Genomic DNA, 111,618 nt, shown 5'->3' with positions numbered 1-111,618 from the left:
GCAGCGAGGAGGCGTTCCGTGCGGTTGACTTCGACGCCAACCTCGCGGTGGCCCAGGCCGCGCTGGCCGCGGGCGCGCGGCGGATTGGTCTGGTCAGCGCGATGGGTGCGGACCCCGCCTCGCGCGTGTTCTACAGCCGGGTCAAGGGGGAGCTTGAGGACGCGCTGTCTCCACTGCCTCTCGACACCCTGGTGATCGCACGACCGTCGCTGTTGCTGGGCGACCGCGACCGGCTGGGCCAGCCACGCCGCCGCGGCGAGCAGCTGGCCGCAAGCCTGGACCGTTGGCTGCGGTCCGTGATCCCGGCGCGCTTGCGCGCCATCGCCGCGGAGGACGTCGCGGCCGCGCTGGTGACTGCCGTTCAGCAGGCACGCGGATGTCAGGTCCTCGACTCGGCCAGCATGCAGGGCGCGGCGCACGGCCAAGGCGCGGCGCAGGGCTGAACCGTCGCAACGCCGCCATTCCTCTTTGCACACACGAACCCATTCCGGAGAAACGCCATGGAACGCATCGAACACCGCGCCAGCTTCGGCGGCTGGCAGGACGTCTACCGCCACCGCTCCCAGGTCCTCGGCTGCGACATGACGGTCGGCGTGTACTTTCCGCCGCAGGCCGCTGACGGTCCTTGCCCGGTGCTGTACTGGCTCTCGGGTCTGACATGCAACGAGCAGAACTTCATCACCAAGGCCGGCGCGCAGCGCCATGCGGCCGAACACGGAATCATCCTCGTCGCGCCGGACACCAGCCCGCGCGGCGATGACGTCGCCGACGCGCCGGGCTACGACCTCGGCAAGGGCGCGGGCTTCTACGTCAACGCCACGCAGGATCCGTGGTCGCAGCACTACCGCATGTACGACTACATCGTCGAAGAGTTGCCGGCGTGGGTCGAAGCCGATCCGTCAGCCAGCGACCGCCGCGCGATCAGCGGCCACTCGATGGGTGGCCATGGCGCGCTGGCCATCGCGCTGAAGAACCCGGGCCGCTACCGCAGCGTGTCGGCGTTCTCGCCGATCGTGGCGCCGTCGCAGGTGCCGTGGGGCGAGAAGGCCTTCGGTGCCTATCTCGGCGACGACCGCGAAGCGTGGAAGCAGTACGACGCGGTCGAGCTGGTGAAGTCGGCGAAGGAGAGGCTGCCGCTGCTGGTCGACCAGGGCGACGCCGACGAGTTCCTCGACAACCAGCTCCGGCCGCAGCTTCTGCAAGCTGCATGCGAGGCTGCGGGACATCCGCTGGAACTGCGCATGCAGCCGGGCTACGACCACAGCTACTACTTCATCGCCAGCTTTATCGGCGACCACGTCGCGCATCATGCGAGGGCGCTTCGGGCCGGGTGAAGAGCTGAAGAGCTCTTTTGCCACGGATTTACGCGGATAGAAGCAGATAGAAGGTAGAGCATCGAAGCTCCGCGCCCCGTCTGCTTGATTGGATTTTATCCGCGTGATCCGTGGCAAAGCTTTTCCCTGCTGTCCGATATCTCCAGCTGTGACCCGCGCACGTGCAGAGCGCGGGGGCGCGGCGCGAGAATGGCGCGCTCTTGAACCGGAGGCGTGCCCATGGCGAACCAGGATCTCGTTTTTTACGTGAAGTGCCGGGTCAAGCCCGATTGTGTCGATGCGTGGCGTCGGGCGGTGGCGGAGATCATCGAGCAGATGTCGCGGGAAGACGCGTTCGTGTCCTGCCAGCTGCACGTCGATGCGCAGGATCCGACGCTGTTCACGTTGTACGAGCGCTGGGCCGAGCCTTCGGTCGAGGCGTTCTTGCAGCGGCAGGACACGTCGTATCGCCGTGCGTACGAAGCCCTGTTGCCTGAGCTGCTGCAGGGTCCGCGCGAGCCGCAGGTGCTGGTGCCGCTGGGCGAGTGGCACCGGCCGGCGTAAGCGCCCTTGCCCGGATACCTGCACGGGCGCACCCTTCCCCGTATCCGTGTTCGGGGAGAGCGTCATGGAAGCAGGTTCGAAGAAAGTTCCGGTCAGCGTGTGGGTGGTCGGCGTGCTGGCTTTGCTGTGGAACCTGGTCGGGGTGGCCGCCTTCGGCATGCAGTTGGCGATGCCGGCCGAGGCGCTGGAGGCCATGCCGCCGGACCGGCGCGCGATCTACGAGGCCGCGCCCGCCTGGCTGTACATCTTCTACGGCGTGGCGACCATCGGCGGTGTCATCGGTTCATTGGGCCTGCTGCTGCGGCGGCGCTGGGCCGTGCCGGTCTACCTCGTCGCACTGGTGGCCCTGGTGCTGCAGGTCCTGGCCAGCTACTCGGTCACGCCGGCCTGGTCGCTCGGTGGCGTCGCAAGCCTCGGCTTCCCCGTGTTGCTGGTGGCGATCGCGATCGCCCTGTGGCTCTTCGCGCGCCGCATGTCCGCCCGCCACATCCTGCGTTGAGTCTGTCCGGCTGCGAACGCCGCGGAAGAGCAAGAGCTTTTTGCCACGGAACGCGCCAATGCCTCCTGGCGCCGCATCAGGTCGCCAGCCGGAAGTCCGTGTAGGCGAAGCGTGCGTCGCGCAGTTCCGTGTCGCCGCGTCGCAGTGCGACAGGGACTGCGAACATCGGACCGTCCGCCACGCAGGTGTGGAATTCGCCGTGTTCGCCGCAGGGGTCCACGGCGGCGGGCAGGGAGCTGAGCAGCGCGTTGTTGAAGTCGCGCCCGGCGAAGGTGCCGTCGAGCTGCTGCGTGTCGACGCAGCACAGTGTTGCGCGCAGCCCGCCGGCAAACATTTCGCGCGCCAGCTCAGCGGTTTCGCGGCCGAACAGGGGAAACGCGGCGGTCCAGCCCAGCCGCGCGCAAAGCGCCTCGCGCCAGGCGCGGATGTCGGCCAGCAGCAGGTCGCCGAAGGCGATGTGGGTGATGCCCGGCCAGTGCGCGCGCGCCTCGTCCAGCGTGGCGGCGAACGCGGTTTCGTAGCGGGCGTTGTCGCAGTCCTGCGGAATCCGTGACTCGAGCAGCGGCAGACCGGCGGCCGCGGCCTGTGCGCGCAGCACGTCGACGCGGATGCCCTGCATCGATGCGCGCTCGTGGCCTTCGGTGATCGTGCTCATCAGCCCGACCACGTCGAAATCGTCGCGCTGGCGCATGGCGTGCAGCGTCCAGGCCGCGTCCTTGCCGCCGCTCCAGGCCAGCAGTGCGCGGGGCCGGGTCACGGCTCAGCCGGCGCGGACGTCGCGCAGCTCCCAGGCACTGCCGGCCAACAGGCGCATGCGGTGCTTGAACACGTCGCCGCGCAGGCTGGTGCTGGCCGCCAGCTCGACTCGCTTTTCGCGCTGCACGCCTTCCACGCTGGCCGCGGGGTCGGTGGCGCCGAGCAGCGGGTCGACTTCGTCAGGCTCGTCCTGGGTGGCGCGCCAGCGTTCGAACAGGCCGTCGCCGCGCAGTGCCTCCTGCAGTTCGCGCGCGAACGCGTCCGCGCCCTGTGCGGTGAAGGGGAATTCGCCCGCTGCGCGCGCGGCGGCGGGGTCGGGAATGGCGATGAAGTAGCGGGTGGCCATGGGGCATCCGTCGGGTGGCGATGCGCCAAGCTTAGCCTCCGGCCGTTAACCGCGCGTTGCGTTCGTCATGCGAACGCGTGCTCCTTCGCGGCAAAGCCCACCACCACCGCGCCGCGGCCGACGTTGACCATGCCGGTGGTGCTCATGACGCTCTCGAACACGTCCACGTTCTGGTCGGCGCAGGCGTTGCGCAGGCGGTCGTAGCCCGGCAGGGCGCGCATCTCGTCGAGCTGGCCGCCGTAGCAGAGGGTGACCGTCGGGGTCATCAGCCCGGCCTGCACGCGCCGGGCGGAGAAGTCGAACATCTTCTCAACCGCCGGATCGAAGCCCTTGATCTTGGCCACCGGCCCGGTCTCGCCGCGGTATCCGCGCAGCACCGGCTTGATGTCCAGCGCGGTGCCCAGCGCGGCGCTGAGGAGACTCACGCTGCGGTCGCCCTTGGCACGCGCGCGGTTGCGGATGTAGTACAGGTCGCGCGGCACCAGGTAGCCGTAGGTGTTGTTGGCGAGCTCTTCCAGGCGGGTGCGGATGCGCAGTGGCTGCTCGCCGGCGGCGCGCAGGCGCGCGGCCTCCACCGGCAGGATGCCCTGGGCGCAGAACAGGTTGCGGGTGTCGATCACGCGCAGCGCGAACGGGGTGTTGTTGCCCGCGGCGGAACGCGGCTGTTTGTAGTCGTTGAGGATCATGTAGCTCGCCTTCTGCGCGTTGGCGAAGATCGGGCTGCGCGATCCGGTGATGGTCATGCAGAAGACGTAGTCGTAGTCGACCACCAGGCGCTCGAGGAACAGGTCGCGGATCTGCTCGGGCGTGTAGGGAATGGTCTCGGCGCTGGCGCCGCGCTCGGCGATGTGCGACTCGAGGAAGGCCAGGGTCCGGGCTTCGTCGCGATGGTCGGCGTGGACCGCGTCGCCGATGCGGACGGTGATGGGCAACAGCTCGACCTGCTCGCGTTCGAGGAACTCTGTTGGCAGGTCACATGCTGAATCGACGACGAGGCCAATGCGCATCTGGCTGGGCTCCTGGAAGGACGACCCGATCCTCGCACGAGGCGTGCCGGTGGTCACGCTCCGGGTGCGACGCGACACACCCTCCGTGGCCTCAGCGGTCCGGGGTCGGATCACCCCGGCGCCGGGCCTCCTCGGCTTCGAGGCGTTCCCGATGGCGGATGAACAGCGGCACGCCGATGCCGATGCCGATCATGATCAGCGTGCCGGCGATCAGCATCCAGCCGACCGGGCGGGCGATGATTTCGACCAGGACAGGATGCATTGCGGGTCTCCCCATGGGTTCGGGGCGATGATCGGCCGCGGCGTGCCGCGGCGTATTGACCCTGGTCAATGCTCAGTCGAGGGCGTCCAGCACGCCGTCGGCGACCCGCCGCGACGCGCGCGGGCCGAGGTGGCCGTAGTCCCAGGTGGTGAGTTCGCCCGGGTCGTCGACGTAGACCAGGCAGCCGCGCAGGTCGCACAGGCGGTCCAGCGCCGAGACGTAGCTGACGCCGGGGCGCCCGGCCAGCGCGGTCGCCAGCACCTGGTCGAGGACGCCGGGCTCGGGCAGGGTCTCGTCCCGCAGGCGCTGCGGTACGCGCAGGAAGGGGGCGGCGTCGTAGCGGCGAACCAGCAGCTTCGGCAGCCACTCGCGCCAGCGCGGCGCCGGTCCGACCACCACGACCCGGCGCACGCCGGCGCGCTGCATCGCGACAATGGTTTCATCGAGGTCGCGCAGGACCTGGCCGGGGTCGACGTAGTCGTTGGCGGTCCAGTAGCTGAAGAGCACCGCGTACTCGGGCTGCAGTTCGGCGATGCGGGCGATCACCCAGGCGTTGCTCTCGCGGCAGGCCGGCTTGATCGATGAGAGGTAGGGCCGGCAGCCGCTGCGCGTGAACTGGGCCAGACGCAGCCGGTCGCCCGCGGCTTCGCGCAGGCCCGGGTAGAGCAGCGCCGCGTGCGAGTCGCCCCAGATGGCCACCAGGGGCCGCGCCGCGGGACCGGGCGGATCGACGCACTCGGGCAGGAACATCGCCGGCTCGCCGCTGGCGCCGGTCAGCGAACAGCGGCCCTCGCGGCTCGGCTCCCGCCAGTCGTAGCCGTAGTTGGCGTAGGCGCGCACCGGCTCGCCGGCGCGTGACTCGACCCCGCGCAGGCCCCACAGCGCCAGCGATGCGAGCAGCACCGCGGCCATCGCCGGCAGCAGCACGCGCAGCGCCGTGCGCGCGGGCAGGCGGCGGCGCAGCGGGCGTTCCAGCAGCCACCAGGTCAGGCCCGCGAGCGCGAACGCCAGCGCGACCAGGGCCAGTCGCAACAGCGTGCCGATCTCGCCGGTGGCGTGGATGCGGGCGAACGACAACAGCGGCCAGTGCCAGAGATACAGCGGGTAGCTGACCAGGCCGATCCAGACCACGGCGGGCCGTGACAGTAGCCAGCGCATCCACGGTGCGCCCGGCATGGCGGCCAGCATCAGCAGGCAGCCGGCGACCGGCAGCAGCGCGCGCCAGCCGGGGAACGATGCCTGGTCGTCGAAGGCGAAGAAGGCCGCCAGGACCAGGGCGAGCCCGGCCACGGCGGCGGCCTCGGCGAGCGCGCGCCGGGGCGGTGCCGGCGACCGCGCGGCGGGCGTCCGCAGGGCCCACCACGCGCCGGCCAGCAGCTCCCAGAACCGGGTGAAGGGCAGGAAGAAGGCCGCGCTGGGGTCGCTGCGGGTCAGCAGCAGGCAGGCGGCCAGCGACAGGCCCCCGGCGAGCACGGTGAGCCCGCGCAGCCCCACGCCCATGCGTGCGGCCAGCGCCAGCAGCAGCGGCCAGGCCAGGTAGAACTGTTCCTCCACGCCCAGGGACCACAGGTGCAGCAGCGGCAAGGTGTCGGCCGCGGGCGAGAAATAGTCGGCGTCGGTCCAGAACGCGAGGTTGGCGACGAAGGCCGCGGACGCGGCCGCGTGCCGGCCCAGCCGGGCGTAGTCGGACGGCACCAGCAGCCACCAGCCCGCCACCAGGCAGGCCGCCAGCACCAGCGCCAGGGCCGGGAACAGGCGGCGGATGCGCCGCACGTAGAAGGCGCCGAGCCGGATGCGCCCGCTGCCGGCCAGCTCGTCGCGCAGCAGCGAGGTGATCAGGTAGCCGGAGATGACGAAGAAGACGTCGACGCCGACGAAGCCGCCGGGCACCAGGCCCGGGAACGCGTGGTAGCCGATCACCGCGAGGACGGCGATGGCGCGCAGGCCATCGATGTCCGCGCGATATGCCAGCCCCTGCGGGTGGCTGGCGGCCGTGGTCACCGTTCGCCGGCAGCCGGATATGCCCGCGGCAGCTCACCGCGCGCGGCGTCGGGCTCCGCGCGCAGGTAGCGGTCGCGCAGTTCGGTCTGGCGCGAGCGCATGTCGATTGCGCGGCCGTCGAACCACACCCGCTGCGCAAGGCTGGCGACGTCCAGCGGGTCGCCGTCCCAGAGCACCAGGTCGGCGCGCAGGCCCGGGGCGATCGCGCCGATCTCGCCGTCGACGCCGAACGCGCGCGCCGGCACCCGGGTCAGGGCGGCCAGGCCGTCCTCCCAGGGCAGGCCGTGGGCGACGGCGTTGCCGGCCAGCTGGCGCAGCTTGCGCGCATTGTGCGAGGCGTCGCCGGCCTGGGTGAAGCCGACCTCGACCCCGGCCGCGCGCAGCACCGCGGCGCTGCGCAGGCTGGCGTGGATGCGGTCGAAGTTCGCCGGCAGGTTGTCGAGCGGGTCGACGAACACCGGCACCCCGGCCGCGGCCAGTTCGCCGGCCACGCGCCAGGCCTCGCCGCCGCCGCGGATGGCGATGCGCACGTCGTGCTTCTTCGCCCAGCGCAGCAGCTGGCGGATGTCGGCGGCGCGGTCCACGGCGACCACCAGCGGGCGATCGCCGTCCATGTGGCGACGCAGGGTGTCGCGTCCGGCGGGCGTCAGTAGCGCGGCGTGCGAGCCGGCATCGATACGCCCGCGCGCCTCGTCCACCAGTTGGTCGAGCAGCATCCACTGCGCCGCGCGCGAGCCGCCGCTGAGGCCTGAAGCGCGGCTGCCGAGGTCGATGAAGAGCAGCTTCGGGCCCGCCGGCTGGTCGCCGCCGTCCAGGCGCATGGCCGCGCCCTGGCCGCCGATGATCGAGCCGCCGGCGCCGGTGCCCGCGGACAGCAGGGTGAAGCCGATGCCCTCCACGCGCGCCACCGGCAGCAGCAGCGAATCCGGGTTGTAGGCCAGGGTGACGTCGAACTCGGGGCGCACCACCATGTCGTGGGCGCCGCCGCCGAGCGCGAGCGTGCCGTCGGTGGTCGCTTCCTCACCCGACACCTCTTCGATGCCGATGCCGGTGATGCCGCCGAACAGCGTGGGCGTGACCGGCTTGCCGCCGGCATCGACCACGGTCGCGTTGCCGGCGTCCAGCGCAGTGCCGACGGCAGCGATGCGGCCGTTGCGCACCAGCACGTCGGCGCCCTGCAGCGTGCCGCGCTCGGTAGCGGTATGCACCGTGGCGTTGCGGATCAGGAGGTCCTGGGAAACGGCGGTAGCCGAGGCGGCAAGCATTGCCGCCAGCGCGATCCTTTGTAGGAGCAGCCATGGCTGCGACCGGCCGGAGCGTCGAGGCTGTTCGCCGCTATAGCGGCTCCCACAGGAGAGGCTCATCGCACACCTCCGGCAGCGGCGCCGCGGCCAAGCATGAAGTCCGAGCGCGGCTGGCGTGCGGGGTCGTTGCGGTCGTAGACGCGTGCGCCGTCGATCCACACCTGCTCGGCGAGCGCGTAGGAGCTGAAAGGATTGCCGTTCCACAGCACCACGTCGGCCATCTTGCCGGCCTCCAGGGTGCCGGTGCGGTCGGCGATGCCCATGGCCTTGGCCGGGTTGCGACTCAGCCAGGTCATCGCGTGCTCGGGGGTGATGTCGATACCCACGCGGCGCGCGTTGGCCATCACCTTCGCGGCCTCCTGGTTGAGGCGCTGGATGCCCTCGTCGGAATCGGAGTGCACGATCGCGCAGCCGCCCGGCGCGCGGTCGACGAGGGCGATGTTCTCCTGGATGCCGTCGAAGGCCTCCATCTTGAAGCCCCACCAGTCGGCCCAGAGCGCGCCGCAGACGCCGTCGCGGCCGAGGCGGTCGGCGATCTTGTAGGCCTCTACGGCATGGTGGAAGGCGGCGACCTTGAAGCCGAACTCGTCGGCCAGGTCGAGCATGGTCACCATCTCGTCGGCGCGGTAGCAGTGGATGTGGACGAGGATCTCGCCGTCGAGCGCGCCGGCCAGCGTCTCCAGCTTCAGGTCGCGCTTGCCGTCCTTGCCGCCGTCCTTCGCGCGCTTGTCGCGGTAGTCGGCGGCGTCGATGAAGGCCGCGCGGTAGCCGGCGACGTTGCCCATGCGCGTGGCCGGGCCGCCCTTCTGGCCGTAGACGCGCTTGGGGTTCTCGCCGCAGGCCATCTTCAGGCCGTGCGGGGCGCCTGGGAACTTCATCGCCTGGTAGGTCTCGGCCGGGACGTTGCGCAGGGTGACGCCGCGGCCGCCGACCAGGTTGGCCGAGCCCGGCAGCGCCTGCAGGGTGGTGACGCCGCCGGCGAGGGCTGCGTGGAAGCCCGGGTCCTGCGGCCACACCGAATGCTCGGCCCAGACCGCGGCGGTGACCGGCGAAGTCATCTCGTTGCCGTCGCTGTGCGAGCGCGTGCCCGGGCTGGGATAGACGCCCAGGTGCGAATGGATGTCGATGATGCCGGGCGTGACCCACTTGCCGCGGCCGTCGATGCGGATCGTGCCCGCGGGCACCTCGTCGTCGAGGTCCCAGCCGATGTTGGCGATGACGCCGTCGTGCATCAGCACGTCGCCTTCCTTGAGCATGCCGCCGTGGCCGTCGAGGATCGTGGCATTGGCGATCAGCACCGGCGCGCCGGCAATGCGCCGGTAGGTGCTGGGGTAGGCGTCGCCGGGGGAGCCGGACCCGCCGGTTGCAACGGCCGCGGAGGTCGAACGGTCGCCGGCATCACCGCGGCCACCCGCCGCGCTGGTCGTCGCGCAGCCGGTGGCCAGCGCAAGGGTGAGCGCCGCGGCGAGCGCGGTCTGTGCCTTCAGTGTCATTGGTGTTCCCCGTGGTTCGCCGCCCACCGTATCCGGGCGGCGTGGCCGCAGGCAATGGGCGGAAGGTCAGGGATCGCGACCATGGCCGCTCCCACAGGAGCTTTGGCGGGCTCAGGCGTGCGTGACCCCGGGGCCTTTGTGGGAGCCGCTATAGCGGCGATGACGGCCATGCAAGAATCACCGGAAACGGAGGATCCAATGAAAGAGAAGGAACACATCGTCGAGAACTGGCTGCCGCGCTACACCGGCGTGCCGCTCGATGGCTTCGGCGAGCACATCCTGCTGACCAACTTCGGCGGCTACCTGGGCCACTTCGCGCGCCTGACCGGGGCCGAGGTGGTCGGCATGGACCGGCCGATGCCCAGCGCCACCGCCGACGGCATCACCATGATCAACTTCGGCATGGGCAGCCCCAACGCGGCCACCATGATGGACCTGCTGTCTGCGATCGCGCCCAAGGCGGTGCTGTTCCTGGGCAAGTGCGGCGGGCTGAAGAGGAAGAACCAGCTCGGCGACCTGGTGCTGCCGATCGCCGCCATCCGCGGCGAGGGCACCAGCGACGACTACCTGCCGCCGCAGGTCCCGGCGCTGCCGGCGTTCGCGCTGCAGCGTGCGGTCTCGACCTCGATCCGCGATGCCGGCCTCGACTACTGGACGGGCACCGTCTACACCACCAACCGCCGTGTCTGGGAGCATGACGCCGCCTTCAAGGAGCGCCTGCGCGCGATGCGCTGCATGGCCATCGACATGGAAACCGCGACCATCTTCGCCGCCGGCTTCGCCAACCGCATTCCAAGCGGCGCGCTGCTGCTGGTCAGCGACCAGCCGATGATCCCGGAAGGCGTCAAGACCGAAGCCTCCGACGAGCAGGTGAGCACGCGCTTCGTCGAGGGCCACATCCAGACCGGCATCGAGGCGCTGCGCCTGATCCGCCGCCACGGCAAGTCCGTACGCCACCTGAGGTTCGACGAATGAACGACGCAACTGCCATGCCCACCGCGGGCGAAGTGATTGGTTTCTGGCGCGAGGCCGGCTACGAGAAGTGGTTCCGCGGCGGCGACGCCTTCGACGAAGAGGTGCGCCGGCATCTGGAGGCCGCGCACTACGCCGCTGCGCGCCGCGAGCTTGAGGGCTGGATGGACGACGCCGAAGGCGCGCTTGCCCTGCAGATCCTGCTCGACCAGGTGCCGCGCAACATCTTCCGTGGCAGCGCCCACTCCTACGCCACCGATCCGCTGGCCCTGCACTACGCGCGGCGCATGATCGAAGCCGGGCTGGACCAGGAGGTCGAAGAGGGCCTGCGGATGTTCTGCTACCTGCCCTTCGAGCATTCCGAACGCATCGCCGACCAGGAGGACGCGGTGGCGCTGATGCGCGAGCTGGGCGAGATGGCACTCGACTACGCGGTGCGGCACTTCGACGTCATCGAGCGCTTCGGCCGCTTCCCGCACCGCAACCACGCCCTGGGCCGCGCCAACAGCGCCGAAGAGCAGGCCTGGCTGGACGCCGGCGGCGGCTTCTGACCGCTCCTGCAAAAGCGGGGGGCCGGCAGTTGCGGTGGATCTTGTGGGAGCGGCCATGGCCGCGATCGCCGCTGCAGCGGCTCCCACAGGTGATTGCGCCGGGGCGTCAGTAGCGCGGGATGCTGCCGTCGACGTGCTCGGCCCAGGCGTCGATGCCGCCTTCGATGTTGTAGACCTCGCGGAAGCCGAGCTGGCGGAAATGCTCCGCCGCCTGCGCGCTGCGGCCGCCGTGGTGGCAGATGAAGGCCAGCGGGGTGTCCTTCGGCAGGTCCTCGAGCGCGCCGGGACCGGCGTCCAAGGTTGAATGCGGCACCGGAACCGCGGCCTGCGCGCGCTCGTCGGCCGGGCGCACGTCGACCACGCGCAGACTGCCGCCCGAGGCGCGGGCCTGCGCATCCACCGGCGCCAGAGGACGCACGGCGGGCGGCGCGTTCGGGTTCTCGATCACCAGCCCCTTGCCGCGGGCGTCGTCGGCCCAGTCGACGATCAGGCCGTCGGCGCGACGCGCGGCGGCCACGTCCACCTGCACCGGGATTCCGTTGCAGTCCACGGTGATGGCGTTCGCATTGCGGGTGGCCAGCGCCAGCCGGGTGCGGAAGTTCGGGTCGATGTCGATCTGCACGGCAAGGTCGCCGCCGGCATCGTCGATGGCCTTGCGCAGCATCGGATGCGCGGCCGGGGTGATGGTGATGACAGGCGGCGTGCGATCCGGTGGCGGCAGCCCGACGGCGGCGTGCAGCTCGCCGGAGTTCGCCATCTGCTCGATGATGTCGCTGCCGCCGACCAGCTCGCCGCCGATGTAGAGCTGCGGGATGGTCGGCCAGTTGCCATAGGCCTTGATGCCTTCGCGGATCTCGCCGTCGGCAAGCACGTTGACGTGCGCGTAGGGCAGCTCCAGCGCCGACAGCGCGGCCACCGCCTTGGACGAGAAGCCGCACTGCGGCGCCTGCGGATCGCCCTTCATGAACAGCACGATGCGATTGGCCTGGAGCAGGTCGTCGATGCGCTGGCGGAGTTCGGGGGCAAGGGACATGGCGGGCACCGCGGTGTTGTCTGTGGGCCGCATAGGGTACTCCCCGCGCCGCCGCGCGGCCTTGACCCGCATCATCGACACGCGGCATGCGATACCGATTCGCACCCCGCACCCCGCACCCCGCACCAGCCCAGTGGCCCACCCCGTGCGGGCCGGGCTTTTGTGGGAGCCGCTATAGCGGCGAATGCGGCAAGCCACCACAGCCGTGGCTCCCATGCCACCATCCCCCGATGCCTCGAAATTCCCGCGATTCCGGCCCTTCCCCGCTGCACGCCATCCCCCGCCGCCCCCATGCCTGGGCCTGGCTCGCGCTGCTGCTGCACGCCGCCGTGGCCCTGGCCTGGTGGCAGCTGGGCTGGCGCTGGGGCCTGCCGCTGCTGCTCGTGCTTCACCTCGGCTTCGTCTGGGGCACGTTGCGGCCCGGATCGAGGCTGTTCGGCCCGGTCGCGACCCGCTTCGACACCGCCGCGCCGGAAGTCTGGCTGACCATCGACGACGGCCCGTCGCCGGATACACCGACGATCCTCGACCTGCTCGATGCCCACGGCGCGAAAGCCACCTTCTTCCTCGTCGGCGAACGCGCACAGGCGCGACCGGAGCTGGTGCGCGAAATCGCGACCCGCGGGCATGGCATCGGCAACCACAGCCACACCCACCCGCAGGCCCGCTTCTGGGCACTGGGACCGGCTGCGATGCGCCGCGAGATCCTCGATTGCCAGCAGGCGCTGACCGCGATCACCGGCACCGCGCCGCGCTGGTTCCGCGCCGTGGTCGGCCACGCCAATCCTTTCGTGCACGCGCCGCTGCGCAAGGCCGGCCTTGCCCGCCTGGCCTGGAGCGCCCGTGGCTACGACGCCGTCGAATCCGACCCCGCCCGTGTCACCGGGCGCATCGCCCGCGACCTGGCACCTGGCGCGATCGTCCTGCTCCACGAAGGCGCTCCGCATGGCCGCAGCGTTGACACCGTGGCCGCGGTGCTCGAGGCACTGCGGCAACGGGGGTATCGGGCGGTGGTGCCGGCAGCACGCTAGTCACGCCCACCAGTAGCGCACCAGGTGGAAGAACACCGGCGCTGCGAAGCAGACCGAATCCAGGCGGTCGAGCATGCCGCCATGGCCTTCGATCATGTGGCCCCAGTCCTTGATGCCGCGGTCGCGCTTGATCGCCGACATCACCAGGCCGCCGAAGAAGCCCATCAGGTTGATCGCCAGCGCCAGCAGGGCCGCCTGCAAGGGCGTGAACGGGGTGATCCACCACAGCGCGGCACCCAGCGCCGAGGCCGAGGCGACGCCGCCGATGAAACCTTCCACGGTCTTCGACGGCGACAGCCGGGGTGCGATCAGGCGGCGCCCGCAGAGCTTGCCCCACACGTACTGCAGCACGTCAGACGACTGCACCACGATCACCAGGAAGGCGATCAGCAGCAGGTTGCGGCCTTCATAGCCGTCGATCTGCAGGTTGAGCAGCGCCGGCACGTGGGAGATGCAGAACACGCTGACCATCAGTCCCCACTGCACTTTCGAGGTGCGCTCCAGGTAGCCGGTGGTATCGCCGCCGATGGTCGAAAGGATCGGCAGGAACAGGAACGCATAGACCGGGATCAGCAGCGTGTACATGCCGTACCAGTCGCTGTACACCAGCCAGTACTGGTAGGGCAGCACCACGTAGAACGCGGCCACCAGCGCCCAGTAGTCGCCGCGCCGGGTGGGCGTGAGGGTGATGAACTCGCGCAGGGCGAACAGCGAGATCAGCGCGAACAGCAGGGTCATGCCGATCCGCCCGCCGAGGAAGCCGAGCCCGACCACGGCCGCCATCACCCACCAGGCGCGGATGCGGGCGACGAGGTTGTCGATCACCGCGCTGGGGCCGTCGGCGCGCCAGCGCAGCGTCTCGGCGACCAGGGTGGCCACGACCAGCACTGCACCGATGCCTGCGAACAGCAGCGTGGTGTCGGAGAATCCCCGCAGCAGGTCGATCATGCCTGGCCCTCCGGCGTTGCCGCGTCGCCGGCATCGCTGCCCGCAAGCGCCATCAGCGAGGCGCGGGCCCGGTCCAGGAAGCCCTGCTTGTCCTCGCCCGGCACAAGCCGCATGGGGGTGCCGAAGCGCGCGGTGCACAGCAGCGGCAGCGGCAGCAGCCGGCCCTTGGGCATGACCCGGTGCAGGTTGTCGAGCCAGACCGGCACGAACTCCAGCTCCGGCCGCTGCCGGGCCAGGTGGTAGATGCCGCTCTTGAACGGCAGCAGCCCGTCACCGGTGTTGCGGGTGCCTTCGGGAAACAGGATCAGCGAGGCGTCGCCGTCCACCGCGTTGCACAGGGTCAGGATCGGATCCTCGCTGCGCTGCGCGGGGTCGCGTTCGATCAGCACACCGTTGAAGACGCGGTGGATGAGGTAGCGGCGCAGGCGGCTGCGGTTCCAGTAGTCGGCCCCCGCCACCGGGCGCACGCGCCGCCGCAGGCCGAAGGGCAGCGCCGACCAGATCATCACGAAATCGCCGTGGCTGGCGTGGTTGCCGAAGTACACCCGCCGGTCGGCAGACGGGCCGCAGCCCTCCCACAGCGCACGCGCACCGGTCAGGGCGCGGATTGCGCCGCTGAAGCCGCGTGCGATCAGGTCGTTCACCATGTGATTGCTCCTTTCCCCGTCGCGCTGTCAGGTGGCGGCCAGCCAGGCGGCCACCATCAGCAGTCCCTGCAGTGCCAGCAGCGCTGCCTGGCGGCGCATCCATCCGCGCGCACCGTGCCAGCGTTCGTTCCAGCCACGAGCATCCCCGGCCGGCCGGAAGCCGAGTGCCTGCAGGCTGGCGTCCAGCGCCTGCGCCGGATCCTTCTCATTGCCGGCCGAAAGTGACGCCAGCAGGTCGGCGTCGAAGTCGACCCGGATGGCGCAATAGAGCTGCGAGGCGGCCGCAAGCAGGCTGGCGGCCAGCAGCACCAGGACCAGCGCGTCCGCGGTCGGCACCACGGTTTGCAGCACCAGCCAGGCGGCGGCCAGCGCGGCCAGCCCCATGCTCACGCCGTGAAGGCGACGCCCCTGGCGCAGCAACGATGCCATCACCCGGAGGTCGAACGGCTTCATCGCGCGGATGCCTGCAGGCTCGACTGCGCCGGCTGTACCCGGCCGGCCCCGACCACGGCCTGCAGCGCGATGCAGTGGCCATCGCGCAGCACTACCTGTGGCCGCGCCGCGCGCACGCGGGCGATCGCCTCGTCCACGCTTGCCGCGCGCCCGCTTGCAAGCAGCCAGGCGGCCACCGACACCGCGCTGCGCGAGTAGCCCAGTGCGCAGCACACCAGCACCGGCCCGCGGGCGGCCGCGCGCTCGATGGCCTCCGCGGCCTCGCGCAGCGCGGCGGGTTCCGGAACCACCAGGTCGAGCATCGGGATGCTGCGGTCGCCCTCGCGCGCGCCGCCGGGCAGCGACAGCTCGGCGCACACGTCGACGACGGCCAGGCCCGCGCGCTCGCTGCGGCCGGGAATCCGCCCCAACCACACGTCGTCGGCGACCTCGACCGGTGCCGGCTGCCGGCGCGTCCACCAGCGCGAGTTGATCCAGGCCGCGGCCAGGTAGGGCGCGTACAGCCAGCGCGCCGCGGTGCCAAGCCGTCCGTCCGCGCGCTTCTGGAAGCCAGCGGCACCCAGCAGCGCGTAATTGCACGCAACCAGCGCCAGCGACAGCGCCACCCAGCACAGCCACAGCCATCCCCCGCCTCCGGCCACCGCGAGCGCGGCGGCGGCGAGCGCCCCGGCCAGGTAGAGGGCCGCCAGCCGCCAGCGCACCGGATCGCGCGTCGGGCGAGCATCGCGCCAGGGTGCGCGTGCATTCCGGGGCCACAGCCACACGCACAGCCAGCCGGCGGCGATGCCGGTGGGGATGTCGATGAAATGGTGCTGGTAGGTGGTCAGCACCGACACGCACACCAGCGCGAACCACAGGTGCAGCGCCCATTGCCAGGCGCCGCGCAGATGGCGTGCATAGAGCGTCCACAGGATGACCGTCAGCGCCACGTGCAGCGAAGGCGCCTGGTTGTAGGGCCGGTCGAAGCCCTCCAGTGCGGCGAACATGGCCCCGAACAGGCCGTCGCTTGCCGGGCGCTCGAAGCTGAAGGCCAGCGGCCAGGCCAGGAAGCAGGTCACCGCCAGCAGCTGCACCGACAGCAGCCGCAGGCAGTGGGTGTCGAGCTCGCCGCGGTCGCGGCACAGGAAGGGCGAGGCGGCGTAGAACAGGTTGGTGGTCCAGTAGGGGACGATCGTCCAGGCCAGGAACGGCAGCGCGTGCTCCCAGTCGAACGCGATGTGCGGCACGTCCGCGCGCTGCGCGGCCATGGCGTTGGCCAGGCCGTAGCTCAGGTAGAAGAACGGGCCGAGGAAGGCGAGCCAGGCGAGCGCGCGCTTCCAGGGACGGGGCTGTGGCAGCGCGGCCACCTCAGGCGCCGATGCGCTGGGCCAGCGACACGGTGAAGATGCCCCAGCGGTCGATCCGCTGTTCGAGCTTGCGGAAGCCGGCCGCGGCCACCAGCTGGTCCATCTCGGCCTGGCTGCGCCGACGCATCACCCAGGCCGCGCCGCCGCGGTGGCTGGTCAGGGCGCGGGCGATGAACTCGAGCTGGGGATGCCAGGGCTGGCCGGTATAGACCAGGTAGCCGCCGGGCGGCACCGCGTCGGCCAGCCCGCCAAGCGATTCGCGCAGCAGGGCGTTGTCCGGGAACAGTTCGTAGAGGCCGGAGACGATGGCCAGGGTCGGGGCCGGATCGAGTGCCGCCAGCGAGGCGCGGTCGAAGGCGTCGCCGGGCTCGAAGGCGGCGATGTCGCCGGCACCCAGGGCCTGGATCAAGGCCCGGCCCTTCTCCACGTTGAGCGCGCTGTAGTCGCGCAGCAGGATGCGGTCGGCACGCTCGTCCTGTCCGGCCAGGGCTTCGAGCGCATAGCGGCCGTGGCCGGCGGCGATGTCCACCGCCACCACCGGCCTGCCTTCGGCGCGCAGCCGGCGCATGGCCTCGCCGAGCAGCTCGTGCAGGTGCTCGCGGCGCACGCGGATGCCGCGCCAGCCGATCGCGCCCAGGTAGTTGCGGTCGACCATGCGGCCCAGCGGGCCGGCGCCGCGGGCCTGGTTTTCGTACACGTAGTCCAGCGTGCTGCCGGAGTCGAAGCCGGTGTCGAGGCCAAGCCGGATGCCGCGCGACAGGCGGCCGCCCAGGCGCAGGCCCGCGCGCGTGGCGCGCCAGTACAGGTCCTTTGCCGACCAGCGCCGCGGCGGCCATGCCAGCACCTGCGACTCGTCGAAGCTGGCGCCGTGGCGGTGGGCGTCGAGCAGCGAGGGTGTGGGCGCAACGTCTTCGGCGAAGCGCGCCTGCAGGAAGCCGCGGATCTTCTCCACCGCCACCGCGCGGTCGCGCTCGCCCAGGGTGTCGTGGAAGAAGCCGGGCAGAAGGTGCCGCTCCTTGACGTGCGAGCCCAGGCGTTCGAAGAACCGGTCCTGCGGCGCCCGATGGACGACGAAGTCGGAACCCGAGACCAGCAGTTGGGTCGGGGTGATGATCGCGCTGGCATCGTCGACGATGCGTTCGGCGGCGTCGTACAGGCCTAGCAGCACCCGCACCGAGATCGGTCGCGTGATCAGCGGGTCGGTGCGGTAGCTGGCGATACGCTCCGGATCGTGGGTGAGGAACTGCGGCTTGACGTAGCTGTTGACGAAGAAGTTGCCGCGCAGCGCCTGCAGCAGGCGCAGGCCGGGAATCGCGAAGGGCACGTACAGCTTGACCCGGAACGCGGGCGATGCCAGCACCAGCGCCCGCAGGCGCGGCGCGTAGTCGTGCGCCCAGGCGGCGGCCACCACCGCGCCCACGCTCTGCGCCACTACCGCCATGCGCTGGTGGGCGATGCCGTGTTCGCTCCCGATCCACGCCGCGAAGCAGTCGAGGTCGCGCACCAGCGTCTCGAAGCCGGGCGCATCGCCGCGCGCGCCGGGCGAGCGGCCGTTGCCGCGCGCGTCCCAGGCGAACACGTCGTGGCCGGGCATCTGCAGCTCGTCGGCCAGGTGCGCCATCCGCCCGGAATGTTCGTGCCCGCGATGCAGCAGCACGATCGCCCCCTGCGAGGGACCGCTTGCCGGCCAGTGGCGGTAGTAGAGGCGTTCGCCGTCGCAGCCGGGGAAGTCCAGCTCCCTGTATTCGCGCATCCGTTTCACTCTCCGTGTGCAAGGGAGGCTTCGCGTGCCCCCCGCATGCCTGCGTTGATGCGGCGCCCGATCGTCGGCAGGCACAGCGCCGCCACGATCGCCACCGCGATGTTCACGGCGCTGCCGCCGATCCAGCCCATGGCCAGCAGCAAGCCGACGAGTCCGACCACGAACGCGCGGTCGCTCTTGCCCATCGGACCTTCGTAGCGCCTGCCGCCTCCAACCATCAGTCCCAGCACGCCCGCGTACTCGGTCAGCAGGGCCAGCAGCACCATCAGCCAGAGCAGGTGCGCCTGTACCCCGGGCACTGCCAGCAGGCAGAGGTACAGGGCCGCGTCCGCGATCACGTCGCACAGCTCGTTGAGGTACGCGCCGAGCGGCGACTGCTGGCCGAACTCGCGCGCCAGCATGCCGTCCACCGCGTTGAGCGCCATCCGCAGCAGCATCCACAGCGGCAGCATCAGGTACAGCAGCGCTTGCGCCGGTGCGGCGCTGAACACCACCCATGCCACCAGCAGCGACAGCGCCGCGGCGGCCAGCGTCACCTGGTTGGCGGTGACGCCGATGCGCGCGAGCAGGCGCACGCCGGGCCGCAGCAGGTCCTGGAAACGTCCCTTCAGAAGATAGATCGACATCCCGCTGCGCTCCCCACGCTGGGGCTGGAAGCGGGCAAGACTACACGAGCCGGCCATCCCGCCGGTCAGCGCCGTTCGGCCACCACCAGCCAGTTGTTGAACGGCGTATTGCCGTACAGCGGCCTGAACTCCACCGACAGCCCCGCATCGGCCAGCTGCGACTCCAGCTCCAGTCGCGTCGGGTAGCGCTTGGGTACTTCCTGCATCCAGCCGGCCAGGTGCGCCAGGCGGTCGGTGATGCGGGTGGTGCGGCCGCGGCCGGTGTCGTCGCCCAGGCCGCTGCGGATGACCAGTTTCGCCCCGGGCACCAGCATCGCGACCGCGTCGGCCAGCAGGGCGCGCTGGGCTTCGGCATCGAGGTACTGCAGCACGTCGAGGATCGCCACGCTGCCGCGGTGCGGCGGCCAGCCCCGGGCCAGGTCCACCACTTCGAAGCGGGTCTTGGCGGCCAGTCCGTTGCGTCCGGCAATGGCCTGGCCGCGGCGGATCTTGTCGGCGTCGATGTCCACGCCGTGCCATTCCATCGACTGCCCGTCCAGGCGCAGCGCGTGCAGCAGCAGGCCCAGGCCGCAGCCGAGGTCGAGTACCGGTGCGCTGGTGCCGCGCAGCGCGTCGAGCACGCCGGGATACAGCGGGTCGGTGCGCAGCTTGGTCAGCGTATAGAAATAGTCGTAGCGGTTGCCGTAGAAGCGCCGGGGCAGGAAGGCGCGGGCAATGGCGCGCGCTTCGTCCGGCGGGAAGGGCGCGATGGCGGAGCGGGTGGTCATGGCGTCGTTCCTGGCGGCTGCAGCAGGCGGCGCGCGACCGGCAGGGCCAGGCGCGTCCACTCGACATACATGGCGGCGGAAGGATGCAGGCCGTCGTCGGCCAGCATCGCGGGTTCGCCACCGCGTTCGCGGCTGACCCGGGTGATGTCGACGAAGGCAACGTCGCGTGCTTCGCAGATCGCGCGCGCCGCTCCGTTGCAGGCGTCCAGCTCGCGCGCAATCACATCGAGGTCGCGTTCCGGGGCGGCGGCGAACGGGGTCACGCCCCAGTCCGGGATCGACAGCACCAGCACGCGCCCGGGACGGCCGCCGGCAAAGCCGATGCTGCGTTCGAGCAGCGCGGTGAACCCGTGCGCGTAGTCGTCGACATCGCGTCCGCGGTACTGGTTGTTGACGCCGATCAGCAGGCTGGCGAAGTCGAAGGGGCCGCGCGGGTCGGCGGCGTCGATCGCGGCGTCCAGTTCGTCAGTGGTCCAGCCGGTGGCGGCGATGGTCAGCGGGTCTTCAAGGGCGATGCCGTCGGCGCGCAGCGCGCGGGCGAGCTGGTGGGGCCAGCGGTCGGCGGGTTCGACGCCTTCGCCGATGGTGTAGGAGTCGCCGAGGGCGAGGTAGGAGAGGGGCATCCGGGTCAGGCCGTCGCGGGATCGATCGCGGCTGTAGCCGCTCTCGCAGGTGTCGCCGCCGCGGCGCGGCGGGCCAGCACGCGGTCGATGCGCCGGAACACTTCGCGCAGCTGCTCCGGCTCGGGCAGCAGGGTGACGCGGAAATGGTTGCGGTAGGGCACGTTGAAGCTCGAGCCCGGTACCACCAGCACGTGCTCGGTCTCCATCAGTTCCAGCGCAAACGCATGGTCGTCGAAACACTGCGCCGCCGGGCCAACCACGCCGGGAAAGGCGTACAGCGCGCCGTCGGGCACCTGCAGCTCCAGGTGGGGACTGGCCGCGCAGGCTTCGGCCACGATGCGCCGCGCCTCGTGCAGGCGGCCGCCGGGCGCCACCAGCGGGCCGATGGTGTCGAGCCCGGACAGCGCCGCAGGCACCGCGAACTGCCCCGGCACGTTCGCGCACAGGCGCAGCGCGCCGAGCAGGTCGATGGCATGGCGATAGTCGCGCGTCGCACCGGCATCGCCTGACAGCACTGCCCAGCCGATGCGCCAGCCGCAGGCGCGGTGCACCTTGCTCAGGCCGCCGAAGGACAGGCAGGGCACGTCGCCGGCGATCGGCGCCAGCGGTTCGAAGCGCGCGTCGTCGTAGGTGATGCCGTCGTAGATCTCGTCGGCCATCAGCAGCAGGCCGTGGCGACGGGCGACGTCGGCGATGCGCTCCAGCAGCGCGCGCGGATAGCTGGCGCCGGTGGGATTGTTGGGGTTGATCAGCACGATCGCGCGCGTGCGCGGCGACACCAGCGCCTCGATCTCGTCGGGATCGGGCAGGAAGCCGTTCTCGGCACGGCAGGGGTAGTACACCGGGCGGCCGTCGTTGAGGATGGTCGAGGCCGACCACAGCGGGTAGTCGGGGGAGGGCAGCAGCACCTCGTCGCCGGGGTTGAGCAGGGCGCGCAGGCTGATGTCGATCAGCTCGCTGACGCCGTTGCCGATGAAGACGTCGTCGGCCGACACGCCGGCCGCGCCGCGCGCGGCGTGATGGGCCGCGATCGCTTCGCGCGCCGCCGGCAGGCCCTGCTGGTGCGCGTAGGGATCGGTGTCGTGGATGTGGTCGGCGATCGCGCGCTGCATGTGCTCCGGCGCGCGGAAGCCGAAGGCGCCGGGGTTGCCGATGTTGAGCTTGATCAGCACGTGCCCGTCGGCCTCGAGTTCGCGGGCGCGGCGCGCGAGCTCGCCGCGGATCTCGTAGCGCACCTCGGACAGGCGTTCACGGGTGGCGAGCGGCGGCTTTGGCATGCGGGGCGGTCGGCGCGGGCGGACGGCAGAGACTAGCGGAATTGCATGTGCGAGTCGCCGCCGGGGCCGGCGCCGAAGCGTGGGCATGCCGGGTCCGCCGGTGGCGGCTGCGCGGCCGGCAGCAGGGCCATCAGGCTGCGCGCCGCGTGGCGGGCGACCCGCTCCAGCTCGGCGGCGGGGGTGGCGTCACCCACCTCGTAGGTGACCGCGGGCGCGCCGAGGCGGCAGAACGCCCAGTTCTTGAACACCGGCGAGCGGGCGCTGGACGGCTTCTCCTCGATGTCGAAGCCGGCCTGCATCGCCGCCATCCATGCGTGCAGCACGCCGCCCGGCGCGCGCGAAGGGTCCTCGGCCACGGTGTAGAACACGTCGCGGACGGTCGAATGGAAGTCGATCGCGAAGGCGACGCGGCCGGCGCCGATGCCGCGTGCGGCCAGCAATTCGCGCAGCGCGCGCGTTTCCGGCTGCGCGAACGGCCCCCAGTCGCGGTTGAGGTCGACGCCGTTGGCATTGCCGCGCCAGTGGCCCTCGACCACGCCGTCGGGGTTCAGCAGCGGCACCACCAGCACGCGCATGCGGTCGCGGAACGCGCGCGCGTCCGGCGTGTCGGCGGCCAGCGCCTCGACGAACCCGGTCAGCGCCTGGGTGCCGGTGTTCTCCGGTGGATGCTGGCGCCCGAGCACCAGCAGCACCGGTGCGTCGCCGTCGGCGCCGAATTCGAACGCCTGCAGCGCTCGGCCCTGGACCGAGGTGCCGAAGGTGCGCGGCTCGAGGCCGAGCCGCCCGGCGACGTCCGCTGACCAGGCCTCGAAGTCCGCGGGCAGGAACGGCGGCTGTGCCGACACGTGCAGGGCGCCCGCTTCGAGCTGCAACCGCAGATGGGCGACGCCTTCGTCATCGACCCGGAACTCGTCGGCGCCGGCTTCGCGCCATGCGCGGCCATCGGCGCTGAGCTTGGGCACGTAGCGGTGGCGATGGCCATGGGCGTAGGCGAAGCGCAGCTCCAGGGTGCGCGGTGCGTCGGCGTGGATGCGGAAGCCATACCAGGCGCTGGGATTGACCGGCTCCGTTTCCGGCGCGATGTCGATCCGGTAGCGGCCCTCGCCCAGGCGCGCGACGCCCGACAGCCGCGCCGCGGGCAGCAGGTTGTCGAAACGCAGGCCGTCCGCGTCGAAGCGCCAGGCCTTGCGGACCTGGACCGCCGCCTGCGATGTGCCGGCCGGCGCCGAGGCCGGGGGTGTGTCCGCAGCGGCTGCAGGCGGCGGATCGATCGGCTGGCGCGACGCGCAGCCGGCCACGAGCAGCGCCAGCGTGGCGGGCAGCCAGCGGGCGGTGCGCACGGCCGCGCGGTCGCGGCGCTGCGGGCGTTCGTCGGTGGAAGGCGTCATCTGGAATCCATGCGGGACAGTGACGCGCGATGGTCGCAGGCGCACCCGGGCCTGCCAAGCCGGCGACGCCGTCCGGACGGTAGAATCGCGGCCATGACCTCCCGCCGACCCCGCGCTTGAATCCCGCCGCCGCCGGACTGCAGGCCATCGGCTGGCGGGCCGGCATCGATCCGCGCTGGCAGCAGGCGATGGCCGCGCATCCGCAGGCGCAGCCCGCGCGCGTGGTCGAGCAGCACCGCTCGGGCTACGTGGTGGCGACCGGTCCCGGCGACGGCGTCGCGGTGGAGTCGCTGCCCGAATGGCAGCGCCCGGTCGGCTATCGCAAGGGCACGGTGGCGCCGGAGGACCGGCCAGCGGTCGGCGACTGGGTGCTGGTCGAGGAGGGCAAGCGCATCGTCGCCCTGCTGCCGCGCCGCAGCGCGATCAAGCGCGGCGCCGCCGGCGAGCACTACCGGCAGCAGCTGATCGCCGCCAATGTCGACGTGGCCTTCGTGGTCTGCGGCCTGGACGGCGACTTCAATCCGCGCCGCATCGAGCGCTACCTGCTCCTGGTGCAGGGCAGCGGCGCGCAGCCGGTGGTAGTGCTGACCAAGGCCGACCAGCCTGGCGCCGACGCGGCCGCGGCGCGCGTCGCGCTGGCCGCCATCGAAGCCCTGGGCGTGCCCGCGGTGGCGGTGAACGCGAAGGACGCTGCGGCGGCCGCGGCGCTCTCGCCCTGGCTGCATCCGGGTGACACCGCGGTGCTGGTGGGTAGCTCCGGCGCCGGCAAGTCCACGCTGACCAACACCCTGCTCGGCAGCGACCGGATGAAGACCGCCGCGGTGCGCGAGCACGATGCCCGCGGCCGCCACACCACCACCCACCGCGCGCTGATCCCGCTGCCTTCCGGAGCCTGCCTGATCGACACACCGGGCATGCGCGAGCTCAAGCCCACCGGCGAGGAGGAGCTCGCCGACGGCGGCTTCGCCGACATCGAGGCGCTGGCCGCCGAATGCCGGTTCCGCGACTGCGCGCACGGTCGCGAGCCCGGCTGCGCGCTGCGCGCGGCGATCGCCAGCGGGGTGCTGGACGAAGGCCGCTTCCTCAACTACCTGAAGCTTGGCGGCGAGCTCGCCGCCGCCTCGGACCGGCTGGCCTCGCGCCTGGCCGACCGGCAGGTCGCGAAGCTGCCTTCGCGTACCCCGCAGAAGCGGTCGGACGACCGCCCGGGCAAGCGCTGAGGCGTGGACGCCGCGTCGCCCGAGCTCGCACGCCACGCCGCGCTCGACGCACGCATGGTCGCGGCGGCACGCGGGATCCGGGTGCTGACGCTGGCAAGCTGGCCGGCGTCGGTGCAGCACGGTTTCCTTGCCGGCCTCGCGCAGGGCCGGCTGCAACTGCCGCGGGTCGACTATCCCCGCCACGATTTCAGCGACGCTCGCCGCGAGCTGGGGGCCGTCGCCGATGCCGCCGACCCGGCGCATCCGCTCGGCCGTTACCTGGTCGACTCGGCGCGGCAGTGGGACGTGGCCGCGCGCATGCTGGAAGCGCTGGGCACGCCCGAGGCCGGCGCGCTGTCGGTGGCGCTGTACGGCCGTCCGGACGACCCGCTGCCCGGCGGCGGGCCGAGCACGCGCGACGCCGCGCGGCATTTCATCGACATCGCCAACGAGCTCGACCGCGAACTGCTGGCGCCGGAAGAGCAGGTCGCGATCTCGGCCACCGCGCTGCAGTTGCAGCTGCAGAACGCGCTGGACGCCTTCTTCGGCGGGCGCGTGGTGGCGGTGGAACTGGACCCGGACATGATCGCCAAGGCGGCGGCCGGCGCGTACCGCATCCGCCTGCGCACCGGCGCGGCCTACACCGACTACGACCGCCGCCAGCTGCTGCACCACGAGGCGCTGGTGCATTCGCTGACCGCGCTCAACGGCCGCGACCAGGTGCGGCTGCCGAGCCTGGCGATGTCCTCGCCGCGCATCACCGCCACCCAGGAAGGGCTGGCGGTGCTGGCCGAGCAGATCACCGGCAGCATCGACATCGAACGCATGAAGCGCATCAGCCTGCGCACCGAGGCCATCGCGATGGCGATGGAGGGCGCGGACTTCCTGCAGGTGTTCGGGTATTTCCGCGATGCCGGCCAGGAGGCGGCGGAGAGCTTCTCCTCGGCCCAGCGCGTGTTCCGCGGGGTGCCGGTGGCCGGCGGCGCGGCGTTCGCCAAGGACACGGTCTACCTGCGCGGGCTGGTCGAGGTGCATACCTTCTTCCGCCACGCGCTGCGCGACGGCCGCCTGCGCCAGTGCCGGCGCCTGTTCGCCGGCAAGATGACGCTCGACGACGTGCAGGCCTTCGATCCGCTGTTCGATGCCGGGGTGCTCGCGCCGCCGCGCTGGCTGCCCGACTGGGTGGCGCGCGCGAACGGCCTGGCCGGGCAGCTGGCGTTCTCGTTGTTCGCCAACCGCATCCGACTGGACCGGCTGTCGGCTGCCACCGAACCGGGCAGCGGCGGCGCCGGCTAGCCGACGCCCGGGCGCGCGTCGCGCAGCGCCTTCGCGAACACGGCCAGGAAGCGGCGCGCGGCTTCCGACGGCGGGCGGTCCTCGAGGTGCACGCACTGCACCTTGAAACGCAGCGGCGGCGAGAACGGGCGGTGCGACACCGCCGGGCCGGCGGCCGCGCGCGCGGTGAACTCGTCCACCACCGCCATGCCCACGCCGTGCCGCGCCAGCTCGGCGGCGATGTAGAAGGTCTGGTTGGAGACCACTTCGTTGACCGTGATGTCCTGGCGCTGCAGCTCGCGGTTGAGCAGGTCGCCCACCGGACCGCCCGTGGTCAGGCCCACCAGGTCCCGTCCGTCGAGGACCCGCAGCGGCACGTGCTCGCCGACGCCGGGCAGGGCGGCGGGCTGGTACAGCAGCATCAGCTCGCCGGTGTCGATGTCGCGGCGCTTCATCCTCGGGTGCATGGGCGGGTCATAGGCGATGGCGATGTCGCAGCTGCGCTCGTACAGGGCCTGGAACAGCGCGTCGTGGTGCAGCGTCTGCACGTCGAAGGTGACGTCGGGATGGCGCGCGCGGAAGCGCGCGATCGCCAGCGGCGCGACGTGCAGCCCCAGCGAGGGCACGACCGCCAGGCGGATGCGGCCGCCGGCGAGGCTGCGCAGGTTGACGACCGTCTTCTGCAGCGAGGTCAGCCGGCTGAAGACCTCGGACACCTCGACGAACAGCGCGTGCGCCTGGTCGGTGGCGACCAGCCTGCCGCGCACAAGGCGGAACAGCTCCAGGCCCAGCTGCTGCTGGGTGTGCTGCAGCACCTTGCTGACCGAAGGCTGCGAGACGTGCAGGGCGCGCGCCGCGGCGCTGATGGAGCCGGAGGTGTAGACGGCGTGGAACACCTCGATCTGGCGGAAGCGCATGGCGGTGCGGCACTCCTGGATGGCAGCGGGCATGATCGTCGCCCGCCCGCCGCCTGTCGCGTGACTAAGGTTGTGCCGCGGTGCCCTCGCGGCGCGGATCGGCGGCGCCGCGCAGTACGCCGCCGCTCCGCGCCACGCCGTGCAGGCCCGAGTCCTCGCCGGCGCCCGCGACGATATCGATGCCACGGGCGGACAGCGCCGCGCGCAGCGCCGGCGCGAACGCGTCCGCTTCGCCGTTGAAGCGCGCCCCGCGCGCGACCAGGTTGGGCAGCGCGACCGCGTCCTGCAGCGGCAGGTCCCAGTACAGCCACCCGACCAGGGCCTTGGCGATGTAGGCCGGGATCGCATTGCCGCCTGGCGAGCCGATGGCGCCGGCGAAGCCGCCGTCGCGGTCGAGCACGATCACCGGCGACATCGACGAGCGCGGACGCTTGCCGGGCGCGATCGCGTTGGCCGCCGTCGCGCCCGGCCCCCAGGAGAAATCGGTCAGCTGGTTGTTGAGCAGCATGCCGCCGACCACGCGCCCGGAGCCGAAATAGGATTCGATGGTGGTGGTCATCGACACTGCGTTGCCGGCGGCGTCGACCACGACGAAGTGGCTGGTGCCGGCGGGCTCGTCGGTGGCGTCGGCCCCGTGCGCGGGCGCGCCGGGCGGCTGGCCGTGCGCGGGCCGCCCCGCCGCGGCATGCGTGCCGATCAGATCGCGGCGCCCGGCGATGTACTCGGGGTCGAGCAGGCCGGCCGCCGGCACCGGGCTGAAGCGGGGGTCGCCGACGTAGTGGTCGCGGTCGGCATACATCAGGCGGCTGGCTTCGGCGAACAGGAACCACGCCTGCGGATCGTCGGGGCCGCGCTCGGCGATGTCGGTGCCGTCGAGAAGCAGCATGAGCTGCAGCAGGCCGACGCCGCTTGCCGGCGGCGGTGCCGCGCACACCACCCGGGCACGCAGCGGGCGGCAGATCGCGTCGCTGCGCTCGGCGCCGCCGTGCCGCAGGTCGGCCGGGGTGACGCGGGCGCCATGGGGCGGCTCCGCGACGCGCGCAAGCAGGGCGTCGGCCAGCGGTCCCGAGCGCAGCGCCCCGCTGCCGCGTACGGCGATCGTGCGCAGGCTGGCGGCGTAGGCCGGATTGCGGAAGGTGTCGCCGACGCGCAGCGGGCTGCCGTCGGCGGCGGCGAACAGCGCCACCACGTCGGGCGCGGACGCCTGCGGGAAGTCGCCGGCGATGTGGCGGTGCAGGCGCGGCGTCACCGCGAAGCCGCGCTCGGCCTGCGCCGCCGTGGATTCGAACAGCGTCGACCAGTCCAGCACGCCGTGTTCGCCATGCGCGAGTTCAAGCGCGTGCAGCGCGCCGGGGACGCCCGTGGCGCGCCCGCTCAGCATCGCGTCGGCGCGCGACAGGACGTGCCCGTCGTCGTCGGTGAACATGCCCGGGCCGGCGGCCATGGGGGCGCGCTCGCGGCCGATCCAGCTGTCCACGCGCCCCGAGTCCGCGTCGTAGTGCAGCACGATGGTGCCGCCCAGCAGACCCGAACTCTGCGGCTCGACCAGGCCGAGCATGGCCTGTACGGCGACCGCGGCATCGATCGCGCTGCCGCCGCGGCGGAGCACCTCCAGGCCGGCTTCGGTCGCCAGCGGGTGCGCGCTGCTGACAAGCCCGGCCGCGGAGGCGTTGGCGTCGGCGACGGCGGCCGGCGGCACGGGCGCGACGACGCCTGCGCCTGCGCCGGTGCCGCAGGCGACGAGGCAGGACACGGACAGCGAGGCAAGCGCGCGGTATGCCGTGGAGAGCGATGCGTGCAGCGACGACGAGGCCAAGGGCGGGCTCCTGCGGAGGCCGGCGGCGGGCACGTCGCCGGAGGGAAGGGATGTTCCGAGGCTATCGCGATTGAATGCCGCACGCCCCCCGCTTTGCGGGGGTGGCCGATAACGCCAGGCTATGGCCGCGTCCATAGCCGCGCCGCATACCCGTCCGCAGGAAAGCTGGGCGACAGCCAGGGCCGCCTCGGGCAGTGTCGAAGCGCCCGGGGGGCATCGGACGACGACAGGAGACCACCACATGCGCAGGCGATCCATGCTGTCCCGCGCGGCGCTGTTCGCGCTCTGCCTGGCCGCCGCCGCGACGGCGCCGGCGCAGACGCGGCAGCTGCTCAACTACGAACAGATCCACAAGCCCGTCGTTGCCGAGGGCGGCATGGTGGTCAGCCAGAGCGCGCATGCCAGCCGGATCGGCGCACAGGTGCTGCGCGAAGGCGGCAACGCGGTCGACGCCAGCGTGGCCATGGCCTTCGCCATGGCCGTGGCCCTGCCGCGCGCCGGCAACATCGGTGGCGACGGCTACATGCTGGTCCATCCCGCGGGCGGGGCCGGCGCGGTTGCGATCGACTTCCGCTCGATGGCACCCGCGCTGGCCACGCTCGACGCCTATGTCGGCGAGGACGGGACCCTGCAGGGCCACGCGGCCGGCATCCGCGCCGCAGGCGTGCCGGGCACGGTGGCGGGCCTGGCGCTGGCGCACGAAACGCACGGCCGGCTGCCCTGGAAGCAACTGCTGCAGCCGGCGATCCGGCTGGCCGCGGACGGCATGGTGCTCAGCCGCGACGAGGCCTTCGCGCTGGACTGGGGCCGGGAGCGGCTGGCGCGCAGCGCGGCCGGCGCGAAGGTCTTCCTGCACGCGGACGGCTCAGCGCTGCGCGCGGGCGAGCGCCTGGTGCAGGCCGACCTTGCCTGGTCGCTGCGCCAGATCGCCGAACACGGCGCCGATGCCTTCTATCGCGGCGCGATCGCCGAGCGGATCGACGCCGGCATGCGCGCCCACGGCGGGCTGCTGCGCAAGGCGGACCTGGCCGCCTACCGCGCGATCGCGCGCGAGCCGCTGCGCAGCAGCTACCGCGGCCACGCGCTGCTGACCATGCCGCCGTCCAGCGGCGGCGGGCCGGGCGTCGCGATGACGCTCAACATCCTCGAGCGCTTCGACCTGGCGGCGATGGGCGCAGGCTCCGCCGATGCGCTGCACGTGCTGGCCGAGGCGACCAAGCGCGCCTGGCGCGACCGCCGGGCCCACGCCAATGATCCGGCGGCGTCACCCGTGCCACTGCAGGGCTTCGTGTCGAAGGCGTACGGCGCGTCGCGGGCGGCGGAGATCGCCATGGACCGGGCGACGCCCGCGGCCGCGGTCGGCGCCGGCGACATCTGGGCCCACGAAGCCCCGGACACCACCCATTTCTCGGTCGTGGACGGCGAGGGCGGCGCGGTCAGCACCACCTACACCATCGGCGCCGACTTCGGCTCGGGGGTGATGCTGGAAGGCACCGGCTTCCTGCTTGGCAACCTGATCGGCAACTTCTCGCTGCAGGCGCAGCTGGACGCCGCGCGCGACGGCCGCGAGCCGCCGGCGAACGCGCTGCGGCCGGGCAGCCGCCCGGTGTCGAGCATGTCGCCGACGATGCTGCTGCACGACGGCAGGCCCTGGCTTGTGACCGGCAGCCCGGGCGGCAACACCATCCCGGGCACGATCGTGCAGATGATCGTCAACGTCGTCGACTTCGACATGAACATCGCCGAGGCGACGTCGTTCCCGCGCATCCACCAGCAGGTCACCGCGCGTGGCGAGCTCGACATCGAGCGGGGGTTCAGTCCGGACACGCTGCGCATCCTGCGCGAGCGCGGCCACGAGCCGGAGCAGGGACAGACCATCGGCAGCACGCAGACGCTGCTGTTGGAGGCGTCCCGCGTGGAAGGCGCGGCCGATCCCAGGCGCCCGGGCGCGGCTGCCTTCGCGCAGTAGGCGCGCAGGCATAACCTCCCGCTATGGGATGGGGCAGAAAAACGAGGGCTGGCGAAACGGCAACGCCGCTAAAGTCGAATAAGGGGAGCGCGCGTGCGCGCCGGTTTGATGTCTTCGGAGGGAACACCACATGCACCATCGCCTGACCAAGCCGACGCTGCTCAGCGTCATCCTCGGCGCGACGCTCCAGAGCATGGCGTTTGCACAGCAGCAGGATGTCGCGGAGCCGGATACGCCGCCGCTGCAGACAACCACCACGGCCACTGCCACGGCGAAGGAGCTGGACGCCGTCGTGGTCGTGGGCAGCCGGCTTGCGAGCACGCGGACCGAGGGGCCGTCGCCGGTCCTGATAATGGACGAGGAGAAGATCGAGGCGACCGGCGCGATCTCCGGCGACGAGCTGCTGCAGGCGATCCCGCAGGTCGGCGACATGATGTTCAGCAACACCGACACCGCGTCCAACCTCAACGCGGCGCGCGGCGACGTGGGCTCGATCAACCTTCGCAACCTCGGCACCGGCAACACGCTGCTGATGGTGAACGGACGGCGCATGGTGCCGCACCCGGGCACGCAGACCGAATCGCTGGTGCCGCGGCAGACCGCCAACATGAACGCGATTCCGCTGTTCGGCACCCGGCGTGTCGAGACCCTGCTCGGCGGCGCATCGGCGCTGTACGGGTCGGACGCGGTGGCCGGTGTGGTCAACGTGGTCCTGGACACCCATTACCAGGGCTTCCAGGTGCAGGCCCAGTACGGCGGCTCCGAAGACGTCGACCTGCGCCAGGGCAACATCAATTTCAAGGCCGGCAAGTGGTTCAACGACGGCCGCACCCGCGCGACGCTGGTCGGCGGCTGGACGCACCGCACCGACCTGCCGGCCGATGCGCGCGACTACAGCGCCAACATGGATCGCCGCCCGCTGATGGAAGGCACCGAGTTCGAAGGCGTGACCGCGTTCGACGACCGCATCACCGGCTCGGCCTGGGGTGTGTTCCAGACCGTGGGCAACGCCAGCGTGCGCGGCCCCGGTGACGCGCTGGTCACCAATGGCAGCGGCCAGTTCCACATCGACCCGGTGGGCCACCACGGCTGCACCGCGCCGCTGGGCGGCGGGGTCTGCATCAACTCCGGCGCCCAGAGCACCACCCCCGACCGGCCACTGCGCTTCAGCCCCAACCACCAGCGCCAGATCATGGGCGAGCTGGACCGCATGAACGCGTTCGGCACGATCGAGCATGACCTCGACGACAACTTCATCGCCTTCGGCGAGCTGGCGTTTTACAAGGCGCGCTACGAAGGCATGCGCGAGCAGGCCGCGCCGCTGGGCGCGGCGCCGATCCTGGTGTCGAAGACCAACTACTACAACCCGTTCGGCGCGATGTACCTGCCCGACGGCTCGCTCAACCCGAACCGCCTGGCGGGCATCGACGCGCCGGAAGAAGGGCTGGACGTGCGCATGACCAGTTACCGGCCAACCGACACTTCGCGTCCGTACACGGTGGACGACGACCAGTACCGCGTCCTGGCCGGCGTACGCGGCATGGTCGGCGGCTTCGACTGGGAAGGCGCGGTGCTGTATTCGGCGGCGGAGACCACGGACACGCAGTACGGATCGATCAGCAATACGCTGTTCGCCGAGGCGCTGTCGTGGAACACGCCGGACGCCTACAACCCCTTCCTGGGCGGTAACCCGGCCGACTGGGGCGCGCCCCCGGAGCACGGCCGGAACCAGGTCGCGATCGATCACTTCACCGTGCCCGTGCTGCGCGAGAGCAAGGCGACCCTGTTCCAGATCGACACCCGCTTCATCCGCGAAGACCTGTTCCAGGTTCCGGCCGGCCACGTCGGCGTCGCCTTCGGTGGCGAGTGGCGCCGCGAAACCCTGGACGACGATCGTGATCCGCGCTTCGACGGCACCTTGACCTACACCAACCCGATGACCGGTGCGATCACCAGCGACGTGCTCGGCGCCAGCCCCTCCGGTGACAACTCAGGCGACCGCGAGGTCGGCTCGTTGTACGCCGAATTCGCGATACCGCTGGTGTCGCCGCAGATGGAAGTGCCGCTGGTGCGCGCGCTGGACCTGCAGGTCGCGGGGCGCTACGAGCACTACTCCGACTTCGGCGGCGTCGCCAAGCCCAAGGTGTCGCTGGCCTGGGACATCGTCGACGGCGTGATGTTCCGCGCCAACTGGTCGCAGAGCTTCCTCGCGCCGAACATCCTGCAGCTGTATTCCGAAGGCACCACGGTCAGCAACAGCCGCACCGATTACTACGTCTGCGAGGCCGATATCCGCAACGGCACCATCGACGGCGTGCACCGCTGCGGCCGCAGCTACAGCACGATGGCGGTCCGCAGCGGCAACCGCAACCTGGAACCGGAAACCGCCGAGACCTGGTCGGCCGGCTTCGTGTTCCAACCGAGGTTCCTGCCCGAATCCACGCGCATGACCTTCACCACCGACTACTTCGAGATCCAGCAGGAGGATGTGATCGGTATCCTCGGCGAGGCCACGCACCTGGCGCTGGACTACCTGCTGCGCATGCAGGGTTCGTTCAATCCTGCGGTTGTGCGGCTGGATCCGGACGAAGCACGGATCGCGCTGTTCGAAGGCACCGGGCTCGACCCGGTGGGCATGGTCGACCACATCGACGACCTCTACATCAACCGCTTGCCCCGGACCACGCGCGGCATCGACTTCGGCGTCGACTGGCGCCTGCGCACGGACACCGCCGGCACCTTCAACGCCAGTCTCAACGCGACGCGTCTGATCCAGATGTCGCAGGACCCCACCGCCGACGAGCTGCGCATCATCGAGGCGCAGGAGGCGGGGCTGATCGATGACAACTTCGACATCCGCAACGCCGGCAACCTGCTGGGCGTCAACGGCAAGCCGGAATGGCGCGCGACCTTCAGCGCCTCCTGGCGCAAGGACGGCTGGGGCCTGGGCACCTTCGTCAACCACACCGACGCCTTCGAATCGACCGGCGCGGTCTCCAACCTCGGCAATTACTACCCGGTGCCGAGCTGGACGACGACCAACCTCTGGGCCGAGCATCGCTTCAGCGGAACCGAGGGCTTCCTCGATGGCACCCGGATCCGCCTGACGGTGCGCAACATCGGCGATCGCCAGCCGCCGCTGACCCCGAGCGCGCTGGGCTATTCTTCGCTGCACAATGCGCTCGGGCGCGGTTACTACCTGACGGTGACCAAGTCCTTCGACTGATCGCCGTCCACGCGCGCGCCGCCGCCATGGATGGCGATGGCCTGGCGCACGGTCCCGGAATCCCCTCGGAGGCACCATGAAGCAACGCAGCAGGGCCGGTCGCGCCCTGGCACTGTTCGCCGTCGTCCTGTCGTGCTGCGCCTGGCTGCCGTCCGCGGCGGCCGAGGGCATCGAGGACCGGCTGCGCGGGTTGATGGACGAGCACGGCACGGTGGGCCTGGCGGTGGTGGTGGTCCGCGACGACGCCATCGTCTACAGCGGCAGCCTGGGCTGGAAGGACCTGGAGCAGCAGATCCCCCTCGACCGGGACGATGCCTTCCGCATCGCCTCCATCTCGAAGTCCTTCGTGGCCACTTCGATCCTGCAGCTGGCCGAGCAGGGGCGCCTGTCACTGGATGACGAGGTCGGCGGCCTGGTCGGCTTCCCGGTGCGCAACCCGACGTTCCCGGAGCGCCCGGTCACGCTGCGGATGCTGCTCAACCACACCTCGTCGATCACCGACGGCGAGCAGTACGGCAGCCTCGACGCCATCGACCCCGGCGCCGGCGGCGCCTGGCGGGAGCGCTATGCCGAGCGCGCGCCCGGTGAGCGCTACGAATATTCCAACCTCGGCTACAACATGGCCGGCGCGATCGTGGAACGCGTGTCCGGCGAGCGCTTCGACGCCTACGTGCGCGCGCACGTGCTCGAACCCCTGGACCTTTACGGTGGCCACCTGGTGGATGCCCTGGACCCGGACCGGATTGCGCGCATCTACCGCTGGCGCGAGGGCGAGGGCTTCGTGCGTTCGGAGGCGGCCTACGCGCCGCTGGCCGGTCGCCTGGACGGCTACGCCATGGGTCGCGACGCGCCGGTGTTCTCGCCCACCGGCGGGCTCAAGATCCCGGCGCCGGACCTGGCGAAGTACATGCTGATGCACATGAACCACGGCCAGTGGAACGGCGTGCGCATCATCAGCCCCGCGAGCGCGCTGGCGATGCAGACGCCCACCGTCGCCATCGACGACGGCAGCGGCGGCTACGGCCTGGCCATGCGCACCGACCGGACCCTGGTGCCCGGGGTGGTGCTGACCGGCCACACCGGATCGGCCTACGGCCTGTACAGCTCGATGTTCTTCGACGCGGAGCGGAAGTACGGCTTCGTCGTGATCACCAACGGCAGCCGCGGCGAGGAGGCGTTCCGGACGGCGGTCAACCGGGCGCTGCACGAGCACTTCATCGCCGGTCGCGAGGCGACGCCGGCCGCACCGGTCGCGCCCGTCGTCTCCGGCGCGGCCACGATGGACGCGGCGGGCATGGTCGATATCCGCAGCCTGGTGCCCGGCATGTCGCAGGCGATCGCCTATGCCGGCAGCGACAACTTCGTCGGTGCGCCGGTGGACGGCTACGAGGCGCCGCGCTGCTGGCTCAAATTGGAGGCGGCCGAGGCGCTGGCGCGTGTCGAGGCCGCGCTGCGCGAACGCAACCTGCGCCTGCACATCTTCGACTGCTACCGCCCGGCGCGCGCGGTGGCGCACTTCATGCGCTGGGTCGGCGATTCCGGCGACGTCGCCACCAAGGCCACCCACTACCCGGACCTGGACAAGCCGCAGCTGCTCGACGGCTACATCGCGGAGGTGTCGGGCCACAGCCGCGGCCACACGGTGGACCTCACCGTGCTGCGCTGCGACGACCGCGGCCTGGACTGCGCGCCGCTGGACATGGGCACCGGCTTCGACTTCTTCGGCACCCGCGCCAATACCGATTCGCCGGAGGCCAGCGCCGGACAGCGCGCCAACCGCCACCTGCTGCGTGACGCGATGGCGGCCGGCGGCTTTGCCAACTACCCCATGGAATGGTGGCACTACAGCTTCCAGGCCGGCACCGGGCCGGGGCCGCTGTACGACGTGCCGGTCAACTGAAGAAGTTGATGAACCCGGTGATGATCAGCGCGTTGCTGAAGTCGATGAAGAACGCGCCCACCAGCGGCGCGACCAGGAACGCGCGCGGCGCGGCCCCGTAGCGCTCGACCAGGGTGCGCATCACCGCCATCGCGTTCGCGGTGGTGCCGAGCATGAAGCCGATGAAGCCGCCGCCCATCACCGCGGCGTCGTAGTCGCGGCCCATCATCCGGAACACCACCAGGCAGAACGCCGCCACCATCGCCACCTGCAGTCCCAGGTTGACCAGCAGCGGGAGCGCCAGGCCGGCGAGCTCCCACAGCTTGAGGTTCATCAGCGCCACCGACAGGAACAGCGCCAGGCAGACGTTGCCGATCAGGTCGGTGGTGGGCACCGACATGCCGATCCAGCCGGTGGCGTCGTCGATGTTGCGGATCAGCGCGCCGACCAGCATCGCGCCGACGTAGGCGGGCAGGGTGATGCCGGTGGCCGAGATCAGGTCGCTGACCCAGCTGCCCAGCCACATCGCCACCAGGATCACCACGATGCTCTTCAGCGCGCCGTACTCGCGCTGGGCTTCGGTCAGCGGCGGGCCGGCGGCCTCGATGTCGTCGGGCGAGGTGTGGTCCTGCGGCCGCGAGGACACCAGTTTGAAGCGGCGGATCAGCACGGTGATCACCGGCCCGCCGATCAGTCCGCCAAGCACGATGCCCGACATCGCCGCCGCCACCGCGATCGATTCGGCGCCCTCCACGCCGGCCGCTTCGAACAGCGGCGCGAAGGCCAGCCCGGTCGCCGGGCCGCCGGTCAGCGTGGTCGAGCCGGCAAGGACGCCGAACAGCGGGTGCAGGTCGAAGCCCACCGCCACCGCCATGCCGAGCAGGTTCTGCGCCACCGCGAACACGGTGGCCAGGGCCAGGAACACCATCACCTGCTTGCCGCTGATCTTCAGCAGCCGCAGGCTGGCGTTGACGCCGATGGTGGTGAAGAACGCGATCATCAGCGGGCCCTGCAGCCCGGTGTCGAGCTCGAACAGCGTCGCGCCGCGGTCGTGCGCGATCCAGGCCGCGATCGCGAACACCAGCCCGCCGATCACCGGTGGCGGCAGGTTGTAGCGGCCAAGAACCGGGATCACGCGGCACAGCGCATAGCCCAGGAACAGGGCGATGCCGGCGAGGGCGAGGGTCTGGACGGCGTCGAGTTGCAGCATGGCTTCCTTCTCGGTCTACGCCGCCGGCACGTGGCAGGCGGCGCTCAGGGGCAGGTGCCCGGTGGCGGACGATGCTGGAGTACGCGTCCCGGGAGGGCATGTGCCGCATGGCCCCCGTCGATCACCGGCACGCCGTTGACGAACAGGTGCTCGACGCCCGCCGACAGCACGGCGGGCTTCACGTAGTCGGCCTTCGGGGCGTAGCGGTCGGGATCGAACACCAGCACGTCGGCGAACTGGCCGGCGCGCAGGAAGCCGCGGTCCTCGAGGCCGAAGGTGGTCGCGGCCAGGCCCGACGAGCGATGGATGAAGGCCGCCAGCTCGATCACGCCCGCGCCGGCGACGAAACCGGCGTACTTCTCCGGGAAGGTGGCGTGCTGGCGCGGATGCCCGTCGCCGCCGTCGGAGGCGGTCATCACCCAGGGCTGGCGCATGAACAGTTCGACGTCGTCGCGGCGCATGTTGAACGAGGCGATCCGCTGCGCCGAGCCGGTGCGCCCGGTGCCACCCTCGCGGATGATGCGCAGCGCGGCCTCGACCGGATCGAGGCCCTCGGCGTCGGCGAACCCGCGCAGCGTACGCGCGCTCCAGGGCCAGCCGGTGCCGGTCATCAGGATCGATTCCGCGCCGCCGCGGCGCTGCAGGTTGTCGCGGATGTCCTCGCGGATGCGCGCGGCGGTGGCCGGGTCGTCGAGCCGCTCGAACAGCGCCGGGCGGCCGCCGTCCACCGCCCAGCGCGGCAGCAGCGCGGCGCCCAGGCTGGTGGACGAGGCCAGCCACGGGTACTGGTCGGCGCTCACGCGCTGGCCCCCGGCGCGCGCGCGCTCGATGCGCGCGATCACCGCGCCGGCGCTGCCGTGGACGTCCGCGCCCAGCGCCTTGATGTGGGCGATGTGCACCGGCAGGCGCGCCCGCCGGCCGATCTCCAGCGCTTCCTCGATCGAACCCATCAGGCCAAGCGAGTAGCTGGATTCGTCGCGCTGGTGGGTGTCGTAGACGCCGCCGCGGACGGCCGCTTCCTCCGCCAGCGCGACCACTTCGTCGGTCGTGGCGAAGCTCTGCGGCGCGTAGAACAGGCCCGCCGACAGCCCGAAGGCGCCCTCGCACATCGCGCCCGCGACCAGGCCGCGCATGCGCGCCAGTTCGGCCGCGTCGGGCGCGCGCGCATCCTCGCCCAGCACCTGCCTGCGCACGGGCCCCAGGCCGACATGGGCGGCGACGTTGGTGCCGGTGCCCGCGGCCTCGAGCGCCGCGCGTTCGGCGGCGATGTCCGGCGTCCCGCCGCCGTCGATGCCGATGAAGATCGTGCTCACCCCCTGGTGCAGCCAGGGCAGCAAGCGCCGCATCGCCGGATCCGGCGAGCGCAGGTAGGTGTCGGGATGCGTATGCGGATCGATGAAGCCGGGCGACACGACCATCCCGCCGGCATCGATCGTGCGCGCCGCGCGGTAGCGCTGCCGCAGGCCGGGGCCGACTTCGAGGATGCGGTCGCCGCGGATCGCGACGTCGGCGGCCCGGCCGGGCCCGTCGCCACCGTCGAACAGCAGGCCGCCGTGGATCAGGACGTCGGCTTCGGCTTCGGCCGGGCCCGCGGCGGTGGGCGGCTGCCGCGGCGGGCCGACGCATCCGGCGAGCAGCAGCAGGCCGGGCAGGCAGGCGACCAGGCCGCGGGCGGCCCTCATGCGGCGTGCGCGTCCCTTGCGCGCGTGCCGCCACCCCACAGCGCCGGTGCCGGCGGCTGCAGCAGGCCGTCGCGCATGGCCACGCCGCCGGCGTGGTCGTCGCGCAGCCACAGCGGGCCGTCGAGATCGACGAACTCGGCGTGGCGCGCGAGATGCCATGCCGGGGCGATCGCCAGCGAAGAGCTGATCATGCAGCCGACCATGATCCCGAAGCCCTGCGCGCGCGCCGCGTCCAGCAGCTCCAGCGCGCCGGTCAGGCCGCCGGTCTTGTCGAGCTTGATGTTGACCACCTGGTAGCGGCCGCGCAGGCGCGCCAGGTCGTCGGCGGTGTGGCAGGACTCGTCGGCGCACAGGCGCGTCACCGGAGCGAAGCCGAGCAGGGCGTCGTCCTCGCCGACAGGCAGCGGCTGCTCGACCAGGTCCACCCGGGCCTCCGCGAGCACCGGCTGCATCGCCTGCAGCAGCTCGAAGGACCAGCTTTCGTTCGGATCGACGATCAGGCGTGCGGCGGGCAGGACCGCGCGCACGGCGCGGAGCTGGGCGGCGGGGTCGGTGGCGTCGACCTTGATCTTGACCAGGTCGAGGTGTGCGAGCGCGTGCGCCGCCGCGGCCATGCGCTCGGGGGTATCGAGGCCCACGGTCTGCGCGCAGACCAGCGGCGGCACATCGGGCTGGCCGAGCAGCGCGGCAACCGCCGCCCCCTGCTGCCGCGACTCAAGGTCCCAGAGCGCGCAATCGAGCGCATTGCGCGCCGCGCCCGGGGACAGCAGTTCGCGCAGTCCGCGACGGTCCAGGCCGCCGGCGATGGCCGGGGCCAGCAGCGCGGCCTGGTCGATCACCGAGGACACGCTTTCGCCGTAGCGGGCGTAGGGCATCGATTCCCCGCGGCCGGTGCATCCGTTGCGGCTGACCGTCGCCACCACCACCTCGGCCGAGGTGCGCGTGCCGCGCGAGATCCGGAACGGCGTGGCCAGCGCGTGGCTGGCGTGCGCCAGGCTCAGCACGGCACGGATTCCAGCAGCCGGTCGACGATCCGCGCCACGCCGTCGCGCATCGGGTCCTGCGCCGGCAGCCCGAGCAGGTCCTCGGCCTCGCGGCAGGCACGCTCGGCGCCGGCCGGGTCGAGCTTCGAGGTGTTGAGCGCCAGGCCGACCGCGGCCACGCCGGGGCTGGTCAGCCGCGCGGCGGCCAGGTTGGCTTCCAGCGTGGCGGCCAGGCCGGGCAGCGGGTAGTGGCGGAGGCCGCGCATGTGCGGTCGGCCGGGTTCGTGGCACAGCACCAGCGCGTCGGGCTGGGCGCCGTGCAGCAGGCCCAGCGACACGCCCGCGTACGAGGGATGGAACAGCGAGCCCTGGCCTTCGATCAGGTCCCAGCCGCCGTCGTGGCGGTCCGGCGACAGCCACTCGATGCCGCCGGAGATGAAGTCGGCGACGACCGCGTCGATCGGGATCCCGCGCCCGGCCACGAAGATGCCGGTCTGGCCGGTGGCGCGAAAATCGGCGGCCAGGCCGCGGCCGCGCATCTCCGCCTCCAGCGCGAGCGTGGTGTACATCTTGCCGGTGGAGCAGTCGGTGCCCACGGTCAGCAGGCGGCGCCCGGCGCGCCTGGCGCCGTTGCCGACCGGCGTGGGCGGGGGTGTGCGGGCGTCGAACAGGTGGCGGCCGTTGCGGCGCGCGGCGTCGACGATCGCCGGGTGCGAGGCCAGGCGCTCGTGCAGGCCGGACGCGACGTTCATGCCGGCGTCCAGCGCCGCCACGATGTCGGCGACCGAGTCCGGCCCCAGCCGGCCGCCGGCGTTGGCCACGCCGATGACCATGGTGTTGGCGCCGGCAGCGCGGGCCTGCGCGAAGTCCAAGTCGGGCACCTGCACGCTGGTCCTGCAGTCCGGTCCGCGGAACTGGCCCACGCACCACTCGGGCCGGAACTGCACCAGCCCGCGCGCGGTCTTGGCGGCGAGGTCGTCCGCGGCGTTGCCCAGGTACAGCAGGAAGGGCGGCGGCCAGTGCGATGGGCCTGTGGCGGATGGGTCTGCGGCGAAGGAGGTGGCGGGCATGGCCTGGTGCGTCCTGTGCGGCCCGGTAGGGCAGTGGGGGGGGAACTCCATCTTCGGCCGTGGGCACATGCCCCGCCATTGAAAAGATGCCCGCCGCGCATAACCACGGGTTATGGCATCGCCGGGCCGGCCCGGCCCGGGGAGCTAGAATGGAAGGCCCGCCAGGACCGCAGCCACGCCATGACCGAACAGCCGCCCGCCAGCCCGTCGTCCAGCGAAGAATTCAAGCAGGCGGCGCTGGACTACCACCGCGTCAGCCCCCACGGCAAGATCAAGGTGGTCCCGACCAAGGCCCTGGTGACCCAGCGCGAACTGGCCTTGGCGTACTCGCCGGGCGTGGCCTACGCCTGCGAGGCGATCGTCGCCGACCCCGACGAGGCCAGCACGCTCACCGCCCGCGGCAACCTGGTGGCGGTGATCTCCAACGGCACCGCGGTGCTGGGCCTGGGCGACATCGGCCCGCTGGCCAGCAAGCCGGTGATGGAAGGCAAGGGCGTGCTGTTCCAGAAGTTCGCGGGCATCGACGTGTTCGACATCGAACTCGACGAGCGCGACCCCGACAGGCTGGTCGAGATCATCGCGGCGATGGAACCGACGTTCGGCGGCATCAACCTCGAGGACATCAAGGCGCCGGAGTGCTTCATCGTCGAGCGCAAGCTGCGCGAGCGGATGAACATCCCGGTGTTCCACGATGACCAGCACGGCACCGCGATCATCGTCGGCGCGGCGCTGATCAACGCCCTGGAGATCGCCGGCAAGCGCATCGACGAGGTCAGGATCGCGCATTCCGGCGCCGGCGCGGCCGGCATCGCCTGCCTGGACATGCTGGTGGCGCTGGGCGCGACGCCGGCGAACATCCTCGCCGCCGACCGCGACGGTGTGATCCACACCGGGCGCGAGGGCATGGACCCGGACCGCGCGCGCTATGCCCGCGACACCGGCAAGCGCGCGCTGGCCGAGATCGTGGACGGCGCCGACGTGTTCCTGGGCCTCTCCGCCGGCGGCGTGCTGACACCGGAGATGGTGAAGACCATGGCCGCGCGTCCGGTGATCCTGGCGCTGGCCAATCCCCACCCCGAGATCCTGCCCGATGTCGCGCGCGCCGCGCGCCCGGACAGCATCATCGCCACCGGCCGGTCCGACTATCCGAACCAGGTCAACAACGTCCTCTGCTTCCCGTACATCTTCCGCGGTGCGCTCGACGTCGGTGCCACCGAGATCAACGAGCGGATGAAGCTCGCCTGCGTGCACGCGATCGCGGACCTGGCCAAGCGCGAGTCGTCCGACCTCGGCGCCGCGTACGGCGGCGACGTGCTGTCCTTCGGCCCGGACTACTTCATCCCGCGGCCCTTCGACCCGCGCCTGCTGATGACCCTGGCCCCCGCGGTCGCGCAGGCGGCCATGGACTCGGGCGTGGCGCGCCGCCCGCTGGCCGACGTCGACGCCTATCGCGAGAAACTCGGCCAGTTCGTGCACCGCACGGGCCTGGTCATGAAGCCGGTCTACGAGCGTGCACGCGCGGACGTAAAACGCATCGTCTACGCGGAGGGCGAAGAAGAGACCGTGCTGCGCGCGGTGCAGTCGGTCGCCGACGAACAACTGGCGCGGCCGATCCTGATCGGCCGGCCCGAGGTCATCGCCCAGCGCATCGAGCGCCTGGGCCTGCGCCTGGAGGAAGGCCGCGACTTCGAGCTCACCAACATCCACGACGACCCGCGCTTCGGCGACTACTGGCGCCAGTACCACGCGCTGACCGAGCGTCGCGGCGTGACCCCGGACGCGGCCAAGAACCTGGTGCGCTCGCGCGCGACCCTGATCGCGGCGCTGATGGTCGAGCGCGGCGAGGCCGACGGCATGATCTGCGGCCTGGTGGGCCGCTACCACAAGAAGCTCGGCTACCTGCGCACCGTGTTCGGGCTCGACCGTGGCGTCGCCGGCACCTCGGCCATGACCGGCGTCATCAACGACCGCGGCGTGTGGTTCTTCCTCGACACCCACGTGCAGGTCGATCCCACCGCGGAGCAGATCGCCGAGGCCACGCTGCAGGGCGCCTACCGGCTGAAGCTGTTCGGCATCGAGCCGCGGGTGGCGCTGCTGTCGCACTCCAACTTCGGCAGCCACGACAACCCGAGCGCGGCGAAGATGCGCAAGGTGCGCGAGATCCTGGTGAAGCGCGCGCCGCGCCTGGACATGGACGGCGAGATGCAGGGCGACACCGCCTGGGACGCGGTGCTGCGCGAGCGCATCTGCCCCAACACCACGCTCACCGGGCGGGCGAACATGTACGTGCTGCCCAACATCGACTCGGCCAACATCGCCTACAACCTGGTGCGGGTGATGACCGACGGCGTGGCGCTGGGCCCGATCCTGATGGGCATCGACCACCCCGCGCACGTGCTCACCGCCGGAAGTACGCCGCGGCGCGTGGTCAACATGACCGCGATCACCGCGGTGGAGGCGCAGATCCGCGCCGCGTATCGCGGCAGCGCCGGATCCGCGGGCGCGCCCGGCGCCTGATGCCTAGCCGGCCCGGTCGAGCCTGCGCAGCAGTTCGACCAGGTGCGCGGGGTCGTCCTTCAGCACCACCGCGTGGGCTTCGGGCAGGGCGTCGGCCCCGTCCGGCGGCTCTGCGCCGGTCAGGATCACGCAACAGGCGGCCGGGGCGTGGCGACGCACCGCGTCCAGCGCCTCCCTGCAGGACCAGCCCGGGAGGTTGAGGTCGCATAGCACCAGGTCGGGGACGAAGCCGTCCAGGGCCGCGGCGAGCGCGCTTTCACGGTGGATGCTGCGGCATTCGATCCCGACCCCGGCCTCGCGCAGCGCGAATTCGGTCAGCTCGGCGTCGTCGCGCGAATCGTCCACGATCAGCACGCGGATCATCGCGACGTCAGCCTTCGCCCGGGGACTCGTTGAGCACCGCCCAGAACTTGCCCAGCGTGCGCACGGCCTCGAAGAACTGGTCGACGTCGACCGGCTTCACCACGTAGGCGTTGACGCCGAGGTCCCAACTGCGCGCGAGGTCGTTCTCTTCGCGCGAGGACGACAGGATCACCACCGGCATGCGCTTGAGGCTCTCGTGCCTGCGCAGCTCGGTCAGGACCTCCAGGCCGTCCATGCGCGGCATCTTGATGTCGAGCAGCAGCACGGCCGGGTCGCCCTCGGGGCGGTCGGCGAACTTGCCGCGGCGGAGCAGGTAATCGAGCGCTTCGACGCCGTCTTCGACGTGGACGATGGGGTTGGCGAGATGGGCGTCGCGAAGGGCGTCGATGGCCATCTCGGCGTCGTGCGGGCTGTCCTCGGCGAGGAGGATCGTGCGGATGGCGGTCATGCGGTCTGGTTCCGTTGGCTCAGGTCGAGGTTGGCTGGGAGAGTGAAGTGGAAGGCGGCACCCTTGCCGGGCTCTGCTTCCGCCCAGATGCGGCCATTGTGACGCGTGACCACGCGCTTTGCGCTGGCCAGGCCGATGCCGGTGCCGGTGAATTCGCTGGGGGCATGCAGGCGCTGGAACACGCCGAAGAGCTTGCCGGCGTAGGTCATGTCGAAGCCGGCGCCGTTGTCGCGCACGGTGAACACATGCTCGCCGTCCGCGCCCGTGGCGTGCTCGACGGTGACGCTGGCCGGCTCGCTCTGCATGCTGTACTTCACCGCGTTGCCCATCAGGTTGCCCCAGAGCTGGCGCAGCATGTTCTCGTCGGCCACCAGCACCGGCATCGGCCCGACGTGCCACTGCACGTGGTGCTCCGGCGCCTCGGCCGCGACGTTGCTGTCGAGCATCGCCCGGGTCTCCTCGACCAGCGACTGCATGTCCACCGCCTGCAGGCGCAGGGCGCTGCGGCCCAGGCGCGAGTAGACCAGCAGGTCGTCGATCAGTTCGGACATGCGCTTGGCCGAGCCGCCGATCACGCTGATGTAGTGCGCGCCCTTGTCGTCGATATCCTCGCCGAGGTGGCGGCGCAGCTTGTCGGCGAAGCCGGCGATGTGGCGCAGCGGCGCGCGCAGGTCGTGCGAGACCGAATAGCTGAAGGCCTCGAGCTCGCGGTTGACGTCGGAGACCTGCTCGACCTTGCCCTCCAACTGGCGGTTCAGGTCGCGGATGTGCTCTTCGCTGGCCTTCTGCAGGCTGATGTCGCTGGCGGTCACCAGGGCGACGGTGTCGTCGCTGTCGGGAAGCTCCATCAGCCGCGCATTGATCAGCATCACGCGCTGCATGGAGTCGGCGGTGCGTAGGGTGAGCTCGTAATCCCAGAGTTCGCGATCACGGCCGCAGACGTCGCGCAGCCGGCGCAGCGTTTCCTCGTCGTTCCAGGCGCCGGAGCCGACCTCGGACAGCAGGCGCCCGCGGGCATCCTCCTCAAGTCCGAAGAGTTCGCTGAAGGCGGCGTTGTGCATCACGATGCGCAGCGTCTCGTCCAGCAGCACGATCGGCTCGCGCACGGTGTCGAGCACGGCCGCGGCACGCAGGTTGGCGCGCTGCGAGGCGACTTCCGCGTGGCCGCGCCGGTCGGAGTCGCGGGCGGCCAGCGTGGCCAGGCCCATCAGCAGCAGGATCTGCGCGAACAGGGTGGCTCCCGAGAGCCACGAAGCCTGGATGCGCGCGCGGTCGGAGATCGCGGTCCGCTCGGCGAGCAGGATCCGCTCGGCGCCCACCATCTCCGTGATCGGCGCCTGCACTGGAAACTGCTCCGCCAGCCGCTGCAGCTCGCTACGGTCGATCCGGCCATCGGCCGTGACCAGGCGATCGATCTGGTCCAGGCGCTGGCTGACGCTCTGCCGGAGCTGGCCGATGCGCACCTGCTGGTCGGCCGAGTCGCGGGTGAGCTGCTCGATGCCCGCAAGCGTCGGCTCGACCACGTTGCGGCTGTACTCCAGGCGCTCTTCGAGGACCGGCGCGTCGGCGCCAAGCGCACGCCCGAGGGTGACCGCCTCGATGTCGCGCACCGCGGCGCTGAGCGCGTGCAGGGCGGCTTCGGCCTCGAGCGTGTGCGCCACCATCGTCTCGGCGTCGCGGTTGCGCTCCTCGGCCATGCGCAGCAGCAGGAACGGCGCGACCACGATCACGAGCACGGCCAGCACCAGCAGCGGAATGCGCCAGCGGGTGGCGACCAGTGGCTGGGCGGCGGACTGCATCGGCGACGGGTTCCCCTTGGGTGGTTCGGTGCACCCGGCGCGCAGCGGCGCCGGCCAACCGCAGGATCATGGTCCAAGCAAGTGCCATCAGGCAAACGCGCTGGCCGGCCCCGGCGGCGGCGCTGGTAGAATCGGGGGTCCCAAGACCCACGACAGACACGGCCGGTGCGCCGTTGCGGAGCAGAGCATGAACAGCTGGCTGAACGACGTCCTCGAGAACGACCCGGATCCGACCGAGTCCCGCGAGTGGCTGGAGTCCCTGAAGGCGGTCATCGACGCCGAAGGTACCGGGCGCGCCCACCAGCTGCTGGAAGGCATGGTCGAGCTGACCCGCCGCGCCGGAGCCCACCTGCCGTTTGCGCCGACCACCGAGTACATCAATACCATCCCGCCGCACCTGGAGCCGAAGATCCCCGGCGACCAGACCATGGAATGGCGCATCCGCTCGATCATCCGCTGGAACGCGATGGCGATGGTGGTGCGCGCCAACCGCAAGCCCGGCGACCTCGGCGGCCACATCGCCAGCTTCGCCTCCAGCGCCACGTTGTACGACGTCGGCTTCAACCACTTCTGGCGCGCGCCTTCGGAAGACCATCCCGGCGACCTGCTCTATATCCAGGGCCACTCGTCGCCGGGCATCTATGCGCGCTCCTTCCTGGAAGGCCGCATCAGCGAGTCGCAGATAGACAACCTGCGGATGGAGGTCGACGGCCGCGGCATTTCTTCCTATCCGCACCCCTGGCTGATGCCCGACTACTGGCAGACGCCCACCGTGTCGATGGGCCTGGGCCCGATCGCCGCGATCTACCAGGCGCGCAACTGGAAGTACCTCGAGGCCCGCGGCCTGATGCCGAAGTCCGACCGCAAGGTCTGGTGCTTCCTCGGCGACGGCGAGACCGACGAGCCGGAGAGCCTGGGTGCGATCTCGATCGCCGGCCGCGAAGGGCTGGACAACCTGGTCTTCGTCATCAACTGCAACCTGCAGCGCCTGGACGGCCCGGTGCGCGGCAACGGCAAGATCATCCAGGAGCTGGAAGGCAACTTCCGCGGTGCCGGCTGGAACGTACTCAAGACCATCTGGGGCAGCTACTGGGATCCGCTCCTGGCCCGCGACAAGGACGGCATCCTGCGCAAGCTGATGATGGAAACCGTCGACGGCGAGTACCAGAACTGCAAGGCCTTCGGCGGCAAGTACACGCGCGACAACTTCTTCGGCAAGTATCCCGAGACCGCGGCGATGGTCGCCAACCTGTCCGACGACGACATCTGGCGCCTCAACCGCGGCGGCCACGACCCCCACAAGGTGTACGCGGCGTACCGGAGCGCGGTCGAGACCAAGGGCCAGCCCACGGTGATCCTGGCCAAGACGGTCAAGGGCTACGGCATGGGCTCGGCCGGCGAGGCGCTGAACCCGACCCACCAGACCAAGAAGCTCGATGACGAGGCCGTGCGCGCGTTCCGCGACCGCTTCAAGATCCAGCTCGACGACGAGCAGCTGAAGGACGGCGCGGTGCCGTTCTTCCACCCCGGCGAGAAGTCCGGGGAAATCGAGTACATGAAGGAGCGCCGCGCCGCGCTCGGCGGCTACCTGCCGCAGCGGCGCCGCAAGAGCACGGAGACGCTCGTCGCGCCGAAGCTGGAGGTGTACGAACGCCTGCTCAAGGACACCGGCGAGCGCGAGATCAGCACCACGATGGCGTTCGTGCAGTCGCTCGGCATCACGCTGCGCGACAAGAAGGTGGGCCCGCGCGTGGTGCCGATCGTCTGCGACGAGGCGCGCACCTTCGGCATGGAAGGCCTGTTCCGCCAGATCGGCATCTACGCGCCGGACGGCCAGAAGTACAAGCCGGTCGACCGCGACCAGCTGATGTACTACCGCGAGGACGCCACCGGCCAGGTGCTGCAGGAAGGCATCTCAGAGGCCGGTGCGTTCGCCTCATGGATGGCGGCGGCGACCAGCTACAGCACCAACGACCTGCCGATGCTGCCGTTCTACATCTACTACTCGATGTTCGGCTTCCAGCGCATCGGCGATGCCGCCTGGCAGGCGGCGGACATGCGCGCGCGCGGCTTCCTGCTCGGTGCCACCGCCGGGCGCACCACGCTCAACGGCGAAGGCCTGCAGCACGAAGACGGCCACAGCCACCTGTTGGCCGGCGCCATCCCCAACTGCCGCGCCTACGACCCCACCTTCGCCGGCGAAGTGGCGGTGATCCTGCAGGAGGGCATGCGCCGCATGCTCGACGAGCAGCAGGACGAGTACTGGTACCTGACGCTGATGAACGAGAACTACGCCCACCCGGCGCTGCCCGAGGGCGCGGCCGAGGGCGTGATCCGCGGCATGTACCTGCTCAAGGACGCCGGCAAGCCGAAGAAGGGCGAGCTGCGCGTGCAGCTGATGGGCTCGGGCACGATCCTGCGCGAGGCGATCGCCGCGGCGGAGCTGCTGGACAAGGACTTCGGCGTCACCGCCGACATCTGGTCCTGCCCCAGCTTCACCGAGCTCAGCCGCGACGGCTTCGACGTCGAGCGCTGGAACCGCCACAACCCGGAAGCGAAGAAGCCGCGCAAGGCCTACATCACCGGGCTGCTTGAGGGCCGCCAGGGCCCGGCGATCGCCGCCACCGATTACGTCCGCGCCTTCGCCGACCAGGTCCGCGCCTTCGTGCCGATGCATTACACGGTGCTGGGTACCGATGGCTTCGGTCGTTCGGACACCCGTGCCAACCTGCGCCGCCACTTCGAGGTCGACCGCTGCCACATCGCCCACGCCGCGATCGCCGCGTTGGCGAAGGACGGCACGATGACCGCCAAGGACGCGGCGCGCGCGCTGAAGCTCTACAAGATCGACACGGAGCGCCCGAACCCGCTGCACGCCTGAGTCCACGGACTTCCGGCGGGGGGGCTGCCTACCGCCGGAAGAGCTTTTTGCCACGGATTTACGCGGATAAAGCAGAAGCTTTTAAAGCAGAAGCTTTGAATTACTTCCCGCGATCATTTGCTCCGCCCTCGCGACGCTGTGGCAAAAGCGCCCCGGCCGGATCCGCGTAATCCGCGTTGATCCGTGGCAAAAATGCTTTTGCTCCTGTCCGCCTTCAGTCCCCGGCGGCGGGCCGCATGTCGCCGGTCTCGATCAGCCGCTGGTGCCATGACAGGGCCTCGCCCAGCAGGTGCGGCGTGTGCTTGCCGTAGCCGTCGCGGCAGGCGCGGTCGAAATAGTCCTGCAGCATCGGCCGGAAATCCGGGTGTGCACAGTGCGCGATGATCTGCTTCGCACGCTGCGTGGGCGAGAGTCCGCGCAGGTCGGCCAGGCCCTGTTCGGTCACCAGCACCATGGTGTCGTGCTCGGTGTGGTCGACGTGGCTGGCCATCGGCACGATTCCGGAGACCTTGCCGCCCTTGGCGGTGCTGGGTGACATGAACACCGACAGGTAGCCGTTGCGCGCGAAGTCGCCCGAACCGCCGATGCCGTTCATGATCCGGCTGCCGGCGATATGGGTCGAATTGACGTTGCCGTAGATGTCGGCCTCGATCATGCCGTTCATGGCGATGCAGCCCAGGCGACGGATGATTTCGGGATGGTTGGAGATCTCCTGCGGCCGCAGCAGGATGCGCTTGCTGTAGAAATCCACGTTGGCGGTGAATTCCTCGATGCCCGCCGGGCTGAGCGAGAACGAGGTCGCCGACGCCATGCGCAACGTGCCGTCCTTGAGCAGGCCCAGCATGCCGTCCTGGATCACCTCGGTATAGGCGGCCAGTCCGCGGAAGCCGCTGCTGCCGAGGCCGGCGAGCACGGCGTTGGCAATGTTGCCCACGCCCGACTGCAGCGGAAGCAGTTGTTCCGTCAGGCGGCCGCGGCTGACTTCGTGGCGCAGGAATTCGATCAGGTGTCCGGCGATCTGCTCCGACGCTGCATCAGGCGGATTGAAGGGCGAGTTCCGGTCGGGAGCATGGGTTTCGACCACGGCCACGACCTTCGCAGGATCCACGCGCAGATAGGGTTCGCCGATGCGGTCATCCGGATGTTCGAGCAGGATCGGCTTGCGGTGCGGCGGCAAGGCGGTGCCGTGATACACGTCATGCATGCCATCGAGTGCGGCTGGCTGCCAGCTGTTCACCTCGAGGATGACCTTGTCGGCCTGTTCGAGCCAGGTTTTGTTGTTGCCGACCGACGACGAGGGAATGAGGCTGCCGTCTTCGCGGATCCCGGACACTTCCACCACGGCCACGTCGATGTCGCCGAAGAAGCCGAACCAGGTGTGCTGGGCGACGTGGCTGAGGTGGATGTCGATGTAATCCAGGGTGCCGGCGTTGATGCGGTCGCGCACGGCGGGGTCGGACTGGTAGGGCAGGCGCAGTTCCATGCCCTCGACCTTGGCCAGTGCGCCATCAAGCTCGGGTGCGGTGGAGGCCCCGGTCAACACCTTGATGCGAAAGCGCTCGCCCGCGGCGTTGGCGCGCTCCATGCGCGCCGCCAGGGCCTGCGGCACCGCCTTGGGATAGCCCGCGCCGGTGAAGCCGCTCATCGCCACCGTCACTCCCGGCTTGATCACCGCCGCGGCCTCGTCAGCGGACACCACGCGGTCGCGGAATAGGGGGTGCTGGATACGTTCGGTCACGACGGGGGCTCCGGGAATGGTTCGAGCCTCACATTTTAGGGCCTGCGAAGAGGTCCTTCGGTCGCGCACGGGGATGCACCGTTGCAACGCAGAGGCCCCCGCAAGCGGGGGCCCCGTGGTCACACTGTTGCTGCCGGTGGATCAGCGGCCGTCGCGGTCCGCATCGCCGGGCAGGCGATTCTCGACGCGGTGCCAGGCGTCCTTCACCGCAGCCTTGGCGTCCTGCCAGCCAAGGCGCGACTCGCCCTTGGCCTGCTCCCAGCCGCGCTCGAGTTCGGACTCGGTCTGCGGGGACCACGACGCCTGCGGACGCGAGGTGCGTGCCTGGGTGCCGTAGCGGTAGGCCGAGCGATAGTCGTCAAAACCGAAGCCGTCGCTGTAGTAGTCGGTCTTGTCGTACTGCTTCGAGTAGTGCTGGTCGGTGTCCTCATATGCGCTGTAGGTGCGGTCGGTGCGGGCGTAGGCGTCTTGCACCGCGGGACGCGCCGTGTCCCAGTCCAGGCTCGAGTCGCCGCGGGCCTCGTTCCAGCGCTGCTGGAGCTGCGGCTCGGCCTCGTTCCACTCGCGCTGGCCGGACTCGTTGCGGTATTCGGTGCCCATGCGGTAGGCGGGCGCGTAGTCGCGGTCGAAGTCGCGTTCGCCCTGGTAATACTCGCGGCTGCCGGCATCCTGTCGCCAGTATTCGACTTCAGCCGTCGGGTCGACGCGCTCGGCCAGCGACTTGCCGCCAGCGGCACCGCCCACGGCACCGATGCCGCCTCCGACCAGGGTGCCGATGGGACCGAAGAGGCTGCCGACCGCGGCACCGGCAAGTGCGCCGGCCGTACCGCCTGCGGCGACGCCGACGGGATGCGAGCCCGGGGCGCCACTGATCGGGTCGCGGTTTGCGTCGGGGGAAGAGTCTCGATTGTTCATCTGTGCATTTCCTGCCGTCTGGGGGAACGTCGACTGTGGCGCGCGGCCGGTTGTGGTGGCGTGGAGGCTGCGCGCAGACGCGGATAACATTTGCCTGCGCGCAAGCCATTCAGGGAGAAAAGGTTTTTCTTCCGATTGAGGGGGCTTCCGGTGGATTGCTCCGGGAGGGTTCGCGCTGCCCGCCGTGGACGCAGGGGGGGGTGCCCAGCCGGATTATTCGCGTCCTGCTCCCAGATCCGGCCGCCGGCCATCCATGGCCGGCTCTGGGCATCCCCCCCTGCATCCACGGCGGGCCCGGACCTTTTTCGCGGTTGGGGGGAGGAAGGCACCGCTCCCGGAGCCAAAAAAAAGACACCGGCGCGTGGCCGGTGTCCGTCGGGTACCGCGGTTCCCGGACTTATTCGGCCGGGTCGACCCTCAGGCCCGTGGTATCGACATCGGTCACGCCGTCGATCCCGGACGCGATGCGAAGGGCCTCGTCGATCTGCGCTTGGCTGTCGACATCGCCGCTCAGGGTGACCACGCCGTTGACCGTCTCGACGTCGACCTGCAACCCGGCGACATCTTCGTCCGCGAGCAGGCTGGTCTTGACCTTGGTAGTGATCCAGGTGTCGTCGACAGGCTGGTCCGAATCACCCTTGGCGCGCTCGGTCTGCGGGTCGTTGTCATTGGCGACGGCGCTGCCACCGGCAACGAGCAGGGCGAGAGCGGCCGCGATGAGACCGGAGTGCTGGATGCGCGTGTTCATGTTCGATGCTCCGCTGTGGTGTGAGCTGGCGATGTTCCAGTGGCGTGCATCGACGTGACGTGAGCGGCGCAACCGTGGATGAATGCAACCGGGTTCATCCGGATTTCGCACCGGGTCGCAAACACTGTCCCGACCCCACGATAAAGAGGTGCCCCATGAAACACGCAAACAGCCTGGCCATCGGTCTTTCGCTCGCACTTTGCGTCGCCGGCACTGCCGTCGCCCAGGACGCGCGCACGTCCGCGGATGCCATGACCGCTCCCCAGGTCCAGGCAACGCTCGAAGCCCAGGGCTATACGAAGATCAACGACGTCGAGTTCGAAGACGGCGTCTGGAAGGCCGATGCGCGCAGCGCCGATGGCCAGCGCGTGGAGCTGCGCATCGATCCGGCCAACGGCACCGTCTATCCCGAAGACAAGGTCGCGGGCTTGAGCGAAGCCGACGTGCGCGCGAAGCTTTCGGCTGCCGGGTACGCCAAGGTGCATGACGTCGAGTTCGACAATGGCATGTGGACCGCCGAAGCCGACGACGCCAACGGCAAGAGCGTGGACCTCACCCTGGATCCCGACACGGGGCGGGTGGTTGGCAAGGCTCGCGACTGAGGCTGCGCGGTGGCATCGCGTGGCAAACCCCAGCGACGATGACGGGGCGCCTCCGGGCGCCCCGTTGCGCCTCGGTCAGGCGGAGTCGCCTGCGTCGGCAGCGTCGCGGAAATAGGGTTCGACGCTGCCGTTGATCTTCATCGTCATCGGATTGCCGCGACGGTCCAGCGCGCGACCCACGGCGACCCGGATCCAGCCCTCGCTGATGCAGTATTCCTCGACGTTGGTGCGCTCGTCGCCGTTGAAGCGGATGCCGATGCCGCGCTGCATGGCCTCCTCGTCGTAGTGGGGACTGCGTGGGTCGTTGCTGAGGCGGTCGGGCGGGGTGGTCTGGGTCATCGTTGATTCCGTGCTGGAGCGCGATGCGTGCCGGAGGGCGCGCGGCGCAAGAGGATACCCGGGCGCGGCCGTGGACGCCGCTCAGGCGGCCGGGCGCCCCTCGGGCGCACCGCGGCCCAGCAGGTCCGGAAGCGGGTCGCCGTCGGCAGTGAAGCCCAGGGATACGGAGTTCAGGCAGTGGCGCTCGCCGGTGGGCGGCGGGCCATCGGGGAAGACGTGGCCGAGGTGGCTGCCGCAGCGCGCGCAGACTTCTTCGACCCGCACCATGCCGTGGCTGCTGTCGCGCACGTAGCGGATGTGCGCGGGCTCCACGGGCGTGGTGAAACTGGGCCAACCGGTGCCGGAGTCGAACTTCGCGCTGGCGCGGAACAGCGGCAGGCCGCAGAAGCCGCAGGTATAGGTGCCCTCGCGCCTGTTGTCGAGGAAGGCGCCGCAGAACGGGGCCTCGGTCCCGTGCGCGAGCAGCACGCGGCGGGCCTCGTCGTCGAGGGCGTCGCTGAGCATGCGGCGGCTGGCATCGTCCGGCGGGGAGAGGTTGAAAGCGGTCATGCGCGGCTCCTGCGGGGGATCATCGCGTCCATTATCGCCCCCCACGGCGTTGCGGCGCCCCTGGCGGCGGGCATTGGCGATGACCGCGCGCATCTGCGCACGGTCGCGATGCCGGGAGATGGGCACCGCGCCGAGCACGATCGCGCGCTCGCGCAACTCGGCGGTGACGTCGTAATGGGCACCACTGGTCTTGTCCTGGAAGGCATGCCTCGGCATGCCCAGTGCGGTGGCAAACGCATGCAGCTCATCCAGCGTGTCGGCCATCAGGTGCGCCCAGCGGCGGCCGCGCCAGAATGTCACGGCGTCGTCGACATAGACCGCCATCGGGCCGTCAGTCGCCTCTGCTGGAGAGGTCGCGACGGATCCAGTCGTCGACCAGGCGCTTCTCGTGGCGCAGCGCGTCGCCCATCGCCACCGTGCCCCCGGCCCGCTGCAGGAACCCGAGGTCGGTGAGCTCGCGCTCTCCGCTGTCCACAACCTTGCCGGCGGCGTCGAAGCGCGTGTAGGCCAGGTCGATTCGCGGCGGGTAGATGTCGCGGACGATGCGCACATGATCGCTGCGCCCGGCGGCGGGTTCGAATTCGCCGGCGCGCTTGATGTCGGTGATCTCGACTTCAAGGCGCTCGCCGGGCGCGAGTGCCGCGGTAGCGCGCCGCGCAAGGTGCTTTGCGATGGTGCGGACCCAGTCGCCGTGCCTGGCTTCGAACCTGTTGCGGCTGAAGCGCAGTTCGCTGAATTCGGCCGGATCCGACCATGACACGGCCACCGGGCCCTCCTGCTCCAGGCTGCGCGGATAGTCGGGATCGGTCACGTTTATGGCCGCGGCCGTGCCTGCCAGCGACAGGGTGGCCACGAGGAAGGTGGCGGCGATGAAACCTGGAATGCGTCGGGCGCGAATCATGGCGGCGCTCCTTGCGGCGAGGAATTCCAGTCTGCTACCGGCGCCGACGGGCTGCAATCAATGTGCGGCCGGCGGACAAGCAGTGTTCAGAAGCGGGGCGAGCGCGTCCCATGCGTGCGTGGCGATCGCCGGCTGCGCGGCGGCGGTGGGATGCAGGTTGTCGTCCTGGAAGCTGGTGCGGTCATGGGCGACGGGCTCAAGCAGGAAGGGCAGCAGCGGGATGTCGAAGAAACCCGCCAGTCGTTCGTAGACCTGCTCGAAGCCCCGCGCGTACTCGGGGCCGAGGTTGGGCGGCATGCGCATGCCGACCAGCAGCACCTCGGCGCCGACGTGCTGCGACGCACCGATCATGCGCGCCAGGTTGCGATGCAGCTCGGCCAGCGGCAGGCCGCGGAGAGCGTCGTTGGCACCGAGTGCGATCACCACCACCGCGGGATGATGATGCAGGACCTCGCCGACCACCCGCGCCGAGCCGCCGGCGCTGGTCTCGCCGCTGATGCTGGCGTTGGCGATGCGGCAGCCGGGGTATTCATGCGCGATGCGCCCGGCGAGCAGCGAAACCCAGCCTTCATCGGCGGCCAGGCCGTAGCCGGCCGACAGCGAGTCGCCCATCACCAGGACCGTGCGCCGGCTGTCGTCACTGCCGTCGGCCTGCCGGGCGGACGCGGGCGGCGCGGCAATGAAGGCAAAGGCGGCCAGGGCCGGCAGCAGCATGGACAGGGCGCGCACCGGCAGGCGTCGCCCGGGGGGGAGGGTTCCTCGCAGCATCCGCGTTCTCCGTTTCGCGCCGTGGCTTCGCGACAGGAACACATGATGCCCGAGTGTCCCGCCGTGCAGCCCTCGACGTCGCATGCACCGGCTTGCAGGTGTCCGGCGCCGGAAGCCGGGCCTGAACGCCGGCGTGCCCCCGCCGCGGGCCTTTCACGTTGCATGGTCCGCGGCTCGCGCAGCATCGCCGCATCATCTGCCGGAGGATTGCCGAATGACGCCTGCCAAGCCACTTGCCCTGATGCTCTGCATGATCGGGACGGCGCTGCCGACGGCGTACGCGCGCCAGGACGCGCCGCCGTCGCAAGAGGCTGCCGCCACGGTGCCTGCCACGCATCCCGCGAACGATGCCGCCGCGGCCAGTGGAGATGACGCGATGCTGCGTGCGCAGGTGCTGCTGGATCGCGCGCATTTTTCGCCGGGCGAGATCGACGGCCACGGTGGCGGCAACACGCAGCGTGCGATCAGCGCATTCCAGCGCAGTCGCGGACTGGAGGCCAGCGGCGAGCTGGACGAGCCAACGTGGAAGGCGCTGGACATGGATGCGGCGCCGGTCCTGGTCGAGCATGTGATCACGGCCGCCGATATGGCGGGTCCGTTCAAGCCGCTGCCTGCCGACATGATGGAACAGTCCCGGCTGGAGGTGCTCGGCTTTGAAAGCGCGGCGGAGGCGCTGGGCGAGATGTTCCATGCCAGTCCGGGCCTGTTGCAGCGGCTGAACCCGGACAAGGACCTCGCCGTCGTGGGCACGCGCATCGTGGTGCCCGCGGTCGACGGCGGCGCACCGCTGCCGGCGGTCGCGAAGGTGGTGGTCGACAAGTCCGACTCCGTGGTGCGGCTGCTGTCCGCCGATGGCGGAGTCGTCGCCCAGTACCCTGCATCGACGGGCAGCGAACACGATCCGCTGCCGATCGGCGAGTGGACGATCAAGGGCGTCGCGCGCGATCCGACCTTCCATTACAACCCCGAACTGTTCTGGGACGCGGATCCTGCGCACGCCAAGGCCACGCTCGCACCCGGGCCCAACAATCCGGTTGGCGTGGCCTGGGTGGACCTGTCCAAGGAGCACTACGGCATCCACGGCACGCCGGCCCCGGCACACGTCGGCAAGACCGACTCCCACGGCTGCATCCGGCTGACCAACTGGAACGTGCTCGCGCTTGCGGCCGCGGTCGGGCCCGGCATGCCCGCGGTGCTGCAGGAATAGCGCATGAAGTACCTGGCCTGGATCTTTGCCGGCCTGCTGCTGGCCGCCGCCCTGCACGTGGCGACGGTGCCGCCCGCGGAGCGTGCGCGCATCCTGCGGATCGCGCCGGCGCCGCCTGCGATCGATCCGTCGACGCAGCCGGCTGCAGGCGTTCCCGCGCCAGCGACACCAGGGCCCACCGCCGGGACCACAACCACAGCGGCAACAGGCAAACCGGCGGATACGCGCATCGAGCCCCGCCCGGGACTTCCGCCGGACCGCAGTGGAGGCGCCGACGTCGTCGGCCAACCGCCCTCGGGCCTGATGCTGCCGGTCCGGGGCGTGGAGCCTTCGCAGCTCTCGCCGACGTTCGAAGATGCCCGCAGCGAAGGCCGCGTCCACGAGGCGCTGGACATCATGGCGCCCGCGGGCACGCCGGTGCTGGCGGTGGCCGACGGCCACGTCGAGAAGCTGTTCGACAGCCGACTGGGCGGGTTGACCATCTACCAGTTCGACCCCGACGCCCGCCATGCCTACTACTACGCGCACCTGGAGCGCTACGCGCCCGGGCTGGCGGAGCAGCAGCAGGTCCGCCAGGGCCAGGTCATCGGCTATGTCGGCAGCAGCGGCAATGCCGATCCCGCCGCGCCGCACCTGCATTTCGCCATTTTCGTGCTGGGCCCGGAAAGACAGTGGTGGAAGGGCACGCCGATTGATCCCTACCCGTTGTTCGCGGCCCGGCGCTGAGCTCTTGCGAGAGCACCGGGCGACGCCCGCAGGCGACGGCAAGCCTGCCGCGCGCGCAGGGCCGATATCCTTGGCGTCCCCCGCACCAGGAAGCTTCCATGGCCGAACAGGCATCGACCGATACTGCCCGCACTCCCGCGCCCGCCCTCGTCGCGCAGTCCCTGGGCAAGCGCGTGCAGCTGCCCGGTGGCGAACTGGTCATCCTGGACGGCGTCGGCTTCAGCATCGCGCAGGGTGAAAGCGTGGCGGTGGTCGGGCCTTCGGGCTCGGGCAAGAGCACGCTGCTGTCGCTGCTTGCGGGCCTGGATGCGCCAAGCTCGGGCACGGTGACGGTCGATGGCGCGGCGCTGTCCACGCTCGACGAGGATGGCCGCGCAAAGGTGCGCGGCGACAAGGTCGGCTTCGTGTTCCAGAACTTCCAGCTGCTGCCTTCGCTGACGGCGCTCGAGAACGTGATGCTGCCGCTGGAGCTGCGCGGTGACGCCGATGCGGAATCGCCGGCACGCACTATCCTGGGTCGCGTCGGCCTGGGTGAACGCCTCGCTCACTACCCCCGGCAGCTGTCGGGTGGTGAGCAGCAGCGCGTGGCGGTGGCGCGCGCCTTCGTCACCGGGCCCTCGCTGCTGTTCGCCGACGAACCCACCGGCAACCTCGACACCACCACCGGCCAGGCCATCATCGAACTGCTGTTCGCGCTCAACCAGGATGCCGGCACCACGCTTGTGCTGGTGACGCACGACGAACACCTCGCCGCTCGCTGCGGGCGCACGCTGCGCATCGAAGGCGGGCGCCTGGTGGCCGACAGCGGCCCGGCGGCATGAAGGTCGCGCGGCTTGCCTGGCGCCAGCTGCGGCGCGACCTGGCCTCGGGCGACGTACGCATCCTGCTCGCGGCGCTGGTGCTCGCGGTGGTGGCGGTGACCGCGGTCGGCTTCGTCACCGATCGCGCCGCGCGCGCGCTGGCCATCGAGGCCAACCGCCTGCTCGGTGGCGACGCCGTGCTGCGCGGAGACGCGCCGATCGAAGGGCCGGCACGCGAAGCGTCGCGGGCCGCGGGTTTGCTGCACGCGGATACGGTCGAACTCGACACCATGGTGCGTGTCGGCCGGGGCGCGGAAGCGCAGCTGAAGCTCGGCGAGCTGCGCGCGATCGGCGAGGGCTTTCCGCTGCGCGGCGAATACCGCATCGCCGCTGCCGACGGCGTCGAGCGCGTGGCCGGTGGCGTGCCTGCACCGGGCACGCTGTGGATGAGCCGCGGCGGCGCCGAGACCCTGGGCGCCAACATCGGCGACCGCGTCGGCATCGGCACCCTGGAACTGCGGCTGGAGGCCCTGGTGCTGCAGGAGCCCGATGCCGCGCTCGACTATTTCAACGTTGCGCCGAAGGTCTTCATCCATCCCGATGACCTTGCCGCCACCGGCCTGGTGCAGGAGGGCAGCCGGATCCGCTACCGGCTGGTGGTTGCGGGCGACGCGGGCGCGGTTGAGCGCTTCACCGCCGTTGCGCGCGCCAACCTCGCGCGCGGACAGCGGCTGGAAACGGCCGCCGACGCGCGCCCCGAAGTGCGCTCGGCGCTTGATCGTGCAGGGCGCTTCCTCGGGCTGGCCGCGCTGGTGTCGGTGGTCCTGGCCGCGGTGGCGGTGGCCATGGCCGCGCGCCGTCACAGCGCGCGCCACCTGCAGGGTGCGGCGGTCATGCGCTGCCTCGGCGCCAGCCAGGCGACGCTGGCCGGCATCCACATCGGCGAGCTGCTGCTGCTCGGGCTGATGGCCTGTACCGCGGGCGTGGCCATTGCCTGGGGGCTGCAGTGGCTGATCGGCGGCTGGCTGGCCGGCATGCTCGGCATCGATATCCCGCCGGCGGGCGTGCTGCCGGCGCTTGGCGGCTATGGCGTGGGCATGGTGGTGCTGCTGGCGTTCGCGGTGCCGCCGGTGCTGGCCCTGCGCCGGGTGCCGGCGCTGAGCGTGCTGCGCCGCGACCTGGATCCCACCGAGCCGGCGGCGCTGGTCGTGCTGGCCGCCGGTGTCGCCGGGATTGGCGCGCTGCTGTGGTGGCAGGCGGGGTCGGCGACGCTCGCGATCGCGATGCTGGCCGGCATCGCCGCCACCCTGGGCGTGCTGGCGCTGTTGGCCTGGCTGATGATCCTGGCCGTGCGCCGGCTGCGCACGCGCCTGCGCGGTGCCGCGCGCTATGGCCTGGCCAACGTCAGCCGCCGCGCCGGCACCAGCATCGCCCAGGTGTCCGCGCTCGGCCTCGGCCTGATGGCCCTGCTGCTGCTGACCTTCGTGCGCACGGACCTGGTCGGGCGCTGGCAGCTGGCGCTGGCCGAGGAAGCGCCCAATCGCTTCATCGTCAACGTGCAGCAGGACCAGCTGGATGGCGTGGCCACGATCGCCGCGGGGCAGGGCCTGGCCGAACCGGTGCTGTACCCGATGGTCCGCGGGCGCCTGGCCACGCACAACGGCGCGGCGGTCAGCGGCAGCGACTTCAGCGCTGGAGAGGGTGGCGATGAGGACTCCCGCCGGGCGCAGCGCCGCGCCGACCGCGAATTCAACCTGTCCACCGCCACCGCGCTGCGTGACGACAACTGGGTTACCGCGGGCGCGTTCTGGGGACCGGGTGGTGGCAAGGGCACGGAGCTGTCGGTCGAGACCGGCTTCGCCGAGTCGCTGGGCTGGGCGCTGGGCGATCGCGTGGCCTTCGACATCGCCGGCCGCCGCATCGAGGGCCGGATCACCAGCCTGCGCGAGGTCGAGTGGGAGAGCTTCCGGCCGAACTTCTTCGTGCTGTTCTCCCCAGGCGCGCTGGACGCCTATCCGGCCAGCTGGATCACCGCGGTCAGCGTGCCGCAGGGCGATACCGCCTTCACGCGCGCGCTGGTGCAGCGCTACCCGAACGTCTCGGTGATCGACATCGACGCACTGCTCGAGCAGGTGCGAAATACCGCCGACCAGGTCTCGACCGTGGTCGAAGTGGTGTTCTGGTTCGCGCTCGCCGCCGGCCTGCTGGTGCTGCTGGCGGCGATCAGCGCCAGCCAGGACGAGCGCCTGCTGGAAGGCGGGGTCATGCGCGTGCTCGGCGCCAGCCGCCGCCAGCTGCGGCTGGCGCAGGCTTCGGAGTTCGCGGCCATCGGCCTGCTCTCGGGCCTGGTGGCCTCGGTCGCGGCCTCGGTGCTGGCCGGCGTGGTGGCCACGCAGGTGTTCGACCTGCCTTGGGAGCCGGACATCGCGATGGCGGTGCTCGGCGGCCTGGCCGGCATGCTCGCGGCGCTGGCGGCCGGGCTCTGGGCGACGCGGCGCGTGCTCGACGCGCCACCGGCGGTGACCCTGCGCGAACTGCAGGGCTGATGTTGCAGCCCGCCACGCGCCGGTCCGGCGCGTCGTGGCGGGCCCTGATCAGCCGGTGACGGCCTCGGCCTCGGCCTCGAAGCGCCGCGCATAGCTGCGCTCCTCGGCCACCGCGGCCACGTCGTCGTCGGGGCTGTCAGGCGCGCCATACACGGCGTAGGCGATCGTTCCGTCCTTGCGGCCGATCTGGCGCAGGCGGTAGCGCGGCTGCCCGCTGCCGGTATCCGGGGGATAGTGCGTGGGCGGGGTTTCGGCATCGATATCCAGCTCGCTGTTGTCGATGGGGCCGCCGACGAAGAGTGCGCGCATGCGTGGTTCCTTGTGGTCCGGGATGGGCCGATGCTGGCAAACCCGGCATTCGCGCCGGATGAAGCAAGCGTTTGCGGACCGTGCACGGGCGGGCGGCGCACTACAATTCCGTGCATCTTCGAATCGAGTCCCCAACCCTCAATGACCACCCACGGCGATGCCGCCCTCGACGCACTGCTCCTTCCCTTCGCCGACGGCACGCTGGCCCGCGAGGCGGGTGCGCTGTTCCTGCGTGCCCGTGCTGGCGCTGCGCTGCAGCCGCAGGACTGGCCGGGGCTAGCGTGCGAGAGCGTATTCAAGCCGGATGCCGAGGCCCTGCTGCGGGCCGGTTTCACGGTGACCGATGGACTCGCGGAGAGCTCCTCCGACGCCGCCGCCGCGGCGGATATCGGCGCCGACTTGGGCGAACGGCCGTTGGTGTTGCTGCTTCCGCCGCGCCAGCGCGACGAAGCGCGTGCTGCATTCGCCGAGGCCCTGGCGCGCGCGGCGCCGGGCGCGTACGTGGTCGCAAGCGTGGCCAACGATGCCGGCGCGAAGTCCGCCGAGGCCGATTTCGCACGCATCGCCGGTCCGGTCAGCACGCGCAGCAAGCACAAGTGCCGCGTGTTCTGGGCGCGCGCCGGGCAGGCCGGTTCGGAACCGGCGCTGGCGGCGCAGTGGCGCGGGCTCGACGCGCCGCGACTGATCGAAGGTGGCCGTTTCCTGAGCCGGCCGGGCGTTTTCGCCTGGGATCGCGTCGACCCGGCGTCTGCGCTACTCGCCCGGAACCTTCCAGCCGACCTTGCTGGCCGTGCCGCCGACCTCGGCGCCGGCTACGGCTACCTGTCGGCCGAATTGCTCGAGCGCTGCCCCGGCATCACCGCCCTGGACGCGTTCGAAGCCGACGCCCGCGCGCTGGCCCTGGCGCGGCACAACCTCGCCGGCCATGCGCCGCGCGTGGCGCTGGGTTTCCACTGGCAGGACGTGACCGCGGGCATTGCGACGGGCTACGACGTGCTGGTCAGCAATCCGCCGTTCCACGTACCCGACGGCCGCGAGCGTCCCGACGTCGGCCGCGCTTTCATTGCTGCAGCCGCCCAGGCGCTGCGCCCCGGTGGCAGGCTGTGGCTGGTCGCCAACCGGCACCTGCCCTATGAAGAGGCGCTGGGCGCCGGCTTCGGCGACGTGCGCCTGGTAGCGCAGGAGGGCGGGTTCAAGGTGGTGGAGGCGGTGAAGTCCACGGGCGCCCGCCCGCCGCGGCCCGCGCGTGAGCCACGTGAGCCGCGTGGCACCTGGGATGCGCGCGAGGCGCGGATGCGGCGATGAAGCTGGTCAAGACGCTGGCCAACCTGGGCCATGGCAGCCGCAAGCAGGTGGCGCTGATGTTCCGCGAAGGCCGGGTGACCGATGCCGCGGGCGAGGTGCTGTACGCGGACGACCAGCCCGACCGGGCCGACGTGCGCGTGGACGGCGAGCCGCTGGACCCGCCGCCGGGCCTTCTGCTGATGCTGCACAAGCCGGTCGGCTACACCTGTTCGAAGAAGGACCGCGGTCGCCTGGTCTACGACCTGCTGCCGGAGCGCTTCGCGCTGCGGCAGCCGACGTTGTCGACGGTCGGGCGCCTGGACCGCGAAACCAGCGGCCTGCTGCTGATGACCGACGATGGCCAGCTGCTGCACCGGATCATCTCGCCGAAGTCGAAGCTCGCGAAGGTGTACGAGGCGACGCTGGCGCAGCCGCTGCGCGGCGACGAAGTGGCGGCATTCGCCAGCGGCACGCTGATGCTCGAGTCCGACGACACGCCGCTGCTGCCGGCGGAACTCGAGGTCCTGTCGCCCACCCGCGCGCGACTGACCCTGCACGAGGGCCGCTACCACCAGGTGCGGCGGATGTTCGCGGCGGTGGGCAACCATGTGGCGGCCTTGCATCGGAGCCAGGTGGGCGGTCTGTCGCTGGCGGACCTCCCGGAAGGCGAATGGCGACTCCTGGCCCCCCCCGCCCGCGAACAACTCTGGCTCTTGTAGGAGCGGCTATAGCCGCGAACAGATCGCCGGAACTGCCACCAGCTTGATTGCGCGGGTTTACGAGTGCAGGCGCGCGCCGCAGGATCCGGCTGGCGGGGGGAGTGCTCCGCCCCGCCGCCAGCCATCCATGGCTGGAAGCGGGGGCGTGGGCCATCCATGGCCCACTCTCCGCACTCCGCCCGCCATCCGGCTCCTGCACCACCGTCGCCGCGCTGTTGCGGCGAAAATGCCGCGTACCGGTGGGCTCTAGAAACCCTCCGAAGCCCGCAGACCCCAGCTCCTGGCTCCTCGGCCTTGATCCTGATCCCGCCTCTCGCCCTGCCGCAGCTCCGACGACCGCCTAGAACAGATCACGCCAGCCGGCATGCCCCAGCTTCTGCAGCGTCTCGATATTGCGCTCCACGATCTCGTCGGGATCGGGAAACGCCTCGACCGCGCGCGAGACGCTGTCTTCGCGGAGAAGATGCAGGGTCGGCCAGGGCGAGCGGTTGGTGTGGTTGGCAATGTCGTCCGGCTCACTGCCGGCGAACTGGTACTGCGGGTGGAAGCTCGCGACCTGCAGCTCGCCTTCGAGGCCGAGTTCCGCGACCAGCGCGTCGGCGGTCTCGAGGAAGTCGTTGTAGTCGAGGAAGTCAGCCAGCACGTGCGGATGCACGATCAGCGTCGTGTCGACATTGGCCGCCGGCGTGTCGCGCAGGCGCGCCAGCTCCTCGCCGAGTTCGCCGAGCAGTGCCACCTCGTCGCGAGCCTCGCTCAGCACCATCCGCACCTGGTCCTTGTTGACCACGGCCTTGGCGAAGGGGCAGAGGTTGAGGCCGATGACGGCGCGTTCAAGCCAGCGCCGGGTGTCTTCGAGCGGATCCATCAGTCGCGGAAGTTGTCGAACTGCAGGGGAAGCTCGAATTCCTTGCTCCGCAGCAGCGCCATCGCGGCCTGCAGGTCGTCGCGCTTCTTGCCGGTCACGCGCAGCTTGTCGCCGTTGATCTGGGTCTCGACCTTGAGCTTGGCGGCCTTGATCTCGGCGCCGATCTTCTTTGCCAGGTCGCGCTCGATGCCCTGCTTGACGGTGACCTTCTGGCGCGCGCCGGCGAGGTTGGTCTCGACGTCGCCGAACTCCAGGCAGCGGGTGTCGATCTTCCGCGCCGCGAGGCGGGCACGCAGGATGTCGGTCATCTGCTGCAGCTGGAACTCGCTTGGCGCGCGCTGGGAGATCACCGCGTCCTCGCGTTCGAAGGAGGCGTCGATGCCCTTGAAGTCGAAGCGCGTCGTCAGCTCGCGGTTGGCCTGGTCGACGGCGTTGGTCAGCTCGTGGGTGTCGACTTCGGAGATGATGTCGAAGGACGGCATGGCGCGGTAACCACCTTGGGATGAAGGGGCCTCAGGGTACCGCAACGCGATCGGCGCGGGCCTCGTGCATCATGTGCGGCTCGCGCCCGCAGCGGCGTTCCCGGAGCGCCACCCGTGCACGATTCCGCCGCCGACGCCGTGGCCGCGCGCGACCACCGCCGCGCCATCGCCGCGATGCTGGTTGCGGTCGCCGTGCTGTGCGTGATGGACGCCTGCATGAAGCAGTTGGCGGGTCACTATCCGCCGATGCAGGTGGCGGCGCTGCGCGGACTGGTGGGCTTGCCGCTGGTGCTGGCCTGGGCGGCCGCGACCACCGGCCTGCGGCCGCTGTTGCGCATCCACTGGCCGCTGCACCTGTTGCGAGGCGTGCTGGGCGTGGCGTTCCTGTCGTGTTTCGTTGCCGGCCTGCGCGACCTGCCGATGTCGACCGCGTACGCGATCACCTTCGTCGGGCCGCTGCTGGTCACCGCGCTGGCGGTGCCGCTGCTGCGCGAACACGTCGGGCCGCGGCGCTGGACGGCGATCGTGGTCGGCATCGTCGGTGTGCTGGTGGTGCTGCGGCCGGGCGGGGAGGGCGTGCTCACGCACGCGGGCCTGCTGGTGCTGTTTGCCACGGTCTGCTACGCGGCATCGGTCGTGATCGTGCGCATGCTGGCGCAGCGCGACAGTGCGCAGTCACTGGTGTTCTGGTTCCTGGCGATGGTCGCGATCGGCGCCGGGCTGCTGGCCTGGCCGCAGTGGGTGCCCTTGCGCATCGCCGATGCCTGGCTGCTGGCCGGCATCGCCGTGTCCGGCACCCTCGGGCAGGTCGCGCTGACCCACGCGTTCCGCCTTGGCCAGGCCTCGCTGATCGCACCGCTGGAATACACCGCGCTGCTGTGGGTGGTGCTGCTGGACCTGCTGCTGTGGCAGGCCCTGCCCGACGGCATGACCTGGCTGGGCGCGGCGATCATCGTCGTCAGCGGGCTGTACATGATGCGGCGGGAGCGGGTGGTCAAGGCGCAGCCGGTGGCAAACGACGGAAGCTGATCCGGATTGCCGCGAGCGGCCGGCACCGGAAACGGAAACGGGCCCCGCAGGGCCCGCCTCCATCGGTTGCGGGGGCCAGCGATCAGAAGCGCGCGCCAACGCCGACGCCGAGGACCACCGGGTCAAGCTTGGCCTCGCCGGCGTCCACGCCGTTGATCTTCACGTCGGAATCGGCCTGGAAGTAGCGCGCATCGGCGCGCGCGAACCAGGTCGGGGTGATGTTGACGTCCATGCCGACCGTCGCCACCGCACCCTTGGCGGTCTCTATGCCGACGCGGTCGCCGGTGGGCGTGGCGCTCTCGTTGTCGTAATTGGTCTCGTGGTAGCCGAGGCCGACGAACGGGCGAATGGTGCTGTCCGGGGTGCCGAAGCGGTACTGGCCGCTCAGCGAGTACGGCTGCGCATCCACGCTGCCGACCTTGCCGCCGCCGGCATTCACGCGCTGGCCATAGCTGTCCGCGGCCCAGGCTTCAACGCCCCAGTTGTCGGTGATGTGGTACGTCACGCCAAGCGTGGGCGTGCCCTCACCCTCGAATTCGGTGCGGGTACCGGCGATCTCGGGGTTGCGGGTCGGTTCCACCATCGAATAGCCGGCGACGACGGAGACGCGCTTGTCGGCGGTGTCGCCGGCGTCCTGGGCGAAAGCGACGGGGGTGGCGGCGATGGCCAGTGCGGCCGGAATCAGGAACTTCATGGGGGACATGGGGGAGTCTCCTCGTTACGAACATATGGTCCCGGGATGGGACGGCGCCACCCTATCGATGCGCGCATGAATCGCGCTTGTCGCGGCGGAAGATGAGCGGGAACTTCCACACGCGCGGTTCATCCGCTGCACCCCGCGTCCACGCCGGTGAATCGCGGATGAGCGCGGGCGCGGGGCGGCGCGCTTGGCGCATGCAGCGGGCGGGGCCACAATAGCGACCCGACCGATCGCCCCGTGGAGACCCCGATGGCCAGCCCCCAGGAAGCACGCGTACCGGACATCGGAGGTTTCGACGACGTTCCGGTGATCGAGGTGCTGGTCGCCGTCGGCGACAAGGTCGACAAGGACCAGAGCCTCATCACCCTCGAATCCGACAAGGCCACGATGGAGGTGCCGGCGCCGTTCGCGGGCACCGTGCGCGAGGTCAAGGTGAAGGTTGGCGACACGCTGTCCGAAGGTGGCGTGGTGGCGCTGATCGAGCCATCCGAGGCCGACGCCAACGCCAACGCAGCCGGGGATGCCGGTTCCGCAAGCGCTGCGCCCGCGGCTGGTGGCGACGCTGGCGCTGCGGAGCGTGCCCAGCCCGAAGCGGACGCGAAGGCCACGCCCGCCGCCGAAACCGGGACCAGGGTCCAGCCCGTGGCCGTTCCCGAGGCCGCCGACAACATCGCCCAGGCCTCGATCGACCACCAGGCCGGCGTGGCGGCGGCCGAAGACACGGCGCCGCCGCGGCGCTTCGACGCCGAGGCCCTGATGCCGGGCAAGGTGCCCTATGCCAGCCCCGCGGTGCGGCTGTTCGCGCGCGAACTCGGCGTCGACCTGCTGCAGGTCAAGGGCAGCGCGCGCAACGGGCGGATCACGCGCGAGGACGTGCAGCAGTTCGTCAAGGGCGCGCTGCAGGGCGGCGCCCCGGCGGGCGGCGCGGTCGCCGGTGGCGCGGGCCTGTCGCTGCTGCCATGGCCGAAGGTCGACTTCTCGAAGTTCGGCGAAGTCGAGGAGCAGCCACTGACCCGGATCCAGAAGATCAGCGGCGCCAACCTCGCGCGCAACTGGGCGATGATTCCGCACGTTACCCAGCACGACAGTGCCGACGTGACCGATCTCGAGGCGCTGCGCGTTGCGCTGAACAAGGAGAACGAGCGTGCCGCCGCCAAGGGAGAAGGCACCAAGCTGACCATGCTCGCCTTCATCATGAAGGCCAGCGTCGTGGCGCTGCAGAAGTTCCCGGAGTTCAACGCCTCGCTCGATGCCAGCGGCGAAACGCTGACCCTGAAGAAGTATTTCAACATCGGCTTCGCCGCTGACACGCCCAAGGGCCTGATGGTCCCGGTGGTGCGCGACTGCGACCGCAAGGGCATCAACGAGATCGCGCAGGAAACCTCGGTGCTGGCGAAGAAGGCGCGCGAGGGCAAGATCGGCCCGGCGGACATGTCCGGCGGCTGCTTCTCGATCAGCTCGCTGGGCGGCATCGGCGGCACCTCGTTCACCCCGATCATCAACGCCCCCGAGGTCGCGATCCTGGGCGTGTCGAAGTCGGCGATGCAGCCGGTCTGGAACGGCGAGAAGTTCAAACCGCGGCTGATGCTGCCGCTGTCGCTTTCCTACGACCACCGGGTGATCGACGGTGCCGCGGCGGCGCGCTTCACCGCCTATCTCGCACAGCTGCTCGGCGACATGCGCCGGGCGATGCTCTGAGGGCGCTGACATGGCGAACGCGATCGAAGTGAAGGTTCCCGACATCGGCGGCCTGGACGGCGTACCGGTGATCGAAGTGCTGGTGGCAGTCGGCGACACCGTCGCCGTCGACCAGGGGCTGGCGACGCTGGAGTCGGACAAGGCGACGATGGAAGTGCCCTCGTCGGCCGCCGGCGTGGTGCGCGAGCTCAGGGTCAAGGTCGGCGACACCGTGACCGAGGGCAGCGTGGTAGTGGTGCTGGAAGCCGAGGCGTCCGCGGACGCTGCGGACAAGGCAGGGGACAAGGCCGCGGGCGACGCGGCTGGCAAGGCCAAGGGTGAAGCCGTCGGCAAGCCCGGCGCAGCGGCAAAAAGCCCCGCTCCCGCCGATGACGCCGGCCCCGGCAAGCCACCGGTGGCCCGCTCGCATCGCGCCCCTGCCGAACCGGAGGTGCCTGCACCCGCGGCACCCAGCGGCCGCAAGGCCGACATCGAGTGCGCCCTGGTCGTGCTTGGCGCAGGCCCCGGCGGCTACACCGCCGCCTTCCGCGCCGCCGACCTCGGCATGGACGTGGTCCTGGTCGAGCGCTACGGGCAGCTCGGCGGCGTCTGCCTCAACGTCGGCTGCATTCCGTCCAAGGCGCTGCTGCACGCCGCCGGAGTGATTGACGAGGCCGCGCACGCCGCCGATTACGGCATCAGCTTCGGCAAGCCGAAGATCGATATCGACGCCCTGCGCGGCCACAAGGAGGGCGTGGTCGGCCAGTTCAACAAGGGCCTGGCCGGGATGGCGAAGCAGCGCAAGGTGCGCGTGGTCACCGGCAGCGGCAGCTTCGCCTCGACCAACGAGATCGAGATCACCGGCAGCGATGGCAAGGTCCAGCTGCTGCGCTTCGAGCAATGCATCATCGCCGCCGGTTCGCAGGCGCTGGAGCTGCCGGGCTTCCCCTGGGACGACCCGCGGGTGATGGACTCCACCGACGCGCTTGAACTCGCCGGGGTGCCGAAGAAGCTGCTGGTCGTGGGCGGCGGCATCATCGGTCTGGAGATGGCGACGGTGTACCGCGCGCTGGGCAGCGAGATCACCGTGGTCGAGTTGGCCGACCAGCTGATGCCGGGCGCCGACAAGGACCTGGTCAAGCCGCTTGCCGATCGGCTGAAGAAGCAGGGCGTGGCGATCCACCTGAAGACGAAGGTGGTGGACGCCAAGGCCCGGAAAAACGGCATCAGCTGCAGTTTCGAAGGCGACAGCATCCCCGACGGCAAGCTCTACGACCGCGTGCTGGTAGCGGTGGGCCGCGTGCCCAACGGTGGCCGCATCGGCGCTGAAAAGGCCGGGATCACAGTCGGCGAGCGCGGCTTCATCGAGGTCGACGCGCAGATGCGCACCAACGTGCGCCACGTCTTCGCCATCGGCGACCTGGTCGGCCAGCCGATGCTGGCCCACAAGGCGACGCACGAGGGCAAGCTCGCGGCCGAAGTGGCCGCCGGCGAGAAGCGCGAGTGGATCTCGCGGGTGATCCCGTCGGTCGCCTATACCGATCCCGAGATCGCCTGGGTGGGCGTCACCGAAACCGAGGCGAAGGCGAAGGGCATCAAGCCCGGCGTGGCCAAGTTCCCGTGGGCGGCGAGCGCGCGCGCGGTCGGCATCGGCCGCGGCGAGGGCTTCACCAAGCTGCTGTTCGACGAAGAGACGAAGCGCGTCATCGGCGGCGCCATCGTCGGCGTGCACGCCGGTGAGCTGATCGCCGAGGTCGCGCTTGCGATCGAGATGGGCGCCGAAGCCGCCGACATCGGCCACACCATCCACCCGCATCCGACGCTTTCGGAGTCGGTGGCGATGGCGGCCGAGGCCTTCGAGGGCACCATCACCGATCTCTACATGCCGAAGAAGCGCGGCTGAGGCCACGCGCTGTCCTGTTAAAAGCGTGACCCCGTCCGCGCTTGCCGCGGACGGGGTCCGCCTTTCCGGCCGATCTAGGGCCGGCCCCATCTGTCGCTGCCTCCCCTTCGGCCGCCAACTCGCCTGACGGGCCATCGACGCCCGTTCCGGGCGCTTGGGGATGCCTGGATCCCGCGCGCAAGCGCAACCAGGAGGGGTGAGATGAAATCTGCAAACAGGAAGTTGTTGGGCGTGGCCGTGGCCGTGGCCGTCGCCTGCATCGGCATGGTGGGCGTGGCGGCGAATGCCTCGGCATCGGAGACCAGGGACCGGCTGCAGCCCGACGCATTGGACCTCGAGCGCCAGGAGCGCGCCATGGACCAGCGCCTGCGCGAGGAAGAGACGCGGCTGCGCATCGAGCGCGCGGCCTATCCTTCGCACTTCGCGCGCGCCTACGCGGCGTATCCGCAGATCCCCCGCGGCACGCTCGAATCCATCGCATACGTGCAGAGCCGCTGGCACAACGTCCGCGCCGAGGATGCCGGTGACATGGGCGACCATCACCACATGCCTGCCGCACACGGCGTGATGGGTCTTTACGCCGGTGACGGTTTCGCCGACCAGGTCGGCGAGGCTGCCGCTCTGCTCGGCGTCCCCATGGAGCGGGTGAAGAACGACCCGGCCACCAACATCATGGCCGCCGCGACGCTGCTCGGCCGCCAGCTGCGCGGCAAGGACGTGCGCGACCTCGAGTCGCTGGCGCCGGAGCTTGCGCGCTATGCCGGCTATTCCGCCGCGCCCGGTGAAGGCGCGATCGACGACTACGCGCGCGCCAGCTTCGCCTTCGACGTGCTGCTGGCGCAGGACCGCGGCGTCGACGAGAAGGGCATGGTCGTGCCGCAGACCGCGGTGGCCTGGGAGCGCGCCTTCGACGTGCCGACGCTGGTGAAGCTGCAGGCACCGTTCGTGCGCCTGGACGTGGAGGGTGACCGCATCGAAGTCGACGGCTTCGCCATCGATCCGGTGAGCGAGCAGCTGGTGCGCACGGCGTCAAAGAAGGACGGCGACGGCAACCTGCGCGCGCAGAGCACCGACTACGGCCCGGCGATATGGAACCCGGCGCATTCCAGCAACTACAACTCCTCGCGCAGCGCCGCGGTCAGCGCGGTCACCCTACACACCGCGCAGGGCAGCTACGCCGGCACCATCAGCTGGTTCAAGAACTCCACGTCCAACGTCAGCGCGCACTACGTCATCCGCAGCTCGGACGGCCAGGTCACGCAGATGGTGCGCAACGCACACACCGCCTGGCACGTGCGCAACCAGAACAGCTACACCCTGGGCATCGAGCACGAGGGCTACGTCAACAACAGCAGCTGGTACACCACCGCGATGTACAACGCCTCGGCGGCGCTGGTGCGCAACTTCTGCTCGAAGTACAGCGCCATCAGCTGCGCCAGCGCCTACAAGGGCGCGCCCAGCAGCGGCATCAAGGTCCTGCCGACCTCGGTCAAGATCAAGGGCCACCAGCACTTCAGCGGCCAGACCCATACCGATCCGGGTATCAACTGGAACTGGGCCAGCTACTACACGCGGCTGAATCCGGGCTCCGGCGGCAGCACCCGCATCCTCGACTCGTTCGAGGGCAGCGTCGGGCATTTCAACACCGGCCCGGCGTATTCGGGCAGCACGACCGGCATCTCGACGGCATCCACCGCCACCCGCACCTGTGCCACGCGCAGGAACGGCAGCTGCTCGCTACGCGTGCTGCTCAAGGACAACCGCAACACCTCGGCAAGCTGGGCCGTGCGCCTGCTGTCGGGCGCAGGCAACCCGGGCAGCAACACGGCGCTGACGCGCGCCAACGGCAGTGTCGGCTTCTGGGTGTACGCAGGCGGCAGCGGCATGAGCGTGGCGATGGGCATCGACGACAGTGACGGCACCGAGCGCTCGGTCAGCCGCAGCCTCCCCGCCAACGCCTGGACCTATGTCTCCTGGAGCCTCACCGACGCCGCGCAGTGGAACGCCTGGGTCGGCGGCAACGGCGCGATCACCGCGAGCAGCGTGAAGCTGGATGCGATCTGGCTGTACCACGCCAACACCAGCTACGACATCAACGTCTACATCGACGACGTGCAGGTCAGGAACTGAGCAGGCGCCGCGGGGTCCGGGATGCCCGGGCCCCGCGGCGGCTTCGCGCGCAGGATCAGAAGCGGAAAGTCACGCCCGCCATCGGGCCATGCACCTTGAGCTCGGCGCTGCCGGTGCCGGCGTAGTCGATGTCGGCCAGGCCGGCTTCGGCCGGCGGCACGATGGTGCCGGCGAACCGGTCGCGGAGCTTCAGGCGGAACCAGTCGTAGCCGACGTGGACGCCGAAGCGTTCGGTGACCAGGTATTCGACGACCAGGCCGGCACGTTCGAAGTGGCCGTCCTCGTCGACGAAATCGCCCCAGCCGGCATCCAGGTACTGGCCTTCGAAGTCCACGCGCCAGCGATCCGCCGGGCGCCAGGTCAGCCGCGTGTGGAGGGCGGGGCTCCAGCCTTTGGCTTCGTCGCGCAGGTGCGCCGAGCCGGCGTCGAGCTCGTCGGTCGCGGTCCAGCTGGCGTCGGCCACGGCCTCGAGGTTGACGTGGGTGGCGCCCAGGCCCAGGCCCCATTCAAGGGCTGGCGTGGCCACGATCGCGTATTCGTAGTGCAGCGAGGCCATCGCGAACCTGATCCGGCCCGAGGCGTCCACGGCTGGCAGGGTGAGCGAGTCGCCGGGCGTGGGGTTGATGACGCCGCCGCCGAAGCTCCAGGCATCGTCGTTCTCGTAGTCGTAGTAGCTGGCGCCGATCGACTGCCGGTCGGTGATGCGTACGTTGAGCGCGCCGCGGGGGCGCCAGTCGTCGCCGGTGTCGAGCGTGGCGGCATCCGAGAAGGCCGCGGTGTCGGTGCCGTCGCTGGCTTCGCCATCCACACCCACGCGCAGGTCGGCGCCCGGGTTGAAGGCGCTCAGGCGCAGCGTGAATCGGTCGTCGCGGTCGTTTCCGTCCTGGGCGAATGCAGGTGAGGCGACGGCTGCCAGTGCCACGGCCAGGGCGGCGTGGCGCAGCGGATTGATGGATGAGCGTTGATGCGCGCAGGTCATGTGGGGGCCTTCGCTGTTGGGGGGCATGCAGTGTCGAACGCCACCCGGTGGCCGATGCGTGAACGTTGCGGCGGTTTTCCGGGCGTCATGTCACGTCACGTGGCAGCGGCCTATGCTGTCGACCACATCCGGTCGTTCAACGGGGAGCCGCCCATGGTGTTCCGCATTTCGCTGCTGCTGGTCGTGGCCCTGGCCGTGATCGCCGGGTTCGCGCCCGGTCCGTTCGGGGCGCTGACCTCGGCGGCACTGGCCGCGGTGATCACCCATGCCGGCTGGCTGTACCTGTTGATCGTGTTCCTCACCCTCGTGTTCCTGGCATACCTGGCGTTCGGGCCCTTTGCGCGACTTCGCATCGGCGGACGTGACGCGGAGCCCGGGTTTTCCAGCCTCGCCTGGCTGTCGATGCTGTTCGCCGCGGGCATGGGCATCGGCCTGGTGTTCTGGGGTGCCGCTGAGCCGGTCTCGCACCTGGTCAACCCGCCGGAAGGCCTGCCGTCGGGCAGCCCGCAGGCGGCGCGCGCTGCGATGCGCTACACCTTCTTCCACTGGGGACTGCACCCCTGGGCGATCTACGCGCTGATGGGCCTGGCGATCGCATGGTTCCAGTACAACCGCGGCGGCCGCGGCCTGATCAGCGACCTGCTGCAGCCGCTGATCGGCGACCGCCACCTGGGTTGGATCGGCAAGCTGGTCAACATCGTCGCGGTGGTGGCCACGGCCACCGGCGTGGCCACCACGCTGGGCTTCGGGAACATGCAGATCAGCGCCGGNCCCACAAATTTGTCAACCGTTTTCGTGTTGTGCCCCACGTCCCCGGCTGTGCCCACCACGCTGGGCTTCGGCACCATGCAGATCAGCGCCGGCATGGCGCGTGTGTTCGGCTTGCCCACCGGCCTGGGCATGCAGCTGGCGGTGATCGGCGTGTGCTTCGTGCTGTACATGGCCTCCAGCGCGAGTGGCGTGGACCGCGGCATCAAATGGCTGTCGAGCTTCAACCTGATCCTTGCCGGCATGCTGCTGCTGGCGGTGGCCGTGCTCGGTCCCACGGGTTTCATCTTCGAGATCTTCACCACCTCGCTGGGCAGCTACTTCGACCACCTCATCGAGATGAGCCTGCGCATGGCGCCGTTCTCAGAAAGTACCTGGGTGGCCGACTGGACGATTTTCTACTGGGCCTGGTGGATCTCGTGGTCGCCCTTCGTGGGCTCCTTCATCGCCCGCGTCTCCTACGGCCGCAGCGTGCGCGAGTTCGTGCTCGGCGTGGTTGCGGTGCCGAGCCTGCTCGGCTTCGCCTGGTTCGCCACGTTCGGTGGCGCCGCGCTGTGGGGGGAGATGTTCGGCGGCGCGGACATGGCGGGAGCGCTGGGGCAGGGCTACGAGACCGTGCTGTTCAGCATGTACGCCAGCCTGCCGTTCTCGCAGCTGCTGTCGGGCCTGACCATCCTGCTGCTGGTGATCTTCTTCGTGACCTCGGCCGATTCCGCGGTGCTGGTGCTCGGGTCGATGTCGAGCGAGACCGCCGGTGACCCCACGCTCGCGCGCAAGTTCGCCTGGGGCATCGCCATCGCCCTGATCGCCGCCGCCATGCTCATGGCCGGTGGACTGGAGGCCCTGCAGACCCTGATCACCGTGGCCGCGCTGCCGTTCGCGCTGCTGATGATCGGCGTGATGGTGGGCCTGCAGCGCGTGCTGGGCATCGAGGCCCTGCGGGAGAAGGCCGAGGAGCGCCGCGCCCGCCGCGCGATCGAGGACTGGATCGCCCGTGACCGTGCGCGCGAGCACGAAAGCGACGCCTGAAAAGTCGAAGCCCCGGGGAGTCCGGGGCTTCTGCAGGGCCTGCGTGGATCGACGAGGGGAGCTCACGCAGGTCGCGCACAGGATCAGACAGCGGGATCGCGAAAAGGTTTCCCAGAACACATCGGCCTCACCAGCGCCGGGTCCGTGCCCTTTCCGCAGGCATTCAAGGCCGCTTGCGGCCTGCCAGCGCGCAGGGCACGGACCCGGCGGCCCCGGAAGCCCGCCCTGTTCAGTCGCCCCACTTCTCCCATTGGCCTCGACCCCGGTTCGACTGCTATAATTCCGGGGCTAGATGGGGCCGGTTTGTTTGACCGGCTCCCGCACCATACCCAAGGACGCCATGTTGAATCCCCTTGCCGCAGGTTCGCGGCTGGTGCGGCGCACGATCACCTGGCAGGTGGTCGCGGTCGCCGCGCTGGCGCTTGCGCTGCTCGCAAAGGGATCCGAGTGGTCGCTGGGCGCGGTGGCAGGAGGCGCGGCCGTCACCGCGGGCGGCGCGCTGTACGGCGTGCTGGCGCTCGGTGGAGGGATCGCACCGGCCACCGGCGCGCTTGCGCGCATGGTGCTGGGGCTGCTGGCGAAGTGGGTAGTGGTGATCGCGGTGCTGGTGGTCGCGATCGGCGTGGTGCGGCTGCCGCCCCTCGCAGTGATCGGGGGCGTGATCGTCGCCCTGGTGGCACAGGTGCTGGCCATGGCCAGCGGACATCGAAACGGGAATCCTTGAAATGGCGGCTGCGGCGGACCTTACCCCCACCAGCTACATCCAGCACCACCTGCAGAACCTGACCGCGTCGGTCGGCGAGGGGTCGTTCATGACCCTGCACGTCGATACCCTGGTCAGCTCGGTGGCGATGGGCCTGCTGATCACTTTCCTGTTCTGGATCGCCACCCGCCGCGCCACCGCGGGCGTGCCCGGAAAGTGGCAGGCCTTCGTCGAGATCATGCTCGAGTTCGTCGACCGCCAGGCGCGGGACACGTACCACGGGACCAGCAAGCTGGTGACGCCGATCGCGATCACCCTGTTCTTCTGGATCCTGCTGATGAACATGCTGAAGTTCATCCCGGCGGACTTCTTCGCCGTCCCGCTTGCGTGGGTGGGCGTGGAGTACTGGAAGCCGGTGCCGACGGCGGACGTCAACGCCACCCTTGGCATGTCCATCAGCGTGTTCTTCCTGATGCTGTTCTTCGCCCTGCGTTCGAAGGGCATCGGCGGCTTCACCAAGGAATTCCTGACCGCGCCCTTCGGCAAGTGGATGATGCCGTTCAACCTCATCCTCAACATCGTCGAGTGGATCTCGAAGCCGGTTTCGCTGGCGATGCGACTGTTCGGCAACATGTTCGGCGGCGAGATCGTGTTCCTGCTGATCTGGGTGCTTGGCGGTGCCAGCATCATCGGCATGCTCGGCGGCGCGGTGTTCGGCCTGGGCTGGATGATCTTCCACATCCTGGTGGTCCCGCTGCAGGCCTTCATCTTCATGATGCTGTCGATCGTCTACCTGAGCCTGTCGGAAGACAGCCACTGACGTCCCGGCTCCAGTACCCGGTTCCAGTTCAAGTTCAAGTTTTTCAGCTCCAACTCCAGCTCCACCCCAACCCTTTCGTCCAACCCTCAAAGCACCACGCCCGGAGATAACCATGGAAACCATCCTCACCACGCTTGCCCAGGTCCAGGCCTTCACCGCCCTCGGTATCGGCATCATGGTCGGCCTCGCCGCGCTCGGCGCCGGTCTCGGCCTCGCCATCATGTCCGGCAAGTTCCTCGAGTCGGCCGCGCGCCAGCCCGAGCTGATCCCGGTGCTGCAGGTCCGCATGTTCATCACCGCCGGCCTGATCGACGCCGCGTTCATCATCTCGGTCGCCGTCGGCCTGCTGTTCGCGTTCGCCAGCCCGTTCATCGGTCCGTGGACCGACGCCCTGGCGCGCCTGGCCGGCTGATCGCCTCGCCGCGCCCGGCACGGGCGGCACCTGCCGCCCGCGCCCCGCAGTAAGGCCGGCATGCGCCCCCGCATGCCCCGACCAACACGACAGGCACTGCCATGAACATCAATCTCACCCTGATCGCCCAAGCGCTTTCGTTCGCTGCGCTGATCTGGCTGATCGCCACCTTCGTCTGGCCGCCGCTGCTCAAGGCCATCGAAGAGCGCCAGCAGAAGATCGCCGAGGGCCTCGCCGCCGCCGACAACAGCCAGCGCGCGCTTGCGCAGGCCCAGGACAAGGCGGGCGAGGAGCTCAAGGTCGCGCGCACCAAGGCCAACGAGATCATCGACCAGGCGCACCAGCGCGCCAACCAGATCGTCGAGGCCGCGCGCGTGGAAGCGCAGACCGAGTCGATCCGGCAGAAGGCGCTGTTCGACGCTGAAATCGAGGCTTCGGCCAATCGTGCCCGCGAGGATCTGCGCCGCCAGGTGTCGACGCTCGCCGTCGCCGGTGCCGAGAAGCTGCTGAAGCGTGAGATCGACGCCAACGCCCACAAGGCGCTGCTCGACGAACTCGCCGCGGAGATCTGAGTCCGATGAGCCAGGAGATCACGCTCGCCCGACCCTACGCCCGTGCCGCCTTCGGGATCGCGCGCGACGGAGGCGATTTCGCGGGCTGGTCGCAGGCGCTGGCGTTCTCCGCCCGCGTCGCGGCCGATCCGCAGGTCGCGCCGCTGCTGGGTCACCCGTCGCTGGCCAACGCCGACGCGGTCACGCTGCTGGCACCCGAAGCCGCGTCAGCGCAACAGCGCAGCTTCCTCGCGCTCCTGGCCAGCAACGGCCGCCTGGCCCAGCTGCCGGAGATCGCGGGCCTGTACGAGGACCTGCGCGCCGAAGCCGAACGCATCGTGCGCGCAACGGTGACCTCGGCGGCGGAACTCTCGGAAGCCGAGATGGCCGGCATCCGCGCCGCCCTCGAGCGCCGTTTCGGCACTGTGGTCGAAGTTGAAACCGCGATCGACCCCGCGCTCATCGGCGGTGCGGTGATCAGCGCCGGGGACGTCGTCATCGATGGTTCGCTGCGCGGCAAGCTCGGCCGCCTGCAGACGGCACTGAACCAGTAAACAGGGCCGTTGCGGTCCGGCGATGGCCGGCGCGACGCCACCACAAGATCCACTTACCGCGCACCACCCGCTGGCGCGCACCGAGGAACCGGAAATGGCAAGCACCCAGCTCAACCCCTCTGAAATCAGCGAACTGATCAAGAGCCGCATCGAGACGGTCAAGCTGGCCGCCGAAGCGCGCAACGAGGGCACGGTCACTTCCGTGTCCGACGGCATCGTGCGCATCTACGGCCTGGCCGACGTGATGCAGGGCGAAATGATCGAGCTGCCCAACGACACCTTCGCGCTCGCGCTGAACCTCGAGCGCGACTCGGTCGGTGCCGTGGTGCTCGGCGACTACGAACACCTGCGCGAGGGCGACGTGGCCAAGACCACCGGCCGCATCCTCGAAGTGCCGGTGGGCCCGGAGATGCTGGGCCGCGTGGTCAACGCGCTCGGCGAGCCGATCGACGGCAAGGGTCCGATCGGCGCCAAGCTGTCCGCACCGGTGGAGCGCGTGGCCCCGGGCGTGATCTGGCGCAAGTCGGTCGACCAGCCGGTGCAGACCGGCTACAAGTCGGTCGACGCCATGATCCCGATCGGCCGCGGCCAGCGCGAGCTGATCATCGGCGACCGCCAGACCGGCAAGACCGCGATGGCCATCGACGCGGTGATCAACCAGAAGAGCACCGGCATCAAGTGCGTGTACGTCGCCATCGGCCAGAAGGCCTCGACGGTCGCGAACATCGTGCGCAAGCTGGAAGAAAACGGCGCCCTGGCGCACACCGTCGTCGTCGCCGCCACTGCGTCGGAATCGGCGGCGATGCAGTACATCAGCGCCTACTCCGGCTGCACCATGGGCGAGTACTTCATGGACCGCGGCGAAGACGCGCTGATCGTGTACGACGACCTGTCCAAGCAGGCCGTGGCCTACCGCCAGATCTCGCTGCTGCTGCGCCGCCCGCCGGGCCGCGAAGCCTATCCGGGCGACGTGTTCTACCTGCACTCCCGCCTGCTGGAGCGCGCCGCGCGCGTGTCCGAGGACTACGTGGAGCAGTTCACCAAGGGTGAAGTGAAGGGCCAGACCGGCTCGCTGACGGCGCTGCCGATCATCGAGACCCAGGCCGGCGACGTGTCCGCGTTCGTTCCGACCAACGTGATCTCGATCACCGACGGCCAGATCTTCCTCGAGACCGACCTGTTCAACGCCGGCATCCGCCCGGCCGTGAACGCCGGCATCTCGGTGTCGCGCGTGGGTGGTTCGGCGCAGACCAAGATCATCAAGAAGCTGTCGGGCGGCATCCGCATCGCGCTGGCGCAGTACCGCGAGCTGGCGGCGTTCGCGCAGTTCGCCTCCGACCTCGACGATGCCACCCGCAAGCAGCTCGAGCGCGGCCAGCGCGTCACCGAGCTGATGAAGCAGAAGCAGTACCAGCCGATGTCGATCGCCCACCAGGCGCTGTCGATCTTCGCGGTCAACGAGGGCTTCCTCGACGACGTGGCGGTCAACAAGATCGGCGCGTTCGAAGAAGGCCTGCATGCGCACTTCGACAACACCGCCGGCGAGCTGGTTTCCAAGGTCAACGGCAGCGGCGCCTGGAACGACGAGATCGAAGCGGCGTTCAAGAAGGGCATCGAAGACTTCAAGGCGACCGGTTCCTGGTAACCCCAGCACCCAGAACCCCGTAGCGAGCAGAGCGAGCGAAGACATGGCCGGCGGCAGAGAAATCAAAACCAAGATCAAGAGCGTGCAGAACACCCGCAAGGTGACGCGCGCGCTCGAAATGGTCTCGGCCTCGAAGATCCGCAAGGCGCAGGAGCGGATGAAGGCATCGCGCCCCTACGCGCGTGCGATGAAGCAGCTGATCGGCCACCTCGCACAGGCGAATACCGACTATCGGCATCCGTTCCTGGTCGAGCGGCCCGAGATCAAGCGCGTCGGCTACGTCATCGTCTCGTCCGATCGCGGCCTGGCCGGCGGCCTCAACAACAACCTGTTCCGCAAGCTGCTGGGCGAGATCCGGCAGTGGCACGAGAAGGGCGTCGAGGTCGACGTGGTCACCATCGGCCAGAAGGCGACGGTGTTCTTCCGCCGCCTGAAGGTGGACATGCTGGCCAGCGTCACCCACCTGGGCGACAACCCTGAGGTCGAGCAGCTGATCGGCATCGTCAAGGTGATGATCGACGGCTTCATCGAGGGCCGCCAGGACCGCGTGTTCGTGGTCTACAACGATTTCGTCAACACGATGACCCAGCGCGCGGCCTTCGACCAGCTGCTGCCACTGCCGCCGTCTGACGAGCAGCTGGTGACCCACGACTGGGATTACCTGTACGAACCCGACGCCGAGACCGTGCTCGAGCACGTGCTGACCCGCTACATCGAGTCGCTGGTGTACCAGGCGGTGATGGAAAACATCGCCTCCGAGCACGCCGCGCGCATGGTCGCGATGAAGGCCGCCAGCGACAACGCGAACAAGCTGATCGACACGCTCAACCTGGTCTACAACAAGGCCAGGCAGGCGGCGATCACGCAGGAAATTTCCGAGATCGTCGGCGGCGCCGCCGCGGTCTGATCCATACATGCATGTGGGAGGGGCCAAGTGGCCCGGTCCCGACCAATCGCGGCCATGGCCGCTCCCACAAACAGAAAAAACAGCGAGTTCCAGAGGACTTAAGTGATGAGCAACCAGGGCAAGATCGTTCAGATCATCGGCGCGGTCGTCGACGTGGAGTTCCCGCGCAGCGAAGTGCCGAAGGTGTACGACGCACTGAAGGTCGAAGGCACCGAAATCACGCTTGAAGTGCAGCAGCAGCTCGGCGACGGCATCGTGCGCGCCATCGCGCTCGGCTCGACCGACGGCCTGAAGCGCAACCTCATGGCCAACAACACCGGCAGGGGCATCTCGGTGCCGGTCGGCAAGGGCACCCTGGGCCGCATCATGGACGTGCTCGGTCGCCCGATCGACGAAGCCGGCCCGATCGAGGCGTCGTCCGAGTGGGAGATCCACCGCGACGCGCCGACCTATGAAGAGCAGGCCGCGGCCAACGAGCTGCTGGAGACCGGCATCAAGGTCATCGACCTGATGTGCCCGTTCGCCAAGGGCGGCAAGGTCGGCCTGTTCGGCGGTGCCGGCGTCGGCAAGACCGTCAACATGATGGAACTGATCAACAACATCGCCAAGGCGCACGAAGGCCTGTCGGTGTTCGCGGGCGTCGGCGAGCGTACCCGCGAGGGCAACGACTTCTACCACGAGATGAAGGACTCCAACGTCCTCGACAAGGTGGCGATGGTCTACGGCCAGATGAACGAGCCGCCGGGCAACCGCCTGCGCGTGGCGCTGACCGGCCTGACCATGGCCGAGTACTTCCGCGACGAGAAGGACGAGTCGGGCAGGGGCCGCGACGTGCTGTTCTTCGTCGACAACATCTACCGTTACACCCTGGCCGGCACCGAGGTTTCGGCGCTGCTCGGCCGCATGCCGTCGGCGGTGGGCTACCAGCCCACGCTGGCCGAGGAAATGGGCGTGCTGCAGGAGCGCATCACCTCGACCAAGACCGGCTCGATCACCTCGATCCAGGCCGTCTACGTGCCCGCGGACGACTACACCGACCCGTCGCCGGCGACCACCTTCGCCCACCTCGACTCCACGGTCGCGCTGTCGCGCAGCATCGCTTCGCTGGGCATCTACCCGGCGGTCGATCCGCTGGACTCGACCTCGCGCATGATGGATCCGAACGTGATCGGCAACGAGCACTACGACACCGCGCGCCGCGTGCAGATGACCCTGCAGAAGTACAAGGAACTGAAGGACATCATCGCGATCCTGGGCATGGACGAGCTGTCGGAAGAAGACAAGCAGGCCGTGTCGCGCGCGCGCAAGATCGAGCGCTTCTTCTCGCAGCCCTTCCACGTGGCCGAGGTCTTCACCGGTTCGCCAGGCAAGTACGTGCCGCTGAAGGAAACCATCCGCGGCTTCAAGGGCATCGTGGACGGCGAATACGACCACCTGCCGGAGCAGGCGTTCTACATGGTCGGCAGCATCGACGAAGCGGTCGAGAAGGCCGCGAAGATGGCCGACAAGGCCTGAGGCAGGTAAGTACCCATGACCACCATCCGTTGTGACATCGTCAGTGCCGAGGCCGAGATCTTCCGCGGCGAGGCCACCATGGTGGTGGTCACCGGTGAGCTGGGCGAGCTCGGCATCGCGCCGCGCCACGCACCGCTCATCACCCGCCTGAAGCCGGGCAAGGTCGTGGTCACCCAGGCCAACGGCGACAAGCTGGACTTCGCCATCAGCGGCGGCATCCTCGAGGTGCAGCCGCAGGTGGTGACGATCCTGGCCGACACTGCGATCCGCGCCGACGAGATCGACGAGGCCGCGGTACGCAAGGTCAAGGAAGAAGCCGAGCGCGTGCTCGCCGGCCGCGGCGAGGCGATGGACATCGCCGAGGCGCAGCAGAAGATGGCCGAGGTCGCGGCGCAGCTGCAGGCGCTGGAGCGCCTGCGCAAGAACCTGAAGCACTGACGGCAGGCATCGGCCGCGCCCGAAGCCTTGGCCTCCGTGGACGAACCCCGCACTCATGCGGGGTTTTTCTTTTGGCCGGGCCTCCTGGGCGCTAGCGGCGGTAGACCCAGTGCCTGGAGCCGAGGAAGCCGATCACGCCCAGGCATGCCTCCACCAGCGGCTTCGCAAGCCACGCCCATTTGCGCCCCAACACGTCGTCGATCGCTTCGATCGCGACCGTGCTCAGCAGGGTCATCGCCAGCCACATCGCGATGAAGCGCACCAGCTGGCGCCGGCCGAGCACGTGCTCGTCGCCGGTGAAGGTGATCTTGCCGTTGAGCCAGAAGCCGAGCATCGCGCCGGTGACGCGGCCCGCCACGTTGGCCAGTCCGATGCGCAGGCCGAAGTGGCTGAGCAGCACCATGACGCCCCAGTCGAGCAGCCACTGTATGCCGCCGATCAGCAGGTAACGCGGACCTTGCCTGCGCAGCGTCATCGCGCCGGCTCCGGATGTGCTGCGTCCACGCCATTGGCCGGTGGCAGGCGCCACCATTCGACCTCGCCCACGGCGGATTCACGGTGGGCGCCTGACAACGCCAGGCCAGCGTGCTGTGCAGGCGTCAGGCGGTCCGCGCGCAGCACGATGTCGGCGACGCCTTCGCTGCGCCACAGTGCCACCCAGCCCGCGCCGCCGGCGTCGGCGTTCGCGCGGTGCGCCGCAGCCTCCAGCGACGGGTCGTACCAGGACACGGTGCGCGCGGCGGATCCGAACTCCGCCAGCATCGGCACGTCCAGCGCGAGTGCCAGCACGGGGCCTGCGGAACCGTCTTCGGCCGCCCGCCGCTCGCGAATGATCGCGGCCATCAGGCGCGACGGCGCGTATTCGCTGAAGGCAGGCGCATCGCGACCGGCGGCCACCACGGTGTCCTTCACCATGCCGGTGCGGAGCATCCAGTGGCCGTTGGCCTGGAACAGCAGGTTGGCGATGCAGGTGGCTGCCAGCAGCACATGGGCGCTGCGCGGCGCCGCCGCGCGCGCCGCCACCACCAGGGCCGGCAGGGCGAGCAGCAGCGCCGGGTACACGTACCGCAGGTACTGGGTGGCCAGCAGTGGCGCCACCATCATGGCCAGGGCAAGCGCAGCGAGCGCGCGCGTACGGCGTTGCCAGAGTGCCGCCAGCCAGGCGCCCGCAAGCGCGACCAGCACGAATCCGCCGCCACCCGGGAAGGCCTCGAGGTAACGGCCGGTATCGAACGTCATCCGCCACGGCAGCAGCGGGCCGACGCCGGCATGCCAGCGCGGGTCCCGGAAGGCGCCGCCGAAGTAGGGCGAGGCGAAGACATCGTTCATCAGTGGCAGGAACGGATTGCCGGCGATGAACCAGGCGAAGGCGTAGCTGCTGCCGCCCAGCGCGACCAGCAGGGTGAGTCCGCCCAGCGCGGTGCGCGCGTCCAGCACGCTGCGCTGGCGCCATGCCAGCCAGGGCAACAGGAAAGCGGCGAAAGCGGCCGCGGCAAGCTTGGTGGCCAGCAACAGGCCAAGCAGCGCACACGCCGCAAGCACCATTCTTCGCGAGGGCGTGCTGAAGGCCAGGCACGCCGCCCACGCCAGCGCTGCCGCACTGGGGAGTTCGGTCTGCATGCCGAGCGCGAGCGCTGCGGTCAGCGGAATGCCCGCGTACAGCGCGACCGTCCAGGCGCGCGCGCGCAGGTCGCCGCCCAGCGTGCCCGCCAGGCGCCACAGCGCGCCCGCGACCAGCACCAGCCACAGCGCATTCACTGCTCCGCGGGCCTCGGCGCCGGACAGCAACTGCGGTATCGCCTGCAGCACGTCGGCCGCCCAGGGGGCGAGCGCCCATGCATGGACATCGGGATCCATCGCCAACCGGCCGTCGAGCTGCAGCGACCACGGCAACAACAGGTGGTAGCCGACGTCGTCGTGCTGGGTGGTCGGGGGCCAGCATGCCGTGGAGGCAAGGCCCAGCACGAGCACCACCAGTGCCATCGCCCGCGGGTCGGCGGCCACCGTGCGTCGCCAGCCTTCGGCGGTGGCGCGCAGCGTGGTGCGGAGCGCGCGCTGCCGCCACGCGAGCAGCGCCAGCAGCACCGCCAGGTAGGTCCAGCGCGTATGCAGCGGCAGGGGCAACATCCACCCAAGCACTCCGGCGCCCAGCGCCAGGCCGGTGATGCACTGCGCGGCTGTCGGAGCCTGCGGCAGCAGCAGGCCGCCAAGGGCGATGCCGGCGGTGGCCATGAGCAGCGTGGCGAGCAGGGGCAGAGGGTCACCGAACCAGGCCAGTGCAAGCAGCCAGGCAAGCGCGAGCCCGTGCGCCATGGCAAATCCGGTGGCGCGCCGCAGACCCCAGGCGAATCCCAGCGCCAGCAAGGCGATCACCATCAACGCGGTGGTACGTGCCGGCACCCACTCCGCGAACATGCCGTGGAACAGCACGCCGCCGGCGCAGGCAATGCCTCCGGCCCACAGCAATACGGCCGGCACATGCCGGGCTGCCGTCTGGCGGCGCGTGGCGGTGCTGGTTGTGCCTGGGGAGGGGGCGGGTGGCGCTGCTCGCGACATCGCGCGCATGCTAGCAGCAGGCACCTTAGAATGGCCGCCGGAACAACAGGCCAGGACGACCATGCCCGCACAGGACCGCCCCGCAAACGAACTCCACGTCGTGATCCTTGCCGCCGGCGAGGGCAAGCGCATGAAGTCCGCGCTGCCCAAGGTGCTGCAGAAGATCGCCGGCAGGCCGATGCTCGCGCACGTCATCGACGCGGCGCGTGCGCTGGAGCCCGCTGCGATCCACGTCGTCCACGGCCACGGCGGCGACCAGGTGCGCGAGGCCTTCGCCGGCCAGTCCGACCTGGAATGGGTCGAGCAGGCACGCCAGCTCGGTACCGGGCATGCCGTACGCGAAGCCATGCCCGGAGTGCCCGACGGCGCCCAGGTGCTGGTGCTGTACGGCGACGTGCCGCTGATCACCGCCGGCACGCTGCACCGCCTGCTCGCGGCCGGGGACCGGCTTGCGGTGCTGGTGGCAGAACTCGACAACCCGCGCGGCTACGGCCGCATCGTGCGCGACTCCGAAGGCAACGTCGGCGCCATCGTCGAGGAAAAGGACGCCGACGCCGAGCAGCGCCGCATCACCACCGTCAACACCGGCGTGCTTGCCGCCGAGGCCACCGCGCTCAAGAACTGGCTGGGCCGGCTGTCGAGCGACAACGCCCAGGGCGAGTACTACCTGACCGACGTCTTTGAAATGGCCGCCGCCGAATACAGCGCCGCGGAGATGGTGTTCGTCGAGGAGGCGATCGAGACCGAGGGCGCGAACGACCCCTGGCAGCTGGCGCAGCTGGAGCGGGCGATGCAGGCGCGCCTGGTGCGCGCGCTGTGCGTCGAGGGCGTGCGCTTCGCCGATCCGGCGCGGGTCGACATCCGCGGCGAGGTCATCGTGGGCCGCGACGTCGAGATCGATGCCAGCGTGATCTTCGAAGGCCGCGTGGTGCTCGGTGACGGCGTGCGCATCGGCCCATTCTGCCGCATCCGCGATGCCGAGTTCGGCCCCGGCACCGAGGTCCGCGCCCACTGCGACATCCACGGCGCGCGCACCGAAGGCGCGGTGCAGATCGGTCCGTTCGCGCGCCTGCGCCCGGGCACGGTGCTGGCCGACGGCGTGCACATCGGCAACTTCGTCGAAGCCAAGAACGCGGTGCTTGGCGTCGGCAGCAAGGCCAACCACCTGAGCTATCTCGGCGATGCCGCGATCGGTGCCGGAGTGAACGTCGGCGCGGGCACCATCACCTGCAACTACGACGGCGCAAACAAGTCCACGACCACCATCGAGGACGGCGCCTTCATCGGGTCGAACGCATCGCTGGTGGCTCCGGTGACCATCGGCCGCGGCGCCACCATCGGCGCCGGCTCCGTGGTCACCAGCAACGCGCCCGAAGGCAAGCTGACCATCGCCCGCGGCCGCCAGCAGACCATCGAATCCTGGCAACGCCCGAAGAAGCAGCCGAAGTAGCCGAAGCAGCCGAGGTAGCAGCCTCGCCACCGGGTCGAAGGATGTTGTGGGAGCAGCTATAGCTGCGATCGGAATTGCCGTAAACGCCAAATTCGTGGCAGGTCGCGGCGATAGCTGTTCCTATGTCTGACCTGGATCGCGGCTATAGCCGCTCCCGCAGAAGCCAAGCCTCAGGCGGGCAGGACCAGGCTGACGCAGAGGCCACCGCCATCGCGGTTGAGCAGGGCGATGCGGCCGCCGTGGGCTTCGGCGATCTCGCGCGCCAGCGCCAGACCCAGGCCGGTGCCGTGGCGCTTGGTGGAATAGAACGGCAGCACCGCGTTCGACAGCACCGAGTCGTTCATGCCGCTGCCGCGGTCCAGCACGTCGATGCGCCAGCCGTCGGGAAGGCGCCGCAGCGCCAGCCGCACCCCGCCCGGCGCCGAGCCGGACTCGTGCGCGTTCTTCAGCAGGTTGAGCAGGGCCTGCTCCAGCTGGACGACATCGGCGCGCGCGCTGCCTTCGACATGGCCTTCGATGCCGAACTCGACCTGGTTGCGCAGGCGCTCGAGGAACTGCTGCCACTCGATCGCTTCCAGCCGCGGCGACGGCAGCTTGGCAAAGCGCGCGTAGTCGCGGAGGAATCCTTCCAGATGCCGCGCGCGCTCTTCGATCGTCGCCAGCGCGCCGGGCAGGCGTTCGAGCTGTCCGCGCCGCAGCAGCTCCGCACCGGAGTGCGCGAGCGAGGCGATCGGCGCCAGCGAATTGTTGAGCTCGTGGCTGATCACCCGGATCACCTTTTTCCAGGTCTGCACTTCCTGCCGTCGCAGCTCGGCGGTGAGCTGGCGCAGCAGCACCAGCTCATGGCGGCGGCCGTTGAGGCGGAACAACCGGCGTGACAGGTGGTAGATGTCTTCGTCGTCGTCGTGGCCGACGGTGAACATCCCATCTCCGCCGCGGGCGAAGGCGTCGCGCAGCACCTCGGGCGCGCCGGCGAGCAGTTCGTCGAAGGCCACGCCCTCGAGCTTGCGGCCATCGCCGAGCAGCTTGCGCGCGGCCAGGTTGCCGAGCACCACGTGGCCGCCGGGATCCACCAGCAGCATCGCCACCGGCGTGTTCTGCACCATGGTGTCGAGCAGCAGCTCGCGCTGCACCAGGCGCAGGCGCTGGTCGCGCAGCGTGTCGCCAAGCGCGCGGTGGCTGGCGACCAGGGCGCCCAGCTCGCCGCCGCCGTCCCAGGTCACGCCGAAGCTGTAGTCGCCGTCGCGGTAGCTGGCCACGCTTCCTGCCAGCGCGCGGAACAGCGAGTGCGCCGGCCGCAGCAGCCGATGCACGTGGTAGAGCAGCAGCGGCAGCGGCAAGGCGACCGCCACCAACGCCGCCAGCCAGCGCGCCTGGATCCACTGCTCCAGCAGCAGCGTCAGCCCTGCCGCCAGCGCCATATAGGCGAGCGCCATGCCGGTGAACGCGACGCTCAGAGGCAGGCGCCGACCCTGCGCCATCAGTCGCGCCGGATGCCGAGGCGGTCGAGGCGGCGGTACAGCGCCTGTCGCGACAGGCCCAGTTCGATGGCCGCTTGCGACAGCACGCCGCCGCTGCGCGCCAGCGCGGCTTCGATCGCGGCGCGGTCGGGCTCTTCGCCGCCCGCTGATGCCGATGCCGATGCGGTCGTGGCGGCCGCCGAAGGCACGGGAAGGCCCAGCGCCGCCGCAGCCACAGAGTCGCCCGTCGACAGCAGCGCCGCGCGCTGCACCACGTTGCGCAGCTCGCGCACGTTGCCCGGCCACGAGTGACGGAGCAGGGCTCGCTCGGCGTCCGCGGCCAGGCGCTTGCCGGCGGGAAGGAAGTGCAGCGCCAGCGGCAGGATGTCGTCGGGGCGTTCGGCCAATGGCGGCAGTGCCAGCTCAATCGCGTTGAGGCGGTAGTACAGGTCTTCGCGGAAACGACCGTCGCGGATCATCGCCGGCAGGTCGGCGTTGGTGGCGCTGACCACGCGTATCTTGACCTGGCGCTCGCGGTTGCCGCCCAGGCGCGCGAAGCGGCCGGTCTCGAGCACGCGCAGGAGCTTCACCTGGCCAGCCGCCGGCAGGTTGCCGATTTCATCGAGGAACAGGGTGCCGCCGTCGGCCGCTTCGAACTTGCCCTCGCGCGCCTTGCCGGCACCGGTGTACGCGCCGGCCTCGGCGCCGAAGAGTTCGGCTTCGATCAGCTCACCCGGCAGCGCGCCGCAGTTGAGCGCGATGAAGGGTCCATCCTTGACCAGCGAATTGGCGTGCACGATCTCGGCGATCTTTTCCTTGCCCGCGCCGTTGGGCCCGGTAACCAGCACTGGCAGTTCCGAGCGTGCCACCTGGCAGGCCAGCGACAGCAGCCGCTCGCTGGCGGGATCGGCATAGACCACGCCGCGCAGGTCGTTACCCTGCGACAGCGCCGTGCGGCGGCGGCGCTCGCCGCTGCGGTGGCGCGCGAGTTCGCGCCGCGCCTCCGAGAGCTCCAGCAGGTTGTTGACCGTGGCCAGCAGCTTGCGGTCGTCCCAGGGCTTGGCCAGGTAGTCGGCGGCGCCGGCCTTGACCAGGTCGACCGCGGACTCGAGGTGGGTCCATGCCGTCAGCAGGATCACCGGCAGGTCCGGCTCGCGCTCGCGGATGGCGTGGAACAGCGCCAGGCCTTCCTCGCCCGAGGTGGTGTCGGTCTGGAAGTTCATGTCCTGGATCACCAGGTCGATGCCGCCCTGGCGCAGGCGCGCCAGTCCCGCATCCGGCGACTCCGCGCTGGCGGCATCGATATCGTGCAGCGAAAACAGCAGCTCCAGCGCAGTGGCGACGGCGGCGTTGTCGTCGATGATCAGGATGGTGGGCATCGGTTTGCGATCATACGCTGCGGGTCGCCACCGCCGGAGGCACCGCCGCGGCGCGGCGCGCGGGGCCGAGCACGGCGATCTGTCCCAGCAGCCACAGCACCACCGCGCCCACCGGCAGGTAGAACAGCGGCAGCCGTGGCAACTCGTAGCGACCCATCAGCACCTGGTTGATGCCGAACGCCAGCACCATGCCCACGGCGATGCCGATGGTGGCCAGGATAAAGTTCTCGGTCTGGAAGTAGCGCAGGATCTGGCCGCGGGTGGCACCCAGCGCGCGGCGGATGCCGATCTGCTTGCTGCGCTGCTGTACCCAGAAGCTGGCCAGGCCGACGATGCCGAGGGCGGTGACGATCAGCAAGGCGATGCAGACGATGCCGAGCAGGATGATCATCTCGCGGTCGCTGCGGAAGTAGCTGTCGCGGATCGCGCTGTAACTCTGCTGGTCAAGCACCAGGCGATTGGGGTCGACCTTCTCCAATGCAGCGACCGAAGCCGTCAGGATCTCGTCGCGCCGCGTGGGATCGGCGACGCGAACCATGTAGGAACCGCCGTTGTTGTAGTTGTTCCTGATCGGCAGGATCAACGAGTACGTCATGTCGCTGCCGCCGGCGAGGTTGGGGCGGGTCAGGGTCTCCGCCACTCCGATGATGGTCAGCGGTACCGGCCCGAGATAGACCGTCTTCCCCAGCGCGCCATCGCCAGGGAACAGCTTGTCCGCGATCTCCGCGCTGACGATGGCCGGGCTGGAGAGCGTGCTGAAGTCGGTCACCTGCTCGAGTTCGGTCGCGTCCATGAACTCGGCTGGCGTGAAGTCACGGCCGGCCGCGAGGCGGATGCCCATCGTCTCGACCATGCTGTCATGGCCCTGGTATGTGGCAGCGACCAGCGTCGCGCGGTCCTGCTCGGGCGTCAGCCTCAGCCCGGAATTGGACGCGCTGTTGGAGAACGGCAGCTGGTTGATCATGGTGACCCCCGCCACGCCGGGTACGGCGCGCAGCGCCGCCATGTCCTCGCGGGTGCGCGCGTCGGCGTTTTCGGTGGGCCCGATGCCACTCAGCCGGATCTGCAGCAGCTCCTGGTCGGCGATGCCGCTGGGACGCGACACGTTCTCGACGCGCTCGGCGATCAGGAACAGCGCATTGCAGACGATCGCGCAGCTCAGCGCGATCTCCAGCACGATGAGCGCCGCGGCGGTCTTGTGCCGCAGCAGGGTGGAGAGGATCGGTCGGATGTCCATGTTGTTTCCTTGTCTCTACTGCGATTTCAGCTGGATCGCCGGCGTCACCTGCATCGCCCGCCACGCCGGCAGCAGGCCGGCAAGCAGGCTGGCGACCAGGGCGAGCACGAAGGTGGCAAGCAGCATCGAACCGTCGAGGTGGGCGAGTGCGGCGTAGCCGGTGGGGCGCTGGCGTACGGCCCACAGACCCAGCAGGGCCAAGCCGAGGCCGAGTACGCCGCCGGCGAGGCCCACGGTGCCGGCCTCCACCAGGCACTGCGTGAAGATGTCCCGCCGTGATGCGCCAAGCGCGCGCCGCACACCGATCTCGCCACCACGTCGCAGGAACTTGGCCAGCAGCAGGCCCACGGTGTTGAGCAGGCACACCAGCAGGAAGCCGAGCGCCATCCACATCTGCAGGCGCACGTCGCCGGGCACCACCTGACGATGGTCCAGCCACTCCATCACGTTTCGCAGGCGCACGTTGGGCTCGCGCTGGAAGCGGCCGGCGGCTTTCTGCTGTGCGGAGTAGTTGTCCAGCCAGGCTTTGTAATCCTTCGCCTGCGCCGCGGATTCGAGCTCGACCCAGTACTGGATCCAGGCGCAGGGCGCGTTGACGTCGGTGCCATCGTTGGTTGGATTGTTGCCGAAGCAGTTGGTCGTGCCGCTGGTGCCGAGATCCAGGTCCATGGCGGTGGAGAAGGGCACGAAGACCTGTTCATCGCGCCCGTAGGCACCGGTGTTGAGGTCGTAGAACTTGGGGCTGGGCGACCAGTCGTCGAGCACGCCGACCACGCGGAGCGCGCTGCCGTTGATGCGCAGCTGGCGGCCGGTGCTGTCGACGCCGCCGAACAGCTTGTCGTTGAGCACCCGGGAGATCACCACCACGCGGGCGCGGGCCGAATCGTCGGTCCGGCTCCAGCCTTGGCCGTGGAGGAAGGGGGCCTCGAACATCGGGAAGAAGTCCGCTGAGGCATAGCGCGCCTGGTCGACGAAGGGCTTCAAGGTCGAAGACTCGGGCTCGATGATCGTGTCCCCGCCGACCATCATCGCCTGGCGCAGGCCGCGCTTCTGGCGCAGCAGCTCCTCGGCGTCGAAGCGCGTAAGCAGGTCCATCGGCTCGTCGCCGGGGACCTGCGTGGCGATGGGTTCGGGATCCAACTGCACCATGAACAGGCGATCGCTCTTGGCCGGGATCGGATCCCCCGAAAGCACCTTGAATACTGTCAGGGTGGTCATGCTGGTGCCGATGCCGAGTGCGATCGCCACCACCATCAGCGCGGTGAGCGCCTTGTTGCGGCGAAAGCTGCGCAGGGCGAGCTTGAAGTAGTAGGCGAGCATGGCTGGGTCCTCAGGCGCCGGGTGCGGCGTCGGTGGCGGCTTCGGATTCAATGCGTTCGGCGCGCGCGGCCCGCGTCAGGCCCGGCTCCACCGACAGGTCGGTCGCCATGCCGTCGACGATGTGCACGTTGCGGTGCGCGCGCGCGGCAAGCTCCGGGTCGTGGGTGACCATGATGATGGTCGTGCCCTGCTGGTTGATGTCCTCCAGCAGCTCCAGCACGCTGCGCGCCATCTGCGTGTCGAGGTTGCCGGTGGGTTCGTCGGCCAGCAGCAGGCGCGGGCTGCCGGCAAGCGCGCGCGCGATCGCCGCGCGCTGCTGCTGGCCGCCCGACAGCTCCGCCGGGAAGTGCTTCATGCGCGATCCCAGCCCGACCATGCCCAGCGCGTCCTCGATGCGCAGCTTGCGCTCGTTGGCCGGCATGCCGCGGTAGCGCAGCGGCACGTCGACGTTGTCGAACAGGTTCAGGTCCGGGATCAGGTTGAAGCCCTGGAAGATGAAGCCGATCTTCTGATTGCGCAGCTTGCTGCGCTGGTTGTCGTTGAGGCCGCGCACGTCCTCGCCGTCGAGGTGGAACTCGCCGCCGGTGAAGGTCTCCAGCAGCCCGGCGATGTTGAGGAAGGTGGTCTTGCCCGAGCCCGAGGGCCCGGTGACGGCGACGAATTCGCCTTCCGCCACGCGCAGGTCGAGCGAGCGCAGCGCGTGCGTCTCGACCAGTTCGGTGCGATAGACCTTGGTGACCTGGCGCATGTCCAGCATGGCGGGAGTTCCCTGTTCGGAGCTGTGGTTGGCGTGCATCAGTTCACCCTGAACATGTCGGGCAGGCTCGATGCCGGAAGGAAGTGCTGCGGCGTCCGGGCGTGCTTGTGCTCGCCGTTGGCGGCCCGTGGCTGGGGCGCTTCGAGGCCGGTTTCAAAACGGTAGATCTCGCTCAGCCGGCGCGGCACGGCGTCGGCCAGTTCGGTCGAGCTCCAGTGCAGGTGGTGGGGGAAGCCGGTCATTGCGTTCATGGTCACTCTCCGGAAATGCGGACGCGGTCCGCCTGCTCGAACTGGTCACTGCCGGACACGACGATGCGCTCGCCGGGTTGCAGTCCTGAAAGGATTTCGACGGCCGACAGGCTGGACACGCCGGCCTGGATCGCACGCCGCTCGGCGCTGCCGCCCTGCACGACGTAGGCGAAGTTGCCGCCGTCCTGCTCCAGGAAGGGGCCGCGCTCGACCATCAGCACGTCCTCGCGCGTGTCCATCACGATCCGCGCCGACAGGCGCTGGTTCTGGCGCAGGCCGGGCGGCTGGTCGCCGTCTGCGAAGCGCAGGCGGGCATTGACCTCGCCGTTCACGACTTCGGGCGACACCGCGGAAATCTCCGCCGGCCACTGCTTGCCGACGCTGGTGACCTGGGCCGGCATGCCGATGCCGAGGTCGCGGGCGAAGCTCTCCGGCACCTTGATCTCGACCTCGAACTGCGACAGGTCGACCACGCCAAGAATCGGCGCGTTGGCCGCCACGTTCGTGCCCTGCGCGATCTGCACCTGGCCGACCTGGCCGTCAAAGGGCGCGCGCAGGGTCAGCGCATCCACCTGGCGACGCAGTTCGCCGACCACGGCCTCCTGGCGCTCGGCCAAAAGGCGCTTGTTGCCGGCGTCGATGCCCGCGCCCTGGCCCTGCAGCGAGAAGTCCTGGCGCGCCGCGGCGACGCCGATTTCGGCCTTCTTCAATCCGTCCAGCGCGCGGTCGTAGTCGTTGCGCGACACCGCGCCGCCCTCGAATGCGCGCTGGTAGCGCTCGACGTCGCGCTGCGCGGCGACCTGCTCGATCAGCGCCTGGTCAAGCAGCTTTTGCGCGTCCGACCGGGTGAGCCGCGCGTCGAGCACTGCGCGATTGGCTTCGCCCTGCAGGCTGGCCAAGGTGGATTCCTCCTGCACCAGCTTGCTGCGCAGCTCGGGGCTGTCGATCACTGCGAGTTCCTGGCCCTGTTCCACCGCGTCGCCGGCGACGACCTTGAGCGCCACGGTGCCGCCCGCGATCGCGTACAGCGTCGGGCTGTTGGCGGCGATCACGCGGCCGTCGGCGGACAGGTCGCGCACCAGGTCACCGCGGACCACCTCGGCGATGCGAATGCGCGACGCGTCGTGCGAGCGCCCGCCGCCGCTCCAGCCAACCGCGACCCAGATGGCCAGGCCAAGCAGCACCACGGCCGCCGCGCCCCCCGCCACCCACGGCTTGCGCAGGTTCCGGCGCGTGGATGACGCGGCCGCAGGAACATGGTCCTGGGCGGAGGTGTCGCGGATGCGGGAGCGGGAAGAGTCCATGGCGGGAGGGCGCTGTCAGAAGGATGGTCTGCCCTGTGTATCCGCAAGGGTCGTGCCAACTGCAAGTCATTGATTTTATTTGATTGGTCCGCAGTGTCCGGGTGTCCGCGCGGACAGTCGCAGCGTCCGCGCGGACGGTCCCGCGGGCTTTCCCCGTTAAACTGGCAGGTCACCAACCCAGGGGTTCATCTGCTTATGTGCGGCATCGTCGGCGCGATTGCGGATCGCGATGTGGTTCCGGTCCTCATCGAAGGACTCAAGCGTCTCGAATACCGTGGCTACGACTCCGCCGGCATCGCCGTGGTCGATGGCGCCGACATCCGCCGCGTGCGCCGTACCGGTCGCGTGTCGGAGATGGAAGGTGCCGCCGGCAGCGAAGGCTTCTCGGCCACGCTCGGCATCGGCCATACCCGCTGGGCCACGCACGGCGGGGTGACGGAATCTAACGCGCACCCGCACGTCAGCCACGGTGTGGCCCTGGTGCACAACGGCATCATCGAGAACCACGAGCAGCAGCGCGAGCGCCTGCGCGGGCTGGGCTATGAATTCGAATCGCAAACCGATACCGAGGTCATCGCGCACCTGATCCACCATTACCTGCAGGACGGCGCCGACCTGCTTGGCGCGCTGCAGCGCACGGTCAAGGAGCTGCACGGTGCCTATGCGCTGGCCGTGGTCAGCCGCAAGGAGCCGGAGCGCATGGTGGTCGCGCGCATGGGCTGCCCGCTGCTCATCGGTCTGGGCGAGGGCGAGAACTTCGTCGCCTCCGACGTCTCCGCGATCCTGCAGGCCACGCGCAGGGTGATCTTCCTTGAAGAAGGCGACACCGCCGAGATCACGCGCGAAGGCGTGAACGTGTTCGGCGAGGACGACCAGCCGGTGCTGCGCGAAGAGCACCTGTCCGACGTCTCGCTGGCGTCGCTGGAGCTGGGTCCCTACCGCCACTTCATGCAGAAGGAGATCCACGAGCAGCCGCGCGCGCTGGGCGACACCATGGAGGCGATCATCGACGCCGGTGCGTTCGAGCCCACGCTGTTCGGCAAGGATGCCGAGGCCGTGCTGCGGGGGATCGAGGGCGTGCAGATCCTCGCCTGCGGTACCAGCTTCTATTCCGGCTCCGTGGCGCGCTACTGGATCGAGGCGATCAGCGGGCTGCCGTGCAGCGTCGAGATCGCCAGCGAGTACCGTTACCGCACCGCGGTGGCCAACCCGAAGCACCTGGTGGTCACCATTTCCCAGTCGGGCGAAACGCTCGACACGATGGAAGCGCTGAAGTACGCCAAGTCGCTCGGCCACGAACACACGCTGTCGATCTGCAACGTGCCTGAAAGTGCGATCCCGCGCGCCAGCAAGCTGGTGTTCTACACCCGTGCCGGCGCCGAGATCGGCGTCGCTTCGACCAAGGCTTTCACCACCCAGCTGGTCGGCCTGTTCGCGCTGGCGGCCACGCTTGCCAAGCTCAACGGCCGGCTGTCGGAAGAGAAGGAAGCGGAATACATCGAAGCGCTGCGCCATCTGCCGGGCAGCGTGCAGCACGCGCTGAACCTGGAGCCGCAGATCGCGCTGTGGTCGGAGAGCTTCACGCCCCGGCAGCACGCGCTGTTCCTCGGCCGCGGCGTGCACTACCCGATCGCGCTCGAGGGCGCGCTCAAGCTCAAGGAGATCTCGTACATCCATGCCGAGGCCTATCCCGCTGGCGAGCTCAAGCACGGCCCGCTGGCGCTGGTGGACGACGCCATGCCGGTGGTGGTGATCGCGCCCAACGACAGCCTGCTGGAGAAGGTGAAGTCGAACATGCAGGAAGTGCGCGCGCGCGGCGGCGAGCTGTTCGTGTTCACCGACGCCGACAGCAACTTCAGCGCGAGCGAGGGCGTGCACGTGATCCGTACCCCGCGCCACGTCGGCGTGCTGAGCCCGATCGTGCACACGATCCCGGTGCAGATGCTGGCCTACCACGTCGCGCTGGCGCGCGGCACCGACGTCGACAAGCCGCGGAACCTGGCGAAGAGCGTGACGGTGGAGTAACCGGCGCCCGTCCGTCTCCCGGTCCCGGTCCCGGTCCGGGGCAGCGGGCAGCGGGCAGCGCCCGGCGGCAACGCGCTAAAATGGTCGTTTTTTGGCCACCAGCATGCTTGAACACCGCACCCGGGCGCCCGTCCCGGGCGCCGCGCTGCCCAGGCTGCTGGCCCGGCTGGCCGGCGTCGAACCTGGCCGGCAGGCGCGGTCCCCGGCGGACGTGCTGGGCGACTGGCTGGACTGGCAGCGCGCCGTGGCCCTGTCGCGGGCGCTCGACGACGCGCCCGCAGGCCGGGACGACGGCGAGGATTCCGGTGCCGCCACCAGCCCCGTCGCGGCGGCCGATGGCCCGACGGATCGCGCCGGCGCCACGCCGGATGAGGACGCCGCCGCTGAATGCCTGCGCCTGCGCGGCGTGCTGCAAGAGGCCATCGACGCCGCCGCCCGCGACTGGACGCTGCCGCTGCATCCGCGTGCGGGTGAGGACGGCAGCGGTGCCGCCGCGGGTGCCGCCGCCGTGCAGCGCCACTGCCAGGGGCTGCAGCGCGACATGCAGTCGGCGAGCGGGCGCCTGCGCGGCGAGCTGCGCGAGCGCCTGGCGCGGCGCGCCGACGGCCAGGCGCGGCTGGCCGCGGTCGATGCGGTGATGGAAGGCCTGCTGGCGCCACGGGAACACGCGCTGCTGGTCCCGGTCGTCCCCGCGCTGGTCGCGCGCTTCAAGCGCCTGCACGTGCTCCATGCCGACGCCGCGGCGCCGGCGAACCTGGATCCCGGCGCGTGGCGCGCCGGCTTCCGCGACGAGGCGCGGCAGGTGCTGTCGGCCGAACTCGACCTCCGTTTCCACCCCATCGAAGCCCTGCTTTCCGCGCTTCGCAGCCCAGGCCCGGACGCATGAAAAGAACCCTCCTCGACAGCCTCGTTTTCGCCCTCGGCCTGCTGGTCGTGTGCTGGATCGGCGCGGGATACATCGGCAGCCACGCGCTGGCGCTGGCGGTCACCGCCCTGATCGGCGCGCTGTACCTCATCGGTGGCGTCGAGCTGTACCGCTACCGGCAGGCGACCGCTGGCCTGGTCGCCGCGCTGGACGCGCCGCCCGGGCCGGACGGCCTGGCCGCCTGGCTGGCGGGCCTCGATCCGACGCTGCGCGGCGCGGTGCGCCAGCGCATCGACAGCGGCCAGGCACCGCTGCCGGCGCCCGCGCTCACGCCCTACCTGGTCGGCCTGCTGGTGCTGCTGGGCATGCTCGGCACCCTGCTGGGCATGCTGGTCACCCTGCGCGGCACCGGCATCGCGCTGCAGTCGGCGAGCGACCTGCAGGCGGTGCGCGATTCGCTGGCGGCGCCGGTGGAGGGCCTGGGCGTGGCCTTCGGCACCTCGATCGCGGGCGTGGCCGCCTCGGCCATGCTCGGGCTGCTGGCTGCGCTGTGCCGCCGCGAGCGCGCGGAGACGGTGCGCCTGCTCGATGCCGCGAGCGTGGATGGCCTGCGCGTGCATACCCGCGCCCACCAGCGCGATGAATCGCTGCGCCTGATGCAGGCGCAGGCCGACGCGATGCCGGCCCTGGTCGAGCGCCTGGAGACCATGGCCGCGGCGATGGAGCGGCAGGCCCAGGCCGCGCACGACCGCCAGGCCTCGCAGCAGGACGCCTTCCATGCCGGCAGCACGGTGGCGTGGGAGCGGCTGGCCGGCACGCTGTCGGCGGCGCTGGAACGCGGCGCGGCCGACAGCGCGCGCGCGGCCGTCGAGGCCGTGCAGCCGGCCGTCGCTGCGGCCATGGACACGGTCACGCGCGAAGCCGCGCAACTCAACGCGACGGTCGCCGCGTCGGTCGACCGCCAGCTGGCCGCGCTCGACGCCGGCTTTGAAAGCAGCTCGACCGCCGCCACGACGCTGTGGCAGCGTGCGCTGGCCGAGCAGGCCGGGTCGCAGCAGGTTCTGGCCGAAGCGCTGCGCACGGGCCTGGACGCGGCGGGCGAACGCCTCGTGGAGCGCACCGGCGGCATGGTCGAGGAGGTGGCGTCGCGCCTGGAGGCCACCACGGCCCAGCTCGCTACCGCCTGGGACGGGGCGCTCGCGCGCCAGCAGGCCCAGCACGATGCCCTGGCCGAGCGCCACGGGCAGGCGCTGGACGCGGCCGGCGCGGCCTTTGCCGGCCAATCGATGACCCTGCTCGAGCAGCTTGAAGGCACCCATGCCCGCCTGCAGTCCGCGCTCTCGGAACAGGACGGGCAGCGCCTGGCGGCCTGGCAGGACCAGCTCGCAACGATGGCCGCTTCGCTGCGCGAGGACTGGGCCCGCGCCGGTGAGGACGCCGCGCAGCGGCACGAGGCCGTGGCCTCGGCCCTGGCCGCTGCCGCCGCCGACATCGGCGCGCAGTCGCAGGCGCACGCCGCCGCGACCATCGCCGAGATATCGACCCTGGTGGAGGCCGCGTCGGAGGCGCCGCGAGCCGCCGCCGAGGTGGTCGCCGAGCTCCGTCAGAAGCTCTCCGACAGCATGGTGCGCGACACCGCGATGCTGGCCGAACGCAGCCAGCTGATGGAGACCCTGTCGACCCTGCTGGACGCCGTGAACCACGCCTCCACCGAGCAGCGCGGTGCGATCGATGCCCTGGTGTCGACCACCTCCACGCTGCTGGAACAGGCCGGCGGCCGCTTCGGCGAACAGGTCGAGGCCGGCACCGGAGCGATCGACGCCGCGGTGGCGCGCCTGGACGCGGGTGCGACCAGCGTGGCCGGCCTGGGCGAGGCGCTGGCCGGCGCCGTGCAGCAGTTCGGTGAGCGCAGCACGGAGCTGACCGGGCGCCTGGACGGCATCGCCGCCGCGCTCGACGCCTCGGGCACGCGCAGCGACGAACAGCTGGCCTACTACGTGGCCCAGGCGCGCGAGCTGGTCGACCTGAGCGTGCTCGCGCAGAAGCACATCATCGCCGAGCTCCGCCAGCTGCCCGGCGCCGCGGCATGAGCCTGGAGGTCGAGGGCGACGTCGATTCCACGGTCCCGGTGTGGGCCGCGTTCGGCGACCTGATGTCGGTGCTGCTGGGCGTGTTCGTGTTGATCCTGGTGGGCGTGATCGGCGTGCAGCTGCACCTCGAGGCCAGGCTGGCCGAAGAAGTCGCGCAGCGCGAGGTCGAACACCAGCGCCGCGTGGCACTCGAGCAGGCGCTGGCCGCCCCGCTGGCCAGCGGCCGCATCACCCTGGTTGACGGCCGCATCGGCATCAGCGGCAGCGTGCTGTTCGCACTCGGCTCCGACCGCCTGCAGCCCGAGGGCGAGGCGCTGCTGGACAGCCTGGCCGCGCCGCTGGCCGGCTTCCTGGCCGGCCGCGACGAGATCCTGATGGTCAGCGGCTTCACCGACGACCGCCTGGTGCGCGGCGACAGCCAGCGCTACGCCGACAACTGGGAGCTGTCCGCGCAGCGCGCGCTGACCGTGACCCGCGCGCTGGTGGCGCAGGGCGTGCCGGCGTCCTCGGTGTTCGCCGCGGCTTTCGGCGCCGAACAGCCGGTCGACAGCAACGCGCACGCCGAAGGCCGCGCGCGAAACCGCCGCGTCGAGATGGCCCCGGTACCGCGGCAGCAGCATGGGCAGAAGCCGGGCTCGCAGGTTGCGCATGGGCGGTAGCGACTTCCGGGACAGTGCGGCACAGGCGCCGCAGGACGCGGATGCCGCGCAGTTGCCGGAGTCGCGGACCGCGGCATCGGCAGCCGCGGAACCGATGGCGCAGCCGCTTGCAGGGCTGCTCGATGCCCTCGAACGCTGGCCCATCGAACGACAGGTGCTGGCCGACGGGATCGACCTGGGCTTGCCCGCACCCGCGCACTGGCCGGCACTCCCGGCGCTGGATGGCGTTCGCGAGCTGTGGGCAGGGCTGCGCAACCGCGAGCAGGTGCGGCGCGCGCTGGCGCCGACGCCCGACGATGCGGGGCCGCTCAATTCGGGCGCGCTGGCGGGACGGATGCTGCGCCTGATGCAGGCGCAGTCGCCGGATTACCTGCGGCGGTTCACCGCCTACATCGACATGCTGGCGGACCTGCAGGAGCTGCAGGCCCGCGTCGTGTCGGCCGGCGGGGACGCCGGCCGCGGCGTGGATGGGTCGCCGGTCCGGACGCGCGCGAAGGCGCGCCGGGGCCGGGGAGCGGCACGCCCCCCGGCGGACGCCGGCTAGGAGCGGGTCGCGGGGCCGTTCGACTCCGCTGCGTTGCCGTCCGCGTCAGCGGCGGGGGCGCCGTCGGCGCCGGTATCGGTGTCGCTGTCGGCATCCACGTCCGGCGCCACCGCCGGGCCACCCACGCGCGACACGCGCCAGATGATGTTGGCCAGGTCGTCGGCGATGACCACCGCGCCGCGCGGGTCGACGGTCACGCCCACCGGGCGGCCGCGGGTGGTGCCGTCGTCGTCGCGGAAGCCGGTGGCGAAGTCGATCGGATCACCCGCCGGGCTGCCGTTGCGGAACGGCACGAACACCACCTTGTAGCCGGAGGGATCCGGACGGTTCCAGCTGCCGTGCATGCCGACGAAGGCGCCGTCGGCGAACTCCGGGCCCATCACCGGGCTGGAGAAGTCGACGCCAAGCGACGCCACGTGCGCGCCCAGGCTGTAGTCCGGCGTGATCGAGGCGGCGACCTTGTCCGGGTTTTCCGGCTTGACGCGGGTGTCGACATGGTTGCCCCAGTACGCCCAGGGCCAGCCGTAGAAGCCGCCGTCGCGCACGGAGGTGAGGTAGTCGGGCACGAGGTCGGGTCCGATCTCGTCGCGCTCGTTGACCACGGCCCAGAGCTGGCCGCTGCCGGGCTGGATCGCCAGCGCGGTGGGGTTGCGCAGGCCGGTCGCGTACGGGCGGTGCATGCCGGTGGCGACGTCGATCTCCCAGACCCGCGCGCGGTCCTGCTCGGCGAGCATGCCGCGCTCGGTGATGTTGCTGTTGGAGCCGATGCCGACGTACAGGAAGCGGCCGTCGCTGCTGGCCGCCATCGCCTTGGTCCAGTGGTGGTTGATCTCCGAAGGCAACAGCGTCAGCACCTCAGGCTCGGCGGCGCTGGCCTGGGTCTGGCCGGACTGGTAGTCGAAGCGCACCACCGCGTCCTGGTTGGCGACGAACAGGTCGTCGCCGACCAGGGCCATGCCATAGGGCGCGTTGAGGCCGTCGGCGAAGACGGTCTGCAGCTCGTAGTTGCCGTCGCCGTCGGCGTCGCGCAGCAGGGTCAGGCGGTTGCCGCTCTTCACCCCGGTGGTGCCGGCGGCCTTGATCGGGCCGGCGATGATGTCCTTGGGCTTGAGCTTGGGCGCGTTGCCGCCGCGGCCTTCGGCGACCAGGATGTCGCCGTTGGGCAGCACCAGGGTCTGGCGCGGGATGCCCAGGCCGGTGGCGATGGCGCGGACCTCGAAGCCCTCGGGCACGACCGGAAGGCGGTCGCCCCACTCGGACGGATCGGCGATCACCATCTGCGGCAGCAGGCCGCGCTTCGGCTCGGGCAGGTTGACCTCGGAGCCGTACTGCATCGGGCCCGGGTCGGGGTTGCAGGCGGCGAGGACCACCGCGGACGTGGCAAGGGCAAGCAGGCTCAGGCGGTTCATTCCACACCTCCGATGCGCGGGGCACGGACCGCGAAGCAGGTCGCCACGATGGCGAGGATGACGGTGGCCACCGACAGCACCAGGCCGCCGGGCATGCTGGCCCAGGCGTCGCGTGCGTGCATCAGCGCGTTGAAGAAGCCGACGACCCAGGTCGCCAGCAGCAGGACGAAGTGCAGCAGCGAGCCCGGCGTGCGGCGCGAGGGCAGCAGGCCGACGAGCGCGGACACCAGCGCCACGCCCGCGACCACCAGGCCGCCGGTGATCAGCCAGGACGCGAAATTGTTCCACTGGATCTCGAACGTCCGCGCATAGGCGATGTCGCCGAGCAGGGCAGCGAGGAGCAGGGTGGTCGCACCGCCGAGCAGCAGTGCGTGGACGGGATGAAAAGCCGGTACGGGCCGGCGTTCGATAGTCGAAGCCATGGGGGTCCTTCGGAGAGCGGGCGCCGGTGCGGCGTCGGGAGGATTGCGGCATCCCACGCGCGGCGTGGGGCCCATTCATCCTAAGCCAGGGCTCCCTCACGATGGGGGCTTGCCCCGGGACGCTGCGTTCCCGATGCGACGGTCGCTGCCGCCGTCAGTCGCGTGGCAGCGCCCCGGGCAGCGGGTCGCCCGGCGACCAGCCCAGGGCCTGCAGCCGGTCCAGCAGCGCGACCACGCGCGCGCGCGCGCCGGCTCCGTGGACCGGCAGCACGAGGCTGTCGCCCGCGCGCGCGCCGGCCAGGACCAGGCGCGCGGCCTCGGCTTCGTCCAGGCATTCGACGATGGCCCCGGCCGCCACGCCGCCGCGCAGCAGCGCCTCGCGCAGCAGCCGCGCCACCGCGCCGCTCTCGCGGCCGCGCATGTAGGCGCTGTCCATGTCCTTGAGCACGACGTGGTCGGGCCGGAACGAGGCGGCGGTGGCGGCAAGCTCGGCGATGGCCTCGTCGCTGCGGTTGCCGGCCTGGCCCAGCAGCAGGTGCAGCCGGCCGCCGGCATGGTGCGCCTGGCGCACCAGCCCGAGCAGGTGCTGCAGGCCGTCGGGGTTGTGCGCGTAGTCGACGTAGGCCTGCACGCCGCCGCCCAGGATCCAGCGCTGCAGGCGGCCGGGATTGTCGCCGTGGGCGCGGCCGAAGCGCGCGAGCACGGCGCGGATGGTGTCCGGCGCGATGCCGAGGCCGGCGGCGGCCAGCGCGGCGGCGGCGCAGTTCTGGACGTTGTGCGCGGCCAGGCCGCCAAGCGTCAGGGGCATGTCGGCGACCGCGCCCAGGTCATGGGCCGCGGCTCCGTCGAACAGCTGCAGCCGGCCGTCGCGCACTCCGCAGCTGCGGCGGCCATCGGCGCGTGCCTCCGCCAGCAGTGGATGGTCGTCGCTGGTGGAGAACCAGGCCGGTGCCGCGTCGAGCCCGGCGGCATGCCGGCGCAGCGGGTCGTTGTCGGCGTTGAGCACAAGGGTGCCTGCGCCGTCGATGGCGCGGGCCACGGTCAGCTTGACCTCGGCCAGGCCGTCGAGGTCGTGGATGCCGTACTCGCCGAAGTGGTCGGGGCTGACGTTGGTGACCACGGCCACGTCGGCGTGCGCAACGCCCAGCCCGCGGCGCAGCAGGCCGCCGCGCGCGGTCTCCAGGATCGCGGCCTGCGCCTGGCGGTTGCGCAGCAGCGCGCGCGCGCCGCCCGGGCCGGAGTAGTCGCCGTCCTCGATCAGCGCGCCGTCGAGGTAGATGCCGTCGGTGCAGCTGTTGGCGGTGTGCCAGCCGTTCGCGATGGCCATCGCGGTGAGCAGGCGCACGGTGGTGGTCTTGCCGTTGGAGCCGGTGACCAGGGCGACGGGGATCGCATGCAGCTCCTGCCAGGGCACCTCGTGGGGAAGCGGCAGCGCCGGGTTGTCCCAGGTGCGGCTGCCGGTGCCCAGGCCGATCGAGAGCTGTTCGTCGTCGAGCAGCAGCGGCAACCCGTGGCCAAGGGCGCTTTCGCGAAGCGCCTGCAGGCGGGGAAGGTGTTCGGCGTCGGCGGCGGCGCGCAGGATGCGGAGCGCGGCGTCGTCATCGTCGATCGGGGCGTGGGCGGGCTGCAGGGCGGCGTCGCCGGTGTCGATGCCGGCCTCGGCAAGCACCGACAGCCAGGCCCATTCGTTGACCTCGGTGGCGGCGTACAGCCGGTCGGCCGGCGCCGCGAAGGCGAGGCTGGCGCCGGTGGCGTGTTCGCGCACCCGGACCGGGCCATCGGGCCAGCCCAGGGAAGCGCGTGCACGCGCGATCCGCTGCCTCCAGCCGTCGACCAGGACGCGTGGAACCGGCGCGCCGACCCCGGTTTCCAGCACCGCGCCGGCGTCGGCGAAGTACAGGTTCGGACCGGTCAGGCGGCGTGAGTCGTCGAAGGGCAGCGGCGCGGGTGCGGTCATCGGGCGTGCGGTCAGTCGCTGTCTTCGTCGGGTGCGAATACCAGGCCGCGCTCCTCGCGCACCAGGCCTTCCAGGTCGAAGACCGGCTCGTCGCTGGCGGCCGACAGCGGCGGCGGGGTGGCCTTCGCCGGGCCGCTCGCGGCGCCTTCGGGCCTGAACTTGGTGATCTGCTTCCAGGAGCGGGCCAGCGCGTCGGCGAGCACCAGCAGCAGGTCGCCCGGCTGGCCCATGCGCAGCGCGGCGTCGATCGCCTCCTGTTCGTCGGGGATGACCGAGATCGCCGCCGGGTCCACCCCGGCGTCGCGCAGGGCGCTGGCGATGATGTTCGGCACCGCGTCGCCGTCGCGGCCGCGCAGGGCGTCGTCGCGGCGGCAGATGTAGTGGTCGAAGCGCCCGGCCACCGCCTGCGCGATCGCCACCAGGTCCTCGTCGCGACGGTCGCCCGGCCCGGCGACGACCACGATCCGGCGTCCGTCCACGTCCAGGCGCTGCGCCAGGTCGGCCATCACCCCGACCGCGTGCGCGTTGTGGGCGTAGTCGAACAGCACCTTGAACGGATGCTCGTTGAACACGTTCATCCGGCCCGGCGCCTGGAAGAAGGTCGTGTCGAAGGTGCGCAGGCCATGGCGGATGTCGTCGAGCTTGAGCCCCAGCGCGAAGGCCATCGACGCGGCGAACATCGCGTTCTGCACGTTGTGCAGGGCGCGGCCCTCGAGCGTTGCCGGGATCAGGTGGGTCCACAGCAGCGGGATCTGGCTGCCCTTGTCGTAGAGCGTGATCATGTGGCCGTTGACGCCTTCCTCCAGCGCGCAGGCGCGGCCGCCGGCGCGCACGTGCTCGCGGACCAGGCCGTGGCCGGTGTTCATGGTCACGTAGCAGATGGTGCGGGCCTTGGTGTAGCCGGACATGCGCAGCACGTTGGGATCGTCGGCGTTGAGCACCGCGCACTCCTCGGCCACTTCCACCACGATGCGCTTGATCTCGGCGAGCTGCTCGAGCGTGTCGATGCCCTTGAGCCCGAGATGGTCGGACTGGACGTTGATCACCGCGCCCACGTCGACCTTGGTCACGCCCATGCCGGCGCGCAGCAGGCCGCCGCGTGCGGTTTCCAGCACCGCCAGGTCGACCGTCGGGTCGCGCAGCACCATGCGCGCGGACACCGGCCCGGTCATGTCGCCCTCGACCGTGCGCTGGCCGTCGATGTAGACGCCGTCGGTGGTGGTCAGGCCCGGCGTGTGCCCGGACATCTTGGCGATGTGCGCCAGCATGCGCGCGGTGGTGGTCTTGCCGTTGGTGCCGGTGACCGCGGCGATCGGCACGCGCGCCGGCGAGCCGGGCGGGAACAGCATGTCGATCACGGGGCCGGCGGCGTCGCGCGGCGTGCCTTCGCTGGGCGCCACGTGCATGCGGAAGCCGGGCGCGGCGTTGACCTCGCAGATCGCGCCGCCGATGCGCTTGTAGCTTTCGGTGATGTCGGGGCTGATGAAGTCCACGCCGCCCACGTCCAGGCCGATCGCGCGCACGGCGCGGATCGCCATCTCGCGATTGTCGGGGTGGATGACGTCGGTGACGTCGGTGGCGGTGCCGCCGGTGGAAAGGTTGGCGGTGGAGCGCAGCGGCACCACTTCATCGGCGGCCGGCACGGAATCGGCGGCATGGCCGGCGCGCTCGAGCATGAGCTCCGCCTGCGCGTCCAGCTCGAGGCGGGTCAGCACCTTTTCGTGGCCGACGCCGCGGCGCGGATCCTGGTTCACCTGTTCGATCAGTTCAGCGATGGTGCTGCGGCCGTCGCCGACCACGTGGCCGGGCGTGCGCCGGGTGGCGGCGACGAGCTCGCCGTTGACCACCAGCAGGCGGTGGTCGTCGCCCGGCTGGAAGGTCTCCACGATCACCGAGCGCGAGTGCGCCTGCGCGGCCACGAAGGCCTCGCGGATCTCGTCGTCGCCGGTGATGTCGATGGTGATGCCGCGGCCGTGGTTGCCGTTCCAGGGCTTGAGCACCACCGGGCCGCCCAGCCGGCGCGCCGCCTTGAGCGCATCGGTCTGGCTTGCGGCCATCAGCTGGCGTGGCACCGGCAGGCCGAGCGCGGCCAGCATCTTGTTGGTCTCTTCCTTGTCGCTGGCGAGCTCCACCGCGATGTAGGACGTGCGCCCGGTGACCGTGGCCTGGATGCGCTGCTGGTAGCGGCCGTGGCCGAACTGCACCAGCGACTGCGCGTTGAGCCGCAGCCAGGGGATGTTGCGCTCCTCGGCCGCGCGCACCAGCGATGCGGTGGACGGGCCGAGCGCGCGCCGCTGCGCATAGCGGATGAACTCGTCGCGGGCGACATCCCATTCCCAGTCTTCGGGCACGCTGCCGGCGGGGCGGAGGTCGGCGGGCAGCAGCGAGCTGATCAGCTGCAGTGCCAGGTCGCCGGCGGCGATGCCTTCCTCGCGCTGGGCGTACTCGTAGACCACCGTGTAGACGCCCGGGCGGTCGTCGACGCTGCGGGTCTTGCCGAAGGTGACGTCCTCGCCGGCGATGTTCTGCAGCTCGATCGCCACGTGTTCAAGCACGTGCCCGAGCCAGGTGCCCTCGTCCTCGCGCATGCGACGCAGGAAGCCGCCGGGCGTGCGGTAGGAGCAGCCGTGTTCGGCCAGGCCGGGCAGGGCCGCCACCAGGCCATCGATGAAACCCGGCCCCAGGCGGGCGGTCGGCCACTGCTCCAGCGCGCCCAGGTCCAGCAGCAGGCGGATCACCGGGAAGTGCGCGTGGAGCGAGGGGCCCACGTAGACGGAGCGTTCGAGGATGCGCATGGGTGAGTCCCTTCGGTCAGGTCTTGCGGGTGGCCAGGCGTCCGGCCGAGGCCCGCCGCGTGTGCAGGTTGAAGGTGGCGCCGGCGACCAGGATGTGCACTCCCAGGCCCAGCATGCACACCGGGTCGTCCTCGTCGGCATGCGCCATCGAGGAGAACTGCAGGTCGTGGGCATCGACCACGGTGACCGCGCCGCTGCCTTCCACTTCCAGTACGTCTTCGGGGGAGATGAAGGCCGCGGTGTCCTCGTCCAGGCCGATGCCGATCGCGAACGGGTTGTAGGCCAGTGCGGCGGTGAGCCGGCCGAGGCGGTCGCGCTGGCGGAAATGCTGGTCGATCACGAAGCGGTTGGTCAGGCCGAGCCCGGGCGCGAGCCGCACGCTGCTGGCGCGCGGCGAAGAACCCTCGCTGCCGAAGGCGATCATGTGCTCGCTGAGGAAGCCGGCGCCGGCGCTGGTGCCGGCCACGGGAACGCCCTGCGCGTTGCGCAGGCGGATCGTGCGTGCCACGTCGGTGCCGCCGAGGATGGTCGACAGCCGCAGTTGGTTGCCGCCGGTGAAGAAGATGCCGCTGGCCTGCTCCAGCCGCGCCAGCCGGCTGGGCTCCTGGCAGTCGCGGCGGGTGTCGAAGTCGACGACCTCGACGCTGGCCGCGCCCATGCCGTCGAACAGTTCCTCATAGCGCACGCCGGTTTCCCTCAACCGGCTGGCGGTCGGGATCACCGCGATGTCCGCCTCGTTGCCGCCGCTGACTTCGACGAAGCGCTTCAGGATGCGGGGGTTGGTTTCCTTGTCCTCTGCGCCGCCGATCGGGATGATCCAGCCGCGTTGTTCCCCGTTGGCGGGTTTGCTCGGCATCAATTGGCTCCTGGTTTACGGTGATCTGTGGGTCGACCCTCGAACGTACCATGCCGCAGCACCGCGCCGTTCCGCAGGTGTGGGCGGCCGCCGGCGAACACGTCGGTGACCGTGGCGGCCTCGTCGATCACCACGAAGTCCGCGTCGGCACCCACCACGATCCGGCCTTTCCCAGGCAGCCGCAGCAGGTCGGCGACGTTGCTGGTGAAGGCCGGCAGCACGTCGGCCAGCGCGACGCCGCGCGCCAGCAGCTCGCGCAGGGTTTCGACCAGGGCGCCGGAATGGCCGACGTCCATGCTGGCGACCCGCCCCTGGGCATCGAAGCAGGGCAGGCAGCCACCGGCGTCGGAGCTGACGGTGACGCGCTCGCGCGGGGCGCCGCTGTCGAGGTAGCGCACCAGGGCGTCGGCCGCGCTCCACGCGTCCTCGTCCTCATCCACCGGGAATGCGGTGATGTCGATGGTGCAGCCGCGCCGCGCCAGTTCGATGGCCTCGTCGAACAGCGCCCTGCGGCGGTTGACGTGGGTCGGGTTGAACACCCGCGGTGGCAGCTCGCTCTGGTCGAGCGCGCGGCGCACCAGGTCCAGCCCGCGCGCGCCGTCGCCCAGGTGCAGGTGGACGATGCCGGCCTTGCCGGTCATCAGCCCGGCCACGTGCGCTTCCGATGCGATGCGCAGCAGTTCGTCCAGCGTCGGCTGGCTGGAGCGGTGGTCGCTGATCGCCAGTTCGCCCACGCCGACCAGGCAGTCGATGAAAGCGAGGTCGCCGCGCACGCTGCCGGTGATCGTGGCCGGTGGCAGGTGGTAGCCGCCGGCCAGTCCCCAGGCCGAAAGGCCTTCCTCGCGCAGCGCGTTGACGTGGGCCACCAGCTCGCGGGTGCCGCGGGCGACGTCGTCGGTGCCCAACAGGCCGAGCACGCTGGTCACGCCGCCGCGGGTGTAGCGCGACAGCATCGGCGCCGGCACGCGGCTGGCGAAGCCGGCCTCGCCGCCGCCGCCGGTGACGTGCACGTGGCCGTCGATGAAGCCCGGGAGCAGCCGGCGGCCGCCAAGGTCGACGATGGACGCACCGAAGGCTCCGGGCAGGTCGGGGGCATCGGCACCCATCCACAGCAGCTTGCCGCCGCCAAGCAGCAGGTCGCGGCGGCCGAGGGCTTCGGGTGCGTAGACGTCCGCGTTGCGGACCAGTGTCATCTTCATCAGGGCAGGTTGGAATGCGCCGCGCAGGGCGTCAAGCAGGATGCGACGCCGTGGACGGCGTGCCATGGCCCGGGCGCCGGCGGGGGAGTAGCGTCGGGCCATCACCGCAGCGGAGACCGCCATGTCCACGCACGCCAGCAACGTCCGACCCGCCCCCGACCAGGCCATGGTCGACATCGCCGACTACGTCACCGGCTTCGCGATCGAATCCCCGCTGGCCTGGACGACCGCGCGCCACTGCCTGCTCGACACCCTGGGCTGCGGCCTGGAGGCGCTGGAGTATCCGGCCTGCACCCGGCTGCTCGGGCCGATCGTCCCGGGCACGGTGGTGCCCAATGGCGCGCGGGTCCCGGGCACGGGCTTCCAGCTCGATCCGGTGCAGGCAGCCTTCAACATCGGCGCGATGGTGCGCTGGCTGGACTTCAACGACACCTGGCTGGCGGCGGAGTGGGGGCATCCCTCGGACAACCTCGGCGGCATCCTGGCCGTGGCCGATTGGCTGGGCCGCACGGCGGCCGCCGAGGGCAGGCCGCCGCTGCTGATGCGCGACGTGCTGCGCGCCATGGTCAAGGCGCACGAGGTCCAGGGCTGCCTTGCGCTTGAGAACAGCTTCAACGCCGTCGGCCTGGACCACGTGGTGCTGGTGAAGGTGGCCTCGACCGCGGTGGTGGCCGGGCTGCTGGGCCTGTCGCGCGAAGCGATCGTCAACGCCGTGTCCCAGGCCTGGGTGGACGGGCAGAGCCTGCGCACCTACCGCCACGCGCCCAACACCGGCAGCCGCAAGTCATGGGCCGCGGGCGACGCCACCAGCCGCGCCGTGCGCCTGGCGCTGATCGCGGCCACGGGGGAAATGGGCTGCCCCGGTGCGCTGACCGCTCCCGGCTGGGGCTTCTACGACGTGTCGTTCAAGGGCGGGCCCTTCCGCTTCCAGCGTCCCTACGGCAGCTACGTGATGGAGAACGTGCTGTTCAAGATCAGCTTCCCGGCCGAATTCCACGGCCAGACCGCGGTCGAGGCGGCGCTGCTGCTGCACGCGCGCCTCGCGCACGCCGGGCGCAGCGTGGAGGACATCGCCACGATCGGCATCCGCACCCAGGCGGCCTGCATCCGGATCATCGACAAGCAGGGCCCGCTGGACAATCCGGCCGACCGCGACCACTGCATCCAGTACATGGTCGCGGTGGCCCTCGTTTTCGGGCGCCTGACCGCGGCCGACTACGAGGACGAGGTGGCCGCCGATCCGCGTATCGACCGGCTGCGCGCCAGGATCGCCTGCGTGGAGGACCCGCAGTTCACCGCCGACTACCACGACCCCGCGAAGCGCAGCATCGCCAACGCGCTCACGGTGGCCTTCGAAGACGGCACGGTGCTTGACGAAGTCGCGGTGGAATATCCGGTCGGGCACCGGCGCCGTCGCGACGAAGGCATCCCGCTGCTGGAGGCCAAGTTCCGCCGCAACCTGGCGCGGCGGTTCCCGGCCGCTCGACAGGAGGCGATCCTGGCCGCAAGCCTGGACCAGGCAACGCTTGAGGCCATGCCGGTACCCGAGTACGTGGATCTATACGCGGGCTGAGGCCTACAACGTGTCCGCAGGCGCCGCCCCGGCGACTTCGGCGGCCGCCTCCGGGCGGGCAAGATCCGCGGCGTCCAGCGGGTCTGCCGTGGCCGCGGGCGGCGGCGTCGCGGCGCCACCGTTCCGTGCCACGCGCCAGATGGTGTTCGACAGGTCGTCGGCCACGATCAGGGCGCCGCGCGGATCCACGGTCACGCCCACCGGGCGGCCGCGGGTGGTGCCGTCGTCGTCGCGGAAACCGGTGACGAAGTCGATGGGATCGCCCGCCGGGCCGCCGTTGCGGAAGGGCACGAACACGACCTTGTAGCCCACCGGGTCGGCCCGGTTCCAGCTGCCGTGCTCGCCCACGAACGCGCCGTCGGCGAATTCCGCGCCCATGGCCGGCATCGAGAAATCGACGCCAAGCGCGGCGACGTGCGAGCCGAGGGAATAGTCGGGAACGATGGCCGAGGCCACCTTCTCCGGATCCTGCGGCCGCACGCGCTCATCGACGTTGCCGCCCCAGTAGCTGTAGGGCCAGCCGTAGAAGCCGCCGTCGCGCACGGAGGTGAGGTAGTCGGGCACGAGGTCGGGTCCGATCTCGTCGCGCTCGTTGACCACGGCCCAGAGCTGGCCGCTGCCGGGCTGGATCGCCAGCGCGGTGGGGTTGCGCAGGCCGGTGGCATAGGCGCGGTGCATGCCGGTTTCCGTGTCGATCTCCCAGACCCGTGCGCGGTCCTGCTCGGCGAGCATGCCGCGCTCGGTGATGTTGCTGTTGGAGCCGATGCCGACGTACAGGAAGCGGCCGTCGCTGCTGGCCGCCATCGCCTTGGTCCAGTGGTGGTTGATCTCCGAAGGCAACAGCGTCAGCACCTCAGGCCCGGTGGCGCTGGCCTGGGTCATGCCGGACTGGTAGTCGAAGCGCACCACCGCGTCCTGGTTGGCGACGAACAGGTCGTCGCCGACCAGGGCCATGCCGTAGGGCGCGTTGAGGCCGTCGGCAAAGACGGTCTGCAGCTCGTAGTTGCCGTCGCCGTCGGCGTCGCGCAGCAGGGTCAGGCGGTTGCCGCTCTTCACCCCGGTGGTGCCGGCGGCCTTGATCGGGCCGGCGATGATGTCCTTGGGCTTGAGCTTGGGCGCGTTGCCGCCGCGGCCTTCGGCGACCAGGATGTCGCCGTTGGGCAGCACCAGGGTCTGGCGCGGGATGCCCAGGCCGGTGGCGATGGCGCTGACCGTGTAACCCTCGGGCACCACCGGCAGGCGGTCGCCCCAGCCCGCGGGCTCGGCGATGACCATGTCCGGCATCAGTCCGCGATGGGGCTTGGGCAACTCGGGATTGGCGCCGTACTGCAGTGGCGCGGACTCCTTGCCGCAGGCGGCGAGGGCGAGGCTGAGGATGGCGAGTGCGGGCAGGGCGTAGCGTTTCATTTCGCTTCTCCGGTGCGCGGGTTGCTGAAGCCCAGCCAGGTCGCGACCACGGCAAGCACCACGACGATCACCGACAGCACCAGGCCGCCGGGCATGCTGGCCCAGGCGTCGCGTGCGTGCATCAGCGCGTTGAAGAAGCCAACGACCCAGGTCGCGAGCAGCAGCACGAAATGCAGGACGGATGCACGCGTGCGCCTGGACGGTGCAAGACCGAAGAGCGCGCACACCAGGGCGAACGCCAGTACCACCAAGCCGCCGGCGCCAAGCCAGGACGCGAAGTTGTTCCACTGGATCTCGTAGGTGCGGGCGTAGGCGAGGTCGCTCAGCAAGGTGCCAAGGAACAGCGTCAGCGCGCCGCCCAGCAGGGCGGCGTGCGCCGGGTGGTAAGCGGGCGCGAATCTGCGTGGAACGGTGGCGACCATGGGCGTGCCTCCTGCTTGGACGCGGCGGCGTCCGGACGGGTCCGGCACCCTTCGGGGGCCGATCATCGGCGACGCTACTCCAGTGCATTTGAGGAAGGCGTGCAGAGCCGGGGCCGGCACCGGTGCGTCACGGGCTGGTGATATCGTCACGGGCCGTTCCGCGCATGCCGGGTCTGCCATCCGATGGGTACCTACGCACTCGGTTCCGTGTTCGCCCCGG

At 70.6% G+C, this 111,618-nt stretch carries 99 protein-coding genes and 1 pseudogene (2 of these 100 only partly in view); 43 read left to right on the top strand and 57 right to left on the bottom strand.

The window, feature by feature from the left end; translation table 11 throughout:
• From ACW7GZ_RS03865 to ACW7GZ_RS03850, 4 genes are all read left to right on the top strand, one after another.
• Positions 1 to 443 carry the 3' portion of an NAD(P)H-binding protein gene (locus ACW7GZ_RS03865; protein WP_457007918.1) on the top strand. It extends 262 nt beyond the left edge of the window, so only the last 443 of its 705 coding nucleotides appear in the window; its start codon lies beyond the left edge, outside the window; its stop codon occupies positions 441 to 443.
• A gap of 57 nt (positions 444 to 500) precedes the next feature.
• Entirely contained in the window at positions 501 to 1,334 is an 834-nt protein-coding gene (gene fghA / locus ACW7GZ_RS03860; RefSeq protein ID WP_457007916.1) for an S-formylglutathione hydrolase, read from the top strand.
• 219 nt (positions 1,335 to 1,553) lie between these two features.
• Positions 1,554 to 1,877, top strand: coding sequence for a putative quinol monooxygenase (locus ACW7GZ_RS03855; RefSeq protein ID WP_457007914.1), 324 nt, complete (start codon positions 1,554 to 1,556; stop codon positions 1,875 to 1,877).
• A gap of 64 nt (positions 1,878 to 1,941) precedes the next feature.
• Positions 1,942 to 2,376 (top strand): hypothetical protein, encoded by a 435-nt coding sequence (locus ACW7GZ_RS03850; RefSeq protein WP_457007912.1) that lies wholly within the window; start codon positions 1,942 to 1,944, stop codon positions 2,374 to 2,376.
• Between the two features lie 76 nt (positions 2,377 to 2,452).
• Here the strand turns inward: ACW7GZ_RS03850 and ACW7GZ_RS03845 are convergent, their stop codons facing one another.
• The 7 genes from ACW7GZ_RS03845 to ACW7GZ_RS03815 all read right to left on the bottom strand — a co-directional run bounded on the left by ACW7GZ_RS03845 (position 2,453) and on the right by ACW7GZ_RS03815 (position 9,545).
• A complete protein-coding gene (locus ACW7GZ_RS03845) occupies positions 2,453 to 3,133 on the bottom strand; it encodes a Dph6-related ATP pyrophosphatase (RefSeq protein WP_457007910.1) in 681 nt (226 codons plus the stop codon).
• A 3-nt stretch (positions 3,134 to 3,136) separates the two neighbouring features.
• Positions 3,137 to 3,478: a hypothetical protein gene (locus tag ACW7GZ_RS03840; RefSeq protein ID WP_457000785.1), complete on the bottom strand. Its 342-nt coding sequence runs from the start codon at positions 3,476 to 3,478 to the stop codon at positions 3,137 to 3,139.
• 65 nt (positions 3,479 to 3,543) lie between these two features.
• Positions 3,544 to 4,485, bottom strand: a complete 942-nt coding sequence (locus ACW7GZ_RS03835; RefSeq protein WP_457000786.1) for a DegV family protein — start codon at positions 4,483 to 4,485, stop codon at positions 3,544 to 3,546.
• A 91-nt stretch (positions 4,486 to 4,576) separates the two neighbouring features.
• On the bottom strand, positions 4,577 to 4,747 hold the full coding sequence (locus tag ACW7GZ_RS03830; RefSeq protein WP_457000788.1) for a hypothetical protein: 171 nt from the start codon (positions 4,745 to 4,747) through the stop codon (positions 4,577 to 4,579).
• A gap of 72 nt (positions 4,748 to 4,819) precedes the next feature.
• Positions 4,820 to 6,748, bottom strand: coding sequence for an acyltransferase family protein (locus tag ACW7GZ_RS03825; RefSeq protein ID WP_457007908.1), 1,929 nt, complete (start codon positions 6,746 to 6,748; stop codon positions 4,820 to 4,822).
• Positions 6,745 to 8,013: an amidohydrolase family protein gene (locus tag ACW7GZ_RS03820; RefSeq protein WP_457007906.1), complete on the bottom strand. Its 1,269-nt coding sequence runs from the start codon at positions 8,011 to 8,013 to the stop codon at positions 6,745 to 6,747. Before ACW7GZ_RS03820 ends, ACW7GZ_RS03825 begins: the two co-directional genes overlap by 4 nt.
• A 95-nt stretch (positions 8,014 to 8,108) precedes the next feature.
• The gene (locus ACW7GZ_RS03815; protein WP_457007904.1) at positions 8,109 to 9,545 is read right to left on the bottom strand and encodes an amidohydrolase family protein; all 1,437 of its coding nucleotides are present in this window, start codon (positions 9,543 to 9,545) and stop codon (positions 8,109 to 8,111) included.
• 198 nt (positions 9,546 to 9,743) lie between these two features.
• On the opposite strand from ACW7GZ_RS03815, the gene ACW7GZ_RS03810 reads away from it, so the two are divergent.
• Together ACW7GZ_RS03810 and ACW7GZ_RS03805 are read left to right on the top strand one after the other, a co-directional pair.
• Positions 9,744 to 10,520 carry an AMP nucleosidase gene (locus tag ACW7GZ_RS03810; protein WP_457007902.1) on the top strand — a complete coding sequence of 259 codons (777 nt, stop codon included), beginning with the start codon at positions 9,744 to 9,746 and terminating at the stop codon, positions 10,518 to 10,520.
• A 14-nt stretch (positions 10,521 to 10,534) separates the two neighbouring features.
• Entirely contained in the window at positions 10,535 to 11,068 is a 534-nt protein-coding gene (locus ACW7GZ_RS03805) for a DUF924 family protein (protein WP_457002780.1), read from the top strand.
• 106 nt (positions 11,069 to 11,174) lie between these two features.
• On the opposite strand, the gene grxD is transcribed toward ACW7GZ_RS03805, so the two are convergent.
• The gene (gene grxD / locus ACW7GZ_RS03800; protein WP_457000795.1) at positions 11,175 to 12,101 is read right to left on the bottom strand and encodes a Grx4 family monothiol glutaredoxin; all 927 of its coding nucleotides are present in this window, start codon (positions 12,099 to 12,101) and stop codon (positions 11,175 to 11,177) included.
• A gap of 230 nt (positions 12,102 to 12,331) precedes the next feature.
• Here grxD and ACW7GZ_RS03795 point away from each other — a divergent pair, with 230 nt between their 5' ends.
• Positions 12,332 to 13,132 carry a polysaccharide deacetylase family protein gene (locus tag ACW7GZ_RS03795; protein WP_457007900.1) on the top strand — a complete coding sequence of 267 codons (801 nt, stop codon included), beginning with the start codon at positions 12,332 to 12,334 and terminating at the stop codon, positions 13,130 to 13,132.
• On the opposite strand, the gene ACW7GZ_RS03790 is transcribed toward ACW7GZ_RS03795, so the two are convergent.
• The 10 genes from ACW7GZ_RS03790 to ACW7GZ_RS03745 form a co-directional block, all read right to left on the bottom strand.
• Complete coding sequence (locus ACW7GZ_RS03790; RefSeq protein WP_457000799.1) at positions 13,133 to 14,080, bottom strand: phosphatidate cytidylyltransferase; 948 nt, start codon at positions 14,078 to 14,080, stop codon at positions 13,133 to 13,135.
• Complete coding sequence (locus ACW7GZ_RS03785) at positions 14,077 to 14,727, bottom strand: lysophospholipid acyltransferase family protein (protein WP_457000801.1); 651 nt, start codon at positions 14,725 to 14,727, stop codon at positions 14,077 to 14,079. The genes ACW7GZ_RS03790 and ACW7GZ_RS03785 overlap by 4 nt, the downstream gene beginning before the upstream one ends.
• Positions 14,728 to 14,754: 27 nt before the next feature.
• Complete coding sequence (locus tag ACW7GZ_RS03780) at positions 14,755 to 15,180, bottom strand: hypothetical protein (RefSeq protein ID WP_457000803.1); 426 nt, start codon at positions 15,178 to 15,180, stop codon at positions 14,755 to 14,757.
• Positions 15,177 to 16,517 carry a phosphatase PAP2/dual specificity phosphatase family protein gene (locus ACW7GZ_RS03775; RefSeq protein ID WP_457007977.1) on the bottom strand — a complete coding sequence of 447 codons (1,341 nt, stop codon included), beginning with the start codon at positions 16,515 to 16,517 and terminating at the stop codon, positions 15,177 to 15,179. Before ACW7GZ_RS03775 ends, ACW7GZ_RS03780 begins: the two co-directional genes overlap by 4 nt.
• Before the next feature lie 10 nt (positions 16,518 to 16,527).
• Positions 16,528 to 18,279, bottom strand: a complete 1,752-nt coding sequence (locus ACW7GZ_RS03770) for a bifunctional alpha/beta hydrolase/class I SAM-dependent methyltransferase (protein ID WP_457000805.1) — start codon at positions 18,277 to 18,279, stop codon at positions 16,528 to 16,530.
• A gap of 5 nt (positions 18,280 to 18,284) precedes the next feature.
• On the bottom strand, positions 18,285 to 18,914 hold the full coding sequence (locus ACW7GZ_RS03765) for a CDP-alcohol phosphatidyltransferase family protein (RefSeq protein ID WP_457007899.1): 630 nt from the start codon (positions 18,912 to 18,914) through the stop codon (positions 18,285 to 18,287).
• A gap of 65 nt (positions 18,915 to 18,979) precedes the next feature.
• A complete protein-coding gene (locus tag ACW7GZ_RS03760) occupies positions 18,980 to 19,681 on the bottom strand; it encodes a methyltransferase domain-containing protein (RefSeq protein ID WP_457007897.1) in 702 nt (233 codons plus the stop codon).
• Complete coding sequence (locus ACW7GZ_RS03755; protein ID WP_457000810.1) at positions 19,678 to 20,304, bottom strand: SGNH/GDSL hydrolase family protein; 627 nt, start codon at positions 20,302 to 20,304, stop codon at positions 19,678 to 19,680. The genes ACW7GZ_RS03760 and ACW7GZ_RS03755 overlap by 4 nt, the downstream gene beginning before the upstream one ends.
• A 5-nt stretch (positions 20,305 to 20,309) precedes the next feature.
• Complete coding sequence (locus tag ACW7GZ_RS03750; protein WP_457000812.1) at positions 20,310 to 21,581, bottom strand: aminotransferase class I/II-fold pyridoxal phosphate-dependent enzyme; 1,272 nt, start codon at positions 21,579 to 21,581, stop codon at positions 20,310 to 20,312.
• 32 nt (positions 21,582 to 21,613) lie between these two features.
• Positions 21,614 to 22,969 carry a M14 family metallopeptidase gene (locus ACW7GZ_RS03745; RefSeq protein WP_457000814.1) on the bottom strand — a complete coding sequence of 452 codons (1,356 nt, stop codon included), beginning with the start codon at positions 22,967 to 22,969 and terminating at the stop codon, positions 21,614 to 21,616.
• A gap of 116 nt (positions 22,970 to 23,085) precedes the next feature.
• Here ACW7GZ_RS03745 and rsgA point away from each other — a divergent pair, with 116 nt between their 5' ends.
• Complete coding sequence (gene rsgA / locus ACW7GZ_RS03740; RefSeq protein WP_457000816.1) at positions 23,086 to 24,189, top strand: ribosome small subunit-dependent GTPase A; 1,104 nt, start codon at positions 23,086 to 23,088, stop codon at positions 24,187 to 24,189.
• A 54-nt stretch (positions 24,190 to 24,243) separates the two neighbouring features.
• Complete coding sequence (locus tag ACW7GZ_RS03735; RefSeq protein WP_457002784.1) at positions 24,244 to 25,464, top strand: flavohemoglobin expression-modulating QEGLA motif protein; 1,221 nt, start codon at positions 24,244 to 24,246, stop codon at positions 25,462 to 25,464.
• On the opposite strand, the gene ACW7GZ_RS03730 is transcribed toward ACW7GZ_RS03735, so the two are convergent.
• Both ACW7GZ_RS03730 and ACW7GZ_RS03725 read right to left on the bottom strand, forming a co-directional pair.
• Entirely contained in the window at positions 25,461 to 26,393 is a 933-nt protein-coding gene (locus ACW7GZ_RS03730) for a LysR family transcriptional regulator (protein ID WP_457000818.1), read from the bottom strand. The genes ACW7GZ_RS03735 and ACW7GZ_RS03730 overlap by 4 nt on opposite strands.
• 31 nt (positions 26,394 to 26,424) lie before the next feature.
• The gene (locus ACW7GZ_RS03725) at positions 26,425 to 28,176 is read right to left on the bottom strand and encodes a gamma-glutamyltransferase family protein (protein WP_457007895.1); all 1,752 of its coding nucleotides are present in this window, start codon (positions 28,174 to 28,176) and stop codon (positions 26,425 to 26,427) included.
• 241 nt (positions 28,177 to 28,417) lie between these two features.
• Here ACW7GZ_RS03725 and ggt point away from each other — a divergent pair, with 241 nt between their 5' ends.
• The 3 genes from ggt to ACW7GZ_RS03710 all read left to right on the top strand — a co-directional run bounded on the left by ggt (position 28,418) and on the right by ACW7GZ_RS03710 (position 35,271).
• Positions 28,418 to 30,145 (top strand): gamma-glutamyltransferase, encoded by a 1,728-nt coding sequence (gene ggt / locus ACW7GZ_RS03720; protein ID WP_457007893.1) that lies wholly within the window; start codon positions 28,418 to 28,420, stop codon positions 30,143 to 30,145.
• Between the two features lie 130 nt (positions 30,146 to 30,275).
• Positions 30,276 to 33,371: a TonB-dependent receptor plug domain-containing protein gene (locus tag ACW7GZ_RS03715; RefSeq protein ID WP_457007892.1), complete on the top strand. Its 3,096-nt coding sequence runs from the start codon at positions 30,276 to 30,278 to the stop codon at positions 33,369 to 33,371.
• Positions 33,372 to 33,447: 76 nt separating this feature from the next.
• Positions 33,448 to 35,271 carry a serine hydrolase gene (locus ACW7GZ_RS03710; RefSeq protein ID WP_457007890.1) on the top strand — a complete coding sequence of 608 codons (1,824 nt, stop codon included), beginning with the start codon at positions 33,448 to 33,450 and terminating at the stop codon, positions 35,269 to 35,271.
• Here ACW7GZ_RS03710 and gltS read toward each other — a convergent pair.
• The 4 genes from gltS to dgcN are packed head-to-tail and all read right to left on the bottom strand — an operon-like array spanning position 35,264 to position 40,195.
• Positions 35,264 to 36,460: a sodium/glutamate symporter gene (gene gltS, locus ACW7GZ_RS03705; RefSeq protein ID WP_457007888.1), complete on the bottom strand. Its 1,197-nt coding sequence runs from the start codon at positions 36,458 to 36,460 to the stop codon at positions 35,264 to 35,266. The two genes, ACW7GZ_RS03710 and gltS, sit on opposite strands and share 8 nt — an antisense overlap.
• A 44-nt stretch (positions 36,461 to 36,504) precedes the next feature.
• Positions 36,505 to 38,142 (bottom strand): N-acyl-D-amino-acid deacylase family protein, encoded by a 1,638-nt coding sequence (locus ACW7GZ_RS03700; protein WP_457007886.1) that lies wholly within the window; start codon positions 38,140 to 38,142, stop codon positions 36,505 to 36,507.
• Entirely contained in the window at positions 38,139 to 39,146 is a 1,008-nt protein-coding gene (dgcA, locus tag ACW7GZ_RS03695) for an N-acetyl-D-Glu racemase DgcA (RefSeq protein WP_457007884.1), read from the bottom strand. Before dgcA ends, ACW7GZ_RS03700 begins: the two co-directional genes overlap by 4 nt.
• Positions 39,140 to 40,195, bottom strand: a complete 1,056-nt coding sequence (gene dgcN / locus ACW7GZ_RS03690; protein ID WP_457007882.1) for an N-acetyltransferase DgcN — start codon at positions 40,193 to 40,195, stop codon at positions 39,140 to 39,142. Before dgcN ends, dgcA begins: the two co-directional genes overlap by 7 nt.
• A gap of 180 nt (positions 40,196 to 40,375) precedes the next feature.
• Between dgcN and ACW7GZ_RS03685 the strand changes: the two genes are divergently transcribed.
• Positions 40,376 to 42,712 carry an NADP-dependent malic enzyme gene (locus ACW7GZ_RS03685; RefSeq protein ID WP_457000834.1) on the top strand — a complete coding sequence of 779 codons (2,337 nt, stop codon included), beginning with the start codon at positions 40,376 to 40,378 and terminating at the stop codon, positions 42,710 to 42,712.
• 3 nt (positions 42,713 to 42,715) lie between these two features.
• Here the strand turns inward: ACW7GZ_RS03685 and ACW7GZ_RS03680 are convergent, their stop codons facing one another.
• From ACW7GZ_RS03680 to ACW7GZ_RS03670, 3 genes are read right to left on the bottom strand one after another with little or no spacing between them, the layout of a single operon-like run.
• Complete coding sequence (locus tag ACW7GZ_RS03680) at positions 42,716 to 43,075, bottom strand: response regulator (RefSeq protein WP_457000836.1); 360 nt, start codon at positions 43,073 to 43,075, stop codon at positions 42,716 to 42,718.
• 7 nt (positions 43,076 to 43,082) lie between these two features.
• A complete protein-coding gene (locus ACW7GZ_RS03675; RefSeq protein ID WP_457000838.1) occupies positions 43,083 to 43,523 on the bottom strand; it encodes a response regulator in 441 nt (146 codons plus the stop codon).
• Positions 43,520 to 45,322: a sensor histidine kinase gene (locus ACW7GZ_RS03670; protein WP_457000840.1), complete on the bottom strand. Its 1,803-nt coding sequence runs from the start codon at positions 45,320 to 45,322 to the stop codon at positions 43,520 to 43,522. The genes ACW7GZ_RS03675 and ACW7GZ_RS03670 overlap by 4 nt, the downstream gene beginning before the upstream one ends.
• A 187-nt stretch (positions 45,323 to 45,509) precedes the next feature.
• Here ACW7GZ_RS03670 and aceE point away from each other — a divergent pair, with 187 nt between their 5' ends.
• Entirely contained in the window at positions 45,510 to 48,203 is a 2,694-nt protein-coding gene (gene aceE, locus ACW7GZ_RS03665; protein WP_457000842.1) for a pyruvate dehydrogenase (acetyl-transferring), homodimeric type, read from the top strand.
• A 214-nt stretch (positions 48,204 to 48,417) separates the two neighbouring features.
• Here aceE and ACW7GZ_RS03660 read toward each other — a convergent pair whose 3' ends face one another.
• From ACW7GZ_RS03660 to ACW7GZ_RS03650, 3 genes are all read right to left on the bottom strand, one after another.
• Positions 48,418 to 49,941, bottom strand: coding sequence for an acetyl-CoA hydrolase/transferase family protein (locus ACW7GZ_RS03660; protein ID WP_457000843.1), 1,524 nt, complete (start codon positions 49,939 to 49,941; stop codon positions 48,418 to 48,420).
• A gap of 141 nt (positions 49,942 to 50,082) precedes the next feature.
• Positions 50,083 to 50,856: a hypothetical protein gene (locus tag ACW7GZ_RS03655; protein WP_457000845.1), complete on the bottom strand. Its 774-nt coding sequence runs from the start codon at positions 50,854 to 50,856 to the stop codon at positions 50,083 to 50,085.
• 397 nt (positions 50,857 to 51,253) lie between these two features.
• Positions 51,254 to 51,604, bottom strand: a complete 351-nt coding sequence (locus tag ACW7GZ_RS03650) for a BON domain-containing protein (protein WP_457000847.1) — start codon at positions 51,602 to 51,604, stop codon at positions 51,254 to 51,256.
• Positions 51,605 to 51,759: 155 nt separating this feature from the next.
• Between ACW7GZ_RS03650 and ACW7GZ_RS03645 the strand changes: the two genes are divergently transcribed.
• Positions 51,760 to 52,206, top strand: coding sequence for a PepSY domain-containing protein (locus tag ACW7GZ_RS03645; protein WP_457000849.1), 447 nt, complete (start codon positions 51,760 to 51,762; stop codon positions 52,204 to 52,206).
• A 75-nt stretch (positions 52,207 to 52,281) separates the two neighbouring features.
• Here the strand turns inward: ACW7GZ_RS03645 and ACW7GZ_RS03640 are convergent, their stop codons facing one another.
• The 5 genes and pseudogenes from ACW7GZ_RS03640 to ACW7GZ_RS03620 all read right to left on the bottom strand — a co-directional run bounded on the left by ACW7GZ_RS03640 (position 52,282) and on the right by ACW7GZ_RS03620 (position 54,763).
• The gene (locus ACW7GZ_RS03640) at positions 52,282 to 52,545 is read right to left on the bottom strand and encodes a DUF3297 family protein (protein WP_343256181.1); all 264 of its coding nucleotides are present in this window, start codon (positions 52,543 to 52,545) and stop codon (positions 52,282 to 52,284) included.
• 81 nt (positions 52,546 to 52,626) lie between these two features.
• The gene (msrB, locus tag ACW7GZ_RS03635) at positions 52,627 to 53,094 is read right to left on the bottom strand and encodes a peptide-methionine (R)-S-oxide reductase MsrB (RefSeq protein ID WP_457002786.1); all 468 of its coding nucleotides are present in this window, start codon (positions 53,092 to 53,094) and stop codon (positions 52,627 to 52,629) included.
• A 54-nt stretch (positions 53,095 to 53,148) separates the two neighbouring features.
• Positions 53,149 to 53,418 (bottom strand): annotated as a pseudogene (locus ACW7GZ_RS03630) (DUF4031 domain-containing protein); the annotation flags it as partial.
• Positions 53,419 to 53,425: 7 nt separating this feature from the next.
• Complete coding sequence (locus tag ACW7GZ_RS03625) at positions 53,426 to 53,995, bottom strand: DUF3016 domain-containing protein (protein ID WP_457007880.1); 570 nt, start codon at positions 53,993 to 53,995, stop codon at positions 53,426 to 53,428.
• Between the two features lie 57 nt (positions 53,996 to 54,052).
• Entirely contained in the window at positions 54,053 to 54,763 is a 711-nt protein-coding gene (locus tag ACW7GZ_RS03620; RefSeq protein ID WP_457007878.1) for an arylesterase, read from the bottom strand.
• A gap of 214 nt (positions 54,764 to 54,977) precedes the next feature.
• Between ACW7GZ_RS03620 and ACW7GZ_RS03615 the strand changes: the two genes are divergently transcribed.
• The 4 genes from ACW7GZ_RS03615 to ACW7GZ_RS03600 all read left to right on the top strand — a co-directional run bounded on the left by ACW7GZ_RS03615 (position 54,978) and on the right by ACW7GZ_RS03600 (position 60,042).
• Complete coding sequence (locus tag ACW7GZ_RS03615; RefSeq protein ID WP_457000855.1) at positions 54,978 to 55,970, top strand: L,D-transpeptidase family protein; 993 nt, start codon at positions 54,978 to 54,980, stop codon at positions 55,968 to 55,970.
• A gap of 3 nt (positions 55,971 to 55,973) precedes the next feature.
• Positions 55,974 to 56,696 carry a M23 family metallopeptidase gene (locus tag ACW7GZ_RS03610; RefSeq protein WP_457007876.1) on the top strand — a complete coding sequence of 241 codons (723 nt, stop codon included), beginning with the start codon at positions 55,974 to 55,976 and terminating at the stop codon, positions 56,694 to 56,696.
• A gap of 98 nt (positions 56,697 to 56,794) precedes the next feature.
• Entirely contained in the window at positions 56,795 to 57,517 is a 723-nt protein-coding gene (locus tag ACW7GZ_RS03605; RefSeq protein ID WP_457007874.1) for an ABC transporter ATP-binding protein, read from the top strand.
• Positions 57,514 to 60,042: an ABC transporter permease gene (locus tag ACW7GZ_RS03600; RefSeq protein ID WP_457007872.1), complete on the top strand. Its 2,529-nt coding sequence runs from the start codon at positions 57,514 to 57,516 to the stop codon at positions 60,040 to 60,042. The genes ACW7GZ_RS03605 and ACW7GZ_RS03600 overlap by 4 nt, the downstream gene beginning before the upstream one ends.
• A gap of 48 nt (positions 60,043 to 60,090) precedes the next feature.
• On the opposite strand, the gene ACW7GZ_RS03595 is transcribed toward ACW7GZ_RS03600, so the two are convergent.
• The gene (locus ACW7GZ_RS03595) at positions 60,091 to 60,351 is read right to left on the bottom strand and encodes a hypothetical protein (protein ID WP_457000863.1); all 261 of its coding nucleotides are present in this window, start codon (positions 60,349 to 60,351) and stop codon (positions 60,091 to 60,093) included.
• Between the two features lie 141 nt (positions 60,352 to 60,492).
• Here ACW7GZ_RS03595 and ACW7GZ_RS03590 point away from each other — a divergent pair, with 141 nt between their 5' ends.
• Positions 60,493 to 61,656, top strand: a complete 1,164-nt coding sequence (locus tag ACW7GZ_RS03590; protein ID WP_457007870.1) for a class I SAM-dependent methyltransferase — start codon at positions 60,493 to 60,495, stop codon at positions 61,654 to 61,656.
• On the top strand, positions 61,653 to 62,354 hold the full coding sequence (locus tag ACW7GZ_RS03585) for a pseudouridine synthase (protein ID WP_457007868.1): 702 nt from the start codon (positions 61,653 to 61,655) through the stop codon (positions 62,352 to 62,354). The genes ACW7GZ_RS03590 and ACW7GZ_RS03585 overlap by 4 nt, the downstream gene beginning before the upstream one ends.
• A 340-nt stretch (positions 62,355 to 62,694) precedes the next feature.
• Here ACW7GZ_RS03585 and ACW7GZ_RS03580 read toward each other — a convergent pair whose 3' ends face one another.
• Positions 62,695 to 63,219 carry a DUF1415 domain-containing protein gene (locus tag ACW7GZ_RS03580; RefSeq protein WP_457007866.1) on the bottom strand — a complete coding sequence of 175 codons (525 nt, stop codon included), beginning with the start codon at positions 63,217 to 63,219 and terminating at the stop codon, positions 62,695 to 62,697.
• Positions 63,219 to 63,701, bottom strand: coding sequence for a YajQ family cyclic di-GMP-binding protein (locus tag ACW7GZ_RS03575; protein WP_457000869.1), 483 nt, complete (start codon positions 63,699 to 63,701; stop codon positions 63,219 to 63,221). Before ACW7GZ_RS03575 ends, ACW7GZ_RS03580 begins: the two co-directional genes overlap by 1 nt.
• A gap of 174 nt (positions 63,702 to 63,875) precedes the next feature.
• On the opposite strand from ACW7GZ_RS03575, the gene ACW7GZ_RS03570 reads away from it, so the two are divergent.
• Positions 63,876 to 64,730, top strand: coding sequence for a DMT family transporter (locus tag ACW7GZ_RS03570; protein WP_457002788.1), 855 nt, complete (start codon positions 63,876 to 63,878; stop codon positions 64,728 to 64,730).
• Between the two features lie 82 nt (positions 64,731 to 64,812).
• On the opposite strand, the gene ACW7GZ_RS03565 is transcribed toward ACW7GZ_RS03570, so the two are convergent.
• Complete coding sequence (locus ACW7GZ_RS03565) at positions 64,813 to 65,433, bottom strand: OmpW/AlkL family protein (RefSeq protein ID WP_457000871.1); 621 nt, start codon at positions 65,431 to 65,433, stop codon at positions 64,813 to 64,815.
• A gap of 246 nt (positions 65,434 to 65,679) precedes the next feature.
• Between ACW7GZ_RS03565 and ACW7GZ_RS03560 the strand changes: the two genes are divergently transcribed.
• The 3 genes from ACW7GZ_RS03560 to ACW7GZ_RS03550 all read left to right on the top strand — a co-directional run bounded on the left by ACW7GZ_RS03560 (position 65,680) and on the right by ACW7GZ_RS03550 (position 71,140).
• On the top strand, positions 65,680 to 67,128 hold the full coding sequence (locus ACW7GZ_RS03560) for a dihydrolipoyllysine-residue acetyltransferase (protein ID WP_457007864.1): 1,449 nt from the start codon (positions 65,680 to 65,682) through the stop codon (positions 67,126 to 67,128).
• A 10-nt stretch (positions 67,129 to 67,138) separates the two neighbouring features.
• On the top strand, positions 67,139 to 69,010 hold the full coding sequence (gene lpdA, locus ACW7GZ_RS03555; RefSeq protein WP_457007862.1) for a dihydrolipoyl dehydrogenase: 1,872 nt from the start codon (positions 67,139 to 67,141) through the stop codon (positions 69,008 to 69,010).
• A 201-nt stretch (positions 69,011 to 69,211) separates the two neighbouring features.
• Complete coding sequence (locus tag ACW7GZ_RS03550) at positions 69,212 to 71,140, top strand: N-acetylmuramoyl-L-alanine amidase (protein ID WP_457007860.1); 1,929 nt, start codon at positions 69,212 to 69,214, stop codon at positions 71,138 to 71,140.
• A gap of 55 nt (positions 71,141 to 71,195) precedes the next feature.
• On the opposite strand, the gene ACW7GZ_RS03545 is transcribed toward ACW7GZ_RS03550, so the two are convergent.
• The gene (locus tag ACW7GZ_RS03545) at positions 71,196 to 72,119 is read right to left on the bottom strand and encodes a hypothetical protein (RefSeq protein WP_457000877.1); all 924 of its coding nucleotides are present in this window, start codon (positions 72,117 to 72,119) and stop codon (positions 71,196 to 71,198) included.
• Between the two features lie 153 nt (positions 72,120 to 72,272).
• On the opposite strand from ACW7GZ_RS03545, the gene ACW7GZ_RS03540 reads away from it, so the two are divergent.
• The 10 genes from ACW7GZ_RS03540 to ACW7GZ_RS03495 all read left to right on the top strand — a co-directional run bounded on the left by ACW7GZ_RS03540 (position 72,273) and on the right by ACW7GZ_RS03495 (position 81,461).
• A complete protein-coding gene (locus ACW7GZ_RS03540; protein ID WP_457007858.1) occupies positions 72,273 to 73,916 on the top strand; it encodes a BCCT family transporter in 1,644 nt (547 codons plus the stop codon).
• 340 nt (positions 73,917 to 74,256) lie between these two features.
• On the top strand, positions 74,257 to 74,640 hold the full coding sequence (locus ACW7GZ_RS03535) for a hypothetical protein (RefSeq protein ID WP_457000881.1): 384 nt from the start codon (positions 74,257 to 74,259) through the stop codon (positions 74,638 to 74,640).
• A 1-nt stretch (position 74,641) separates the two neighbouring features.
• On the top strand, positions 74,642 to 75,439 hold the full coding sequence (atpB, locus tag ACW7GZ_RS03530; RefSeq protein ID WP_457000882.1) for a F0F1 ATP synthase subunit A: 798 nt from the start codon (positions 74,642 to 74,644) through the stop codon (positions 75,437 to 75,439).
• Between the two features lie 112 nt (positions 75,440 to 75,551).
• Positions 75,552 to 75,851, top strand: coding sequence for a F0F1 ATP synthase subunit C (atpE, locus tag ACW7GZ_RS03525; protein WP_457000884.1), 300 nt, complete (start codon positions 75,552 to 75,554; stop codon positions 75,849 to 75,851).
• Between the two features lie 101 nt (positions 75,852 to 75,952).
• A complete protein-coding gene (locus ACW7GZ_RS03520; RefSeq protein WP_457000886.1) occupies positions 75,953 to 76,423 on the top strand; it encodes a F0F1 ATP synthase subunit B in 471 nt (156 codons plus the stop codon).
• A gap of 5 nt (positions 76,424 to 76,428) precedes the next feature.
• Entirely contained in the window at positions 76,429 to 76,956 is a 528-nt protein-coding gene (locus ACW7GZ_RS03515; RefSeq protein WP_457000887.1) for a F0F1 ATP synthase subunit delta, read from the top strand.
• A 94-nt stretch (positions 76,957 to 77,050) separates the two neighbouring features.
• Positions 77,051 to 78,601 carry a F0F1 ATP synthase subunit alpha gene (atpA, locus tag ACW7GZ_RS03510; protein ID WP_457000889.1) on the top strand — a complete coding sequence of 517 codons (1,551 nt, stop codon included), beginning with the start codon at positions 77,051 to 77,053 and terminating at the stop codon, positions 78,599 to 78,601.
• Between the two features lie 43 nt (positions 78,602 to 78,644).
• Complete coding sequence (atpG, locus tag ACW7GZ_RS03505; protein WP_343256075.1) at positions 78,645 to 79,508, top strand: F0F1 ATP synthase subunit gamma; 864 nt, start codon at positions 78,645 to 78,647, stop codon at positions 79,506 to 79,508.
• A 105-nt stretch (positions 79,509 to 79,613) separates the two neighbouring features.
• Positions 79,614 to 81,023, top strand: coding sequence for a F0F1 ATP synthase subunit beta (gene atpD, locus ACW7GZ_RS03500; RefSeq protein WP_457000891.1), 1,410 nt, complete (start codon positions 79,614 to 79,616; stop codon positions 81,021 to 81,023).
• Between the two features lie 15 nt (positions 81,024 to 81,038).
• On the top strand, positions 81,039 to 81,461 hold the full coding sequence (locus ACW7GZ_RS03495; RefSeq protein WP_457000893.1) for a F0F1 ATP synthase subunit epsilon: 423 nt from the start codon (positions 81,039 to 81,041) through the stop codon (positions 81,459 to 81,461).
• A 91-nt stretch (positions 81,462 to 81,552) separates the two neighbouring features.
• Here ACW7GZ_RS03495 and ACW7GZ_RS03490 read toward each other — a convergent pair whose 3' ends face one another.
• Positions 81,553 to 81,936, bottom strand: coding sequence for a GtrA family protein (locus ACW7GZ_RS03490; RefSeq protein WP_457000895.1), 384 nt, complete (start codon positions 81,934 to 81,936; stop codon positions 81,553 to 81,555).
• Positions 81,933 to 83,939, bottom strand: a complete 2,007-nt coding sequence (locus ACW7GZ_RS03485) for a hypothetical protein (RefSeq protein ID WP_457007856.1) — start codon at positions 83,937 to 83,939, stop codon at positions 81,933 to 81,935. The genes ACW7GZ_RS03490 and ACW7GZ_RS03485 overlap by 4 nt, the downstream gene beginning before the upstream one ends.
• 139 nt (positions 83,940 to 84,078) lie before the next feature.
• On the opposite strand from ACW7GZ_RS03485, the gene glmU reads away from it, so the two are divergent.
• Complete coding sequence (gene glmU, locus ACW7GZ_RS03480) at positions 84,079 to 85,467, top strand: bifunctional UDP-N-acetylglucosamine diphosphorylase/glucosamine-1-phosphate N-acetyltransferase GlmU (RefSeq protein WP_457007854.1); 1,389 nt, start codon at positions 84,079 to 84,081, stop codon at positions 85,465 to 85,467.
• Positions 85,468 to 85,637: 170 nt separating this feature from the next.
• On the opposite strand, the gene ACW7GZ_RS03475 is transcribed toward glmU, so the two are convergent.
• Genes ACW7GZ_RS03475 through ACW7GZ_RS03445 form a run of 7 tightly spaced genes read right to left on the bottom strand, consistent with a single transcriptional unit; the run spans position 85,638 to position 93,175 of the window.
• Entirely contained in the window at positions 85,638 to 86,948 is a 1,311-nt protein-coding gene (locus tag ACW7GZ_RS03475; RefSeq protein ID WP_457007852.1) for a sensor histidine kinase, read from the bottom strand.
• Entirely contained in the window at positions 86,948 to 88,306 is a 1,359-nt protein-coding gene (locus tag ACW7GZ_RS03470) for a sigma-54-dependent transcriptional regulator (RefSeq protein ID WP_457007850.1), read from the bottom strand. Before ACW7GZ_RS03470 ends, ACW7GZ_RS03475 begins: the two co-directional genes overlap by 1 nt.
• A gap of 10 nt (positions 88,307 to 88,316) precedes the next feature.
• On the bottom strand, positions 88,317 to 89,543 hold the full coding sequence (locus ACW7GZ_RS03465; protein ID WP_457000905.1) for an ABC transporter permease: 1,227 nt from the start codon (positions 89,541 to 89,543) through the stop codon (positions 88,317 to 88,319).
• A 15-nt stretch (positions 89,544 to 89,558) separates the two neighbouring features.
• Positions 89,559 to 90,863 (bottom strand): ABC transporter permease, encoded by a 1,305-nt coding sequence (locus ACW7GZ_RS03460; protein WP_457000907.1) that lies wholly within the window; start codon positions 90,861 to 90,863, stop codon positions 89,559 to 89,561.
• A gap of 10 nt (positions 90,864 to 90,873) precedes the next feature.
• Positions 90,874 to 91,620 carry an ABC transporter ATP-binding protein gene (locus tag ACW7GZ_RS03455; protein WP_457002790.1) on the bottom strand — a complete coding sequence of 249 codons (747 nt, stop codon included), beginning with the start codon at positions 91,618 to 91,620 and terminating at the stop codon, positions 90,874 to 90,876.
• A gap of 38 nt (positions 91,621 to 91,658) precedes the next feature.
• Entirely contained in the window at positions 91,659 to 91,871 is a 213-nt protein-coding gene (locus ACW7GZ_RS03450; RefSeq protein ID WP_457007848.1) for a hypothetical protein, read from the bottom strand.
• A gap of 2 nt (positions 91,872 to 91,873) precedes the next feature.
• Entirely contained in the window at positions 91,874 to 93,175 is a 1,302-nt protein-coding gene (locus ACW7GZ_RS03445) for an efflux RND transporter periplasmic adaptor subunit (RefSeq protein WP_457000911.1), read from the bottom strand.
• Between the two features lie 195 nt (positions 93,176 to 93,370).
• On the opposite strand from ACW7GZ_RS03445, the gene glmS reads away from it, so the two are divergent.
• From glmS to ACW7GZ_RS03420, 5 genes are all read left to right on the top strand, one after another.
• Positions 93,371 to 95,200, top strand: a complete 1,830-nt coding sequence (gene glmS, locus ACW7GZ_RS03440; protein ID WP_457000912.1) for a glutamine--fructose-6-phosphate transaminase (isomerizing) — start codon at positions 93,371 to 93,373, stop codon at positions 95,198 to 95,200.
• Positions 95,201 to 95,303: 103 nt separating this feature from the next.
• On the top strand, positions 95,304 to 96,086 hold the full coding sequence (locus ACW7GZ_RS03435; protein ID WP_457007846.1) for a DUF3348 family protein: 783 nt from the start codon (positions 95,304 to 95,306) through the stop codon (positions 96,084 to 96,086).
• Entirely contained in the window at positions 96,083 to 98,155 is a 2,073-nt protein-coding gene (locus ACW7GZ_RS03430; RefSeq protein ID WP_457007844.1) for a DUF802 domain-containing protein, read from the top strand. Before ACW7GZ_RS03435 ends, ACW7GZ_RS03430 begins: the two co-directional genes overlap by 4 nt.
• Positions 98,152 to 98,814: an OmpA family protein gene (locus tag ACW7GZ_RS03425; RefSeq protein ID WP_457007842.1), complete on the top strand. Its 663-nt coding sequence runs from the start codon at positions 98,152 to 98,154 to the stop codon at positions 98,812 to 98,814. The genes ACW7GZ_RS03430 and ACW7GZ_RS03425 overlap by 4 nt, the downstream gene beginning before the upstream one ends.
• Entirely contained in the window at positions 98,804 to 99,358 is a 555-nt protein-coding gene (locus ACW7GZ_RS03420) for a DUF2894 domain-containing protein (RefSeq protein ID WP_457000918.1), read from the top strand. The genes ACW7GZ_RS03425 and ACW7GZ_RS03420 overlap by 11 nt, the downstream gene beginning before the upstream one ends.
• Here ACW7GZ_RS03420 and ACW7GZ_RS03415 read toward each other — a convergent pair.
• The 6 genes from ACW7GZ_RS03415 to iadA all read right to left on the bottom strand — a co-directional run bounded on the left by ACW7GZ_RS03415 (position 99,355) and on the right by iadA (position 107,996).
• Positions 99,355 to 100,767: a PQQ-dependent sugar dehydrogenase gene (locus tag ACW7GZ_RS03415; RefSeq protein WP_457007840.1), complete on the bottom strand. Its 1,413-nt coding sequence runs from the start codon at positions 100,765 to 100,767 to the stop codon at positions 99,355 to 99,357. The genes ACW7GZ_RS03420 and ACW7GZ_RS03415 overlap by 4 nt on opposite strands.
• Entirely contained in the window at positions 100,764 to 101,189 is a 426-nt protein-coding gene (locus tag ACW7GZ_RS03410) for a DUF2231 domain-containing protein (protein WP_457000922.1), read from the bottom strand. The genes ACW7GZ_RS03415 and ACW7GZ_RS03410 overlap by 4 nt, the downstream gene beginning before the upstream one ends.
• Before the next feature lie 154 nt (positions 101,190 to 101,343).
• Positions 101,344 to 103,146 carry a Mur ligase family protein gene (locus ACW7GZ_RS03405; RefSeq protein ID WP_457007838.1) on the bottom strand — a complete coding sequence of 601 codons (1,803 nt, stop codon included), beginning with the start codon at positions 103,144 to 103,146 and terminating at the stop codon, positions 101,344 to 101,346.
• A gap of 11 nt (positions 103,147 to 103,157) precedes the next feature.
• On the bottom strand, positions 103,158 to 105,941 hold the full coding sequence (gene cphA, locus ACW7GZ_RS03400; RefSeq protein WP_457007836.1) for a cyanophycin synthetase: 2,784 nt from the start codon (positions 105,939 to 105,941) through the stop codon (positions 103,158 to 103,160).
• A 16-nt stretch (positions 105,942 to 105,957) separates the two neighbouring features.
• A complete protein-coding gene (locus tag ACW7GZ_RS03395; RefSeq protein WP_457000926.1) occupies positions 105,958 to 106,797 on the bottom strand; it encodes a cyanophycinase in 840 nt (279 codons plus the stop codon).
• Positions 106,797 to 107,996 carry a beta-aspartyl-peptidase gene (gene iadA / locus ACW7GZ_RS03390; protein ID WP_457007834.1) on the bottom strand — a complete coding sequence of 400 codons (1,200 nt, stop codon included), beginning with the start codon at positions 107,994 to 107,996 and terminating at the stop codon, positions 106,797 to 106,799. The genes ACW7GZ_RS03395 and iadA overlap by 1 nt, the downstream gene beginning before the upstream one ends.
• 121 nt (positions 107,997 to 108,117) lie before the next feature.
• On the opposite strand from iadA, the gene ACW7GZ_RS03385 reads away from it, so the two are divergent.
• The gene (locus ACW7GZ_RS03385; protein WP_457007832.1) at positions 108,118 to 109,569 is read left to right on the top strand and encodes a bifunctional 2-methylcitrate dehydratase/aconitate hydratase; all 1,452 of its coding nucleotides are present in this window, start codon (positions 108,118 to 108,120) and stop codon (positions 109,567 to 109,569) included.
• Positions 109,570 to 109,572: 3 nt separating this feature from the next.
• Here ACW7GZ_RS03385 and ACW7GZ_RS03380 read toward each other — a convergent pair whose 3' ends face one another.
• A complete protein-coding gene (locus tag ACW7GZ_RS03380; protein ID WP_457007830.1) occupies positions 109,573 to 110,976 on the bottom strand; it encodes a PQQ-dependent sugar dehydrogenase in 1,404 nt (467 codons plus the stop codon).
• Complete coding sequence (locus tag ACW7GZ_RS03375; protein WP_457000931.1) at positions 110,973 to 111,398, bottom strand: DUF2231 domain-containing protein; 426 nt, start codon at positions 111,396 to 111,398, stop codon at positions 110,973 to 110,975. The genes ACW7GZ_RS03380 and ACW7GZ_RS03375 overlap by 4 nt, the downstream gene beginning before the upstream one ends.
• 183 nt (positions 111,399 to 111,581) lie before the next feature.
• Here ACW7GZ_RS03375 and ACW7GZ_RS03370 point away from each other — a divergent pair, with 183 nt between their 5' ends.
• Positions 111,582 to 111,618, top strand: partial view of a bifunctional acetate--CoA ligase family protein/GNAT family N-acetyltransferase gene (locus tag ACW7GZ_RS03370; RefSeq protein ID WP_457007828.1) — the start only. Its footprint extends 2,669 nt past the window's final position; 37 of the gene's 2,706 nt are visible here — the first part of the coding sequence; its start codon is at positions 111,582 to 111,584; the stop codon falls past the right edge of the window.

It is taken from the genome of Luteimonas sp. A537, assembly GCF_054052065.1.
Note: the sequence above shows the minus strand (reverse complement) of the source record. Positions and strands in the feature narration are given on the sequence as shown.

Bases quoted from the DNA above. Each gene is read 5' to 3' on its own strand.
- msrB (WP_457002786.1), bottom strand. From the start codon at position 53,094: ATGACCGCTTTCAACCTCTCCCCGCCGGACGATGCCAGCCGCCGCATG.
- ACW7GZ_RS03790 (WP_457000799.1), bottom strand. From the start codon at position 14,080: ATGATCGACCTGCTGCGGGGATTCTCCGACACCACGCTGCTGTTCGCA.
- ACW7GZ_RS03710 (WP_457007890.1), top strand. From the start codon at position 33,448: ATGAAGCAACGCAGCAGGGCCGGTCGCGCCCTGGCACTGTTCGCCGTC.
- ACW7GZ_RS03680 (WP_457000836.1), bottom strand. From the start codon at position 43,075: ATGATCCGCGTGCTGATCGTGGACGATTCGCGCGACGACGCCGAGCTG.
- ACW7GZ_RS03585 (WP_457007868.1), top strand. From the start codon at position 61,653: ATGAAGCTGGTCAAGACGCTGGCCAACCTGGGCCATGGCAGCCGCAAG.
- ACW7GZ_RS03785 (WP_457000801.1), bottom strand. From the start codon at position 14,727: ATGGTGAACGACCTGATCGCACGCGGCTTCAGCGGCGCAATCCGCGCC.
- atpA (WP_457000889.1), top strand. From the start codon at position 77,051: ATGGCAAGCACCCAGCTCAACCCCTCTGAAATCAGCGAACTGATCAAG.
- ACW7GZ_RS03650 (WP_457000847.1), bottom strand. From the start codon at position 51,604: ATGAACACGCGCATCCAGCACTCCGGTCTCATCGCGGCCGCTCTCGCC.
- ACW7GZ_RS03810 (WP_457007902.1), top strand. From the start codon at position 9,744: ATGAAAGAGAAGGAACACATCGTCGAGAACTGGCTGCCGCGCTACACC.
- ACW7GZ_RS03550 (WP_457007860.1), top strand. From the start codon at position 69,212: ATGAAATCTGCAAACAGGAAGTTGTTGGGCGTGGCCGTGGCCGTGGCC.
- iadA (WP_457007834.1), bottom strand. From the start codon at position 107,996: ATGAAGATGACACTGGTCCGCAACGCGGACGTCTACGCACCCGAAGCC.
- ACW7GZ_RS03570 (WP_457002788.1), top strand. From the start codon at position 63,876: ATGCTGGTTGCGGTCGCCGTGCTGTGCGTGATGGACGCCTGCATGAAG.
- ACW7GZ_RS03815 (WP_457007904.1), bottom strand. From the start codon at position 9,545: ATGACACTGAAGGCACAGACCGCGCTCGCCGCGGCGCTCACCCTTGCG.
- ACW7GZ_RS03670 (WP_457000840.1), bottom strand. From the start codon at position 45,322: ATGCAGTCCGCCGCCCAGCCACTGGTCGCCACCCGCTGGCGCATTCCG.
- ACW7GZ_RS03575 (WP_457000869.1), bottom strand. From the start codon at position 63,701: ATGCCGTCCTTCGACATCATCTCCGAAGTCGACACCCACGAGCTGACC.
- ACW7GZ_RS03615 (WP_457000855.1), top strand. From the start codon at position 54,978: ATGACGCCTGCCAAGCCACTTGCCCTGATGCTCTGCATGATCGGGACG.
- ACW7GZ_RS03520 (WP_457000886.1), top strand. From the start codon at position 75,953: ATGAACATCAATCTCACCCTGATCGCCCAAGCGCTTTCGTTCGCTGCG.
- atpB (WP_457000882.1), top strand. From the start codon at position 74,642: ATGGCGGCTGCGGCGGACCTTACCCCCACCAGCTACATCCAGCACCAC.
- ACW7GZ_RS03595 (WP_457000863.1), bottom strand. From the start codon at position 60,351: ATGCGCGCACTCTTCGTCGGCGGCCCCATCGACAACAGCGAGCTGGAT.
- ACW7GZ_RS03460 (WP_457000907.1), bottom strand. From the start codon at position 90,863: ATGCTCGCCTACTACTTCAAGCTCGCCCTGCGCAGCTTTCGCCGCAAC.
- atpD (WP_457000891.1), top strand. From the start codon at position 79,614: ATGAGCAACCAGGGCAAGATCGTTCAGATCATCGGCGCGGTCGTCGAC.
- ACW7GZ_RS03455 (WP_457002790.1), bottom strand. From the start codon at position 91,620: ATGCTGGACATGCGCCAGGTCACCAAGGTCTATCGCACCGAACTGGTC.
- ACW7GZ_RS03850 (WP_457007912.1), top strand. From the start codon at position 1,942: ATGGAAGCAGGTTCGAAGAAAGTTCCGGTCAGCGTGTGGGTGGTCGGC.
- ACW7GZ_RS03445 (WP_457000911.1), bottom strand. From the start codon at position 93,175: ATGGACTCTTCCCGCTCCCGCATCCGCGACACCTCCGCCCAGGACCAT.
- ACW7GZ_RS03515 (WP_457000887.1), top strand. From the start codon at position 76,429: ATGAGCCAGGAGATCACGCTCGCCCGACCCTACGCCCGTGCCGCCTTC.
- ACW7GZ_RS03590 (WP_457007870.1), top strand. From the start codon at position 60,493: ATGACCACCCACGGCGATGCCGCCCTCGACGCACTGCTCCTTCCCTTC.
- dgcN (WP_457007882.1), bottom strand. From the start codon at position 40,195: ATGCCCGCCACCTCCTTCGCCGCAGACCCATCCGCCACAGGCCCATCG.
- ACW7GZ_RS03730 (WP_457000818.1), bottom strand. From the start codon at position 26,393: ATGCCCGCTGCCATCCAGGAGTGCCGCACCGCCATGCGCTTCCGCCAG.
- ACW7GZ_RS03425 (WP_457007842.1), top strand. From the start codon at position 98,152: ATGAGCCTGGAGGTCGAGGGCGACGTCGATTCCACGGTCCCGGTGTGG.
- ACW7GZ_RS03545 (WP_457000877.1), bottom strand. From the start codon at position 72,119: ATGACCTGCGCGCATCAACGCTCATCCATCAATCCGCTGCGCCACGCC.
- aceE (WP_457000842.1), top strand. From the start codon at position 45,510: ATGAACAGCTGGCTGAACGACGTCCTCGAGAACGACCCGGATCCGACC.
- ACW7GZ_RS03385 (WP_457007832.1), top strand. From the start codon at position 108,118: ATGTCCACGCACGCCAGCAACGTCCGACCCGCCCCCGACCAGGCCATG.
- ggt (WP_457007893.1), top strand. From the start codon at position 28,418: ATGCGCAGGCGATCCATGCTGTCCCGCGCGGCGCTGTTCGCGCTCTGC.
- ACW7GZ_RS03820 (WP_457007906.1), bottom strand. From the start codon at position 8,013: ATGCTTGCCGCCTCGGCTACCGCCGTTTCCCAGGACCTCCTGATCCGC.
- ACW7GZ_RS03410 (WP_457000922.1), bottom strand. From the start codon at position 101,189: ATGGCTTCGACTATCGAACGCCGGCCCGTACCGGCTTTTCATCCCGTC.
- ACW7GZ_RS03450 (WP_457007848.1), bottom strand. From the start codon at position 91,871: ATGAACGCAATGACCGGCTTCCCCCACCACCTGCACTGGAGCTCGACC.
- ACW7GZ_RS03535 (WP_457000881.1), top strand. From the start codon at position 74,257: ATGTTGAATCCCCTTGCCGCAGGTTCGCGGCTGGTGCGGCGCACGATC.
- ACW7GZ_RS03565 (WP_457000871.1), bottom strand. From the start codon at position 65,433: ATGTCCCCCATGAAGTTCCTGATTCCGGCCGCACTGGCCATCGCCGCC.
- ACW7GZ_RS03610 (WP_457007876.1), top strand. From the start codon at position 55,974: ATGAAGTACCTGGCCTGGATCTTTGCCGGCCTGCTGCTGGCCGCCGCC.
- ACW7GZ_RS03435 (WP_457007846.1), top strand. From the start codon at position 95,304: ATGCTTGAACACCGCACCCGGGCGCCCGTCCCGGGCGCCGCGCTGCCC.
- ACW7GZ_RS03465 (WP_457000905.1), bottom strand. From the start codon at position 89,543: ATGGACATCCGACCGATCCTCTCCACCCTGCTGCGGCACAAGACCGCC.
- atpE (WP_457000884.1), top strand. From the start codon at position 75,552: ATGGAAACCATCCTCACCACGCTTGCCCAGGTCCAGGCCTTCACCGCC.
- ACW7GZ_RS03470 (WP_457007850.1), bottom strand. From the start codon at position 88,306: ATGCCCACCATCCTGATCATCGACGACAACGCCGCCGTCGCCACTGCG.
- ACW7GZ_RS03750 (WP_457000812.1), bottom strand. From the start codon at position 21,581: ATGCCAAAGCCGCCGCTCGCCACCCGTGAACGCCTGTCCGAGGTGCGC.
- grxD (WP_457000795.1), bottom strand. From the start codon at position 12,101: ATGTCCCTTGCCCCCGAACTCCGCCAGCGCATCGACGACCTGCTCCAG.
- glmU (WP_457007854.1), top strand. From the start codon at position 84,079: ATGCCCGCACAGGACCGCCCCGCAAACGAACTCCACGTCGTGATCCTT.
- ACW7GZ_RS03700 (WP_457007886.1), bottom strand. From the start codon at position 38,142: ATGAGGGCCGCCCGCGGCCTGGTCGCCTGCCTGCCCGGCCTGCTGCTG.
- ACW7GZ_RS03560 (WP_457007864.1), top strand. From the start codon at position 65,680: ATGGCCAGCCCCCAGGAAGCACGCGTACCGGACATCGGAGGTTTCGAC.
- ACW7GZ_RS03625 (WP_457007880.1), bottom strand. From the start codon at position 53,995: ATGATTCGCGCCCGACGCATTCCAGGTTTCATCGCCGCCACCTTCCTC.
- gltS (WP_457007888.1), bottom strand. From the start codon at position 36,460: ATGCTGCAACTCGACGCCGTCCAGACCCTCGCCCTCGCCGGCATCGCC.
- ACW7GZ_RS03855 (WP_457007914.1), top strand. From the start codon at position 1,554: ATGGCGAACCAGGATCTCGTTTTTTACGTGAAGTGCCGGGTCAAGCCC.
- ACW7GZ_RS03600 (WP_457007872.1), top strand. From the start codon at position 57,514: ATGAAGGTCGCGCGGCTTGCCTGGCGCCAGCTGCGGCGCGACCTGGCC.
- ACW7GZ_RS03620 (WP_457007878.1), bottom strand. From the start codon at position 54,763: ATGCTGCGAGGAACCCTCCCCCCCGGGCGACGCCTGCCGGTGCGCGCC.
- ACW7GZ_RS03490 (WP_457000895.1), bottom strand. From the start codon at position 81,936: ATGACGCTGCGCAGGCAAGGTCCGCGTTACCTGCTGATCGGCGGCATA.
- cphA (WP_457007836.1), bottom strand. From the start codon at position 105,941: ATGCGCATCCTCGAACGCTCCGTCTACGTGGGCCCCTCGCTCCACGCG.
- ACW7GZ_RS03745 (WP_457000814.1), bottom strand. From the start codon at position 22,969: ATGACGCCTTCCACCGACGAACGCCCGCAGCGCCGCGACCGCGCGGCC.
- ACW7GZ_RS03430 (WP_457007844.1), top strand. From the start codon at position 96,083: ATGAAAAGAACCCTCCTCGACAGCCTCGTTTTCGCCCTCGGCCTGCTG.
- ACW7GZ_RS03580 (WP_457007866.1), bottom strand. From the start codon at position 63,219: ATGGATCCGCTCGAAGACACCCGGCGCTGGCTTGAACGCGCCGTCATC.
- ACW7GZ_RS03735 (WP_457002784.1), top strand. From the start codon at position 24,244: ATGGTCGCGGCGGCACGCGGGATCCGGGTGCTGACGCTGGCAAGCTGG.
- ACW7GZ_RS03380 (WP_457007830.1), bottom strand. From the start codon at position 110,976: ATGAAACGCTACGCCCTGCCCGCACTCGCCATCCTCAGCCTCGCCCTC.
- ACW7GZ_RS03765 (WP_457007899.1), bottom strand. From the start codon at position 18,914: ATGTCGATCTATCTTCTGAAGGGACGTTTCCAGGACCTGCTGCGGCCC.
- ACW7GZ_RS03395 (WP_457000926.1), bottom strand. From the start codon at position 106,797: ATGCCGAGCAAACCCGCCAACGGGGAACAACGCGGCTGGATCATCCCG.
- ACW7GZ_RS03640 (WP_343256181.1), bottom strand. From the start codon at position 52,545: ATGACCCAGACCACCCCGCCCGACCGCCTCAGCAACGACCCACGCAGT.
- ACW7GZ_RS03760 (WP_457007897.1), bottom strand. From the start codon at position 19,681: ATGACCACCCGCTCCGCCATCGCGCCCTTCCCGCCGGACGAAGCGCGC.
- ACW7GZ_RS03715 (WP_457007892.1), top strand. From the start codon at position 30,276: ATGCACCATCGCCTGACCAAGCCGACGCTGCTCAGCGTCATCCTCGGC.
- fghA (WP_457007916.1), top strand. From the start codon at position 501: ATGGAACGCATCGAACACCGCGCCAGCTTCGGCGGCTGGCAGGACGTC.
- ACW7GZ_RS03770 (WP_457000805.1), bottom strand. From the start codon at position 18,279: ATGCGCGAATACAGGGAGCTGGACTTCCCCGGCTGCGACGGCGAACGC.
- ACW7GZ_RS03685 (WP_457000834.1), top strand. From the start codon at position 40,376: ATGACCGAACAGCCGCCCGCCAGCCCGTCGTCCAGCGAAGAATTCAAG.
- ACW7GZ_RS03420 (WP_457000918.1), top strand. From the start codon at position 98,804: ATGGGCGGTAGCGACTTCCGGGACAGTGCGGCACAGGCGCCGCAGGAC.
- ACW7GZ_RS03840 (WP_457000785.1), bottom strand. From the start codon at position 3,478: ATGGCCACCCGCTACTTCATCGCCATTCCCGACCCCGCCGCCGCGCGC.
- ACW7GZ_RS03755 (WP_457000810.1), bottom strand. From the start codon at position 20,304: ATGCCCCTCTCCTACCTCGCCCTCGGCGACTCCTACACCATCGGCGAA.
- ACW7GZ_RS03805 (WP_457002780.1), top strand. From the start codon at position 10,535: ATGCCCACCGCGGGCGAAGTGATTGGTTTCTGGCGCGAGGCCGGCTAC.
- ACW7GZ_RS03835 (WP_457000786.1), bottom strand. From the start codon at position 4,485: ATGCGCATTGGCCTCGTCGTCGATTCAGCATGTGACCTGCCAACAGAG.
- ACW7GZ_RS03405 (WP_457007838.1), bottom strand. From the start codon at position 103,146: ATGACCGCACCCGCGCCGCTGCCCTTCGACGACTCACGCCGCCTGACC.
- ACW7GZ_RS03375 (WP_457000931.1), bottom strand. From the start codon at position 111,398: ATGGTCGCCACCGTTCCACGCAGATTCGCGCCCGCTTACCACCCGGCG.
- glmS (WP_457000912.1), top strand. From the start codon at position 93,371: ATGTGCGGCATCGTCGGCGCGATTGCGGATCGCGATGTGGTTCCGGTC.
- ACW7GZ_RS03830 (WP_457000788.1), bottom strand. From the start codon at position 4,747: ATGCATCCTGTCCTGGTCGAAATCATCGCCCGCCCGGTCGGCTGGATG.
- ACW7GZ_RS03415 (WP_457007840.1), bottom strand. From the start codon at position 100,767: ATGAACCGCCTGAGCCTGCTTGCCCTTGCCACGTCCGCGGTGGTCCTC.
- ACW7GZ_RS03655 (WP_457000845.1), bottom strand. From the start codon at position 50,856: ATGAACAATCGAGACTCTTCCCCCGACGCAAACCGCGACCCGATCAGT.
- ACW7GZ_RS03675 (WP_457000838.1), bottom strand. From the start codon at position 43,523: ATGACCGCCATCCGCACGATCCTCCTCGCCGAGGACAGCCCGCACGAC.
- ACW7GZ_RS03495 (WP_457000893.1), top strand. From the start codon at position 81,039: ATGACCACCATCCGTTGTGACATCGTCAGTGCCGAGGCCGAGATCTTC.
- ACW7GZ_RS03780 (WP_457000803.1), bottom strand. From the start codon at position 15,180: ATGAAGCCGTTCGACCTCCGGGTGATGGCATCGTTGCTGCGCCAGGGG.
- ACW7GZ_RS03795 (WP_457007900.1), top strand. From the start codon at position 12,332: ATGCCTCGAAATTCCCGCGATTCCGGCCCTTCCCCGCTGCACGCCATC.
- ACW7GZ_RS03645 (WP_457000849.1), top strand. From the start codon at position 51,760: ATGAAACACGCAAACAGCCTGGCCATCGGTCTTTCGCTCGCACTTTGC.
- lpdA (WP_457007862.1), top strand. From the start codon at position 67,139: ATGGCGAACGCGATCGAAGTGAAGGTTCCCGACATCGGCGGCCTGGAC.
- ACW7GZ_RS03605 (WP_457007874.1), top strand. From the start codon at position 56,795: ATGGCCGAACAGGCATCGACCGATACTGCCCGCACTCCCGCGCCCGCC.
- atpG (WP_343256075.1), top strand. From the start codon at position 78,645: ATGGCCGGCGGCAGAGAAATCAAAACCAAGATCAAGAGCGTGCAGAAC.
- ACW7GZ_RS03475 (WP_457007852.1), bottom strand. From the start codon at position 86,948: ATGGCGCAGGGTCGGCGCCTGCCTCTGAGCGTCGCGTTCACCGGCATG.